The 111977-nt window shown below is 71.0% G+C and carries 109 protein-coding genes and 3 pseudogenes (1 of these 112 running past the window's edge); 59 read left to right on the top strand and 53 right to left on the bottom strand.

Features of this window, described 5'->3' with window-relative positions; genetic code table 11:
- From ACIBK6_RS22895 to ACIBK6_RS22855, 9 genes are all read right to left on the bottom strand, one after another.
- Window positions 1–82, bottom strand: partial view of an amino acid adenylation domain-containing protein gene (locus ACIBK6_RS22895; RefSeq protein WP_399053155.1) — the 5' portion only. The gene continues 1445 nt to the left of window position 1, outside the view; the window shows 82 of its 1527 coding nt (coding positions 1–82); the start codon lies at window positions 80–82; the stop codon falls past the left edge of the window.
- On the bottom strand, window positions 83–1915 hold the full coding sequence (locus ACIBK6_RS22890; RefSeq protein ID WP_399053154.1) for a hypothetical protein: 1833 nt from the start codon (window positions 1913–1915) through the stop codon (window positions 83–85).
- On the bottom strand, window positions 1912–2175 hold the full coding sequence (locus ACIBK6_RS22885; protein ID WP_399053153.1) for an acyl carrier protein: 264 nt from the start codon (window positions 2173–2175) through the stop codon (window positions 1912–1914). Before ACIBK6_RS22885 ends, ACIBK6_RS22890 begins: the two co-directional genes overlap by 4 nt.
- Window positions 2172–3041 (bottom strand): aspartyl/asparaginyl beta-hydroxylase domain-containing protein, encoded by an 870-nt coding sequence (locus tag ACIBK6_RS22880; protein ID WP_399053152.1) that lies wholly within the window; start codon window positions 3039–3041, stop codon window positions 2172–2174. Before ACIBK6_RS22880 ends, ACIBK6_RS22885 begins: the two co-directional genes overlap by 4 nt.
- Before the next feature lie 40 nt (window positions 3042–3081).
- The gene (locus tag ACIBK6_RS22875; protein ID WP_399053151.1) at window positions 3082–4083 is read right to left on the bottom strand and encodes a proline racemase family protein; all 1002 of its coding nucleotides are present in this window, start codon (window positions 4081–4083) and stop codon (window positions 3082–3084) included.
- Between the two features lies 1 nt (window position 4084).
- A complete protein-coding gene (locus tag ACIBK6_RS22870) occupies window positions 4085–4918 on the bottom strand; it encodes a PhzF family phenazine biosynthesis protein (RefSeq protein WP_399053287.1) in 834 nt (277 codons plus the stop codon).
- Window positions 4919–4920: 2 nt separating this feature from the next.
- A complete protein-coding gene (locus ACIBK6_RS22865; RefSeq protein WP_399053150.1) occupies window positions 4921–6021 on the bottom strand; it encodes a DUF6421 family protein in 1101 nt (366 codons plus the stop codon).
- A 23-nt stretch (window positions 6022–6044) separates the two neighbouring features.
- Entirely contained in the window at window positions 6045–6830 is a 786-nt protein-coding gene (locus ACIBK6_RS22860; protein ID WP_399053149.1) for a DUF6202 family protein, read from the bottom strand.
- A gap of 244 nt (window positions 6831–7074) precedes the next feature.
- The gene (locus ACIBK6_RS22855) at window positions 7075–7233 is read right to left on the bottom strand and encodes a hypothetical protein (RefSeq protein ID WP_399053148.1); all 159 of its coding nucleotides are present in this window, start codon (window positions 7231–7233) and stop codon (window positions 7075–7077) included.
- Window positions 7234–7765: 532 nt separating this feature from the next.
- On the opposite strand from ACIBK6_RS22855, the gene ACIBK6_RS22850 reads away from it, so the two are divergent.
- Window positions 7766–8026, top strand: a complete 261-nt coding sequence (locus ACIBK6_RS22850) for a hypothetical protein (protein ID WP_399053146.1) — start codon at window positions 7766–7768, stop codon at window positions 8024–8026.
- A gap of 21 nt (window positions 8027–8047) precedes the next feature.
- Here the strand turns inward: ACIBK6_RS22850 and ACIBK6_RS22845 are convergent, their stop codons facing one another.
- The gene (locus ACIBK6_RS22845) at window positions 8048–9199 is read right to left on the bottom strand and encodes a hypothetical protein (protein WP_399053145.1); all 1152 of its coding nucleotides are present in this window, start codon (window positions 9197–9199) and stop codon (window positions 8048–8050) included.
- A gap of 333 nt (window positions 9200–9532) precedes the next feature.
- Window positions 9533–10246 (bottom strand): ricin-type beta-trefoil lectin domain protein, encoded by a 714-nt coding sequence (locus ACIBK6_RS22840; protein WP_399053144.1) that lies wholly within the window; start codon window positions 10244–10246, stop codon window positions 9533–9535.
- Between the two features lie 191 nt (window positions 10247–10437).
- Between ACIBK6_RS22840 and ACIBK6_RS22835 the strand changes: the two genes are divergently transcribed.
- The 3 genes from ACIBK6_RS22835 to ACIBK6_RS22825 are packed head-to-tail and all read left to right on the top strand — an operon-like array spanning window position 10438 to window position 12420.
- On the top strand, window positions 10438–10863 hold the full coding sequence (locus tag ACIBK6_RS22835; protein WP_399053143.1) for an XRE family transcriptional regulator: 426 nt from the start codon (window positions 10438–10440) through the stop codon (window positions 10861–10863).
- Window positions 10863–11342 (top strand): ParH-like protein, encoded by a 480-nt coding sequence (locus ACIBK6_RS22830; RefSeq protein ID WP_399053142.1) that lies wholly within the window; start codon window positions 10863–10865, stop codon window positions 11340–11342. Before ACIBK6_RS22835 ends, ACIBK6_RS22830 begins: the two co-directional genes overlap by 1 nt.
- Window positions 11335–12420 carry an MAB_1171c family putative transporter gene (locus ACIBK6_RS22825; RefSeq protein ID WP_399053141.1) on the top strand — a complete coding sequence of 362 codons (1086 nt, stop codon included), beginning with the start codon at window positions 11335–11337 and terminating at the stop codon, window positions 12418–12420. Before ACIBK6_RS22830 ends, ACIBK6_RS22825 begins: the two co-directional genes overlap by 8 nt.
- 103 nt (window positions 12421–12523) lie before the next feature.
- Here ACIBK6_RS22825 and ACIBK6_RS22820 read toward each other — a convergent pair whose 3' ends face one another.
- A complete protein-coding gene (locus tag ACIBK6_RS22820; RefSeq protein ID WP_399053140.1) occupies window positions 12524–13453 on the bottom strand; it encodes a LysR substrate-binding domain-containing protein in 930 nt (309 codons plus the stop codon).
- A gap of 100 nt (window positions 13454–13553) precedes the next feature.
- On the opposite strand from ACIBK6_RS22820, the gene ACIBK6_RS22815 reads away from it, so the two are divergent.
- Together ACIBK6_RS22815 and ACIBK6_RS22810 are read left to right on the top strand one after the other, a co-directional pair.
- Window positions 13554–14177, top strand: a complete 624-nt coding sequence (locus ACIBK6_RS22815) for a LysE family translocator (protein WP_399053139.1) — start codon at window positions 13554–13556, stop codon at window positions 14175–14177.
- 118 nt (window positions 14178–14295) lie between these two features.
- On the top strand, window positions 14296–15015 hold the full coding sequence (locus ACIBK6_RS22810; RefSeq protein WP_399053138.1) for an MBL fold metallo-hydrolase: 720 nt from the start codon (window positions 14296–14298) through the stop codon (window positions 15013–15015).
- Between the two features lie 41 nt (window positions 15016–15056).
- Here the strand turns inward: ACIBK6_RS22810 and ACIBK6_RS22805 are convergent, their stop codons facing one another.
- Complete coding sequence (locus ACIBK6_RS22805; protein WP_399053137.1) at window positions 15057–16058, bottom strand: LuxR C-terminal-related transcriptional regulator; 1002 nt, start codon at window positions 16056–16058, stop codon at window positions 15057–15059.
- Between the two features lie 232 nt (window positions 16059–16290).
- Here ACIBK6_RS22805 and ACIBK6_RS22800 point away from each other — a divergent pair, with 232 nt between their 5' ends.
- Window positions 16291–17058 (top strand): G1 family glutamic endopeptidase, encoded by a 768-nt coding sequence (locus ACIBK6_RS22800; protein ID WP_399053136.1) that lies wholly within the window; start codon window positions 16291–16293, stop codon window positions 17056–17058.
- Between the two features lie 145 nt (window positions 17059–17203).
- On the opposite strand, the gene ACIBK6_RS22795 is transcribed toward ACIBK6_RS22800, so the two are convergent.
- From ACIBK6_RS22795 to ACIBK6_RS22780, 4 genes are all read right to left on the bottom strand, one after another.
- Window positions 17204–18127: a hypothetical protein gene (locus tag ACIBK6_RS22795; protein ID WP_399053135.1), complete on the bottom strand. Its 924-nt coding sequence runs from the start codon at window positions 18125–18127 to the stop codon at window positions 17204–17206.
- A 104-nt stretch (window positions 18128–18231) separates the two neighbouring features.
- Window positions 18232–18672: a hypothetical protein gene (locus ACIBK6_RS22790; protein WP_399053134.1), complete on the bottom strand. Its 441-nt coding sequence runs from the start codon at window positions 18670–18672 to the stop codon at window positions 18232–18234.
- A gap of 145 nt (window positions 18673–18817) precedes the next feature.
- Window positions 18818–19891, bottom strand: a complete 1074-nt coding sequence (locus ACIBK6_RS22785; RefSeq protein ID WP_399053133.1) for a HoxN/HupN/NixA family nickel/cobalt transporter — start codon at window positions 19889–19891, stop codon at window positions 18818–18820.
- A 241-nt stretch (window positions 19892–20132) separates the two neighbouring features.
- Window positions 20133–20780, bottom strand: coding sequence for a phosphatase PAP2 family protein (locus tag ACIBK6_RS22780; RefSeq protein ID WP_399053132.1), 648 nt, complete (start codon window positions 20778–20780; stop codon window positions 20133–20135).
- A 225-nt stretch (window positions 20781–21005) separates the two neighbouring features.
- On the opposite strand from ACIBK6_RS22780, the gene ACIBK6_RS22775 reads away from it, so the two are divergent.
- From ACIBK6_RS22775 to ACIBK6_RS22755, 5 genes are all read left to right on the top strand, one after another.
- Complete coding sequence (locus ACIBK6_RS22775; RefSeq protein WP_399053131.1) at window positions 21006–21392, top strand: BlaI/MecI/CopY family transcriptional regulator; 387 nt, start codon at window positions 21006–21008, stop codon at window positions 21390–21392.
- Window positions 21393–21406: 14 nt separating this feature from the next.
- Window positions 21407–22354, top strand: coding sequence for a M56 family metallopeptidase (locus tag ACIBK6_RS22770; RefSeq protein WP_399053130.1), 948 nt, complete (start codon window positions 21407–21409; stop codon window positions 22352–22354).
- A 272-nt stretch (window positions 22355–22626) separates the two neighbouring features.
- The gene (locus ACIBK6_RS22765) at window positions 22627–23241 is read left to right on the top strand and encodes a serine hydrolase domain-containing protein (protein ID WP_399053286.1); all 615 of its coding nucleotides are present in this window, start codon (window positions 22627–22629) and stop codon (window positions 23239–23241) included.
- 238 nt (window positions 23242–23479) lie between these two features.
- The gene (locus ACIBK6_RS22760; protein ID WP_399053129.1) at window positions 23480–24406 is read left to right on the top strand and encodes an adenosine kinase; all 927 of its coding nucleotides are present in this window, start codon (window positions 23480–23482) and stop codon (window positions 24404–24406) included.
- A gap of 147 nt (window positions 24407–24553) precedes the next feature.
- Entirely contained in the window at window positions 24554–25795 is a 1242-nt protein-coding gene (locus ACIBK6_RS22755) for an ROK family protein (RefSeq protein ID WP_399053128.1), read from the top strand.
- A 113-nt stretch (window positions 25796–25908) separates the two neighbouring features.
- Here the strand turns inward: ACIBK6_RS22755 and xylA are convergent, their stop codons facing one another.
- Complete coding sequence (gene xylA, locus ACIBK6_RS22750; RefSeq protein WP_399053285.1) at window positions 25909–27078, bottom strand: xylose isomerase; 1170 nt, start codon at window positions 27076–27078, stop codon at window positions 25909–25911.
- 168 nt (window positions 27079–27246) lie between these two features.
- Between xylA and xylB the strand changes: the two genes are divergently transcribed.
- From xylB to ACIBK6_RS22725, 5 genes and pseudogenes are all read left to right on the top strand, one after another.
- Window positions 27247–28728, top strand: a complete 1482-nt coding sequence (xylB, locus tag ACIBK6_RS22745) for a xylulokinase (protein ID WP_399053127.1) — start codon at window positions 27247–27249, stop codon at window positions 28726–28728.
- Window positions 28729–28998: 270 nt separating this feature from the next.
- Window positions 28999–29778 carry an SDR family NAD(P)-dependent oxidoreductase gene (locus tag ACIBK6_RS22740; protein ID WP_399053126.1) on the top strand — a complete coding sequence of 260 codons (780 nt, stop codon included), beginning with the start codon at window positions 28999–29001 and terminating at the stop codon, window positions 29776–29778.
- A gap of 16 nt (window positions 29779–29794) precedes the next feature.
- A pseudogene (locus tag ACIBK6_RS22735) lies at window positions 29795–30019 on the top strand (GntR family transcriptional regulator); the annotation flags it as partial.
- Window positions 30011–30085, top strand: a pseudogene (locus tag ACIBK6_RS22730) (dihydroxy-acid dehydratase); the annotation flags it as partial. The pseudogenes ACIBK6_RS22735 and ACIBK6_RS22730, both read left to right, overlap by 9 nt.
- A 238-nt stretch (window positions 30086–30323) precedes the next feature.
- Window positions 30324–31103 carry an ATP nucleotide 3'-pyrophosphokinase gene (locus ACIBK6_RS22725; RefSeq protein ID WP_399053125.1) on the top strand — a complete coding sequence of 260 codons (780 nt, stop codon included), beginning with the start codon at window positions 30324–30326 and terminating at the stop codon, window positions 31101–31103.
- Between the two features lie 80 nt (window positions 31104–31183).
- Here the strand turns inward: ACIBK6_RS22725 and ACIBK6_RS22720 are convergent, their stop codons facing one another.
- Window positions 31184–32056 carry a class II glutamine amidotransferase gene (locus tag ACIBK6_RS22720; RefSeq protein WP_399053124.1) on the bottom strand — a complete coding sequence of 291 codons (873 nt, stop codon included), beginning with the start codon at window positions 32054–32056 and terminating at the stop codon, window positions 31184–31186.
- 327 nt (window positions 32057–32383) lie between these two features.
- On the opposite strand from ACIBK6_RS22720, the gene ACIBK6_RS22715 reads away from it, so the two are divergent.
- From ACIBK6_RS22715 to ACIBK6_RS22705, 3 genes are all read left to right on the top strand, one after another.
- The gene (locus ACIBK6_RS22715) at window positions 32384–32926 is read left to right on the top strand and encodes an ATP-binding protein (RefSeq protein ID WP_399053123.1); all 543 of its coding nucleotides are present in this window, start codon (window positions 32384–32386) and stop codon (window positions 32924–32926) included.
- Window positions 32927–33018: 92 nt separating this feature from the next.
- A complete protein-coding gene (locus ACIBK6_RS22710) occupies window positions 33019–34113 on the top strand; it encodes a glutamate--cysteine ligase (protein ID WP_399053122.1) in 1095 nt (364 codons plus the stop codon).
- A gap of 187 nt (window positions 34114–34300) precedes the next feature.
- Window positions 34301–34456 (top strand): DUF6131 family protein, encoded by a 156-nt coding sequence (locus tag ACIBK6_RS22705; RefSeq protein WP_399053121.1) that lies wholly within the window; start codon window positions 34301–34303, stop codon window positions 34454–34456.
- Window positions 34457–34508: 52 nt separating this feature from the next.
- On the opposite strand, the gene ACIBK6_RS22700 is transcribed toward ACIBK6_RS22705, so the two are convergent.
- The 3 genes from ACIBK6_RS22700 to ACIBK6_RS22690 all read right to left on the bottom strand — a co-directional run bounded on the left by ACIBK6_RS22700 (window position 34509) and on the right by ACIBK6_RS22690 (window position 37864).
- Complete coding sequence (locus ACIBK6_RS22700; RefSeq protein WP_399053120.1) at window positions 34509–35051, bottom strand: FABP family protein; 543 nt, start codon at window positions 35049–35051, stop codon at window positions 34509–34511.
- Between the two features lie 169 nt (window positions 35052–35220).
- Entirely contained in the window at window positions 35221–36666 is a 1446-nt protein-coding gene (locus ACIBK6_RS22695) for a glyceraldehyde-3-phosphate dehydrogenase (protein WP_399053118.1), read from the bottom strand.
- Between the two features lie 85 nt (window positions 36667–36751).
- Window positions 36752–37864, bottom strand: a complete 1113-nt coding sequence (locus ACIBK6_RS22690; protein ID WP_399053117.1) for an AI-2E family transporter — start codon at window positions 37862–37864, stop codon at window positions 36752–36754.
- A 505-nt stretch (window positions 37865–38369) separates the two neighbouring features.
- Between ACIBK6_RS22690 and ACIBK6_RS22685 the strand changes: the two genes are divergently transcribed.
- From ACIBK6_RS22685 to ACIBK6_RS22675, 3 genes are all read left to right on the top strand, one after another.
- A complete protein-coding gene (locus ACIBK6_RS22685; protein ID WP_399053116.1) occupies window positions 38370–39326 on the top strand; it encodes a hypothetical protein in 957 nt (318 codons plus the stop codon).
- Window positions 39327–39495: 169 nt separating this feature from the next.
- Window positions 39496–40947: an amino acid permease gene (locus ACIBK6_RS22680; protein WP_399053115.1), complete on the top strand. Its 1452-nt coding sequence runs from the start codon at window positions 39496–39498 to the stop codon at window positions 40945–40947.
- 122 nt (window positions 40948–41069) lie between these two features.
- Window positions 41070–41462: a DUF779 domain-containing protein gene (locus ACIBK6_RS22675; RefSeq protein ID WP_399053114.1), complete on the top strand. Its 393-nt coding sequence runs from the start codon at window positions 41070–41072 to the stop codon at window positions 41460–41462.
- An 82-nt stretch (window positions 41463–41544) separates the two neighbouring features.
- Here the strand turns inward: ACIBK6_RS22675 and ACIBK6_RS22670 are convergent, their stop codons facing one another.
- The 7 genes from ACIBK6_RS22670 to ACIBK6_RS22640 all read right to left on the bottom strand — a co-directional run bounded on the left by ACIBK6_RS22670 (window position 41545) and on the right by ACIBK6_RS22640 (window position 48327).
- Complete coding sequence (locus ACIBK6_RS22670) at window positions 41545–42717, bottom strand: winged helix DNA-binding domain-containing protein (RefSeq protein ID WP_399053113.1); 1173 nt, start codon at window positions 42715–42717, stop codon at window positions 41545–41547.
- Window positions 42714–42908, bottom strand: a complete 195-nt coding sequence (locus tag ACIBK6_RS22665; RefSeq protein ID WP_399053112.1) for a hypothetical protein — start codon at window positions 42906–42908, stop codon at window positions 42714–42716. Before ACIBK6_RS22665 ends, ACIBK6_RS22670 begins: the two co-directional genes overlap by 4 nt.
- Before the next feature lie 313 nt (window positions 42909–43221).
- Complete coding sequence (locus ACIBK6_RS22660) at window positions 43222–43881, bottom strand: ABC transporter ATP-binding protein (protein ID WP_399053111.1); 660 nt, start codon at window positions 43879–43881, stop codon at window positions 43222–43224.
- Entirely contained in the window at window positions 43874–44782 is a 909-nt protein-coding gene (locus ACIBK6_RS22655) for an ABC transporter ATP-binding protein (RefSeq protein WP_399053284.1), read from the bottom strand. Before ACIBK6_RS22655 ends, ACIBK6_RS22660 begins: the two co-directional genes overlap by 8 nt.
- An 86-nt stretch (window positions 44783–44868) precedes the next feature.
- Window positions 44869–45735 carry an ABC transporter permease gene (locus tag ACIBK6_RS22650; protein ID WP_399053110.1) on the bottom strand — a complete coding sequence of 289 codons (867 nt, stop codon included), beginning with the start codon at window positions 45733–45735 and terminating at the stop codon, window positions 44869–44871.
- The gene (locus ACIBK6_RS22645; protein ID WP_399053109.1) at window positions 45728–46693 is read right to left on the bottom strand and encodes an ABC transporter permease; all 966 of its coding nucleotides are present in this window, start codon (window positions 46691–46693) and stop codon (window positions 45728–45730) included. Before ACIBK6_RS22645 ends, ACIBK6_RS22650 begins: the two co-directional genes overlap by 8 nt.
- A 32-nt stretch (window positions 46694–46725) precedes the next feature.
- Window positions 46726–48327, bottom strand: coding sequence for an ABC transporter substrate-binding protein (locus ACIBK6_RS22640; RefSeq protein WP_399053108.1), 1602 nt, complete (start codon window positions 48325–48327; stop codon window positions 46726–46728).
- A gap of 157 nt (window positions 48328–48484) precedes the next feature.
- Between ACIBK6_RS22640 and ACIBK6_RS22635 the strand changes: the two genes are divergently transcribed.
- Entirely contained in the window at window positions 48485–49339 is an 855-nt protein-coding gene (locus ACIBK6_RS22635) for a class I SAM-dependent methyltransferase (RefSeq protein ID WP_399053107.1), read from the top strand.
- Window positions 49340–49361: 22 nt separating this feature from the next.
- On the opposite strand, the gene ACIBK6_RS22630 is transcribed toward ACIBK6_RS22635, so the two are convergent.
- From ACIBK6_RS22630 to ACIBK6_RS22610, 5 genes are all read right to left on the bottom strand, one after another.
- Window positions 49362–49868, bottom strand: coding sequence for a DinB family protein (locus tag ACIBK6_RS22630; protein ID WP_399053106.1), 507 nt, complete (start codon window positions 49866–49868; stop codon window positions 49362–49364).
- Window positions 49869–49944: 76 nt separating this feature from the next.
- On the bottom strand, window positions 49945–51054 hold the full coding sequence (locus ACIBK6_RS22625) for an acyl-CoA dehydrogenase family protein (RefSeq protein ID WP_399053105.1): 1110 nt from the start codon (window positions 51052–51054) through the stop codon (window positions 49945–49947).
- Entirely contained in the window at window positions 51051–52232 is a 1182-nt protein-coding gene (locus ACIBK6_RS22620; protein ID WP_399053104.1) for an acyl-CoA dehydrogenase family protein, read from the bottom strand. Before ACIBK6_RS22620 ends, ACIBK6_RS22625 begins: the two co-directional genes overlap by 4 nt.
- Window positions 52229–53197 (bottom strand): NADPH:quinone oxidoreductase family protein, encoded by a 969-nt coding sequence (locus tag ACIBK6_RS22615; protein ID WP_399053103.1) that lies wholly within the window; start codon window positions 53195–53197, stop codon window positions 52229–52231. The genes ACIBK6_RS22620 and ACIBK6_RS22615 overlap by 4 nt, the downstream gene beginning before the upstream one ends.
- A 71-nt stretch (window positions 53198–53268) precedes the next feature.
- Window positions 53269–53439, bottom strand: coding sequence for a hypothetical protein (locus tag ACIBK6_RS22610; RefSeq protein WP_399053102.1), 171 nt, complete (start codon window positions 53437–53439; stop codon window positions 53269–53271).
- 250 nt (window positions 53440–53689) lie between these two features.
- Between ACIBK6_RS22610 and ACIBK6_RS22605 the strand changes: the two genes are divergently transcribed.
- Together ACIBK6_RS22605 and ACIBK6_RS22600 are read left to right on the top strand one after the other, a co-directional pair.
- A complete protein-coding gene (locus tag ACIBK6_RS22605; RefSeq protein WP_399053101.1) occupies window positions 53690–55117 on the top strand; it encodes an alkaline phosphatase family protein in 1428 nt (475 codons plus the stop codon).
- Between the two features lie 176 nt (window positions 55118–55293).
- Window positions 55294–56454, top strand: coding sequence for an ABC transporter ATP-binding protein (locus ACIBK6_RS22600; protein WP_399053100.1), 1161 nt, complete (start codon window positions 55294–55296; stop codon window positions 56452–56454).
- A gap of 75 nt (window positions 56455–56529) precedes the next feature.
- Here ACIBK6_RS22600 and ACIBK6_RS22595 read toward each other — a convergent pair whose 3' ends face one another.
- From ACIBK6_RS22595 to ACIBK6_RS22585, 3 genes are read right to left on the bottom strand one after another with little or no spacing between them, the layout of a single operon-like run.
- Window positions 56530–57468, bottom strand: coding sequence for an ABC transporter substrate-binding protein (locus ACIBK6_RS22595; protein ID WP_399053099.1), 939 nt, complete (start codon window positions 57466–57468; stop codon window positions 56530–56532).
- On the bottom strand, window positions 57465–58139 hold the full coding sequence (locus ACIBK6_RS22590) for an ABC transporter permease (protein WP_399053098.1): 675 nt from the start codon (window positions 58137–58139) through the stop codon (window positions 57465–57467). The genes ACIBK6_RS22595 and ACIBK6_RS22590 overlap by 4 nt, the downstream gene beginning before the upstream one ends.
- Entirely contained in the window at window positions 58136–58813 is a 678-nt protein-coding gene (locus tag ACIBK6_RS22585; protein ID WP_399053097.1) for an ABC transporter permease, read from the bottom strand. Before ACIBK6_RS22585 ends, ACIBK6_RS22590 begins: the two co-directional genes overlap by 4 nt.
- A gap of 180 nt (window positions 58814–58993) precedes the next feature.
- On the opposite strand from ACIBK6_RS22585, the gene ACIBK6_RS22580 reads away from it, so the two are divergent.
- On the top strand, window positions 58994–59284 hold the full coding sequence (locus tag ACIBK6_RS22580; RefSeq protein ID WP_399053096.1) for a hypothetical protein: 291 nt from the start codon (window positions 58994–58996) through the stop codon (window positions 59282–59284).
- Between the two features lie 68 nt (window positions 59285–59352).
- On the opposite strand, the gene ACIBK6_RS22575 is transcribed toward ACIBK6_RS22580, so the two are convergent.
- A complete protein-coding gene (locus ACIBK6_RS22575; RefSeq protein WP_399053095.1) occupies window positions 59353–62535 on the bottom strand; it encodes an amidohydrolase family protein in 3183 nt (1060 codons plus the stop codon).
- Window positions 62536–62645: 110 nt separating this feature from the next.
- Window positions 62646–65231, bottom strand: a complete 2586-nt coding sequence (locus tag ACIBK6_RS22570) for a LamG-like jellyroll fold domain-containing protein (protein WP_399053094.1) — start codon at window positions 65229–65231, stop codon at window positions 62646–62648.
- Window positions 65232–65464: 233 nt separating this feature from the next.
- On the opposite strand from ACIBK6_RS22570, the gene ACIBK6_RS22565 reads away from it, so the two are divergent.
- From ACIBK6_RS22565 to ACIBK6_RS22535, 7 genes are all read left to right on the top strand, one after another.
- A complete protein-coding gene (locus tag ACIBK6_RS22565; RefSeq protein ID WP_399053093.1) occupies window positions 65465–66625 on the top strand; it encodes a mandelate racemase/muconate lactonizing enzyme family protein in 1161 nt (386 codons plus the stop codon).
- Complete coding sequence (locus ACIBK6_RS22560; RefSeq protein ID WP_399053092.1) at window positions 66622–67635, top strand: zinc-binding dehydrogenase; 1014 nt, start codon at window positions 66622–66624, stop codon at window positions 67633–67635. Before ACIBK6_RS22565 ends, ACIBK6_RS22560 begins: the two co-directional genes overlap by 4 nt.
- Before the next feature lie 115 nt (window positions 67636–67750).
- On the top strand, window positions 67751–68734 hold the full coding sequence (locus ACIBK6_RS22555) for a hypothetical protein (RefSeq protein WP_399053091.1): 984 nt from the start codon (window positions 67751–67753) through the stop codon (window positions 68732–68734).
- Window positions 68734–69849 (top strand): multiple monosaccharide ABC transporter substrate-binding protein, encoded by a 1116-nt coding sequence (chvE, locus tag ACIBK6_RS22550; RefSeq protein ID WP_399053090.1) that lies wholly within the window; start codon window positions 68734–68736, stop codon window positions 69847–69849. Before ACIBK6_RS22555 ends, chvE begins: the two co-directional genes overlap by 1 nt.
- A gap of 32 nt (window positions 69850–69881) precedes the next feature.
- Window positions 69882–71402, top strand: a complete 1521-nt coding sequence (gene mmsA / locus ACIBK6_RS22545; protein WP_399053283.1) for a multiple monosaccharide ABC transporter ATP-binding protein — start codon at window positions 69882–69884, stop codon at window positions 71400–71402.
- Window positions 71403–71407: 5 nt separating this feature from the next.
- A complete protein-coding gene (mmsB, locus tag ACIBK6_RS22540; protein ID WP_399053089.1) occupies window positions 71408–72643 on the top strand; it encodes a multiple monosaccharide ABC transporter permease in 1236 nt (411 codons plus the stop codon).
- Between the two features lie 37 nt (window positions 72644–72680).
- Window positions 72681–73835, top strand: coding sequence for an aldose epimerase family protein (locus ACIBK6_RS22535; RefSeq protein ID WP_399053088.1), 1155 nt, complete (start codon window positions 72681–72683; stop codon window positions 73833–73835).
- A 55-nt stretch (window positions 73836–73890) separates the two neighbouring features.
- On the opposite strand, the gene ACIBK6_RS22530 is transcribed toward ACIBK6_RS22535, so the two are convergent.
- From ACIBK6_RS22530 to ACIBK6_RS22520, 3 genes are all read right to left on the bottom strand, one after another.
- Window positions 73891–74733, bottom strand: a complete 843-nt coding sequence (locus ACIBK6_RS22530; RefSeq protein ID WP_399053087.1) for an SMP-30/gluconolactonase/LRE family protein — start codon at window positions 74731–74733, stop codon at window positions 73891–73893.
- Complete coding sequence (locus ACIBK6_RS22525) at window positions 74730–75500, bottom strand: IclR family transcriptional regulator (protein WP_399053086.1); 771 nt, start codon at window positions 75498–75500, stop codon at window positions 74730–74732. The genes ACIBK6_RS22530 and ACIBK6_RS22525 overlap by 4 nt, the downstream gene beginning before the upstream one ends.
- Before the next feature lie 93 nt (window positions 75501–75593).
- A complete protein-coding gene (locus tag ACIBK6_RS22520) occupies window positions 75594–76808 on the bottom strand; it encodes a cytochrome P450 (protein ID WP_399053085.1) in 1215 nt (404 codons plus the stop codon).
- Between the two features lie 218 nt (window positions 76809–77026).
- On the opposite strand from ACIBK6_RS22520, the gene ACIBK6_RS22515 reads away from it, so the two are divergent.
- From ACIBK6_RS22515 to ACIBK6_RS22505, 3 genes are all read left to right on the top strand, one after another.
- Window positions 77027–77629 (top strand): hypothetical protein, encoded by a 603-nt coding sequence (locus ACIBK6_RS22515; RefSeq protein ID WP_399053084.1) that lies wholly within the window; start codon window positions 77027–77029, stop codon window positions 77627–77629.
- Window positions 77616–78404, top strand: coding sequence for a class F sortase (locus ACIBK6_RS22510; protein ID WP_399053083.1), 789 nt, complete (start codon window positions 77616–77618; stop codon window positions 78402–78404). Before ACIBK6_RS22515 ends, ACIBK6_RS22510 begins: the two co-directional genes overlap by 14 nt.
- Window positions 78405–78551: 147 nt before the next feature.
- On the top strand, window positions 78552–79454 hold the full coding sequence (locus ACIBK6_RS22505) for a carbohydrate-binding protein (RefSeq protein WP_399053082.1): 903 nt from the start codon (window positions 78552–78554) through the stop codon (window positions 79452–79454).
- Between the two features lie 28 nt (window positions 79455–79482).
- On the opposite strand, the gene ACIBK6_RS22500 is transcribed toward ACIBK6_RS22505, so the two are convergent.
- The gene (locus tag ACIBK6_RS22500) at window positions 79483–80517 is read right to left on the bottom strand and encodes a sphingomyelin phosphodiesterase (RefSeq protein ID WP_399053081.1); all 1035 of its coding nucleotides are present in this window, start codon (window positions 80515–80517) and stop codon (window positions 79483–79485) included.
- A gap of 191 nt (window positions 80518–80708) precedes the next feature.
- Here ACIBK6_RS22500 and ACIBK6_RS22495 point away from each other — a divergent pair, with 191 nt between their 5' ends.
- Window positions 80709–81791 carry a dihydrodipicolinate reductase gene (locus ACIBK6_RS22495; RefSeq protein ID WP_399053080.1) on the top strand — a complete coding sequence of 361 codons (1083 nt, stop codon included), beginning with the start codon at window positions 80709–80711 and terminating at the stop codon, window positions 81789–81791.
- Window positions 81788–82267, top strand: coding sequence for a carboxymuconolactone decarboxylase family protein (locus tag ACIBK6_RS22490; RefSeq protein ID WP_399053079.1), 480 nt, complete (start codon window positions 81788–81790; stop codon window positions 82265–82267). Before ACIBK6_RS22495 ends, ACIBK6_RS22490 begins: the two co-directional genes overlap by 4 nt.
- A 43-nt stretch (window positions 82268–82310) precedes the next feature.
- Here the strand turns inward: ACIBK6_RS22490 and ACIBK6_RS22485 are convergent, their stop codons facing one another.
- The 3 genes from ACIBK6_RS22485 to ACIBK6_RS22475 all read right to left on the bottom strand — a co-directional run bounded on the left by ACIBK6_RS22485 (window position 82311) and on the right by ACIBK6_RS22475 (window position 86300).
- Window positions 82311–83960: a GMC oxidoreductase gene (locus tag ACIBK6_RS22485; protein ID WP_399053078.1), complete on the bottom strand. Its 1650-nt coding sequence runs from the start codon at window positions 83958–83960 to the stop codon at window positions 82311–82313.
- A gap of 72 nt (window positions 83961–84032) precedes the next feature.
- Window positions 84033–85124 (bottom strand): hypothetical protein, encoded by a 1092-nt coding sequence (locus ACIBK6_RS22480; RefSeq protein ID WP_399053077.1) that lies wholly within the window; start codon window positions 85122–85124, stop codon window positions 84033–84035.
- 111 nt (window positions 85125–85235) lie between these two features.
- Window positions 85236–86300, bottom strand: coding sequence for an NAD(P)/FAD-dependent oxidoreductase (locus ACIBK6_RS22475; protein WP_399053076.1), 1065 nt, complete (start codon window positions 86298–86300; stop codon window positions 85236–85238).
- Between the two features lie 81 nt (window positions 86301–86381).
- Between ACIBK6_RS22475 and ACIBK6_RS22470 the strand changes: the two genes are divergently transcribed.
- Window positions 86382–86975, top strand: coding sequence for a helix-turn-helix domain-containing protein (locus tag ACIBK6_RS22470; RefSeq protein ID WP_399053075.1), 594 nt, complete (start codon window positions 86382–86384; stop codon window positions 86973–86975).
- 12 nt (window positions 86976–86987) lie between these two features.
- On the opposite strand, the gene ACIBK6_RS22465 is transcribed toward ACIBK6_RS22470, so the two are convergent.
- A complete protein-coding gene (locus tag ACIBK6_RS22465) occupies window positions 86988–87764 on the bottom strand; it encodes a LysR family substrate-binding domain-containing protein (protein ID WP_399053074.1) in 777 nt (258 codons plus the stop codon).
- Between the two features lie 58 nt (window positions 87765–87822).
- Here ACIBK6_RS22465 and ACIBK6_RS22460 point away from each other — a divergent pair, with 58 nt between their 5' ends.
- The gene (locus ACIBK6_RS22460) at window positions 87823–88239 is read left to right on the top strand and encodes a DUF5997 family protein (RefSeq protein WP_399053073.1); all 417 of its coding nucleotides are present in this window, start codon (window positions 87823–87825) and stop codon (window positions 88237–88239) included.
- Window positions 88240–88320: 81 nt separating this feature from the next.
- Here ACIBK6_RS22460 and ACIBK6_RS22455 read toward each other — a convergent pair whose 3' ends face one another.
- Window positions 88321–89268: a hypothetical protein gene (locus tag ACIBK6_RS22455; protein ID WP_399053072.1), complete on the bottom strand. Its 948-nt coding sequence runs from the start codon at window positions 89266–89268 to the stop codon at window positions 88321–88323.
- Window positions 89265–91442 (bottom strand): hypothetical protein, encoded by a 2178-nt coding sequence (locus tag ACIBK6_RS22450; RefSeq protein ID WP_399053071.1) that lies wholly within the window; start codon window positions 91440–91442, stop codon window positions 89265–89267. Before ACIBK6_RS22450 ends, ACIBK6_RS22455 begins: the two co-directional genes overlap by 4 nt.
- A 152-nt stretch (window positions 91443–91594) precedes the next feature.
- Here ACIBK6_RS22450 and ACIBK6_RS22445 point away from each other — a divergent pair, with 152 nt between their 5' ends.
- The 5 genes and pseudogenes from ACIBK6_RS22445 (at window position 91595) to ACIBK6_RS22425 (ending at window position 95232) form a co-directional block, all read left to right on the top strand.
- Window positions 91595–92107, top strand: coding sequence for a hypothetical protein (locus ACIBK6_RS22445; RefSeq protein ID WP_399053070.1), 513 nt, complete (start codon window positions 91595–91597; stop codon window positions 92105–92107).
- Between the two features lie 69 nt (window positions 92108–92176).
- Window positions 92177–92698, top strand: a complete 522-nt coding sequence (locus ACIBK6_RS22440) for a hypothetical protein (protein ID WP_399053069.1) — start codon at window positions 92177–92179, stop codon at window positions 92696–92698.
- An 18-nt stretch (window positions 92699–92716) separates the two neighbouring features.
- On the top strand, window positions 92717–93166 hold the full coding sequence (locus ACIBK6_RS22435) for a MarR family winged helix-turn-helix transcriptional regulator (RefSeq protein ID WP_399053068.1): 450 nt from the start codon (window positions 92717–92719) through the stop codon (window positions 93164–93166).
- Window positions 93070–94569, top strand: a pseudogene (locus ACIBK6_RS22430) (MFS transporter); the annotation flags it as partial. The gene ACIBK6_RS22435 and the pseudogene ACIBK6_RS22430, both read left to right, overlap by 97 nt.
- A gap of 75 nt (window positions 94570–94644) precedes the next feature.
- Window positions 94645–95232, top strand: coding sequence for a hydrolase (locus ACIBK6_RS22425; RefSeq protein ID WP_399053282.1), 588 nt, complete (start codon window positions 94645–94647; stop codon window positions 95230–95232).
- Between the two features lie 4 nt (window positions 95233–95236).
- Here the strand turns inward: ACIBK6_RS22425 and ACIBK6_RS22420 are convergent, their stop codons facing one another.
- Entirely contained in the window at window positions 95237–95737 is a 501-nt protein-coding gene (locus tag ACIBK6_RS22420; protein ID WP_399053281.1) for a flavin reductase family protein, read from the bottom strand.
- A 254-nt stretch (window positions 95738–95991) separates the two neighbouring features.
- Between ACIBK6_RS22420 and ACIBK6_RS22415 the strand changes: the two genes are divergently transcribed.
- The 3 genes from ACIBK6_RS22415 to ACIBK6_RS22405 all read left to right on the top strand — a co-directional run bounded on the left by ACIBK6_RS22415 (window position 95992) and on the right by ACIBK6_RS22405 (window position 98122).
- A complete protein-coding gene (locus ACIBK6_RS22415) occupies window positions 95992–96591 on the top strand; it encodes a dihydrofolate reductase family protein (RefSeq protein ID WP_399053067.1) in 600 nt (199 codons plus the stop codon).
- Between the two features lie 158 nt (window positions 96592–96749).
- Window positions 96750–97277, top strand: a complete 528-nt coding sequence (locus tag ACIBK6_RS22410; RefSeq protein ID WP_399053280.1) for an STAS domain-containing protein — start codon at window positions 96750–96752, stop codon at window positions 97275–97277.
- Between the two features lie 386 nt (window positions 97278–97663).
- Window positions 97664–98122: an STAS domain-containing protein gene (locus ACIBK6_RS22405; protein ID WP_399053066.1), complete on the top strand. Its 459-nt coding sequence runs from the start codon at window positions 97664–97666 to the stop codon at window positions 98120–98122.
- Between the two features lie 134 nt (window positions 98123–98256).
- On the opposite strand, the gene ACIBK6_RS22400 is transcribed toward ACIBK6_RS22405, so the two are convergent.
- Complete coding sequence (locus ACIBK6_RS22400) at window positions 98257–98664, bottom strand: hypothetical protein (protein WP_399053065.1); 408 nt, start codon at window positions 98662–98664, stop codon at window positions 98257–98259.
- Between the two features lie 311 nt (window positions 98665–98975).
- Between ACIBK6_RS22400 and ACIBK6_RS22395 the strand changes: the two genes are divergently transcribed.
- The 4 genes from ACIBK6_RS22395 (at window position 98976) to ACIBK6_RS22380 (ending at window position 102941) form a co-directional block, all read left to right on the top strand.
- Window positions 98976–99785 carry an SDR family NAD(P)-dependent oxidoreductase gene (locus ACIBK6_RS22395; protein WP_399053064.1) on the top strand — a complete coding sequence of 270 codons (810 nt, stop codon included), beginning with the start codon at window positions 98976–98978 and terminating at the stop codon, window positions 99783–99785.
- Between the two features lie 52 nt (window positions 99786–99837).
- A complete protein-coding gene (locus tag ACIBK6_RS22390) occupies window positions 99838–99912 on the top strand; it encodes a 50S ribosomal protein bL37 (protein ID WP_373300991.1) in 75 nt (24 codons plus the stop codon).
- 97 nt (window positions 99913–100009) lie between these two features.
- Window positions 100010–100801, top strand: a complete 792-nt coding sequence (locus tag ACIBK6_RS22385; RefSeq protein ID WP_399053063.1) for a GNAT family N-acetyltransferase — start codon at window positions 100010–100012, stop codon at window positions 100799–100801.
- A gap of 154 nt (window positions 100802–100955) precedes the next feature.
- The gene (locus ACIBK6_RS22380; protein ID WP_399053279.1) at window positions 100956–102941 is read left to right on the top strand and encodes an APC family permease; all 1986 of its coding nucleotides are present in this window, start codon (window positions 100956–100958) and stop codon (window positions 102939–102941) included.
- Window positions 102942–102968: 27 nt separating this feature from the next.
- Here the strand turns inward: ACIBK6_RS22380 and ACIBK6_RS22375 are convergent, their stop codons facing one another.
- Window positions 102969–104222 carry a serine hydrolase domain-containing protein gene (locus ACIBK6_RS22375; RefSeq protein WP_399053062.1) on the bottom strand — a complete coding sequence of 418 codons (1254 nt, stop codon included), beginning with the start codon at window positions 104220–104222 and terminating at the stop codon, window positions 102969–102971.
- Between the two features lie 455 nt (window positions 104223–104677).
- Between ACIBK6_RS22375 and ACIBK6_RS22370 the strand changes: the two genes are divergently transcribed.
- The 3 genes from ACIBK6_RS22370 to ACIBK6_RS22360 all read left to right on the top strand — a co-directional run bounded on the left by ACIBK6_RS22370 (window position 104678) and on the right by ACIBK6_RS22360 (window position 109873).
- Window positions 104678–105004: a CU044_2847 family protein gene (locus ACIBK6_RS22370; protein ID WP_399053061.1), complete on the top strand. Its 327-nt coding sequence runs from the start codon at window positions 104678–104680 to the stop codon at window positions 105002–105004.
- Window positions 104977–109284 (top strand): trypsin-like peptidase domain-containing protein, encoded by a 4308-nt coding sequence (locus ACIBK6_RS22365; RefSeq protein WP_399053060.1) that lies wholly within the window; start codon window positions 104977–104979, stop codon window positions 109282–109284. The genes ACIBK6_RS22370 and ACIBK6_RS22365 overlap by 28 nt, the downstream gene beginning before the upstream one ends.
- A 118-nt stretch (window positions 109285–109402) precedes the next feature.
- Window positions 109403–109873, top strand: a complete 471-nt coding sequence (locus tag ACIBK6_RS22360; RefSeq protein ID WP_399053059.1) for a hypothetical protein — start codon at window positions 109403–109405, stop codon at window positions 109871–109873.
- Between the two features lie 223 nt (window positions 109874–110096).
- Here ACIBK6_RS22360 and ACIBK6_RS22355 read toward each other — a convergent pair whose 3' ends face one another.
- The gene (locus ACIBK6_RS22355) at window positions 110097–110450 is read right to left on the bottom strand and encodes a zinc ribbon domain-containing protein YjdM (protein WP_399053058.1); all 354 of its coding nucleotides are present in this window, start codon (window positions 110448–110450) and stop codon (window positions 110097–110099) included.
- A gap of 173 nt (window positions 110451–110623) precedes the next feature.
- Between ACIBK6_RS22355 and ACIBK6_RS22350 the strand changes: the two genes are divergently transcribed.
- Genes ACIBK6_RS22350 through ACIBK6_RS22340 form a run of 3 tightly spaced genes read left to right on the top strand, consistent with a single transcriptional unit; the run spans window position 110624 to window position 111748 of the window.
- Window positions 110624–110875, top strand: coding sequence for a ribbon-helix-helix protein, CopG family (locus ACIBK6_RS22350; RefSeq protein WP_399053278.1), 252 nt, complete (start codon window positions 110624–110626; stop codon window positions 110873–110875).
- Window positions 110872–111249, top strand: a complete 378-nt coding sequence (locus ACIBK6_RS22345; protein WP_399053277.1) for a toxin Doc — start codon at window positions 110872–110874, stop codon at window positions 111247–111249. Before ACIBK6_RS22350 ends, ACIBK6_RS22345 begins: the two co-directional genes overlap by 4 nt.
- Before the next feature lie 34 nt (window positions 111250–111283).
- Window positions 111284–111748 (top strand): hypothetical protein, encoded by a 465-nt coding sequence (locus ACIBK6_RS22340; protein WP_399053057.1) that lies wholly within the window; start codon window positions 111284–111286, stop codon window positions 111746–111748.
- The last annotated feature ends 229 nt before the right edge of the window (window positions 111749–111977 follow it).

The following is a 111977-nucleotide window of genomic DNA, read 5'->3' as shown; positions in this document are numbered from 1 at the left end:
CGGCACCACGCTCGACCAACGCCGGATGATCCGGCCTTTCGCGTGCCTGGCGGGCCACCGCCGCATGGAGGGTGCTGTCCACCTATGCCTCCCCGGGTGGCAGGACAGCGAACGGACAACGCAGCAGGGAGATCGCGAGATCCTGGACTCCGAAGACGGTGAAGTGGTGTTCCTGGGGCGGAGCCGACGCGTCGAGACGCACCTCGAAGACGACGCTCCGGCCCTCCCCGCGGCCGAGCCGGACACTGTGCACCGGCGGAAGTACCGCGGCCCGAAGGCTCCAGGGGACGCTCACGCCCACCTGCACCGGACCCGGTCGCGGCGACTCGACCGCGGCCTCGATGCGTAGCGTCGCTCCGGCGGAGACCGTCGCGGCGGCCTTCGCGTCGAGCCGTGCCCCGCCCTCCATCGTGTATCCCACCGGACCGCAACTCAGGCAGACGTGCGCGGTGGTGAGGGGCACCCGGGCGGTGAACCCGCGGCGCGGATACTGCCAAGCGGTCCGCCCGCACAGGACGCACGGCGTGGTCGTCGCGTCCGGGATCGAGACCGTACTGCGGTCGCCGAAGAAGCGAGGAAACCCGGCGAGTCCGTCGTCGGGGCGTTCCGCGATCCGTACGGCGATCGCCTGGTCGAGCGACTGGGCGTCGCCTTCGAGCGAGTGCAGGAAGGCCGACCTTTCCGCGGCCAGGCCCATGACCGGCCGTGCGGCCATCGTCTCGGTCTTCTCCGCCAGCCGCTCGAACCGTTCCCGCAGGGGATGCGCGGCGGGCAGCATGCCGGTCATCAGGAAGCCGCGGGCCCGCGAGCTGAGGTCACGGACGAGCCCATACGGTTCTTCCCGGGGAGCCGGAGCGGCAGCCGGTGGCCCGGTATCACGATAGGCCGAACTCGGCAGCCCCACCTGGATGAACGTGGGATAGGGGTGCATGGTCCGCAGGCTCGCGTTCAGCAGCCGGGCGGTGCTCCCGCCCCTGTCGGCGGAGTCCAGCCAGACGAGGTTCTCCACCCGGGCGGACTGGTGCATGGACAGCGCGGCCACCACCGTCTGGGCGGGGCCGTCGACGGCGTTCAGGAGCAGTTGGTAGCGGGGGCTGTAGGAGGCGAGATCCGCCAGGGCGCCGCTGTCGCAGCCGCTGAGTACGAGCTCCGCGGCACGGACTCGATGTGCGGGGATCAGCTTGTCGTCGGGCTTGTGGCAGCCCCGGCCGTAGGCGCACGTGGGGCCGGGCCGCTCCGGGGCGGCGACCGGGCTGAGCCCGCACACCGTGTGCGCGCCGAGGTTGATGCTGTCCTCGGTGCCGTGACCGCTGACCAGCACGCGTTTCCAGACACGTTCCGCCGCGATGCGGGTGAGATCCGCGCCGCCCAGTGTCCGCGAGTCGTAGTAGGTCGCCGACGTGGACACCGGCTCCGTGTCGAGATCGGTGAACAGCCCGGTCCCACCCTCGGCGGCCACTTCGCCGTACTGCTTGGCGATCGTCCACGTGATCGAGTGGAGGTCACGGCCCGTCAGCAGGAAGACGTCCCGGCCACGGCGGTAGGCGTCCACCAGCGCCGGGCCGAGAACCTCCATCCGCAGGTCCGCATAGCGGCCGAGGACGATCAGCGAACCTCCGCCCTCGGGCGGCGCACCGTCCGTCCAATGCCGCGCCAGCGGACGGGCGAACGAGCGGATCGCCTGCGGCACGTCCCCCAGGACGACTCCCGCCGCGCACTCGGGCGGCTGCCTCAGGGAGCTGTAGAGTCCCGCCGCGAGATCGAGCGACGCCCTGAGGTCGGAGCGCGCGCCGATCCACACCGGAACGGAGGCTTCGCGGTGGCCCTCCGACCAGGCCGACTGGAACTCGGCGACGGAACGTTCGAAGTCCGTCGCGGTGACGACCGCACGGAACATGGTGCCCAGGCCCGTCATTCCGGCACCCCGGCATTCGTGATCGCGGCAGCGAGGGCGCTGATCGTGCGGTGCTCGAAGATCACCCGAAGGGACAGGTCGCAGCCGAGTTCGTCCCCGAGCCGGGCCGCGGCTCGCATCGCCCCCAGCGAATGGCCGCCGAGTTCGAAGAAGTCCTGGTCGGGCTCGATCCGATCAAGCGACAGGACGTCTGCCCAGACCTCGGTGATGTGCTCCAGCAGCTCGGGACGCGAGAACCGGTCCTTGTCGGCCGCGCTCATCCCGGCAGGAAGGTGAAGTCCTCGCCGACTTCACGGGAGAGGACGAAGAACTTCTTGGCACGTTCGGCGATGTCGATCAGTTCCGGATCGCCGGACTCCCGAGTGATGTCGATGAGCCAGTCCCAGGAGGCACCGATCGGCACCTCCTCGGTGAAGTGGATCCGGCCCAGCAGGAAGGCGATGTCCTTGATGTTGTGCCGGGAGACGACGGTGCTCAGGGCACGCAGCCGCTCCGGCAGCTCCGGCGAGGCCGGTTTGCGCTCCACCAGAGCCGGCCGCAGACCGGGGTCGTAGAACTCGGGCCGGGCGAAGATGTCGGCCGGACGGAAACCCGGACCGGCCACGAAGTCGAGGCAGAGCGACCAGCGGCTGCGTGAGGACATGTTCATGCCCGCGTGGACCTGGGCCGCGTCCAGGAACCACACCTCGCCCCTCCGCATGTGGAAGACCATGTCCTCGTCGGAGTTGACCGCGTGCTCGTTGTCCTCCAGGAAGAGGATCACCCGGAAGAACTCCGCCACATCGCCGGCCTCGATGAAGTCCCGGTGCGGGATGATGGAGAACTCGACGACGTTGCGCCCGCGCACCATCGTCATCCGATCCAGGTTGAACCGGGTGGTCAGCACTTCCCGGAGATAAGGGACCTCGTCGAGGAGCTCGGTGGGACGTCCCGGACGTTGCTCGTGGCCGTACCAGAAGCCGTCCGCGTGGTCGCCGGAGGCGTTCCACAGATTGAGGTTGAGCCAGGTGCCCGTGGTGAAGACCTGGTAGGGCTCCTGCGGGACCGGCAGGGTCGTGAGCCGGGCGATGTCCTTGGCGAGGCGTTCGCCGTCGAACGGTATGCGGCCGAGAATCACAGAGGCCATGGGGGGCGTGCCCTTCCTTACGAGGCCTTACGGAGGGAGATCAGAGCTCGAAACCTGCGGGGAAGGGATCGCCGGGAGACAGGAAGTACTGCGCGGTGCCCGTGATCCAGGCCCGTCCGGTGACGGTCGGCACGACGGCCTTGCGGCCGGCGACGGTCGTCTCCTCGACAAGGCGGCCGGTGAACTTCGAGCCGATGAAGGACTCGTTGACGAAATCGGCGCCGAGCTCCAGCTCGCCGCGGGCGTGCAGCTGCGCCATCCTCGCGCTGGTGCCGGTGCCGCACGGCGAACGGTCGAACCAGCCGGGGTAGATGGACATGGCGTGGCGGGAGTACGAGGCGTCGGACCCCGGCGCAGCGAAGTACACATGCCGGACGCCCCGGATCCGGGAGTCCTCGGGGTGTACCGGCTCAGCGGTGGCGTTGATCGCCTCCATGGTGGCCAGCCCCGCGGCCGTGATCTCGTTCTTGGCCTTCCTGTCGAAGGGCAGCCCGTAGTCGTCGAGCCGCACGATCGCGTAGAAGTTGCCGCCGTAGGCCAGGTCGTAGCGGACGGAGCCGAACCCCGGAACTTCGAGCTCGGCGTCCAGCCTCTCGCAGAACGCCGGAACGTTCCGCAAGGTGACATGGCGTGCGACCCCGTCCGAGACCGCCACATCGACGACGACCAGACCGGCCGGGGTCTCCAGGCGCACCGTCGTGACCGGCTCGGTCACGGTGACCATGCCCGTCTCCACCAGAACGGTCGCCACGCCGATCGTGCCGTGCCCGCACATCGGGAGATAGCCGGACACCTCGATGAACAGCACGCCCCAGTCCGCGTCGGGCCGGGTCGGCGGCTGGAGGATCGCCCCGCTCATCGACGCGTGCCCCCTGGGCTCGGTCACCAGCAGGGTCCTGATGTGGTCGAGGTTCTCCCGGAAGTGGATCCGGCGTTCCGCCATCGTCGCTCCGGGGATGACCCCGATCCCGCCGGTGATCACACGCGTGGGCATGCCCTCGGTGTGGGAGTCCACCGCATGGAAGATTCGCTGGGTGCGCACGTTATCCCTCTCGGTTCTGGTCGAGGTCGTCGTCGGACAGGCGGATCTTCCCGGCCATGTACGGTCTGGCCGCGCCGGACAAGGCGACCCGGTCCCCGTCGAGGCCGCAGTCGAGGCTGATCGTGAGCGTCCGGCCCAGCCGCGGCGAGAACTGGTGGGCGCGCATCCGGGACTTCCCCAGCCGCTGCGCCCAGTACGGGACGAGCGCGCAGTGCGCCGACCCGGTGATCGGATCTTCCGGGATGGACAGCTTCGGCCCGAAGAAGCGCGAGCAGAAGTCGGCCTCGGCACCCGGCCCGGTGATGACCACACCACGCAGGTCGAGCGCGGAGAGCGCGACGAGGTCCGGCACCACCGAGCGGACCTGCGCCTCGCTTTCGTAGACCGCGACATAGTCCATGGACCGGTAGACCGCCGACGGCGCCACCGGACCCAGACCGCGCAGCAGGTCCAACGGCGGCTCCACCGGGGAGAATTCGAGGGCGGGAAACGTCATGCCGAACAGGTCCCCGCGCCTGGCGACCACGAGAGGTCCGCTGGCCGAGTGGAACGTCACCTCGTCCCAGCCCGGCTCCAGATGCGTCAGTACGACGTAGGCCGCGCCCAGTGTGGCGTGTCCGCACAGGTCCACCTCGGTGGCCGGGGTGAACCAGCGCAGATCGTAGGCGTCCCCGTTCCGGACGATGAAGGCCGTCTCCGGGAGATTGTTCTCCAGGGCGATGGCCTGCATGACAGGCTCGGGAAGCCATTCCTCGAGCGGGCAGACGGCCGCCGGATTCCCCCACATGACCCGGTCGGTGAAGGCGTCGACCTGGAAGATCGGAATACTGATCATGTTCACACGCCCAGCTTCCGCTTGGCCTCGGCGAAGAAGGGGATGTGACGGTAGTCCTTCGCCTCCTCGTCGTAGTCGGTGTACCGGTTGGTGAATCGCAGCAGCCGGTCCCGGACCTGTTCGGCGGATTCGCTGTGGATGTGCCGTTCGATCGCCTGGATCTCGCCCAGGAACTCGGCCAGCACGGCCGGCAGACCCGGGCTCAGATGGATCAGACCGTCCTTCAGCCAGATGCCCTCCGCGGCGATCAGATAGTTGAAGAGCAACTGGGAGGCCACCGCGTCGTAGTTGGGCCTGGGTATCCCCTCGACCGCGTAGCGGAGCAGCCGTTCGGACAGGACGTACTCGTAGGTGAGCCTCGCACCACGCTCAGGCAGCGCGGAGTCATGGAGGCAGGCGAGCATCGCGGACACGTCGACCCGAAGTTCCTCCAGTCCGGCCAGCGGCTTCAGCTTCTTGACCGGGAGGAAGTCGGGAATCGGCATGTCGCCCTGCCGGTGGTGGTATTCATGCAGCCGCACCCACCAGGCCGACGCCTGCTCGACTTCTTCCGGCCCCGCGGCTTCGACCAACGGGAACGATCCCTGGGCCATGACGTTCTTCGCCAGCAGCCGGGTCAGGCGCAGATGCCGTTCCACGAACTTGTCGATGAAGTAGAAGACAAGGTCGCCGCGCTCCTGGCGGCCGTCAATGTGGTTCTCGGGGAAGAGCGCCACGACCGGTCGCGCCTCGAAGCCCTTCGACATGCGCTCGATCGTCACCGGCATGGTCGGGCTGGGGTACCTGGCGTCCAGGCGCTCGTCGGTGGGCGGTGTCCGGTAGGTCAGGAATTCCAGGGACAGCGTCGGGAAGTAGGACGCGTCGAACAGCGAGAAGATGTGGTTGTCCGCCCGGGTGTTGATGTGCGCCTTGGTCCGGAGCAGCCGGGGATCCCCGGCGAACGCCAGGGCGTCATCGGCGAACGCCTGGACGGCCGGCACCTTCCGGAGCACCGGCGACGTGATCAGCTCATGGGAGAGACGCTTGAGGAACACGTCGTCGCGCACTTCGTCGCGCCGTACCGAGCCGCGCAGTGCGTTGACCGCGTCGATGATGTCGTTCACTGGCTTTGTACGTCCTTCCCGGATCAGCCCGCGGAGATCTGATCGGCGAAGTCGTCGAGCGCGCCGGCCCAGTGGGCCGCGTAATCCGTGGCGAGCAGCACCAGCTCTTCGGCGTCCTGTTCGCTCTCGACCAGGGCGGTCATGCCGGTCTCAGCGTCGCTGACCGACTGGGCGTGACTCGTCTCGGCCTTGATGTGGGCGTCGATCCACACCAGCGCGTCGGACGCGGCGAACAGCTTCTGCCCGTCGACCAGCACCTTGCCGTAGACGCGGCGGAACGCGACGGCGATGTCCAACGCCGTGGCCTCCACGACCCGCAGCTGCACCGCCGGGCCCAACCGGTGAGTGGACAGCGACTCCATCGCCCCGAGCAGTTTGGCGACGCCCGCCGGCAGATCCCGTGCCGTCTCCTCGCCGGCCGCTTCCGCCAGCGGCGCCACAATCGAGTCCGCCCACCACAGGTAGTGGATCCCGGCCGCTCCACGAGGCGCCACCGTGCTGAAGTCGGCGGCCAGGTTGTCGAGATCGTCGCCGATCACCCGATAGGCCGTCTGGAAGGCCGCCAACGCCTCCCGCCCCGGAGCCTGCTGCGCCGCGAAGTGCCGCGCCGCCGCGCCGAGTCCCGAGATCGTCGTGAACATGAACGCCTTGGTCATCGCCTCCCACTGCCGCGCCACGGCCAGCGCGTCCGCAACCGCGACCACGTCAACAGCCCTCGCCGCCGCGAAGAACCGGTTCTGAGGCCTCACCAACCCCGCCGTTTTCACGACGGCGGCCACGCGCTCGTCAAGCCCTGTACCACTGGGCACGACACTCCCCCTTCGCGCAGTAACATTTCACATGTCACAAGTTATATAGCACTGAAAGAGGCTGTCAACAGCCGTCAGAAGACAGGGGGACGGTGCGTCAAGGTTGCGACCACGAGGACCGCTGCGACGGTGACGGCGGCCGGGGCAGGTGATGCTTTCGGCAGCGGCGGGCGGCTCCAGGCCTGCCCGCACCTCCAGGCCCCCATGGGCGGCCAGCTGGCGGGGAGCCAACCGGCCGCGGATGTCACTCGGTGTGAACAGTCAGCTGGTTGATCGGACGGGTCCGGTGCCAGTACGAGCGGGCCGCGATGGTCAGCGCGAAGCCGTAGCCGGCAAATGCGACCATGCCGACCCAGCCCATCAGCAGCGCGTCCCCTGGGGAGTCGGCGTCGCCTTGCCGCATTGGACCAGTCCCCACAGCAGGAAGACGCCGAGCAGGGCCAGCAGCACAGTGACGTCAAAATGTGCCGTAAACCGCCGCCCACAGCACCGCCACCCGGCTCACCCAGCGCGGCCATCCTCGCCACCACATACGCCACAGGGGCCTCAACGTCTGTCCATCAGCAGCCATACCCCGAACGTCGCATCGACCGCCGCTGTGTGGCATCGACCGCCCGGATGATCCACCTCCCCCTGCCAGGGGAGCGACCTCCAGAGGGGCCAAAAATGCCGATCGCGAACCGTAGTTCCTGAGATGGCCTCCCGCCGGATGGTGTGGCCCGTGAAGTTCCGTGCAGGGGGCTGGTGTTGGCGAGCACCGTTGGGCGCGGCATCACCGATCGACACCCCGATCGTGATGGCGTTGGCCCGGCGGCCTGCCGCAACTGCGTACCGATCGTCTCCTGCTCCGCCGGTGGCGGAAGTCCGCCGGAGGAGAGTGCAGCACGGGACGGGGAGACGGCCAGCAATTCGGCCCAGCGGCGAATGGTTGAACGGTGTTTCACATCAAGCGAGTTGGCGCCGAGCAGGCCGCCGCCCGCCGGGTCCCGGCGCCCCTCCTCAAGGACATCGTCTTCGTACTCACCGAAAGCCAGGGCCTGCGCTGCGTACGGCCGGCGTCTCCGGATCGGCCCCTGACGCGACAGCCGATCGGCGGACCGCGCTCGTTCGTGAGCGGGCGCGAACGGCGCCCCGGCGGCATCGCCGTGAAAGGCCGCTGCGCGGGGGGCGCTTGGGCGGTCGAGGCCGAGGACTGACGGCGACGCGTCCGACGCGCCCTACTTGTTCGGGTCCCGGAAGCGGCCGAATGCCTTCGTGAGGGCGCTCAGCGGCGAACCGTCCGCCTTGGCAGTCCTCGGCGCGGGCAGCCGGGGCACACCGTCGCCACCCGTCGCCTCGGCCAGCGCGGCATGCGCCGTCTCGGCGGCCTCCCGGTACAGGTCACGGGAGTTCGTCATGACGTCGAGCGCCTCGGCGTACTTGGTGACCATGCCCTGGGCGTGGACCAGTTCCTCGTCCGGGGTGAGCAGGTGCCAGCCCTGGCGCAGCCGCGTCAGGGCCCGCTCGGCGTCGGCCGGCAGCGGCCGCGGCAGCGCGGCGAACTCCTTGATCCTGTCGAGGAGTTCGGTCGGTTCCGAGCCGTCCAGAAAGACACTGCGCACCGTGAAACGCTCCGCGTCGTAACCCGGACCCTGCGGCGCCGTGGGCAGGACGACAGCGCCGCCGCGCGGCATCCGCACGCTCAGCTCCCGCTTCATCGCGAAGTCGGCGATCTGTGCCTGCTCCGGCGTGCCCCGGTGCTCGACCACCCGGTGCCGCAGGCTCGGCGGCAGGAACGCCGAGATCGGCTGCTGCCCCATCGCGTCGGGCGTCATCGCCTCGTGCACCACGACGTGGATGTACCAGCTGTGCCGGGTGCAGTCCCGCAGCCGGTGGCGCAGCTCGTCGTCGTCCTTCGGCAGGTGGTTCGTCGTCCGCAGGCGCACGCCCGGCACCGTGTCGTGGTCCCAGGCGATCCGGTCGCTGTCGGGCCAGAACATGGTGACGGGCGACGGCCAGTGCGCGTCCCACACCTGCTCCGCCTCTGCGGCGAGGACCCAGGTGACGCCCACTCCTTCCTTGCGGCGGGTCTCGGGTTCGTACGTGGTCAGCTGTGCGCGCACCGTGACGTCGTCGGCCACCCGCCAGCGGGCCTCGAAGAGGCGGCGGGCCGACGGGCCGGGGTCGGCGGACTCGTCCCGCGGGTGCAGCACGGTGGAGCGGGCCGCCTCGACGGGGTCGAGGTCCAGGAAGTCGTCGAGCACCCCGGCCGCCTTGAGGGCGATCAGGTTGCGCCGGACGTCCAGCTCGGGCTCGGGCCCGAGGTGGCGGCCGCGCCCCAGCCACGCGGTGACGGGGACGGTGGTCGAGGAGCTGCTGTTCTTGGCCATGGAGTCGTTCTGTGAGTGATCGGGGCTCGACCAGTATGCTCCGTGCACCTGTCAATGCAAGCGGCACCGCATCCACGGCCCCCGCCGCACCCTCCCCCGGCCGGTGGCCGTGCGTCACCGATTCGGGACGGTGTCGGCAGCGAGGGGGCGCGCCCCTCAGAGCGGCCTGTCGGGGCGCCGCCCCGCGACAAGCCCACGTGGCCAAGCCCCGTCGGCCTTCACGTGACGGGGCTTGGCCGTGCCGGGGCGTGGACTCGGCGGCGGGCCCGACCTGTGCGCCGATGCAGTCGGCCCGCACGGCATCGGCCACCCTGGCCCCCGCCCGCCAGCGGATCAGGCGGTCAGGGTCCACTTCTGGTTGGGCAGACCATTGCAGTCCCAAATGCCCAACTGGGTCCCGTTGTTGGTGTTGAAGCCGAGGTCGTCGAGGCACTTGCCGGTGAGGACGTTCTTCAGCGAGCCGTCCGCCTGCGGAAGCCACTGCTCGCCCTGGCTCCACGGCTGGCAGTCGTAGATCTCCACCTTGGTCCCGTTGTCGTGGCCGCCCCACACGACGTTCAGGCACATCCCGAGGGCGCGCACCGTGTGGTCCGTGCCGAGCGTCCACCACTGGGCGCCGGTGCCGTTGCAGTCGTAGATCTGCACGGGGGTGGCCACCGTGGTCTTTCCGCTGCGGATGTCGACGCACTTGCCGCCGTAGCCGACCAGCCGGCCCTGGCTGCCGGTCACACCCACCACCGTCGGGCGGATCGTCCTGGTCGCCCAGGACTGGCCGCGGTTGCAGAAGGCGATCGATGTGCCGTCGCCGGTGACGACGGGGCCGGCCACCCAGTAGTCGATCGGCTGGTTGCCGATGAGGTAGAAGCAGGCGGCCCGGGTCTGCCACATGGTGCCCGGGGAGACCCCGGTGCAACTGGCACTGGCGACCGGGCCCTCGTAGTGGGTGGTGCACGACCCCGGCGCATCGGCCTGGGCGGTGGCGGGCAGGGCCATGGCCCCGATGATCGCCAGCAGTGCCGTCAATAACGCGGCGGTGGTACGTCTCACGGTGATGTTCCCTTCGTTCACGAGCCGATGGCTCGCGCTCCCGATGCGCCTCGAAGCCTCGTGCAGCCCCGATCCCCGTGTCAACTGGTATGGATTCTTTGGCTGTTTCATTCATCTCAGCTGAGATCGTCATCGGGTGCCGCGGCCGGAACGGGGCGGGATATCATGCCGGTGCGAACGGAGGTGGGGCCGTGTCGGAGGCCGAGGTCCAGTCACTGGCGGAACGGATAGACGCACTCTTCCGAACGGTCCGCCGTCCTGACCACTCCCCGTACAGCAATGAGGAAGTGGCCCGCGCGTGCCGCGAGTCGAGCGGCGAGACGTTTTCGGCCACCTATCTGTGGCAGCTGCGCACCGGCCGCCGGGACAACCCCACCAAGCGCCACCTCGAGGCACTGGCCGCCTTCTTCCAGGTGCCGGTCGCCTACTTCTTCGACGACGCGGAGAGCGCCCGGATCGCCGAGGAGGTGGCGCTGCTCTCCGCGATGCGCGACGCCGGGGTGCGCGATGTGGCCCTGCGCGCGGTCAGCCTCTCCCCCGACGGGCTCGGCACCGTACGCGACCTCATCGACGCGATCGCCCGGCGCGAGGCCGACCGGCGCCGACCGGCCGGCTGATGACACAGCGCCGCCTGCTGCGACGCTGTCGTGCCCTCGCCGCATCCCTGGAACTCCCCGTTCCCTTCGACGCGTTCCGGCTCGCCGAGACCGTTGCCCGGCGCCGCGGCAGGCCGATCGATCTGATGCCGGCCACCTGGCAGCCCGGGGTGCCGTGCGGCCTGCTGGTGACCGCCGAGTCGGCCGACTACATCGTCTACGCGGCGGACACCTCACCGCTCCACCAGCAGCACATCCTGGTGCACGAGCTGTCCCACCTGCTGTGCGAACACGACGGCGCACTCTCCACCGGCCTTGTGCCGCACCTGTCACCGGAGCTGGTGGGCCGGGTCCTGGGCCGCACGGTCTACTCCCAACCACAGGAGCAGGAGGCGGAGTTACTCGCCTCCCTCATCCTCCAGCGGGCCGTCTGGTCCGCCCCGGACCGGCCGCCGGACCCGCTCTTCGGCCCCGCGCCCCGGCACGGCGGCCGTGGCTGACGCCCTCCCCTACCTCAGCGGATTCGCCCTGCTCGCGTTCGGCCTGTTCCGGTGGGCCGCGCTCCGCGGCAAACGGTGCGAGACCGCCCTGCGCCACGCGCACCGCTTCGCCTTCTGCCTGGGCACCGCCCTGCTGGTACTCGCCCCGGCCACGGCCCGGGCCCTCGAACGGGCCGTCGGCCTGCCGGGACTGCCCATGCTGCTCGGCGACGCACTGCGGACTCTGGCGGTGTCCTGCCTGGGACTGCTGACCTGCCGCCCGGTGCGGCGCCAGGCCGTCGCCGCCGGGCTGGCCCTCCTCACGCTGGTGACGCTGTTCGCCTCGGCCCGGCTGCAGCACTCGGCCGGTCAACTCTTCGTCGACGCCCGTCACCGTGCCGTGCTGGCCGCGTACGACATCACCCTCGTCCTCTACCCGGCCTGGCACCTGACGGGCCTGGGCCGCGCGCTGCTGCGCCGGTCCCGGCGGACCGGTCCGGGCGCCCCGCGCATCGGCATGCGCCTGCTCGTCGCCGGCGCCGCCGTCGGCGTGGCCTGGACCGCCTGGGGGCTCGACGACGTCCGGCTCGCCCTGCTCACCGGCCGCCAGTCCGACGGCGACGACCCGCTCTCCATCACCCTCGGTCTGCTCTGCGCGGCGTTGGTCATCAGCGGTGGCAGCGCGGCGGCCTGGCCCTGGCTGCGCCACCGGTGGTGGACGTACCGCACCTACCGGGCGCTGGCCCCGCTGTGGTCCGCCCTGCACGGCGCGTTCCCGGACATCGCACTGCCCCGTCCCCGCCCCCATCCCGGCATCCGGTTCGTCCTCTACCGCCGGGTCATCGAGATCCACGACGGCCTGCTCCTCCTGCGCCCCCGGCTGAACGCCCCGCCCCGCCCTGACCCGGACACGGCCGCCACCGCCGCGGCCCGCATCTCGGCGGCCCTGCGTTCCCCCGCCCCCACCACGGACTTCAGGCCCGGCCCGGTCCCCCTGCCGACCGCCTCCGGCACCGGCACGGACGCGGAGGCATCCCAACTGGCCGAGATTTCCCGCGCGTTCGCCCGGCTGGCCACCCCGCGCGCCGAGAGCCCCTGACGGCATCAGCGGACAACGGGGGGCTGCTCTTCTCCCCCTTCACCGCCTGCCCCGAGTACCTGGAGGACCACAGATGAAGGTCACCGTGGACGAGGGGCCCGGCTCACCGTCGCGCGGGCCATGTGGCGGTGATGTCCTCGGCCACGTCGCGCAGCAGGCTCAGGAAGATGTCCACGAGCGGCGTGAGGGAGGCGTCGGCCGCGGTCACCGCGTGGAGTTGGCGATGCGGTTGCGGGTGGGCGAGTTCGCGGTGGGTGGTGCCGGGCAGGTGGGTCAGGGCCAGCCGGGAGACGAGGCAGACCCCGATGCCGGTGCCGACCAGCGCCTGCGCGACGTCGTACGAGGCGGTCTGGAACCGGATCTTGGGGGTGAACCCGGCGTCGCCCGCCGCCCGGTCGAACTGCTCGCGGGCGGCATGACCGGCCAGGATGGTCACCCAGGACTCGTCGCGCAGTTCCGCGAGGCGCAGCGGGTCGGCGTCGGGCCGTCGCGCGAGCGGGTGGTCGTCGGGCAGCACCACCACCATCGGGTCCACCAGGAGCGGATGTACCGCGATGTGCGGGGGCGGGGCCGGGGGTGCTTCCCAGGAGGCGATGACCGCGAGGTCGAGCCTGCCCTCTGCCACGTACTCGATGCCCCATGCGGAGGCCAGGTCCTCGACCGACAGGTCCGCCTCGGGGTGGCGGTGGCGCAGCGCGGTCAGGGCGGGCGGAAGCAGATGGAGGGCGGCCGCCTGGAAGGCTCCGACCCGCAGTCGCAGCGACAGGTGTCCAAGGAGTGCCGCCAGCCTGGCCGATGCCTGGTCCGCCTGCTGGTCGATGACGTGTCCATGGGCGGCCAGGACAGCACCGGCCGGAGTCAGGCTCGCCCCGCGCGGCCCGCGAAGGACCAGCGGCACCTGCCAGTCCCGCTCCGCCCGCGCGACCTGCTGAGTCACCGCCGCCGGTGTGAGCCCGAGGGCGTGTGCGGCCGCGGTGAGGGAGCCGTGGCGCTCGATCAGCGCCAGGAGGCGGAGCTGTCCAGGATCGGCCATTCAATAATGTTAACGCTGCACCGCTCGGCTCTAACTTCTCCGAGGTGCTCCGGCGGGCCAGCCTGGGTGGGCAAGCCACCACCCACGGAAGGCCCTCGGCATGCCCACCCATCTGCCCGTTTTCCTGGTCACCACCTGGCTGCTCGCGATGCTCCCGGGAGCCGGCCAGGCGCTGATGATGCGGCAGACCCTGGCGCTCGGGCCCCGTCGCGCCCGGCCCACGATCGCGGGCAACGCCACCGGGCTGCTGATCTGGTCCAGCGCGGCGGCCGCGGGCCTGTCCGCCGTGCTGCTGGCCAATCCCCATGCCTATGCGGCGGTACGGATCGCGGGCGGCATCGTACTGGTCGTCCTCGGTATCAATACGCTCCGGGCGGCCCGCAGTACCCAAGACGCCCCGGCGGCCGACGCGAAGGAGCAGCGGCCGGGCTTCTGGGCGGCCTACCTCGCCGGGCTCGGCACGACACTGGGCAACCCGAAGGCGGGTGTGTTCGCGATCTCGGTGCTGCCCCAGTTCGTCACGGCCGACGGCCCCGTCCTGGTGTCCAGCGTCGCCCTCGGAGTGCTCTGGGCGCTGGTCAACGCGTGCTGGTACCTGCTGTTCACCTGGGCCGTGGGGCGGGGCCGCGCGCTGGTGTCCCGGCCCGCGGTCCGGCGAGGACTGAACATCACCACCGGCGCCGTACTCCTCGCGCTCGGCCTCGCCGTTGCGGGCGGCATCTAGAACCGTCGGTGGGAACCCGCACCGCCGCCTCCGCCAAGCGGCCGCAATCGGCGCGCCCTTCCTGGGGCCGGGAGCCATACTGGCCGTCGAAAGCGAGGGAAGAGAGGACCGTCCCGGCATGGAGACGACTGTCACGGAGATCGCGCCCGACATCTACCGGCTGTCCACGTACATCAGTGAGGCCGACTTCCTGTTCAACCAGTTCCTGATCAATGCCGAGGAACCTCTGCTGTTCCACTGCGGACTGCGGGCGCTGTTCCCTCTGGTGTCGGACGCCGTGGCCCGGGTGACCCCGGTGGAGGGGCTGCGCTGGATCACCTTCGGCCATGTCGAGGCCGACGAGTGCGGTTCCATGAACTCCTGGCTGGCCGCCGCCCCTCGGGCCGAGGTCGCGCACGGCGCGATGGGCTGTGTGGTGTCGGTCAACGACCTGGCCGACCGGCCGCCGCGCCCGCTCAGCGACGGAGAAGTGCTGGACCTGGGAGGAAAACGGGTACGGCGCCTTGAGACCCCGCATGTGCCCCACGGCTGGGACGCCGGGCTGATGTACGAGGAGACGACGGGGACCCTCCTGTGCGGCGACCTGTTCACCGCCATCGGCAACGCCCCGCCCCTGACGGAGAGCGAGATCGTCGGTCCGGCCCTCGCCGCCGAGGACGTGTTCGGCGCGTCCTGCCTCACCGCCGACACGGCACCGGCCATGCGCAGACTGGCCGGCCTCACCCCCACCACGCTGGGGCTGATGCACGGCCCGTCCTATGCGGGCGACTGCGGTGAGGCGCTGAACGACCTCGCAACGGCATACGAGGCGCGGTTCACCGACTCGCTACGGAAGTGACACTCCGCCTTGTGCGATACGCAGCCTGTTCGCGTTGGTGTTCACAGCAGACCGGCGCGTGCCGCCTGGATCCCGGCCTGGAAGCGGGTGCGGGCCCCGAGCATGTCCATCACCTCGTGCACCCAGCGTTGCACCGTCCGCGGCGAGACGCCGAGTTGGCGCGCGATGCTGTCGTCGGTGAGCCCCGCCGAGAGCAGGGTCAGCAGCTCCCGCTGCCGGTCCCCGGCCACGCGCCCCGGGTCGTCGGCGTCCGGGACGCGCAGCCCCCGGTGCCAGTACACCTCGAACATCGCCACCAGCGCGTCGAGCAGCGATGAGGGACGTACGAACAGTGCCCCGCGCAGCTCCGCGCCGTTCGACACCGGGAGCATTGCCCAGCGGTCGTCCACCACGGCCAGTTTGCACGGGAGTTCGGGCAGCATCCGGGCTTCTTCGCCGGCCCCGATGAACTCCCGGAGCTCGGCCAGCCGGCCGGGGGCGCGCACCGTACTCGCCTCGTAGACCACCCGCATCCGCACGCCCCGGGCCAGCAGCGGCAGTTCGGCGCCCGGGTCGGCCCGCATGATGTGCGGCGCCTTGTCGAAGAGCAGGACGCTGTGGCGGGCGCCCTCCTGCATGCTCCGCCAGCGCTCCGCGATGGCCGTGCGCCCGGTGACCATCTCCACGAGTCCCGCGGCGGACGGCTGCCGCGCCCGGTGGTAGGTCCGCATCAGTTCGCCGATCCGGCCCCGGGTCCGGCACAACTCCTCCTCGCGGCGCAGCAGAAGCGCCTCCACGGCCACGTCCGGTGCCGTCGCCGACCAGGCCGGCGGCACCCCCTGTCTGCGCACGAGCCCCCGCTCGGCGAGCAACTCCAGGGTGTGCGCCGCGAATTCGGCGCCCAGCGTCAGTTCGGCGGCGATCCGGTCCGTGGTGCGCCCGGGCCGGGCCAGTACGCGGAGGTAGACGCGCTCCTCGGGTTCCGGTACGCCGAGCGCCCCGAGCAGGCCGTCCGGGGCCGGGGGAGGTGAAGTCTCCGCCGCACAGGGCGAGTTCGGGAGCATCCTGACCGCCTAATCCTCAGTCGCGCCTGGGTACGTGAGGCGAGCACATACAGCCCGCAGGCCCGCTCTGTCCATCTCCGATGGGCCATCATGTCATGTTCCCGCCATGGCGGGTTCCAGTTCCCGCCTGTCCCTTGAGAGTTCGGGCCACCCGCCCCCACCATGAGCCCGGCCCGATCAGCCGGGCCCACCCGCAGCCTTCCCCCACCCCTCACCCAGAGGAGACCGGCACATGGGTACCCCCATACATACCGCGAGACGATTCCGCAGAGCGAACCGGACCGGATCCGCCGCCGCCGGCCTGCTGTTGGCCGCAGCCACCCTCGCCCCGCTCGGCGTCGGCACGTCCGCCGCTGCCGCCGGCGGCTTCGGCCCGCAGCGGCCGCAGATCAAGGACAGCGTCTGGGGCGGCTATGTCGCCCAGGGCTCGTTCACCCGCATCACCGGATCCTGGGTGGAGCCGCACGCCACCTGCAACTCCACCAACGACCTCTTCGCCCCCTGGGTCGGCATCGACGGCTACGGCTCGCAGACGGTGGAGCAGACCGGGGTGCAGACCGACTGCTCCAGCGGCACCCCGCAGCTCTCCGCCTGGTACGAGATGTACCCGGCCCAGCCCATCTACTGGAACGACCCCGTGTCGGAGGGCGACAGCATGACCGGCACCGTGGTCTCCGACGGCGGCGGCAACTACACCCTCACCCTCACGGACAACACCCAGGGCTGGACCGAGCACACCACCCAGAACCTCGGCGCCCAGAACGTCAGCGCCGAGGCGATCATCGAATCCCCGACGCAGAGCTATCCGTCCTTCAACCGGCTCGACTTCTCGGGCATCAGCGTCGACGGCCAGGTCTTCGACACCTACAGCCCGCAGGCCCTCACCAGCGGCGGGTACAGCCCCGGGCCGCTCCAGAACGGCGCCTTCTCCATGACCCCGGGCGGCGCTTCGCCGCACCGCGCGAACCCCGCGACCCACCCGAGCGCGATCCGCTACTGACCAGGAACACTCGAACCCGACGACACCTGGCCGCCCCGGACCGCCATTCAATTCGGCGGTCCGGGGCGGCTTCCGCGTCACGTCACCGCAGTGCGGCGGGTGATCGCCGACTGCCGTACGGGGTGTGGCACCCCCGCCCGGACGGTCAGCCGACGCGCAGGGTCAGCGCGGCGGTGTGCAGCTTCCCGGCCCTCTGGAACTGCAGGAACAGCCGCCAGTTGCCCGAGACGGGCAGTTCGGCGTGGAACGACAGCTCCGGCCCGCCGTGGTCGCCGTCAACCTTCGTGGCGGGGTGGAGATGGGCGAACGCCTCGTCGCCTTCGTGGAAGGCGGTCACGTGGGCGTAGGTGTCCAGGTAGGGCTGCAGATCGGTGACGGGCTTGCCGTCCTTGGTGACGGTCACGGTCAGCGGGTGCGCCATGCCGGCCATCGGCTCGCCCTGGACGGTGACGGTGTATCCGTCGACTTCGGCGGAGTTGGCGGCGGGCGGCAGCGGCGTCTTCGTCGCCGTACCCGGGACGCCGACGGTGCGGCTGAGGACGAAGTCCTTGCCCTTGCCGGGACCGGAGTCGGGCGTGAAGGAGGCGAACATCCGCCAGGTACCGGGGGCGAGGGAGGCGAGGTCGGCGCTCCAGGTCCCGTCGGCGGTCATCGTCGGGTGGATGTGCTGGAAGCCGGTCAGGTCCGAGCGGATGGCGTAGAAGTGCAGCCGCTTGGTCTGGTCGAGCGCGAAGCCGGTGACGGGCTTGCCATCCGGACCGGCGATCGCGAACCGGTAGGCGGCCTGCGTGCCTGCCGGGAGCGTGGCGCCCTGGCTGGTGAGACGGTAGCCGCCCATGCTGTCGGACAGCCCGTTGCCGGACGCCGTGTGGTCCATGCCCGGCATGTCACCCATGGACGGCGAGGCGCTCGCCGAGGAGGACACGGACGCCTTGGTTCCATGGTCCATGCCGGGCATCGAGGAGCCGCCCGAAGTGCCGCAGGCGGCCAGGGTCAGGGCGAGGGCCGCGGTCGTGGTGGCCGCGGCGAGTGCTCGGCGGCGCACGGTGAAGCGAGAGGAAGCGAACATCGGGTGAGGTCTTTCCGGGTGGCACGCCACGCCAGTGGCGCGCGAGGTGAGCAGGGCTCGTTCGCCGCTCCCGGCCTGTCGGCCGGGCTGCGGCATCGCTCCTGTCACGTCCGCGCGATGCACACCTGAAGCAGCAGACCCCTGCCACCCGTCGGTGGCCCGCGGCGTCCCGTACGGGCCGGGCTCGACGGGCGGGCCGCCCACACCAGCGCCGTCAGCGCTGCCGGCACCGCGAGGGCGGGCGCCGGCAGCGGGAGACGGTCGCGCGCGGGGGTCGAGACGCACAGCGTCCCGTCGTGCATCGCCGACCCGTCGACCGCGCGAGCCTGGACGCCGCCGCTGGGATGCGGGCTCGCGGCGCGGGCCATGGGCGTCATCGCGGTGCTCCCATGGACGTACGGCATCGAGGCGGTCGCGGAGCTCGCACCGTGGCAGCCGCCCGCGGCACTGGCCGGGGAGCCGTGCATGAGGAACAAGCCGAGCAGAACCGCACACAGCGTCAGCAGCCGGGCCAGAGCCCGCCGGTGCTGTCCGCTGTCCGCCACGACCAGTCCTCTCCGCCGCCCGCCCCACGAGCACGATGTCCAATACCCCCGCAGGGTACCGCGCGCCGCTTCTTCACACGGATGCGGGGTGCGCCGTCCATGACTCAAAGAGGCGGACGGCCGGCGCGTGCGGGGACGCGCCGGTTCAGTCCGCGCCCTGTTCGGCGGAGCGCAGGTGCGCGGTCCACTTCTCTTCGATGCGGCCGAGCTTCCAGATGGCCATCGCGATGACCCAGGTGGCGAAGAAGAGGCCGACGATCACGAAGCCGACGATGTTCAGGTCCAGGCCGCCGATCCAGTCCCAGAAGGCGCCGTGCAGGCCGAGCTTGTCGGCGAGCAGGCCGAGCAGCTCGATGGTGCCGATGATGAGGGCCACGGCGACGGACAGGCCGGTGATCGTGAGGTTGTAGTAGACCTTGCGGACCGGCTTGGAGAACGCCCAGCCGTACGCGAAGTTCATGAAGGAGCCGTCGATCGTGTCGAGGAGCGACATACCGGCGGCGAAGAGGACGGGCAGGCACAGGATCGCGTACCACGGCAGCCCGGAGGCCGCGCCGGAGCCGGCGAGGACCATCAGGGCGATCTCGGTGGCCGTGTCGAAGCCAAGGCCGAAGAGCAGTCCGAGGGGGTACATCTGCCACGGCTTGGTGATCGACTTCATCACCCGGCCGAGCAGCCGGTTCATGAATCCCCTGTTGTTGAGCTGCTCTTCCAGCGCGGCCTCGTCGAAGTCGCCGGTCCGCATGCGCCGGAAGACCTTCCAGATCCCGGCCAGGATGACGATGTTGATGGCCGCGATCACGTACAGGAAGACGCCGGAGACGGTGGTGCCCACCAGCCCGGTCACGGTGTGCAGCTGGGAGTTGTCGTCCTGGACCGGCCCCGCGAGCGCCTTGACGCCGAGCGAGAGGAGGAAGGCCAGGGCGAACACGATGCTGGAGTGGCCCAGCGAGAACCAGAAGCCGACGGACAGGGGACGCTGCCCCTCGTTCATCAGCTTGCGGGTGGTGTTGTCGATGGCGGCGATGTGGTCGGCGTCGAAGGCGTGCCGCATGCCCAGGGTGTAGGCGGTCACGCCCATGCCGATACCGAAGGCCTTGGTGCCCACGGTGTAGTGCTCCGGCGCGACGATCGCGACCAGAGTGAACCAGCCGATCAGGTGCAGGGCGAGAATGAACGCGGCCATACCCCCCATGCGCGACCATTCGCGGCGCGTCATGGACGTGGCTATCCGCTGCCATCGGGATCGGGTCGGCAGCTGCTCTGCCACGGGGGCGGTGACCATGGGCGTCCGTTCTTCGGCCGGGGAGACAACGGCACAACCTAGACGCACAGTCTTCCTAGCTGCAACCCAGTCGCAACAATGAGCCGCATCACTGGTGGGGCACGCCGGGGGAGGCACGCATGGTTCGGGCGTCCCTGATGGCTATCAGGGACGCCCGGTTGATGTCGGCTCGACGTCAGCGCGCGACGTGCGCGCCCGCCGGTTTGGCCGTCAGGACCGGCGCCAGAGCCCCGGCGCGAAGACGGGCGACCAGCGGTACGGCGAAGCGGCGCAGGACCAGGCTGGTCACGTAGGCGACCGGCAGGGCGAGGACGGCCGCGGCGAGGACGTCATGGGGGTAGTGGCCGCCGACGTACACCCGACTGAATCCTTCGATCAGGGCGAAGACCGCGGCGATCGCGCTGAGGCGGCGGTCGAGGAGGAACAGAGCGGCGACGGTCGCGACGGCGGTGGTGGTGTGGCCGCTGGGGAAGGCGTAGTCACTGGGTGTCGGGCAGGTCTCGACGATGTACGCGTGCGGCATCGACAGGCAGGGGCGGGCCTCCTGCACGAGCTTCTTGGCCACCTCGGCCACGGCGAAGGCCACGGCGACGCTGACCGGGACGGCCAGCGCGAGGGTCATCGTCGTGGTGTCGCGGCGGCGCGCCTGCCACCAGCCGACCACCATGAGGATCGCGAAGACGCCCAGACCCGCGTTGGTCCACCACTCCATCGGGGTGTTGAGCCACTTGGTGTCGCGGGCGAAGTCGGTGACGGTCGTGAACAGGGACCCGTCGATGTGCGAGCCGTCGAAGGCCAGCGGCACCGGGGAGACTGCGGTCATCAGGCGGTTCTTTCAGGCTCGGTCCGGGTCGCCGCCCCGCATCCGGGCGCGTCCAGGCATCCACACGGCGGGCAGCGACACCGAGCGGGCACGGCTTCCCCCGCCAGGTCCGCGCTCGGCGCGGGGGTCGCGGAAGGTCGTGGCACACTCAGGCACGGCCCGACCTTCTACGAGCATGTAGAAGGTCTACAGGACTGTAGACGATGTACGGAGGGGAACCAACTCGTGAACCACGAGGATGCCCCGGGTGAACGGCGGCCCAGCGGTGCGCTGGAGGCCGAAGTCCTCGGCCTGCTGCACGATGCCGGAGAACCGCTGATTCCGCGGCAGGTCCGTGATCGCCTGGGCGGTGATCTGGCGTACAGCACTGTGGTGACGGTGCTGTCGCGCATGTACGACAAGGGACTGCTGCGCCGTATCCAGCAGGGCCGGGCGTTCGCCTACGCACCGGACGCGGATGCGCCGGGGCTGGCCGCGCGCCGCATGCGGCAGGTGCTGGAGGACGGCGGTGACCGGGAGGCGGTCCTGACCCGCTTCGTCGACGACCTGTCGAGCGGCGACGAGGCACTGCTGCGCCGGCTGCTCGGTGGCGACCTGCACCCGGACCAGTAGGGCGAGGGTCAACGATGCATCTCGCCGTCTATCTGCCGCTGCTCCTCCCGCTGTTCGCCGTACCCGCCGCGCGTCCGCTCGCCGACCGCCTCGAACCGCGTCTGGCCACCTGGTTGCTGACGGTGGGCGCCGTCGTGCTGGCCGCGGGCAGCACCACGGTCCTGGGGCTGCTGGCCCTCGCCGGTCTGGTCCGTATCCCGTCGGTCGCCGAACTCGCCCACCTGTCACCGGCAGTGCTCCACCGCGACGATCCCGCGCAGACCTCGGTGGCCGTGGTGGCCGGACTGCTCCTGCTGGTCGTCGTCACGGTCGGCTCCCGCTTCCTGTACCGGCGGGTGCGGGCCGTGTGCGCGGCGGTCCTGGAGGCCGCCTGCTTCCCGGGCCAGGACCCCCTCGTGGTGATGGACGAGGTGACCGCCGACGCCTTCGCGATGCCGGGGCTGCCCGGCCGCATCGTGGTGTCCACCGGCATGCTCGCCACGCTCGACGCCACCGAGCGCGAGATCCTGCTCACCCACGAGCGCGCCCATCTGCGCGGCCACCACTACCTGTTCGCCGCCGCCGCTCAACTGGCCGCCGTTGCCAACCCGTTGCTACGCCCCTTGGCGGCTCAGGTCGCGTACACGGTGGAGCGGTGGGCGGACGAGGCGGCGGCGAGCGCGACCGGTGACCGGCGCCGGGTCGCCGTCACCGTCGGCAAGGCGGCGCTGGCGTCGAAGCACTCGGGCGGCCGTCGGCGGCTCCCGGCGACGGCCCTCGGCCTGCTCGGCCGGGCTCGCCACAATCGCCTGGACACCGCCGGACCGGTGCCACGGCGGGTGGCCGCCCTCCTCTCCTCCCGGCCTGCGGGCGGGAGTTGGCGGGCGGGTGCCGTGACCGCGTATCTCGCATTCGCCGCCCTGTGCACCGTCGAGGCCACCCACGACCTGCACGAACTGCTCAAGCGGGCCAAAGGAGGCTGACCCGACGGGTCAGCCGTCGGCGGCGGGCACCCGGCCCGGCTCCTGCTGCTCCGGCACCGGAAAACGCCGTCCGCTCGGCACGTGCTGCCTACCGCTGGGCGGCCGCGGCCGTCTCGCGCGCCTGCCTGGCGCCGCCCCACGCGTCGCGTCGCCCGCGGTGGATCCGGAACCGGTCGAAGAGGACCGGTGCCGGGTCCGGTACGGCGCCGTCGCGGTCGGCGTGTGGTAATAGCTGACGGTGGGCCTCATAGCCGAGAAGGCCACGGGGCCGGCTGGGCGACCTGATCCGCGACCGAATCGCCCGGCCGCTGCACCTGAAGAGCACCTACCTGGTCACCGGCCCGCCCCGGTCGAAGGACCCCCGTGTCGCGCACGGTTACGAGCCCGACGCCGCCCACATCGGCCCCCTGCTTCCGCCCGGCACGCCCGCCGGGACCTTGTTCGCCGGGCCCGCCCGGCCCGCCGGCCATGTCGACACCACCTGGATCAACCTCAGCACAGAGGGGGCTGCCGGAGGCATGGTCTCCACGGCTCAGGAGTGGGCCCGCTTCCAGACCGCGCTGATGTCCGGCAAGCTCTTGCCGCCCGCCCAGATGCGACAGATGCGTACCACCGTCGGCGAGGAGCCCGGCAATCCGAACCGGTACGGGCTCGGTCTGGAGCAGGTCGTCACGCCGTGCGGCACCATGTGGGGCCACGTCGGCCAGGCTCCCGGATTCTCCAGCGAGGACTACACCGACAGCACCGGCCGCCGTACCGTCTCCGTCTTCGCGACGACCATCTTCGGCCTGGCCGAGCCGAGGGCCGGCGCCGCCCATCAGTTCCTGGTGGACGCCGCGGTCTGCGCCATGCTCGACAAGCCCGCCCCGTCGGCCCCGGCCGACTGACCCTCGTCCGCCAAGAAGCGAGGCTGGACCGGCTGGACCAAGCTCAAGCGCATGGCCCCACCCCCCACCTGGCACTCACCCACCCGCAACTTGCTGAATCTTTCCGTAAGTTCTTGCTCAGAGGCCGAAGCTCCTGCTTGACTCGCCTGTCGGCAGGTGCAGTTGCCGGTCGACACGGGGTCGTCGGTCGACAAGTCGCCCTGCCCGGAAGGCGCGTTCAGCAGCGGGGAGGGATTTCATGACGGACGACACCGATGTCCTTGTGCTGGGCGGCGCCGGCGTCGACACCATCGTGCAAGTGCCCGCGCTACCGCTTCCGTTCGCCGACAGCTACATGATCCGGCCCGGCATCGAGACACGCGCGGGGCAGACCGGCGACTTCGTCGCGTTGGGGCTGAGCGCGCTCGGTCTGCGCACGCATCACATCGACATGATCGGCGACGATCACGAAGGTGACCTGGTCCGCGCACTGCACCGGGACCGGGGTATCGCGCTCACCGAGGTGCCGCTGCCCGGCGGCACCAAGCGTGCGGTCAATCTCGTCGGGCCGGACGGACGGCGGCTGTCGCTGTACGACGACAGCCGCTCCCGGGAGGCGGACCGGCTGCCCGAGGACACGGTCCGGGCCCTGGCCGCGAGGAGCCGTCACGCCCACGTCTCCATCACCTACCCGTGCGCGTTCACGCTGCCCGCATTGCGCGAGGCCGCGGTGACGATCTCGACGGACCTGCACAACTGGGACGGCGACAACCCGTACCACGAGCCGTTCGCCCACGCGGCGGACGTCGTCTTCGTCTCCGCCACGGCCCTCGCCGACCCGGAGCGGACCATGCGCCGCATCGTCGAGCGGGGCCGGGCCCAGGTGGTCGTGGCGACGGCGGGTGCCGAGGGCGCGTATCTGCTGGCCGGCAACGAGCTGACACACATTCCGGCCGTGTCGCCGCCCGCCGCGGTGGTGGACTCCAACGGTGCGGGGGACGCCTTCGCGTCCGGCTTCCTCTTCGGCCGGCTGGCCGGGGAGCCCCCGCTGCGGTGCGCGCTCTACGGCGCGGTGGCCGGTGCGCATGCCTGCACCGTGCCGTCGACGCGGGCCGACGCCATCGGCCGCGCCGCGCTCCTCGCGCGGGTGGCGGAACTGGAATCCGGGGCGCCGGTACACCGCTGAGCGAGCCCGGCTCGCCGTGCGTCGGTGCACCCCTGAGCGAGCCCGGCCCACCGTGCGCCGTCTCCCACCCCCGGCGCTGCCAACTGTTCGCAGGTGCCGGAGACCTCCCCTCCCGTACCGCAGGAGATCGCATAGGCTCGCCCCGACATGAAGAGCAACCTCACCCCGCACGAGACCAAGGCCGGCAAGGACTCCGTGCGGCGGCACAACCTGAGTCTGGTGCTGCGTGCCGTCCACGACGACGGTGAGGCCACGCGGGCCGGGGTGGCGGCTCGGGTGGGGCTGACGCGGCCCGCCGTGTCCTCCCTGGTGGAGCAGTTGCTCGAAAGCGGGTTCCTCACCGAGTCGGGCAAGACGTTCAGCGGTCAGGCGGGACGGCCCGGCACGGTCCTCAAACCCGCCCGCACGGGCGCCGCCGGTCTCGGCGTCGAGGTCAACATCGACTATGTGGCCGTCTGCGTGGTGGACCTGGCCGGGACGGACCGGGTGCGGCTGACCGAGTACGTCGACAACCGGGGTGCGCCGCCCGCCGATGTACTGGCGCGAGCGGCGGGGATCGCCTCCCGCGCACTGGGCTCCGCCCACGAGCAGGGACTGCGGCCGGTGGGCGGGACACTCGCCCTCCCGGGCCTGGTCAGTGACGGCAGGGTCCGCCAGGCGCCCAACCTGGGCTGGAACCTGGTGCCGGCGCAGGACCTGTTCGCCGAGGCGCTGGCCGCGCTGCGTCCCGCCGACCCCGCGCTGCCCGTCCGCTCGGAGAACGAAGCCAATCTCGCGGCGCTGGCGGAGCTGTGGTTCGGCGGCCTGGGCAGTGCCCGCAGCTTTCTCTACCTCTCCGGTGAGATCGGGGTCGGTGGCGCGCTGGTGATCGGCGGCGAACTGCTGCGCGGGGCGCACGGGTTCGCCGGAGAGATCGGCCACACGGTGATCGATCCGCAAGGCCCTGCGTGCCGGTGCGGTTCGCGCGGCTGCCTGGAGCAGTACGCGGGCCAGCGCGCACTGCTGCGGGCCGCCGAAATCGACGAGAGCACCGGCGCCCACGGCGTCGCGCACCTCGTACGGCGGGCGGAGAACGCCGACGCTCAGGCGGTGGCAGCCATCGAGCAGGCCGGTCTGATGCTGGGGCGGGTACTGTCGGGGGCGGTCAATCTTCTGGACCCGGACGCGGTCGTACTCGGCGGGATCTACCGGGACTTGATGCCGTGGCTGGCGCCGTCGGCCGAGCGGGTGCTGTCGGGACGGGTGGTATCGGGACTGTGGTCGCAGGACAGCGGCCGGCTGCGCGCCTCCTCCCTGTCGGGGGACGCGGCGCGGGGTGCGGCCGCTCTGGTCGTACGGGACGTCCTCGCCGATCCGGCAGCGTGGACGGAGTCCGGGGCGGGCCACTGACAGACGGAGTCAGGGGCGGGCCACCGACAGCGGCCCGCTCCACGCTGCCGCACGGCCCCGCACCGGCAGGCCGTACGGAAGACAGTCCCAACTCGCCGCACCCGCCGGGCAGTTCAGCGGGCTCCGAGCAGATGGTCCAGGGCCAGCTGGTCGAGGTGTTCGAAGGCCATGCCCCGCTCCCCCGCCGCCTCGACGTCGAAGTCCTCGAAAGCGGTGCGGTCGGCGAGCAGTCCGGCGAGGCCGTCCTCGGCGGTGGGGCGGGCCAGGTCGGCCACGCGTGCGGCGCGCAGCGCCTCGCGCACCTCGGGGTCGGCCCGGAAGGCGGCCGAACGCGCCTTCAGGATCAGGTAGTTGCGCATATTTCCGGCCGCAGAGGCCCACACGCCGTCGATGTCCTCGGTGCGCGGCGGCTTGAAGTCGAAGTGCCTCGGGCCCGTGTAGTCGGCGGATTCGAGCAGGTCCACGAGCCAGAACGCATCGCGCAGGTTGCCGGAGCCGAAGCGCAGGTCCTGGTCGTACTTGATGCCGGACTGACCGTTGAGGTCGATGTGGAAGAGCTTGCCCGCCCACAGGGCCTGGGCGATGCCGTGGGTGAAGTTGAGCCCGGCCATCTGCTCGTGCCCGGTCTCGGGGTTGACGCCGACCAGCTCGGGCCGTTCAAGGCGTTCGATGAAGGCGAGGGCGTGGCCGATGGTGGGCAGCAGGATGTCGCCGCGCGGCTCGTTGGGCTTGGGTTCGACGGCGAAGCGCAGGTCGTAGCCCTGCTCGGTCACGTACTCGCCCAGCAGGTCGAAGGCCTCCTTCATACGGTCCAGGGCGTCGCGCACATCCTTGGCGGCGCCGGATTCGGCGCCCTCCCGGCCGCCCCAGGCGACGTAGGTGTGCGCGCCCAGTTCCACCGCGAGGTCGATGTTGCGGAGGGTCTTGCGCAGGGCGTAGCGGCGGATGTCGCGGTCGTTGGCGGTGAACGCGCCGTCCTTGAAGACCGGGTGGGTGAAGAGATTGGTGGTGGCCATCGGCACGACCATCCCGGTGGTGTCGAGCACCTGCCGGAAGCGCTTGACGCGGGTTTCCCGCTCGGTGTCCGATGCGCCGAAGGGAATCAGGTCGTCGTCGTGGAAGGTGACGCCGTACGCGCCCAGTTCGGCCAGGCGCCGGACCGACTCGACCGGGTCGAGGGCGGGGCGGGTCGCGTCGCCGAACGGGTCCCGTCCCTGCCAGCCCACGGTCCACAGCCCGAAGGAGAACTTGTCCTCGGGGGTCGGGGTGAAGCCTTCCGTCATCTTCTGCGCCACCTTGCTGCGGCCGGTCCGGCGGTCGCCGGAGCTGGTATTTGTTTTCTTGCTTACCGAATACTGCATGATCTCCACAGCTTCCGTAACCCTGATGGTTCGCTTAATTTGTTGCCCTGCCATTCAAATCCCCTCCCGCCCCGCAGAAGAGGTCTCCGGATGACCCACAGCCCGGTCGTCATCGGCGTGGACAGCTCCACCCAGTCCACCAAGGCCCTGTTCGCCGACGCCGCCACCGGAAAGCCGCTCGCCGTCGGCCGCGCCCCGCACCGCGTCGACGGCTCCGCGGGCGCCCGGGAGACCGATCCGGAGGACTGGTGGCAGGCGCTGCGCGAGGCCATCGCCGGCGGGCTCAAGGAATCCGGAGCGCCCGCGTCCGCCATCACCGGCATCGCGGTCTCCGGGCAGCAGCACGGACTGGTCGTCCTGGGCCGGGACGGCCGGCCGCTGCGCCCGGCCCTGCTGTGGAACGACACCCGCTCCGCCCCGCAGGCCGCCGCCCTCACCGCTGAACTCGGCGGCCCGCGCGCCTGGACCGCCCGTACCGGATCCGTACCGGTCGCCGCGGTGACCGCCGCCAAGTGGTGGTGGCTGCGCGAGCACGAACCCTCAACAGCCGCTGCCTGTACGGCCGTTCGCCTGCCGCACGACTTCCTCACCGAACGGCTCGCGGGCGTCGCCGCCACCGACCCCGGCGACGCCTCGGGCACCGGCTGGTACTCCACCGCCACCGGAGCGTACGACCCGGAGATCCTCGAACTCCTCGGCCTGGGCAGTGAGTTGCTCCCCACCGTGGCCGCCACCGGAGGCACCCGCGTCGGCACGCTCACCGCTCACGCCGCCGATTTCCTCGGGCTGCCGTCCGGCATCGCGGTGGCCGCCGGGACCGGCGACAACATGAGTGCGGCCGTGGGCCTCGGGCTCGGCGGCGCCGGGCTCCTCGACCATCCCGTGCTCAGCCTCGGCACCTCCGGCACGGTCTTCGCGGCGACCCGCACCCGGCCCGCCAACCCCGCGCTCAGCGGGTTCGCCGCTGCCGACGGCGGCTACCTCCCGCTCGCCTGCACCCTGAACTGCACCCTCGCCGTCGACCGGATCGCCGCCCTGCTCGGCCTCGACCGCGATGACGCGGCACCCGGCGGCGAGGCCGTCCTCCTCCCCTACCTCGACGGCGAGCGCACCCCCGACCTCCCCGCCGCCTCCGGGCTGCTCACCGGCCTGCGCCATGCCACCACACCGCGGCAACTCCTCGGCGCCGCCTACGAAGGCGCCGCCGTCACCGTCCTGCGCGCACTGGACGAGGTGCTGCGCGCCTGCGGCCTCGACCCCGACTCGCCCGACGTCGCGGCGAGGCCGCTGCGCCTCATCGGGGGCGGGGCCCAAGGACGTATCTGGGTCGAGACGGTACGACGACTGTCCGGACGCCCCCTCGTCGTCCCGGCCGGTACGGAGCTGGTGGCCGTCGGCGCGGCCGCGCTCGCCGCGTCGGCCGCGTCCGGCGCCGATCCGGTCGCCATCGCCCACGACTGGGGAACCGGGCGGGGCACTGAACTGCCCCCGGTGGAGCGCGACTTGGAGACCTGGGAGCGAGTCGGCTCCGTACTCGAACACGCCGCCCCCAGCCTGCTCGGCCGCCCCTGAACGCGCGTGCCGGGAGTCGACGCGGAGTCACTCGCCAGTCGACATGGTCCTGCCCCACTTCGCCGACGGTCCCGGCCCCATCTAACGAGCAGTGGAGATAGGGCAGTTCATCGGGCAGCTGCTGCCTGCGGTCGCTGCGGTCACCGGTCGTGACGGACGATGCGTCCAGTCATCCGATCCGGCCCCCACCCCCAACGTGGCTCTGGCGACCGCTGGTTAGGCTGAATCGTTCCCGGATTCGACCGGGGCATCCCGAGGGAAGAGGCGATCATGGGCGAACTGGACGGCAGGACCGCACTGGTGACGGGCGGCTCGCGTGGGATCGGGCGTGCGGTCGCCCTGCGGCTCGCCGCCGACGGGGCGTTGGTCGCGGTCCACTACGGCAGTGATGACGCGGCCGCCGCGGAGACCGTGGCCCGGATCGCCAAGACCGGCGGCCGGGCGTTCGCGGTGCAGGCCCGGTTCGGCGAGAGCGGTGCGGTGGACCGGCTGTTCGAGGGGCTCACCGCAGGGCTGGCGGAACACGGCGCGGACGGCCTGGACATCCTGGTCAACAACGCGGGCATCCACTCGGTCAGTTCGATCGGGCAGCTCACGGAGGAGGAGTTCGAGCGACTGCTCGCGGTCAACGTGAGTACGCCCCTCTTCGTGGTCCAGCGGGCGCTGCCGCTGCTGCGGGACGGCGGACGGATCGTCAACATGGGCTCGGCGGCCACCCGGATCGCGAACTCCATACAGATCGGCTACACCGTCACCAAGGCAGCGCTGGCGGCCCTCGGCCCGTCGCTCGCCAACGAGTTGGGCCGACGGGGGATCACCGTGAACACGGTCGAACCCGGGGTGATACTGACCGACTTGATCGCCCCCTACGCCGCGGCTCCCGAGGCGGTCGCGGGACTTGAGTCGATCACCGCGCTCGGACGGATCGGCGAGCCGGAGGACGTCGCAGACGTGGTGGGCTTCCTGGCGAGCCCGCAGGGGCGCTGGGTGACCGGTCAGAGCATCGACGTCTCCGGCGGTACCTACCTCGGGCCCATCGCGGCCGGGTGATCCGCCCCGGGGCGCGATGCCCTCCCGCACCCAGTTCGTCCTCGATGCGATCAGGCACGCCGTTCTCACCGGCGCGCTGAGCCCCGGCCAAGCCCTGGTCGACGCGGACATGGCGCGCGAGGTGTACGACGCAGGACTGCCGCTCGAACCGGAGGCGGTGCGCCGCACGGTCGCCCGCCGGGTCCCGCTCGCGGCGGCCGAGGAGGCCCTGGACCGCGCCGACCGCGCCGAGGACGGGGCCGTACTGCTCGGCGGCTGCGACAAGTCCACCCCGGCCCTGCTCATGGGGGCGGCCTCGGTCGAGCTGGGCGAGCTGCCGGACCCGTACGCCGGCTGACCCACGGACGGCCCGACGTGGAGCCGTCCAGGGTGGGGATCTCGTCGGAGTGCGGTGCGATCAAGCCAGATTGCGCCTGGTCGAGAGCGGCGCGATCACCTGGAGGGGGTGGTTCCTGTTGGGTCTCTCGCCAGAGGCCGTCCGCTGCCCCGCGCACTCGCCCGGGGGACCGGACGGCTGTCGCCGAGAGAGGAAGGGACCACCGCCGATGAACCTCAGCCGTACCGTCTCACGGGCCGCGACCGCCGCCGCCCTCGCCACCGCCCTCAGTGCGGCCGCCGCCCACGGAGCCGCCGCAGGGCCCCTGACCGACAAGCCGAGCAAGGCCCACGGCATCAACCGGCCTGCGGATGACGGGAGTTGGAGCGGTGAAGGGCTGTCTCTGAACGCCTCCGACAACGCCGCGGTCGATCACTTCTACGACCGGGCGAAGGAGGCCGAGCGGACCATCAGCCCCCAGGTGTGGGCTGCCGCCCGGATCAGCGGCGCCGAAGTCATCGGCTTCGACCACCGCCTCAAGTCGCCCGACTCGCTGAAGCGCAAGGTCGCCACCTCCCTGAAGGAACACCCCGGCCAGCCGGTGAACGAGGCGCTGGCCGAGATCAAGGACTCGGTGCGCTACACCCTCCAGTGGCCGGACGGCCGCTACGCCGAGGGCGTCACCATCGCCTCCAAGGTGCTGTCCGCCTGGGGCAACGACAGCATCAAGTGGTCCAACACCTGGGCTCGCGCCAAGGGCTACAAAGCCATCAACTCCGCGTGGCGGGAGCCGAGTTCGCACCATGCCTTCGAGGTCCAGTTCCACACGCCCGCCGGCAAGTACGCGCAGGAGGCCACCCACAAGCTCTACGAGGAGCAGCGCCTGCCCACCACGACCCCCGAACGCGCCCGTGAACTCCAGGCACAGCAGGACGCGATCTTCGCCGCTGTCCCCGTTCCCCCGGGCGCCGACCGCCTGACCGCACCGGCACCCGTACCTGTCGGCTGACGAGGACTCGTTCGCGAACGCAGGGCGTCCCCGGCCATGACCCACCGGACACCCCCTGGCCGCCGACCGGCCGGGTCGGCTCACCCGCTCGGCCTCTGCGACTCGGCGGCCCGGGCGGACATGTCGCTGAGGCGGAGCAGGCGGGCCGGCGGGTCGGGGAGGACGAGGCGCCGGTCCGCGCGGCCGTCGGGCGTGACGTGGAGCAGTTCGCCGGGCTCCATGAGGCGCCAGTCCGGATGGTCATCCATCTGCTCGCTGGCGACGACGACGGACGGAGCGTCGGCGAGGTCGCCGGAGTGGACCCGCAATCTGCCTGCCGTGCCGCTGTGGTCCAGGTGCCGCCCTCCGTGCTGACCGCCCGCGGCGCGTTCGAGTACGTGGAGTTCGTGGGTACCCGGGTAGCGCAGTGCCCACAGTTCATCCGGGGTGGTGAGGATGAAGTTGAGGGAGTAGACGGGCAGTTGGGCGGCGATCCAGCGGGCGGCTCGCTCGATACCGCCGCCGATGTCGCCGTGCTGTCCGCGGATTTCACGGGTGATCAGGGCGAAGAACCGTTCGGAATCCGTGTCACCGCCCACCAGGGACAGGTCCGGTCCCAGCTGGGCATCCAGGGCGTCCAGGCCTTCGACCACCCCGTTGTGGGCGAACAGCCGCCCGTCCTGCTGGAACGGATGGGTGTTGCGGGCTGCCAGGCTGCCGGTCGACGCGAGCCGGATGTGGGCGAGGAAGGTGACCGAGCAGACCTGTCGGGCCTCGCTCGCGAAGGCGCGGTCCTGGTACGCGGCGTCGGGGGCCTTGCGGACTTGAGGTGTGCCGTCGGGGTCGAAGTACCCCAGGCCCGTCCCGTCCGGGTCCCGGTGGCTCTGCGCCATGAGGCTGTCCGGGGCGTCTAGCAGCCAGAACGTCGCGTGGCTGCGGCGCGGAGCGCTGCTCAGTCCGAACAGACGACACATGGACGCCACCTCCACCGACCGACACCGACTCCGATCCCCGGGCCCGCCCGGGCATCGTGCACCGGCCAACGAATGAACGCAACGTATGCCGATGGACGCAACGTATGCCGGGACTCGGGACGATCGCGCGTGCGGCCACCCCGCCCGGCCGGTTCTCCGGCTGCCGCACACCCGCGCCCCCGTCGCACCGCTCCTGTTGCGCTTGCCGCCGTACGAGGCATTCTGGAGTAATCCGCGCTGTGCTCATTCGGCTACTTCTGGTAGCCCTTCCGTGGTGGCGGACGCGGGAGCGGCCGACGAGCCACTCCCACCGACAAGGGAGCCGCAGTGATCACGATCGAACATTCCCGCCAGTACACCCTGAACCTGCGCGCGACGCCGGACCGCATACCCCAGGTACGCCGGATCGTCGCCGCACACCTGCGGCACTGGCGCCTTGAAACGATCATCCAGCCCGTCAGCCTCGGCGTGTGCGAACTGCTCATCAACGTCCACCAGCACACCGCCGGCGACCACGACTGCGTCCTCCAACTGCGCTGGGCCCGCGGACAGCTCACCGCGTCCGTCACCGACAACGACCCGCGACTGCCCCGCCTCCACGGCCCCCGGCCCTTCGCCGAACGCGGCCGCGGACTGGCCCTCCTCGCCCACCTCAGCGACAGCTGGGGCACCCACCCCACCATCCACGGCAAAGCCGTCTGGTTCACGCTCACCGCACAACCCCAGGCCATGCAGCCCCTCACACCCCTGCCCCCCAAACCCACCCTCGCCGCCACCGCCACCCCCTCCGTCCCCGCGATTCCCCGTTTCAGCGTCCGGCTCCGGGCCGGTGCGCAGCGACCCGGTGCGCCGTGCGTCAGCAGCGCCTGAGGCTCCGGGCCGGCGCCGGCGGTGCGATCCGGCCGGGGCGGCGGGCGCCGGGAAGCCGGTACGGACGGCCGGAAGCGGGGTACTCACATGTCGTGATCACCATGGGCGTCGAAGAAGAGTATTTGCTGGTGGACCCGGTTTCCGGGCTGCCCGCGCCCCTCTCCGACGAGGTACGTGCGGCCGCCGGCCTGGGGCCGATGGTGCAGGGGCGCGAGGTGCAGCCGGAGCTGCTCCAGGCGCAGGTGGAGGTCGCGACGCCCATCTGCGAGACCCTGGACGAAGTGGGCGGTCATCTGCTGCGCTTGCGCCACGCGGTCGGCATTGCCGCGGAGCAGCTCGGCTGCCGGCTCGCGGCGAGCGCGGCGGCTCCGCTGGCGGCGGAAGCCCCCGCCGCCGTCACCTGCCAGCCCCGGTATCAGGCTCTCCACGCGCGGGCCCCGCAGATCGTGAATGAGCTGCTGATCAACGGGATGCACGTACACGTGGCCATGCCGGACCGCGAGGTCGGGGTCGCCGTGCTGAACCGGATCCGGGTCTGGCTTCCGACGCTGCTGGCCATGTCGGCGAACTCCCCGCTCTGGCGGGGCCGGGACACCGGTTTCGCGAGCTGGCGCACCCCCGTCTTCAGCCGCTGGCCGGTCTACGGCCCCCCGCCCGTCTTCGCCGACCTCAAGGACTACGAGCGGCGTACCGGCGCACTGCTCGCGTCCGGAGTCATCGCCGACACCGGGCAGTTGTACTGGCAGGCGCGCCTGTCGGAGCGCTATCCCACGCTCGAAGTGCGCTGCCTGGACGTGCAGTTGAGGGCGGACGACGCGGTGATGTTCGCGGGTATCGTACGCGCCCTGGCGGCCACCGCCCTTCGCGAATACAAGGACGGTGAGCCGGAACCCGAGTGCGCGCCGGAACTGTTGCAGGCGGCAATGTGGCATGCCGCCCGGCACGGGCTGAGCGGCACGCTGATCGATCCGACTGGCCTCCCCCGCAGCGCGGGCGACACACTGTGCCTGCTCACCGGGCACATCGCGGCGGCGCTGGAAGCATCCGGAGACAGCCGCGAGGTCGGCGCCCTCGTCCACCGGCTGCGGCGCCAGGGCAACGGCGCCGACCGCCAGCGCCAGGCCCTCGCACAAGCGGGCATGCCGGCCCTGCTCGACCTCATCACCACCGAAGCGATCGCTCCGTAACCACCGCTGTCCGCCCCCGTCCCCCCGGAAGGGAGCCCGGGCCCGGAAACGAATACCTCGACTCGGGCGGCGACGACGTCGACGCCGGCATGCCGCACATCGCCGGGTCCGCCGCTCGCCAGGGCCCAAGCGGCGGAACTACCCTGGGGAGCAAGGCTGGAACTCTTCCGCGAGATCGGAGGACATCATGGTCGTCCTCGGAGTCATCCTGCTGATCATCGGCTACGCGGCCGGCATCTCCATCCTGTGGACCATCGGCATCCTCCTCGTCGTCCTCGGCGGCATCCTGTGGCTGCTGGGATCCCTCGGACACGCGATCGGCGGACGGCGGCACTACTGGTAGGCGGCTCAGTCCTTCACCCGCCGCCGCTCGGCACACCGCGCGGCGGCGCGGTCTATGCCCTGCGGTGCAGGCGCGCCGAGAGGTGGTGCTGCAGCGGCTGGCCGACCGCCGCGAGGTCGTGGACGAACGTGAGCGTGTCGTCGTCGGTCACGGCGTACCGGCGACGGGTGCCGTTGACTTCCTTGGCGGTGGGGGTGCGGGCCACCTCGTGGGTGGCGAGGTCGACCGTGTTGCCGGTCGCCCGGCCGACGGCGATCTCCGCGATGCCGGTGGGCTGGGTGATCAGCGCCTCCACCCGGCCGTCCGGCTGGAGCCGCCACCAGCCGCTCTCCCGGGCCGACGGACGCAGCGGTGCGCCGTCCGCGTCGAGCAGCCAGGCCCGGGCCTCGTAGCGGAGGAAGGGACGGCCGTCGTGGCTGAAGGTGACCTCCTGCGCGTACACGAAGTCCTCCGCCAGGGTCGGGTACCCGCCCTGGCCGCGGCCGTGCCAGCTGCCCAACAGGCCGATCACGGGCGCGAGCAGCGCGTGCGGGGCGGGCGCCTCGTCCGGTCGGTGGCTGTCGGGGTACGGGTGCTCCGCTGCGGGGTCGAACACGGTGTGCGCTCCTGAGGTCGGGGCCGGCTGCCGCCTGGCAGCCTAGGGCGTGTCCGGCGGACGGGTGGTCCCGGACCGCTCAGGTGTCGGCCGCGGATGGCGGTGGGAGGGTGACCGCAAACCGGTCACCCTCCCACTGCCGCCCCGTCGGCCGGACGGGTCGCCGGGATCAGACCACCGGAACCGGGTAGGTCGGGTACTCCACTCCGGACACGTGCTGGACGACGCGGATGACCTGGCAGGAGTAGCCGAACTCGTTGTCGTACCAGAGGTAGAGGATCGCGTTGTCCCCGTCGACCTTGGTGGCGCCGGCGTCCACGATCGAGGCGTGGCGCGAGCCGATGAAGTCGCTCGACACCGCGTCCGGGGCGGTGGTGAAGTCGATCTGGCGCTTGAGCGGCGAGGTCAGCGACACGTTGCGCAGGTAGTCGAGGACCTCCTCGCGGGTGGTCTCGCGACCGAGGCGCAGGCTGAGGATCGCGATCGAGACGTCCGGCACCGGGACGCGGATCGAGCTGCCGCTGATCGGCGCCTTGAGGTCGGGCAGCGCCTTCGCGACGGCCGACGCGGCTCCGGTCTCGGTCATGACCATGTTGAGCGGCGCGGAGCGGCCGCGGCGGTCGGCACTGTGGTAATTGTCCAGCAGGTTCTGGTCGTTGGTGAACGAGTGGACGGTCTCCACGTGGCCGCGCAGCACGCCGTACTCGTCCGCCATGGCCTTCAGCGGCGGCACGATCGCGTTGGTGGTGCAGGAGGCGCAGGACAGGATCTGCTCGTCCGGCTTGATCGTGTCGTGGTTGACGCCGTGCACGATGTTGGGCACGTCGCCCTTGCCGGGCGCGGTCAGGACGACCTTGTCGATCCCGGGACGCAGGTGCTTCGACAGGCCTTCGCGGTCGCGCCACTTGCCGGTGTTGTCGATGAGGATGGCGTCCTTGATGCCGTACGCCGTGTAGTCGACCTCGGAGGGGTCGTTGGCGTAGATCACCTTGATCGCGTTGCCGTTGGCGACGATCGTGCTGGTCGCCTCGTCGACGGTGATCGTGCCCTGGAACTGGCCGTGGATGGAGTCGCGGCGCAGCAGCGAGGCGCGCTTCACGATGTCCTGGTCGCCGCCCTGGCGGACGACGATGGCACGCAGCCGCAGTCCGTTGCCGGAGCCGGCCTTCTCGATGAGCAGGCGGGCGACGAGCCGGCCGATGCGTCCGAAACCGTAGAGGACGACGTCGCGTCCCTCGCGGCACTCCGCCTTGTTGGCACCGACGGCTCCGGCGACGGCCTCGGCGGTGAACTCCTCCACCGAGAGACCGCGGTCGTCGCTCCGGTACGTCGCGGCGAGCATGCCGATGTCGATCTGGGAGGGGCCGAGGTCGAGCGCGGTGAGGGCGTGCAGGAACGGCAGCGTCTCGGTGACCGAGAGCTCCTCACCGGCGATCTGCCGGGCGAATCGGTGGGTCTTGAGGATGCTGACCACCGACTTGTTCACCAGGGAGCGGCTGTGCAGCAGGATAGTGACGTCCCGCTCCCGGTGCAGCTTCCCGATGATCGGGATCATCGACTCCGCGATCTCCTCGCGGTTCTTCCAGTTGGTGAACGAGTCGTCATTGACAGTCACAGGTTTATCTTTCGAGCTAGGCGGCGCTCATATGCTAACCCCCCGCCCTTTTGATCTTGCAAAGGGTGGGGGTTGAGCGCACACCTCAGGACGTGTCCGTCCGGGAGAAGACGTGCTCCTCCAGGATCAGGTCGATGGCGACAGCGGCCGGGATGGCGACCAGGGCCCCGACGACGCCGAGGAGGGCGCCGCCGATCAGGACGCCCACGACGGTGACGAGGGGGTGGACGTCGACGGCGAACTTCATCACCCGGGGCACAATCAGATAGTCCTCGGCGACCCGGAATCCGATGTAGAAGCCGGCGGTCGCCAGGGCGACGGGCAGCGACACCGACAGGGCCACCAGACTGACGACGAGGCCGCCGATGGTGGTTCCGACGATCGGGATGAGGTCCATCAGCGCGATGAACACCCCGAGAGCAGCGGGGTAGGGAACATCGGTGGCCACGCACCACACGAAGGTCGCCACCCCGGCGATCACGGAGGTGACCACGTTGCCGAGCATGTAGCGCCCCACCCGGTTCAGGATCTCCTCGGTCACATCCCGGGCGTGCGGGCGTCGGCCGGCCGCGACGAAGCGCAGGCCGAACCGCTTCAGGCCGGGCAGGAACGCCATCACGTACACCATGACGACGAGCACGATCACGGCCGAGGTCACGACCCCCAACACGACTTTTCCGGCGCCGAGCAGACCGCCGGCGAGACCGGCCGCGCCTCCCGAGGAGATCTGCTGCTGGGCCTTGGCCAGCAGGTGGTAGCGGTCCTCGAACCTGCCGAGCGCGGAGTCGTGGTCCTGCAATTGCCGCAGCCAGCCGGGGACCGCTTTGACCAGCGCGTTGACCTCGTCGGCGACCGGGGGCACGACCAGGGCCAGGAACCCCGCGAAGAGCGCGAGCAGGACGACCAGGACGACCGCCACGGCCCACCTGCGGCGCAGCCGGCGACGGGTGAGCCAGGCGACGACGGGCTCCAGAGCGATCGCGATGAAAGCGGCGAGGACCAGCAGCGTGAGGAGACTGCCGACCTCCAGTACGGTCTGCACGGTCAGCCACGCGAGCGTCGCTCCGAGGCCAAGCCCGAAGCCGACGGCGATCCAGGACCGGCCGCCCGGCGCCCCTCGCCGGCCCCGCGCACGCCCGTCCCCGGACCCCCGCACCGGGTCGCGGTCGCCCCCGCTCTCGGGCTCGGCGGACGTCATCGCCGTCCGCCCGACGCGGGTGAGGCGCAGGCAAGCGATGACTGCATCCGCCAGTACCTCTCTTCGAGGCCGGGAGGGGTCTTCGTGCTCATGCCGCCCGGACCGGGCGCGGTGAACGATCGGAGCCGGCCGCTTCCTGTTCCGACCCTAGCCAGGTATCCCGTCGGTGGCCCTGTGTCCCGGTCCCGCCGCCCGCCATCCGGCTGAGCGCGACGGGCCGACCCATGCCACAGACGTCAGGGCACACGGACCGGCCGAACCCGGCCCCGAATATGCCAATTAAATACCCTGCGACCCAGGGCACGGTAATGCGGCCCCCAACACCTCGGAATCCGTAAGGGGGTGGAAGCAGATGTTCCGGGCAATGAGTTTCGATACGACTTAAGGATGAGTAAGGTGTGGCTCGCTGTCGGTGAACCTGCGCAAGGACTCGGGCTCCGGCTCAATTCCGCATGGCCGGAATTCATACGGCGCAGGGTGTCGTCTGCGGGACGGGGAGAGGATCGTGGCTGCCGGCTCGTTCGAAGGGCACTACGTGTGGCATCCGGCGGCCGACGATCGCGAGCTGGCACGGGCGTGCACCGACGTCAGGGCCGGGCGGTACCTGGGCGCCCACAACGTCCTCAAGGAGGCGCGCGGAGACTTCGAGCTGCGGGCCCACCGTTCGCTGGTACTGGCCTCGGAGGCGGCCGACTCGGACCTGGCGGAACGCTGGCTGGCCGAGGAACCGGGCCCGGAGGCAGCCCTGTTGGGGGCGCGGGTGGCGATGCTGCGCGCGTTGCGCATGGCGGACGCGCGAGACGCGCGGGCGGGCGCGCTGCTGCGCATAGCGCAGGCGGCCTGCGTGCGGGCGGCGCGGCTGCTGCCCGCGGATCCCACTCCGTGGGTGGCTCAGCTGGCGCTCGCCCGCATCGACGGCCCCCGCGATCCAGCCCCCAGAGGGCTGCTGACCGCGCCGCCGGGCCCTTGGCAGCTCTTCGCCCACGTGCTGCGCCTCGACCCCTGGCACCGCGAGGCGCACCACCGCTTTCTGGCCTGCTTCTTCACCCGGCACGGCGGCTCGGCGAGCGCGCGCTGGGACGTCGCCTCGTTCCTCAGCCACCGGGCGCCGGCCACGTCGGCGCTGCGGCTGCTTCCGCTGGTCGCGCTGGTCGAGGACTACGACCCGAGTGCGCTCCTGGCCGACCAGACCTGGCAACAGCCCCAGTGGACCACGACGACCCTCGGCATTTACCACAACTGGTTTCCGCAGACGGCCAGTTACCGGTTCACCCCGGTTCTCGACCTGGCGTATCTGGCGCACGCCCTGTTCATGGCGAACCGTGAATTCGAAGCGCGCGAAGTCCTCACGGCCATGGGCCCGTTCGCCTCCCGCATGCCCTGGAGCGCCTTCGGCGACCCCGGGGAGCAGCTGACCAGGACCAGGCGATCCTGCGGACTTCCGATCCCCGCACCGGCCTGACCGCGCCGGAGCGTTCACCGCCGCTCTCCCCAGGAGGCGGCACGACCCACGCGCCCTCCACCCCGACGGAAAGGTTGCCACTGTGTCCGAGCGCACGTCTCGCACCCGCTCGAAATCCCGTCCGCGGGAAACATCCGCCGCACTGGACGACGATGCCACGCTGCACGCCATGGGATATCCGCGGAAATTGACCCGCCGATTCCATGCCTTCGACAATTTCGCCATATCCTTCACGATCATCAACATCATATCCGGGATCTTTTCCGCATTCGGATTCGGAATGGGTGCCGGAGGTCCGCGCATTCTCGTCTTCGGCTGGATCGGCGTCTCGGTCATGGTGCTGTTCGTGGGCGCCGCGATGGGCGAAATCGCGTCGGCCTATCCGACCAGCGGCGCCCTGTACTTCTCGGCCGGCAAGCTCGCCAAGCGGCATCACGGCGCCTGGTCCTGGTACACCGGCTGGCTGAACTTCGTCGGCCAGGTCGGCGGCACGGCCGCCACCAACTATGCCGCCGCGACGTTCATCCAGGCGTTCATCGCGATGCGGTGGCCCTCGTACGAGGGCACCCCGCAGCAGACCGTCGGCATCGCGGCGGCCATCCTGCTGGTGCAGGCCCTCGCCAACACCTACACCGTGCAGCTCGTCGCCGTGGTGAACCGGATCTCCGTCTGGTGGCTGCTGGTGGGCATGGTGGTGATCGTCGTCGCCCTGACCGTGAAGCCCGCCGCCCACCAGCCGGTCTCGTTCGCGACGCACTTCGTCAACAGCACCGGGTTCAGCAACGGGCTGTACGCCGCGATGCTGGGCCTGCTCGTCACGAGCTGGACGTTCACCGGCTTCGACGGCAGCTTCCACATGTCCGAGGAGACGGTGCGGGCCACCGTCAACACCCCCAAGGGCATCATGCGCGCCATCATCTACTCGGCCCTCGCGGGTCTGGTCCTCATGCTCGCCCTGGTGTACTCGATCCGCGACTACGCCGCCGAGATCGGCGCGGCGGCGCCACCGGTGCAGATCCTCGTCGACGCGCTCGGCACGGGCACCGCAGAGCTCCTGCTGCTGATCGTCATCGGCGCCATGCTGTTCTGCGGTCTGGCCAACATGACCAGCAACACCCGCCAGATCTTCGCGTTCTCCCGCGACGGCGCGATGCCGGGCTCGCGGTGGTGGCATTCGGTGTCGCTGCGCACCCGCACCCCGGTCAAGGCGGTGTGGCTGGCCGCGGCCTGCGCGCTGGTGCTGATCATTCCCGGCTGGTGGTCGCAGACCGCGTTCACCGCCATCGTCAGCGTCAACGTGGTCGGCCTGTACCTGGCGTACGGCGTGCCCATCTTCCTGCGGCTGCGGCTTGCCGACTTCGAGCCCGGCCCCTGGAACCTGGGCCGGTACGGCAGGCCGGTGGCGGCGGTCGCCGTGGCCTGGATCGCGCTCAGCAGTGTGCTGTTCATGCTGCCGCAGGTCTCGCCGATCACCGCCGACTCGTTCAACTACGCGCCGATCGCGCTGGGCGCGGTGCTGCTGATCGCCACTATCTGGTGGTTCGCCACCGCCCGTCGGCGCTTCCAGGGGCCGGTCAGCTACGGCAGCCCCGACGAGGTGGCGGCGATGGACCTCATCTGATCCGGACCGGTTGCAACCGGGTTGCAACGGGCGGCGTGGTGAAGTGGCTGCCGTGTCTGCCCGGATCCGCACGGCACGGCCCGCAGGGGGCCGGTGCCGTGCGGCCGGAGGAGCGAGGAGAGATGAAGCCCGCCGAGCACCCGCGACCCGACGAGCAGCCGACCGCCGATACGGAACCGCCGGTCCAACTCACCCAGGCAGCAGCCGAGTTGATCCGGAAGCTGCGGGCGGTCCACGGCCCGCTGATGTTCCATCAGTCGGGCGGCTGCTGCGACGGCAGCGCCCCCATGTGCTACCCGGCGGGCGAGTTCCGGACCGGCGGCTCGGACGTGCTGCTCGCCTCCCTCGCCGTGGAGGGCGTCGGCGAGCGCGTACCGTTCTGGATCTCGGCGAGCCAGCACGAACTGTGGCGGCACACCCGGCTGATCGTGGACGTGGTGGAAGGGCGCGGCAGCGGGTTCTCGCTGGAAGCGCCGGAAGGGGTGCGGTTCCTCATCCGCTCGCGCCTGATCTGAGAGCCCACCGCCAGGGCCGGGGGCCTTGGGATTTGCGTGCTGGGCGGGCAACACAAGCCCTGGGTAAGACAGTTGGTGGACTTTACGAACAGAGCCGTCGTTCCAGCGGGGTGCGGAAGCTCGGCTTGATGCGTACGTCGCCGAAGAAGGCGGCCAGCCGCTCGGCCTCGGCGGCGATCGCCGTGCGGGCCTCGCGCCCGAGGCCGGTCGTGAGCGGTTCCGTGACGATCTCGCCGTCCGGACGCTGGGCCCAGCCGCCGACGATGCGGCCGTTCCACCACACGCTGGGGCCGATGTTGCCGTTGGTGTCGAAGAGTTCCGAGGTGTGGCCGGGGTCGAAGTACCAGTCCCGGTGGCGCCAGCCCATCGGGGTGGGGTCGAGGCCGGGCAGCAGCGCCGCCCAGGGTTCGGGCTCGGCCGGGGCTTCCAGGTGGGCGGGCAGCACATGGCCCGGCCCCTCGTCCAGGTCGGCCTCGACCGCCTCGGTACGGGCCAGCGCCTTGCGCGTGTCGGTGAGCGTCCAGCCCGTCCACCACTTGACGTCCTCGGTGGTGGCGGGCCCGAACGCGGCCAGGTACCGGGCGGCGAGCTGTGCCTTCGCCTCGTCGGCGGGCAGTTCGGGGTGCGGTTCGGCGGGGATCCAGCGGTACTGGCTGGAGGCCCAGGTGCCGAGGGGCCGGCCACGCCGGATGCGGCCCTCGGCGGCCATCACCCCGAGGAAGCGGCTGGTGATGCGCGGCCGGGCCTCGTAGGGCTTCCCCGCCGCCTGGACGATCTGCGACGTCAAGTCCGGTACGTCGTCGGCGAGTTGGGCGGCGGTGGCTTCGCCACGCCGCTGGAGGGCGGTGAGGACCGCGTCCTCGGTGGCGGCGAACCAGCGGCCGTCGAAGCCGAGCTGCTCCTGGACGACCTTGGCCAGGTGCTTGCGTTCACGGGCCGCCACGGCGCGGGCGGTCGACGCGTCGACCACGGGGGCGAGCTCGCGCGGCACCACGAACATGGTGCGCCGCATGCAGAGCATCCGCACCAGCGTCCGGTCCTCGTACAGAGCACGCTCAACCTCCGGCACGGACGGGTCCCTCAGCCGGGCCGCGACGGCGAGGTACACCGTCGCGGGGTCGGTGGCGTGCAGACCGAGCAGCGCCTCGGCGACCGCCTCCGGAGTGTTCGCGCGGGCGGCGGGGGCGAGCAGATGGCGGGCGCCGAGGCGGGCGCGCCGTTCCTCGGCGGTGATCTTCCGGCGGGCCTTGGTCATGGTTTGAGGCTACCGACCACTCCCGCCGTCGCGTTGAGGCCGTCCTGGATGGTCGGCGCCATGCTCGTACCGGCGAGGAAGAAGCCGAGCAGGGCGCAGACGATCGCATGCGAGAGCTTGAGCCCTCCAGTGCGCAGAAAGATCACCGCGAGGACCAGCAGCAACAGCACCACCGAGACCGAAACAGCCATGACGAGCCTCCTCCACCGCGCCGGAATTGCGGCATTCGGGCGCCAGTGTGGCGGAGGAGGCGCGCTGGTTCGGCTCAAGACGTGTCCGCCGTACGGGTGTTGACTGCGTGTGACCCCGTTACCGAGCCAGCTGCCGCTGATGGTCGAGTGCGAGGTAAGTGGCCGGGCCCTCGGTCTTGATGTCGATGAGCAGCTGGAGCGGGTGGTGGTAACCCCGGTACACCGAGGTGTCCGGCTGTCGTCCGCCGTGGCGGCCACATGGCCCGTCGTTCGGCCTCCGCCCAGCCCTCGCCCGCCGTTGCGGCCCCCCGGGTCAGGCCTCCGGCGGGTCAGTCCAGCTCACCGTCCGGTCGCACCAGCGCTCCAGGAGTATCCGGTCGTGGCCGACGGCCAGCAGGGACGCCGCCGTTTCGCGGCGGTAGCGTTCGACCGTCGCGACCAGCGCGGCCGTGGTCGAGGCGTCCAGCATCGCGGTCATCTCGTCGCAGATCAGCAGGCGCGGACGGAGCACCAATGCCCGTGCCAGGCAGGCGCGTTGGAGCTGGCCGTCGCTCACCTCGTGGGCGTGCCGGGTCAGGAGGTCGCCGCCGAGGCCGACCGCCTGGGCCAGTTCGTCCACCCGTTCGCGGATCTCGATCCGCCGGCCGGTCGCCTTCAGCGGCTCGGCGATCAGGTCGCGCAGCCGCAGCCGGGGATCGGCGGACAGCCGCGGCGACTGGAAGACGACGCCCACGGTGGTGCGCAGGGCGCGCGGCGCGCGGTGGCGGTGGCCGACGACCGTGGTGCCGTCGAGCACGACCGTCCCCGCGTCGGGGCGGTGCAGCAGGGCCGCGACCCTGGCAAGGGTGGACTTGCCGCAGCCGCTGGGACCGAGCAGGCCGACCGCCTCGCCGCGACCCACCGCGAGGCTCATGTCCCGCACGACGGGCTTGCCCCGCTCGTAGCCGGCGGTGATGTTGCTGAGCTCAAGCACGGCTGGGGTCCTTCGCGTGGGCGTGATGGCAGGCGGCCCGGCCGTCGAACCGCGGCTGGGTGCCGCAGAGCACGTCGGGCCGGTCGCAGCGGGCTGCGAACGCGCACCCCGCCGGAAGGTCTCCCAGCTCCGGCGGCATGCCGGGGATGGGCCTGAAGGATCGTTCCGGCAGAGCATTGAGCAGACCACGAGCGTACGGGTGACGGGGACCCGGCTCGCCGAAGAACCTGGTGGCGTCGGCGATTTCGACGATGCGGCCCGCGTACATCACGGCCACCCGGTCGGCGATCCGGGCGGCCGCCGCGAGGTCGTGCGTGATCATCAGCAGGGCGCGTCCTTCGTCCACGGTACGGCGCAGTTCGTCGGCCGTGCGGTCGACCAGCGCGCGGTCGAGTCCGGTGGTGGGTTCGTCGGCCAGCAGCAGGGGTGCGTCGCCGATCAGGGCGAGTGCGGTGGCGGCGCGCTGGGCGAGCCCGCCGGACAGTTCGTGCGGGTAGCGGTCGAGGCGGTCCGCCGGGAAGGCCGCCCGCCCGGCCGCGGCCTCCGCGCCGGCCCGCAGCCGCTTGCGCGGGGTAGGCGTCAACTCCCGTACTGCTTCCTCCAGTTGGCTGCGCACCGTGCGTACGGGAGTGAGGTGGGCGGCCGGGCTCTGCGGTACGAGTCCGACGCGCCGGCCCCGCACCGTGCGCGCGAGGAGCCGCTCGTCGGCGGCCAGCAGGTCCGTTCCGTCGGCGAGCAGAGCGGCGCCCGCGGATTCGGCGTTGGCGGGCAGCAGGCCGAGCAGGGCGGAGGCGAGGACCGACTTTCCGCAGCCGCTCTCGCCGACGAGCGCGAGGCACTCCCCGGCCGCCAGGTCGAAGGAGGCGTCGGTGACGGCGGCGATGCGGCGGCCGCCCCGCATCGCGAAGCGCACGGAGAGCCCCCGCACGGACAGCACGTTCGCGTTCGCGTTCAGGTTCGCGTGCACGTTCAGGTTCGCGTGCACGGTCACAACATCAGCTCCGAGCGTCGGCGCGGGTTGAGCCGTTCGCGCCAGGCGCCGGCCAGGCCCGCGATGGCGAGGGTCGGGACGATCAAGAGGAGGCCGGGGAACAGCGTCGGCCACCAGTCGCCCGCGAGCAGCGAGCCGCGCGCGCTCTGGACGAGGTTGCCGAGGCTCGCCTGGTGGGTGGGCAGGCCGAGCCCGAGGAAGGACAGGGCGGATTCGTGCCACATGGCGTGCGGCACCATGAGGACCGCCGCGAGACCGGCCTGCGGCAACACCCCGGGCAGCAGATGGCGCACCGTCACCCGCCATCGGGAGGCGCCGCCCGAGATCGCCGCGTCGATGTAGGGCCGGGAGCGCAGCGACAGGATTTCGGAGCGGACGATGCGGGCCGTCGACAGCCAGTGCGTGAGGGCGACCGACACCACGACCGGCCACACCCCGGGGCGGAACATCGCCACGACGAAGATGCCGAGCAGCAGATGCGGTACGGAGGAGAACGTGTCGACCAGCCGCATGACGAGCCGGTCGGTCCACCCGCCGAAGGCTCCGGCGACCGCGCCGACCGCCGTGCCGATGAGCGTGGCGGCCAGCGCGGCGACGACCCCGACCAGGAGCGAGATCCGCAGCCCGTACACGCAGCGGAGCAACAGGTCGCGGCCCACGTCGTCGGTGCCGAACAGGTGGGCCCAGGACGGCGGTTGGAGTTTCTGGGCGAGATCAACGGCCTGCTGGTCGAGCTGGACCAGGGGTGGCACGAGGAGCACCGCGAGCACCAGGAGGGCGATGATCGCGGCCGAGGTCCGCACCCGCACGGTGCGGGTGGAGCGGCGCAGGCGCCCCTGCGGACGCCAGAGCACGTCAGCCATCGAATCCCACCCTGGGGTCGGCGAGTCCGTACAGGAGGTCGGAGAGCAGGTTACCGAGGAGTACGGCGACGGTCGCGAGCACGGTGAGGGCGGCGAGCAGCGGGAAGTCGACGGAGGTCGCGGCCTGCACGGTGGCGGCGGCGATCCCCGGCCAGCTGAACACCGTCTCCACCAGGAGCGCACCGGTGATCAGCTCGGGGACGCGGGAGCCGATCAGGGTCAGCATGGGGAGCATGCCGGAGCGCAGGGCGTGCCCGGTGAGCACGGTCCGCTCGGCGAGGCCGCGCGCCCGGGCCCCGCGCACCGGGTCCTCGGCCAGCGCGTCGCCGACTCCTTGGCGTACGTACAGGAAGAACCAGGGCAGTTGGGACAGGCCGAGTACGCCCGCCGGGAGCACCAGGTGGCTGGCGGTCTGTCCGAGGGTGACCGTGTCGCTGGCGGTGTCGGTGAGGCCGCCGGCCGGCAGCACGCCGAGCTTCAGGGCGAAGAACCAGATGGCGAGCAGTCCGAGCCAGAAGGCGGGGGCGGCTTCGAGGGTGTACGCGGCGGAGCTGACGCAGCGGTCGAGCCAGCCGCCGCCGCGCCGCGCGGCGAGCACGCCGAGGGCCGTGCCGAGCAGGATCGCGAGGGCGAAGGCGGCGGTGGCGAGCAGCGCGGACCAGCCGATGCGCTCGGCGATGACGTCGGCGACGGGCTGACGCAGCACGCTGGAGTCGCCGAGGTCGCCGGTGAGGGCCGAGGTCAGCCAGCTCCACCAGCGTTCGACGAGCGGCTGGTCCACGCCGAGGTTGGCGCGCAGTTGGTCGAGGTTCTGCTGCGAGGCGGTGAGTCCCGCGGTGCCCGCATAGGCCTGCACGGGGTCGAAGGGGGATGCGGCGGCCACCGCGAAGACGCCGAAGGTGACGGCGAGCAGGACGGGCACGGCGGACCCGAGCCGACGTCCCGTCAGACGCGCCATCGGCCCCCAAGGGAGCCTGCGCACCGGGGAGTTCACTTCTTCGGCGCCCACTTCTCGACGTTCCACCACGGGCCGGAGGCGAGGCCGTGGTCGTGCGGTTCGACCTGCGTGGTCAGCCCGTCCCAGCGGTCGTTGACGACGTACAGGTGGTCGATGTGGGTGAGGAAGGTGTAGCCCGGGTTCTTCACCAGTTCGCGCTGGATGGTGTCGTACGCGGCCTTGCGGACCGTGTGGTCACCGCTCTTGCGGGCGTCGTCCAGGGCCTGGTCGACGGTCGCGTTGCCGTAGGAGGCCATGTTGTTGAAGCCGTCGCCCGCGAGCGAGGACTTCAGGAGGTTGTACTGGTCGAAGTCGGGGTCGCCCGGCGAGCCGCCGCCCGCGAGGACCGCGTCCTGCTTCATGCGGGGTTCGATGACCTCCCAGGTGCCGGCCTGGGTGGTGATGTCGAGGCCGGCCTTCTTGGCGTCGGAGGCGTAGGCGAGGGCGTGGTCCTGGCGGAGCTTGTCGCCGGAGAGGTACCAGAGCGGGAAGGCGGCCCGTACGCCGTCCTTCTCGCGGATGCCGTCGCCGCCCGGCTTCCAGCCCGCGGCGTCGAGGATCTTCTTCGCCCTGCCGAGGTCGTGACCGCGCTCGGTACCGGCGGCGAACCATTCGCTGCCGGTCGGCACCGGGCCGTAGGCGGGCTTGCCCGCGCCGTCCAGGATCCGGTCGACCATGGCCTGCCGGTCGACGGCGAGGTCGAGCGCCTGGCGCACCGCGGTGTCGCCGGCGACCTTGTTGCCGGTGGGCAGGGTGACATCGCGGTAGTCGTACGTCTTCGCGGCGTACGTCTTGCGCCCCTTGTCGCGCTTGAACGTCCTGGCGAGGTTGGGCGGCAGGATCGCGCCGTCAAGATCCCCGGCGCGCAGCCGGGTCGCCCGCACGTCGTCGTCCTTGATGATCGCCATGGTGAACTTCTTCACCGCGGGCGCGCCGCCCCAGTAGAAGGGGTTCGCGGCGAAGGCGATCTTCTCGCCCTTCGACCACTTGGTGAGGGTGTACGGGCCGGTGCCCACGGGCGCGCTGGAGAAGGCGCCCGAGTTGACGTCCTGCGGGCTCGCGACGTGTTCGGGAACGACGGGCAGCACGGTCCGCTCGGCGAACGGGGCGTACGGGTACTTGAGGGTGAAGACCACCGTGTCGTCGCCCTGGGCCTCGACGGACTTCACCGCGTCGAGCTCGCCCTTGGACGGGTTGTTGGTCTTCGGGTCGAGGATCTTCATGTAGGTGAAGACGACGTCCTTGGCCGAGAACGGCCGGCCGTCGCTGAACTTCACGCCCTGACGGAGCTTGTACGTGTACGTCAGCCGGTCCGCGCTCACCTCGGGCAGCGCGGTGGCGAGTGCGGGCCGCAGCACCATGTCGCCGTCGAAGGCGAGGAGCCCGTCGAAGAGCTTGGAGTTGCCGTCCTTGCCGTAGCCGAGGAGCGGGCTGAGCGTCTCGGGCTCGTACGCGATGCCGACGACCGCCGAATCCTTGGTGCCCTTCTTGCCCGCGCCGCCCGTGCCGCCCGGGGTCGAGCAGGCGGCCGTACCGATGGCGAGCACCCCGGCCAGGACGGCGGCGGCCGTGGCACGTATGGAACGGGCGGTCATGCGGCCCACACCCCTTGCTGAAGATCAACCACTATTGCGAACAAGTCGCAATTAAACCGCACGTAAAGGGGTGGTCAAAAACGAACTGCCGGGCCGGGCCCCCGTGCCATAGCCTCTGCCTGCACCACCCTCCCCACCCGGCACGACGAAGGATTGTGTGAACGACATCGATCTCATCGCGCAGGCACCGTCGATCGCCGCTCTGATGGCCGCCGCGCAGGTCAGCCCGGCCGCCCAGCGCACCCAGACCGCCTACCGCACGGCCCTGGTCGCCGCCATGACCGTGCCCGCCGGAGCCTCGGTGCTCGAACTCGGCTGCGGGCAGGGCGACTTGACGGCGGTCCTCGCCGAGGCGGTGGGGCCGGGCGGGCGGGTCGTCGCCGTCGACATCGCGGACCCGTCGTACGGCGCTCCGGTCACCCTCGGCCGGTCGGCCGAACACCTCAAGGCGAGCCGGCTGGGCGCCCGCATCGACTTCCGGTTCGGCGTGGATGTGCTCGACGGCTCGGTGGACTTCCCCGGCGAAGCCTTCGACCACGTCGTACTGGCGCACTGCTCCTGGTACTTCGCCTCGCTCGGCCAGGTAGGCGAGGTGCTGGCCCGGGTCCGGCCGTGGGCGCGGCGGCTGTCCTTCACGGAGTGGGACCTGGCACCGCGCTCCACGGATCAGCTGCCCCATCTCCTCGCCGTGCTCATCCAGGGCCAGATCGAGGCGAGCGGCTCACGCGGCGAAGGCAACGTCCGGACGCCGTTCTCCCGCGAGAGCCTGCTGCGGCTCCTGCCGTCGGCGGGCTGGGAGGCGGTGGCCGAACACTCCGTGGACACGGCCCAACTCCAGGACGCGGACTGGGAGATCGACGCCTGCACCCTGCTCCTTGCCGCCGAGGAGCGGTTGGCCGCCCTGCCCGTTCCGGTACGGGATCTGGTACTCAGCCAGGCCGATGTGCTCCGCGCCGTGGCGAGGAAGCGGGGGAACACACCGCTGCCGTCGTACTCGGTCACCGCCTGCTGACCCCGGGCGGAGCGGGCGCTCCCTATTCGCCGACCTCTCCGTCGATGGCCTCGCGGAGCAGGTCGGCGTGGCCGTTGTGGCGGGCGTACTCCTCGATCATGTGGGTCAGGATGTAGCGCAGCGACATGGGTTCGCCGCGGAACTCCACTGTGTCGTCGAGGGAGTTGACGTCCGCGGCCGCGGCTCGGGAGTCCTCGCACGATGCCCGCCAGGCGGCGAACGCCTCGTCCACATCGGCGTCGGCCACGTGGAACTCGCCGAATTCGCCGTCGGGGGTGCGGGGCCAGAACGACGTGATCCGTTCGCCGTTCAGCACGAGGCGGAACCAGCTCCGCTCGACCTCGACTGCGTGCCGGACCAGGCCGAGCAGGGTCAGTCCCGAGGTCGGCACGGCCTTCCGCTTCAGCTGCTCGCCGCTCAGACCCTCGCACTTCATGGCGAGGGTCGCCCGCTGGTGGTCGAGGAACGCGGTCAGCGACGCACGGTCATCGGCGGTCTTGGACGGTTCACTGCGCTGGTGATCACTCATCGGCCGATCATGCCAACGGGTGAGGGAGCCGGGCCTTTCCGGTCCGGGAAGTGGACAAGAAAGGCCCGGCTCGCTGTCAGGGGGCCTGGAGGTCGGCCAGGTCGGCGATGGCCGCCCGGTGTTCTCCGGCCGAGCCGAGCGCGATCTGGGCCGACTTGGCGCGCTTGAGGTACAGGTGCGCCGGGTGTTCCCAGGTCATGCCGATCCCTCCGTGCAGTTGCACGCACTCCTCGGCGGCGTGGACCGCGACCCGCGAGCAGTACGCCTGGGCGACCGCCACCGCGAGCTGCACCTCGGGGCTGCCGGTCGCCAGCGCGTCGGCGGCGTTGCGGGCGGCGGCGCGTGCGGAGACGACCTCCAGCCAGAGCTGCGCCATACGGTGCTTGAGCGCCTGGAAGGAGCCGACCGGACGGTTGAACTGCTTGCGCTCGCGGGTGTACGCCACCGTCTCAGTCAGGCACCACTCGGCGACCCCGAGCTGCTCGGAGGCGAGCAGCCCGGCCCCGGCGAGCAGGCCCCGGCGCACGGCGGCGGTCGTCGCGTCCACGTCGGCGAGCAGCGTGCCGCGCGCGCCGTCGAGGGCGACGGCGGCGAGCGGGCGGGTCAGGTCGAGCGGGGTGAGCGGGGTGACCGCCGCTCCGGCCGCGTCGACGGCGTACAGGCCCTGCCCGGTGGGCACGAGCAGCACGTCCGCGGTGGCGGCGTCGGCGACCGCGGTGACGGTCCCGGCGAGCGTGTCCGGCAGCCGCACCGCGTACGGGCCCGTCGAGAAGGGCAGGACGAGGGCAGCGGTCCGCCCACCGGTCGCCAACTCCCTTACCAGAGAGGTGACTTCACCGTCCGTAGCACCAAGCGCCAGCAGCGTCTCGGTGGCGATGACGGAACTGGTCAGGTACGGGACGGGGGCGACCGCGCGGCCGATCTCCTCCAGGGCCACCGCGGCTTCGCGGTGCGAGGCGCCCTGTCCGCCCAGCTTCTCCGGGACCAGAAGCCCGGCCAGGCCCATCCCGGCGCCGAGCTCGTGCCACAGCTCCTTGTCGTACGGGGTGGCGGACTCCGCCCGGGCGAGCGTGGACGGGATGTCCGTACGGTCGGCGAGCAAGGAGCGCACGGCGGCCCTGAGGTCTTCCTCGGCCTCCGAGTAGAGCAGGTCGGGGGTGGCTTCCGCGGCGGTCTGCGCAGTCATCGGGCCAGGTCCTTCCATGCGACGTCCTTGTCGTTGCGCGGCTCGGCGGGCAGGCCGAGGACGCGTTCGGCGACGATGTTCAGGAGCACTTCACTCGTGCCGCCCTCGATGGAATTGCCCTTGGAGCGGAGGTAGCGGTATCCCGCGTCGCGGCCGGTGAAGTCGACGAGCTCGGGGCGGCGCATGGTCCAGTCCGAATACAACAGGCCGTCCGGGCCCAGGAGTTCGACCTCCAGGCCGCTGATCTCCTGGTTGAGCCGGGCGAACGCGAGCTTCATGCCGGAGCCCTCGGGGCCCGGCTGGCCCGCGACGAGCTGCTGACGCAGCCGCTCGCCGGTGAGCCGGGCCACCTCGGCCTCGACCCACAGGGTGAGCAGCCGCTGGTGCAGGTCGTGGGTGCGCAGCTCGGGGCGTTCGCGCCAGGTCCGGGCGACCGGGCCGATCATGCCGCCCTCGCGCGGGATGCGCATGCCGCCGATGGAGACCCGCTCGTTCATGAGGGTGGTCTGGGCGACCTTCCAGCCCGCACCGACCTCGCCGAGCCGGTGCGCGTCGGGGATGCGCACCCCGGTGAGGAAGACCTCGTTGAACTCGGCCTCGCCGGTGATCTGCCGCAGCGGCCGCACCTCGACACCGGGGTCGGTCATGTCGCAGATGAAGTAGCTGATGCCCTGGTGCTTGGGCAGGCCGGGGTCGGTGCGGGCGATGAGGATGGCCCAGCGGGCGAGGTGGGCGCTGGACGTCCACACCTTCTGCCCGTCGACCACCCAGGTGTCGCCGTCGCGTACGGCACGGGTGCCGAGGGCCGCGAGGTCGGAGCCCGCGCCCGGCTCGCTGAACAGCTGGCACCAGACCTCCTCGCCCACCCACAGCGGCCGCAGGAAGCGCCGCTTCTGCTCCTCGGTGCCGTACTTGAGGACGGTCGGGGCGGCCATGCCGAGGCCGATGCCGATCCGCCGGGGGTCGTTGTCGGGCGCCCCGGCCGCCGCGAGTTCGGCGTCGACCACGGGTTGCAGCGAGCGCGGCGCGGCCAGGCCGCCGAGGCCCACCGGGTAGTGCACCCAGGCGAGCCCGGCGTCGAAGCGGGCCTTGAGGAAATCGATGGGCTCGGTGGTGGCGGGCGGGTGTGCGGCGAGCAACTCCCGCGTACGGGTGCGGAGTTCGGCGGCGTCGGTCATCGGGCTACTCCGTCCGGGAGGACGACCACGCGACCGGTGGTCGTGCCGTCGGCGACGCGCTGCACGGCGGCCGCGGCGTCCTTCAGCGGGACCCGCTCGCTGACCAGGGGCTTGACCGCGCCCTCGGCGGCGAGCTCGGTGAGCTGCTCGTGGCAGCGCAGGACCGCCGCCGGGTCCTTCTGGTTGTACAGACCCCAGTGCAGACCGACGATCGAGTAGTTCTTGACGAGGGCGTGGTTGAGCGCGGGAGCGGGGATGCTTCCGCTCGCGAAGCCGACGATCACGATCCGGCCCTCGAAGGCGACGCACTTCGCGGACTTGGCGTACGCGTCACCGCCCACCGGGTCGAAGACGACATCCGCGCCGCGCCCGCCGGTGGATTCCTTGACGGCGGCGACGATGTCGTCGGTACGCCGGTCGATGACGACATCGCAGCCCACCTCCCGTGCCACGGCCGCCTTTTCGGGGCCGCCGACGACGCCGATCACCCGCGCCCCGGCGGCCTTGCCGAGCTGCACGGCCGCGCTGCCCACTCCCCCGGCGGCGGCGTGCACGAGCAGCGTCTCGCCCTCTTGGAGGTCCGCCCGGCGGTGCAGTGCGAACATTGCGGTCTGGTAGCCGATGTGCAGCGCGGCGGCCTCGGCGTCGTCCAGTGCGCCGGGCGCGGGCAGCAGGGCCGCCTCGTCGGCGACGACGTACTCGGCGAGGCCGCCGTACGGCAGCGCGGGCGTCGCGATCACGCGCCGGCCGTCGGCCGTCTCGCCGCAGATCTCCACGCCGGGCGTGAACGGCAGCGGCGGGCGGATCTGGTACTGCCCGCGGCAGAGCAGCGCGTCGGGAAAGTTGATGTTCGCGGCACGCACCCTGAGCAGGACCTGGCCCGCGCCCGGCGCCGGCCGGTCGACCTCTTCGAGCCGCATCACCTCGCCCGGTTCGCCGTTCTCGTGCACTCGCCATGCCTGCATTCCGGGCCTCCACACACTGGGCGCGATACGGCTGCGTACCGCTGAGTACGTTCCACTGCTCCAGGGGCATACTAAGCGGTCGCTTGCCCGTGGGGAAAGAGCTCGCCGACTCCGGGCGCCCAGGCGCGCCCGTTGAGCTTCGCCGGCCAGCACAGCGTGAGGACTCCGGTGCCCTCGGCGGTGACGTCGAGCCGGATCCGCTCCTCGCCCTCGCCGACCCGCCGGTCCAGGCTGTCGATCACCGGTCCGCCCCTTCCCTATGCTGACTGCTCGTCAGGTTCGTCGAGACCAAGGGACTTCCGGGCAGGGCGCACCTCCGTCGGAGGGGGCATGGTCCGAGCCGGTGAGGCTCCGGCCAGCGCTTGGCCAAGCCCTTGCTTTTCGTTGGGCGCGAGTTCACCGGTTGCCTCCGCCACCCCACACCGAACGGCGGGAGACTGACTGGCAGGTCCACGTCACTGGTCTCAACCGACAGCTCTGAAAGGGGCGTTCATGGCCGAGTTGACACGACGCAGACTCCTCGGATCGGCCGCCGGGGCGGTCGGCGGAGCGGCGGCGCTCGCCCTGCTGCCACCCAGCGTGCAGAAGGCCGTCGCCGCCGGGGCGCCGCGCCGCGGCTCGCTGCGGGACATCGAGCACGTCGTCATGCTGATGCAGGAGAACCGGTCGTTCGACCACTACTTCGGCACCCTCTCCGGCGTACGCGGGTTCAGCGACCCGCATGCCCTCAAGCTGCCCAACGGGCGTTCGGTGTTCTACCAGCCGGACGCGGTGAACCCCCGTGGCTACCTGCTGCCGTTCCACCTGGACACGCGCAGCACGAGCGCGCAGGCCATCCCGTCCACCAGCCATGCCTGGTCCGTACAGCACCAGGCGTGGAACGGCGGGAAGATGGACCGGTGGCTGCCCGCGCACCGGAAGGCTGATGGCGTCAACGGGCCCTATGTGATGGGCTATTACACGCGTGACGACATCCCGTTCCAGTTCGCGCTCGCGGAGACCTTCACCATCTGCGACAACTACTATTCCTCCGTCTTCGGCCCGACCTGGCCGAACCGCCTGTACTGGATGACCGGCACGATCGACCCGGGCGGCACCAAGGGCGGTCCGGTCCTGAACAACACCGCGCCCAAGCCGTACCGGTGGACGACGTACGCCGAGCGGCTCCAGGCCGCCGGGGTCAGCTGGAGGGTCTACCAGCAGGACGACAATTACGGCTGCAACATGCTGGAGCAGTTCCGGGCCTTCCGCGACGCCAAGCCCGGTTCCCCGCTGTACGAGCGCGGGGTGCGCAAGCAGCCCGAGGGCACGTTCGAGGACGACGCCCGGGGCGACCGGCTGCCGGCGGTCTCCTGGATCATGCCGACGAGCTTCCAGTCCGAGCACCCGGACTATCTGCCGGCCGCCGGCGCCGACTTCGTGGCGCAGAAGATCGAGGCCATCGCGTCCAACCCGAAGGTGTGGGCGAAGACCGCGTTCATCCTCAACTACGACGAGAACGACGGCCTGTTCGACCATGTGGCCCCGCCGACACCGAGGGCCGGCACGGCGGACGAGTTCGTGGGCGGGCTGCCCATCGGCGGCGGCTTCCGGGTTCCGGCCATCATCATCTCGCCCTGGACCGTGGGCGGCTGGGTGGCGAGCGAGGCCTTCGACCACACCTCAGCGCTGCGGTTCCTGGAGAAGTTCACGGGCGTCAAGGAGCCCAACATCAGCGAATGGCGCCGCCGCAGCTTCGGCGACCTGACCACAGCGTTCCGGTTCAGCAGCGCCCCGCCCCGGCCGCCGCACCTGCCGGACGACACGGCGGATCAGCTGGCGGAGGCCAAGCGCGAGGTGGCCACCTTGCCGAAACCCACCCTGCCCGGCGCCGACCAGTCCTTCCCCCAGCAGGAGCGGGGGCAGCGGCCGCACGTGTAGACCCGGCCGACGCGTGACGCCTCCTGCGCCCGGTTGCTCCCAGCCGGGCGCAGGAGGTGCGTCCGGCTCAGGCCGTCACGCTCGCGGAGGGCGTCGGCGCCGCCTGACGCCCGGTGCCCGTACTCCACCGGGCCCGCCCGAATGCGGGCCCGGGCCGTGCCTTCTAGCGTGGATCCATGATCCGGTTCGAGCGTGTCAGCAAGGTCTACCCGGACGGCACCAACGCCGTCGACGACCTGTCCTTCGAGGTCGCGGAGGGCGAACTGGTCACCCTCGTCGGCCCGTCCGGCTGCGGCAAGACCACCACGATGATGATGGTGAACCGGCTCATCGAGCCGACCTCCGGCCGGATCCTGGTCGAGGGCGAGGACATCGCCACGCTCGACCCGGTGAAGCTGCGCCGCCGGATCGGTTACGTCATCCAGCAGGTCGGGCTCTTCCCGCACCGCACGGTCCTCGACAACACGGCGACCGTCCCGGCGCTGGTCGGCTGGAAACGGGCGAAGGCCCGGGCGCGGGCGGCCGAGCTGCTCGACCTCGTGGGACTCGACCCGGCGACGTACGGGCCGCGCTACCCCGCGCAGCTCTCCGGCGGCCAGCGTCAGCGCGTGGGGGTCGCGCGGGCGCTGGCCGCGGACCCGCCGGTCCTCTTGATGGACGAGCCGTTCGGCGCGGTCGACCCCGTCGTACGCGAACGGCTGCAGAACGAGTTCCTCGGCCTGCAGGCGACCGTGCGCAAGACGGTCCTCCTGGTCACCCACGACATCGAGGAGGCGGTACGGATGGGCGACCGCATGGCGGTGTACGGGGCGGGGCGCATCGAGCAGTTCGACACCCCGGCCGCGGTGCTCGGGGCGCCGTCCACTCCGTACGTGGCCCAATTCGTGGGCGCGGACCGGGGGTTGAAGCGGCTGTCCGTGACGACGGTGGAGCCGGACGATCTGGAGCAGCCGCCGGTCGTCCGGCTCGGCGAGCCCGCGGGGGCCGCCGCGGCCCGGCTGCGCGAGGAGGGTGCGCGCTGGGCCGTGGTGCTCAACGAGTCGGGCGAACTCCACGGCTGGGTCGGGGTGGACGAGCTCTCGTCGGCAGGTCCGGGCCCGGTCGCCGAGCCGGCGCGGCGCATGGAGGCGTGGGTGCCGGTGGGTTCCCCGCTCAAGCAGGCGTTCAGCGAGATGCTCCAGTACGACGCGGGCTGGGTGGCCGTCCTGGACGGCGCCCACTTCCTCGGCGTCCTCACCCCGGCGAAGCTGCACGAGGCGCTGCGGCGATCGGTCGACGCGGATGCGCTGGGGGTGGCGCGGGGGGAGGTCGACTTCGACTCGGTCGCCGACGCGTGAGGCGTGGGGGATCCTCCCCGAACCCCGCTCCTCAAATTCCTTATGCAGTGGGCCAGTTGGGCAACTCCAACCCGCTCAGATCAGCCCCTTGGACTTCAGATACGTCCTGGCCACGTCCTCGGGCAGCCGGCGCCAGCTGTCCACCTGCTCGTTCAGGGCGGCCAGATCAGCGGTGGTCAGCACGCTATTGAGGCCGCCGAGGGCGCGCGTCACACCCGTACTGCCCGCCCGTGAGCGGTTCACCACCGGCACGATGTAGTCCGCGTTCTGGAGGTGCTTGTCGTCCGCGAGCAGCACCAGGCCGAAGCCGCCGAGCGTGGCGTCCGTCGTGGTGGTCAGCACCATCTGGTCCTGGCCACTCTGGACGGCCTGCTTGGCCTGGGTGGTGCCGACGCCCTTGGGGTCGACGGCGGTGATGTCGATGCCGTATGTCCTCTTCAACCCTGGTTCACAGTACGGGCGTTGGACGCATTCGTCGCCCGCGGCCAGTCGTACGGGGAGCTTCGCGGCGCCGAGGTCGCTGAGCGTCTTGAGGCGGTGCTGCCGCGCGTAGCCGGCCGCGACGGCGAACGCGTTCTGGTCGACCGCTCGTCCAGGGTCGAGGACCGTGAGACCGCGCGGGGTGGCCAGGGCACGCAGGGCCGTCATCGTGCGGCCGAGGTCCGGTGAGCCGACGGGCTTGGCGTTCGGGCCGTGGGCCTTGGCGTTCAGCCAGTCCGCGAAGGTCGCCGCGTACTCGGCCACGACGTCGATCTGGCCGCTCTCCAGGGCGGGTTCGTAGATCTCCCGGTTGGTGACCGAGAGGATTTTGGTGCCGTAGCCCGCCTTGCCGAGGAGCAGCGCGTACATCTGGGCGAGCAGATCGCTCTCGGTGAATCCGGCCGAGCCGATCGTCAGGTGCTTGCTGTCGCCGGGCGGCGCGGTGACGGCGCCCTGCTTCTCCAGGCTCGGCCCGGTGGTGCAGGCGGCGGCCGCCGTCAGGGCGAGCGCGGTCGGCAGCAGACGCGTCCTCACTCGGACCCGCCCCTCGCCCAGTGCGGCGCGAACCGCTGGACCGCCTCGAAGACCGCCTCCACGATGAGCGCGAAGACCGCCACGAGCACGGCGCCCGCGACGACTTGGGGGGTCGAGGCGAGGTTGAAGCCCGCCGTGATGATCCGGCCGAGCCCGCCGCCGCCCGCGAGGGCCGCGAGGGTGGCGGTCGCGACGAGCTGCACGGCGGCGATCCGCACCCCGGTGAGGATCAGCGGCAGGGCGAGGGGGAGCTCGACGCGGAGCAGGAGTTGGCGTCCGGTCATGCCCATGCCCCGGGCGGCGCGCACCACGTCGCGGTCAACCTCGCGCATGCCGACGTAGGCGTTGGTCAGCAGGGGCGGTACGGCGAAGAGGATCAGCGCGACGATGGTCGGCCACTCGCCGTACTTGCCGAGCGGGGTCAGCAGGAGCAGTACGAGGACGGCGAAGGTGGGCACGGCCCGGCCGATGTTCGAGAGGTTGACGGCGAGCACCCCGCCCTTGCCGAGGTGGCCGAGGACGAGCGCCACGGGCAGCGCGATCAGACAGCTCAGGACGAGGCACACAGCGGTGAGCCAGAGGTGTTCGCCGAGCCGGTGCCAGATGCCGTTCTCGCCCGACCAGTGGGCGGCCGAGGTGAGCCACGACCAGGCGTCGGAGAGGGTGGTCACGCCGGTGCCGCCCTGGTCCACGGGGTCAGCAGCCGCTGGATGCCGAGCAGCACCAGGTCGGCGGCGACGGCGATCACCACGCACAGCACGGAGGCGGTGAGCACCTGTGCCTTGAAGTAGGTGTTCATCCCGGCGTAGATCAGATTGCCCAGGCCCCCGTAGCCGACGATGGCGCCGACCGTCACCAGGGACACGGCGGAGACGGTGGCGATGCGCAGTCCGGCCATGGCGGCGGGCAGCGCGAGCGGGAGTTCCACGGCCAGGAGCAGCCTGACCGGTCCGTAGCCCATGCCGAGCGCCGCCTGCCGGGTGTCCTCGGGGACGGCCCGCAGCCCGGCCAGGATGTTGCGTACGAGCAGGGTCAGCGAGTACAGCACGAGACCCGCGATGACGATGGACGCGGAGAGCCCGTACAGCGGGAGCAGCAGCGAGAACATGGCCAGGGACGGGATGGTGTAGAGGACCGTCGTCACACCGAGTACCGGCCCCGCCGCCCAGCGCCAGCGGCGGGCCGCGACCGCCAGCGGCACGGCGATGACCAGGCCGAGCAGGACGGAGAGTGCCGTGAGGTGGAGGTGCTGGAGGACGGCGTCCCGGAGGATCTGGCTACGGGTCGAGAGGTAGGCGCCGCAGATCCAGTCGTTGTGCGCGAGGCAGTCGTCGGGCGCGGTCACCCGTTCATTGGAGCCCGGCACGGCAGGCGGCCGCGCGTGGTGGTGGGCTGTTCGGGCGTAGCGGGCGGGCCGGCCGCTCGTGTTGTGGTCCGGTGGCGAAAGCGGGACCCTTGGGGTATGCGCGGCCGGGAGTCACCGGTGCGTCGAAAGCACCCGCCCGGTCGGGAAGGGGTGAGTTTCGTGCGCGTACTGTTGCGGGCCGAGCTGGACACCGAGAAGTCGAACGAGGCCATCCGGAATGGGACCTTGCAGAAGTCGATGCAGTCCGCTCTGGAGGCCCTTCGTCCCGAGGCCGCCTACTTCACCGCCCAGAACGGGTGTCGTACGGCGTTCATCATCTTCGACCTGGCGAAGACGTCCGACATACCGAAGGTCGCCGAGCCGTTCTTCCTGGACTTCGGCGCCAAGGTCTACTTCTCGCCGGTCATGAACGGTGAGGACCTGGAGATGGGGCTGGGCGCCCTTGGCTGACCCGTCCGCCCGGCGTCCCACGGCGGCCGGGCCGGGCCACCTGAGTGACCCGGACCCGGAGGTGTGTGTCAGACGCCGGGGTCGCAGCATCCGTCGCGGCGCATCAGGCGCCCCACTTCGAGCCAGTGGGCCGCAGCCGCCGCATGGCGCTCGTGCGGCTGGAACGCGCCCACCAGATCGGCGGTCGTGTACGGCACGCCTCCCCTGAGCACCGCCGTGGTGCGCACCAGCGTGTCGAAGTCCGTGAACGGGTCGCCGTCGACCACCGTGAGGTCGGCGAGCTTGCCGCGCTCGACCGTGCCGAGGTCCCCGTCGGCCCCGAAGAGCCGGGCCGGCAGGACGGTCGCGGTGCGCAGGGCCGCCGCTGGGGACAGGCCGCCCCGGTGCAGGGCGCGCAGGCCCAGGTGCAGGGAGAGGCCGACCGGGACGAGCGGCGAGTCCGTGCCCAGGGCGACGAGCCCGCCCCCTTCGAGGACCCGGCGGTAGACGTCGGTCTCCCTGCGCAGGGTGGCCAGTTGGGCCGGGGTCGGCGGCACGCCCGCCGACTGCCGTACGGCCGCCGAGTCCCACGGCGGCATCACGGAGGTGACCCGCGGATCGTCGGCGAGCGCGGGGTCGGCGCCGAGCAGCGGCGCCGAGGTGAACGGGGTCACGATGAGTGCGAAGTTGATTCCGTGTGCCGTGTAGATCTCCAGGGTGTCCTCGTAGGCGCGCCCCGTCGCGCTGGTCGCGTGCCCGAACTCCGCGCGCTGCGTGGCCAGCAGATGGGTCGTCAGATCCTGGCCGACCTGGACGCCCGGGGAAAGGAGATGGCTTCCGGACCGCACACCGAGCCGCTCATGGGCGAAGCGTGCGGCCTGCTCCATGACCCAACTTGGCGCCCGTACATAGGTTTTGACGAAGTCCCAGTCGAGGGCGGCGCCGCGTTCCAGGGAGCGCCGCAGGCCGTCCTCGGTGCGGTGGGCGCGGCCCATGCTGTAGGCGACCCGGGATCCGTCGAGCAGCTCCCCGGTGGTGAAGAGCCTGGGTCCGGCGAGCTGGCCGGTCGCCACCGCCTCCCGGATCCGGGCCTGTTCGTAGGCGAACCCGCCGAGCGACACGGCGGTGGTGATGCCGTAGGTGAGCTGGCCGACGGTCTGGCGGCCGCCGTAGGTGCTCTGCCACGGGTGGGTGTGGGTGTCCCAGAGCCCGGGGACGACGGTGCGGTCCGAGGCGTCGACGTACCGCGTCGACCCGCGCTTGCGGTGCGGTTCGACGGAGGTGATCCGTCCCGCGCGGACGATGATGTCGACGTCGTCCCGGACCGATTCGCCGGTGCCGTCCCAGAGCCGTCCGGCATGCACCACGGTGTCGGCGGGTGCGGGCCTGCGCTGGTCGAGGGGGACCCGGACGGTGCGCGCGGCGCCGCCGTCGACGCCGATCAGCCGCAGCCGGGCGCCCGACAGATAGAGCAGCGTCCTGGAGTCGCCGGACCAGGAGGGGTGGTCGGCGGGTTCGGTGGTGAGGGTGCGCGGCGGGCCCTCGGGGGTGCCGTCGGGCGCGACGGGCAGCAGGCACAGCGCGGATTCCACGATGACCGCCATCCAGCGGCCGTCGGGCGACCAGACGGGCCCGGAGTCGTAGCGGTCGGCGATGGAGACGTGCGGGGCCACGGCGTGCAGCCGGTCGGTGCCGGTGGTGGTGTCCACGACCCGGATGACGTTGTAGCCCTCGCGGAAGCGCAGGTTGAGGCGGTTGCGGTCGCAGAGCGCGAGGTAGCGGCCGTCGGGCGACCAGCTGGGCCGGCCGGGCAGCCCGCCGCCGCCGAGCGGGGTCACCAGGACGCGTTCCGTGCCGCTCGCGAGGTCGCGGACGATGAGTCGGCCGGTCATGTCGATGGCGGCGAGCCGCTTTCCGTCCGGTGAGAGCGCCGGGTGCACCCGTCCGCCCGTCGCGAGCGCCCTCTCGTCGCCGGTGGCGAGGTCGCGCCGGTAGACGCCGAGCAGCCCGTCGCGGTCGTCGGCGTACAGGAGCGAGTGGCCGTCGCGCGCCCAGACCGGTCCGAGCAGATAGCGCGTGGCGTCCGCCTGGCGCAGCCGCTGGGGCGGGTGGGCACCCGAAGTGTCGGCGATCCAGAGCGAGTTGAGGGCGGCGAAGGCGATGCGTGTGCCGTCGGGCGAGAGCGCGGGCAGGTGGATGCCGCGCACCGGGCGCACCCGCTCCTCGCCGAGGTCGTACGACTTGACCTGGTAGCGCGGGCGGTCGACGGGCAGCACGCCGTCGAAGCGGACGGTCTCGGCGTCCGAGGGATTGTCGGGGCGTACGAAAGTGAAGTGGCCGTCCACGGTGAGGAGGAGTTCGCCGTCGGCGGTCCAGCGCGGGGGCACGGGGGCGAGGTCCCCGGCGACCGGGACGGGCTTGCCGTCGACGACGAGCGTGCAGGACGCGTTCGGTGCCGCGGTGGTGCGCAGATAGGCCAGACGGCGACCGGCGCGGTCCAGCGCCGGGGTCATGACCTGGGCGTTCTCGGTCTCGGTGTGCTCGACGGTGACCGCGCCCGCTCCGTCGGCGGCAACGAAGGCGACGGTTTTGGCGTCCACGCCGAGTCCGAACTGCGCGCTGACGGCCGTGCCCCGCACGAACAGGATGCGCCGGCCGTCGGGCGACCAGCTGGGGTCGAAGTCCTCCCACGGGCCGTCCTGCGAGGGGCCGTGCTGTCCGGGAAGGCCGGTGACGCGGGTCAACTGGCCGGTGCGCAGGTCGAGTACGTGGATGCGGTACGGGCTGCCGGAGACCGGGTCGCCGCCCCGCTCGGAGGCGAAGGCGATGCGCGTGCCGTCGGGCGACCAGGCGGGGCCCCGGTCGTCCCAGGGGCCGTCGGTGCGCCGGCGCACGTCCGATCCGTCGGGCCGCATGGTCCAGATGTGGTAGCCGCCGCCCTGGTACGCGCAGAACGCGATGAGCTCGCCGTCCGGGGCGTGCACGGGCCTGGTGGGCTCAAGTCCTGCCGGAGTGAGGGGTTCGGCCGTGCCGCCGCCGCGCGGCAGCGACCACAGGATGTCCTGGACTTCGGCGATCAGCCGGTCCCCCGCGGGCGCCAGGCTCGCCGAACCGTTGGTGGCTGCCGTGAAGGACAGCGAGAGACCGGTGCGCGATCCGGCCAGCGCGGGCACGGGGCCGACGGCGGTGACGGCCCCGGCCGCGCCCGCGGCGGCGAGCAGTTGGCGGCGGGAGAGGGAGAAGGCGGTGGCGATGGTGTGGTCACGGTCCATGACACAGCACGCTCGCGCACCATGCGGCGCAGGGGCAACACCGCCATTCACGCCAAATGGGTACGGCCTCCCGTCAAACCCCGTACAGATCAAGGCCCTTGGGCGAGGTCTCAGTCGGCCCGCACTTCCAGGACCGTGACCGAGTACGGGGCGAAGGTCGCCGTGAAGGAGGGTGCGACGCCGTTGACCGTACGGCTGCGCGGGATCACCGCGAGGGGATCGGTGATCGTGTTGGTGGCCTCTTTGTCCGCCGCCGCCAGGACGGTGACGGCGGCGGACGGATCGGTACGGGCGACGCCTTCCAGGGTGACGGCCGTCCGGCGGGCCGTGCCGCCCGTGTTGATCACTGCGAGGTAGCTCCGGCGGGTGCGCGGATCGTGGGTGGTGACGGCGTTGATTCCGGGCAGGGCGCGCACCGCGGTGGGCAGCACGACCGTGCCGCGGCGGGTGAGCAGCAGCTGCTGCGCGTAGTAGCTCGGTGAGTTGTAGCTGGTCAGCGCGTCGTAGGCGATGAGGTTGGTGGCCCAGGTGTTGTCCCGTACGTGGCTGAACAGCGGGGCGTACGACTCCATCAGGACCTGGTCGGAGTTGCGGATGAGCCCGGCGAGCCAGGAGGCGTCGCCCAGCGCGGCGTTGAGGTCGGGCGTGGGCCGGCCCTCCTGCGCCGCCCATTCCCCGACGAAGACCTTGGGGCCGGTGCGGTCGCGGTGGTCATACTTGTGGGAGCCGGCCTGGAAGGCGGCGGGCGACTGGTAGTAGTGCTCGTCGATCAGGTCGTGCGGGCGCGAGGACACCGGGGTGGTGGCGATCAGCTTCAGCGCGGGGAAGCGGGCCTTGATGGCGTCGTGGAACGCGGCGTAACGCTCCTCGTAGGAACCGGACTTGTCGAACGAGTCCTCGTTGCCGATCTCGACGTACTTCAGCGGGAACGGCCTGGAGTGTCCGTCGGCGGCCCGCCGGGCGCCCCAGGTGGAGGTGGTGGGTCCGGTGATGTACTCGATCTGGTCGACGGCGTCCTGCACGAAGGGTTTCAGGGCGTCTCCGGTGACGTGCGCGCCTTGCAGGGAGTATCCGGCGTACACGCACAGCAGCGGGATACAGCCCAGATCTTCGGTGAGTTGGAGGTATTCGGGCAGCCCGAGGCCGTCGGTGGACCAGTAGCCCCAGGCCGAGTTGCGGTGTCCGGGGCGCTGCTCGACGGGGCCGATGGTCTTCTTCCAGTCGAAGCGGTCGGCGATGACATTGCCTTCGAGGTAGTTGCCGCCGGGGAAGCGCAGGAACTTCGGTTCCAGGGCGGCGAGTTTCTCCATGAGGTCGATGCGCAGTCCGTTCTCGCGGCCCTTGTAGGTGGGCGGGAAGAGGGAGACCTGGCTGAGCCAGAGCGTACCGGGCGCCGAGGCGGTGACGGTGAGATGGGCGTCGGCGGTGGTGGGGGCGCCGGGGCCGGTGCGCAGGGTGAGTTCGTACCTGCGCCAGGATCCGGTGAGCGGCACGGTGGTGCCGGTGGCGTGGACCGTGCCGTCGGTCCCGGTGAGCGCGATGGTCAACGTGCCTTGTGTATCAGCCGACTTGGCGTAGAGCGACGCACGGTAAGTGATGGACGGTCTGACCGGGAAGCCCCAGAAGCCCTCGTTGGCGACGCCGTCGCCCGCCGCCTTGGCTGTGACGCGCAGCGACTGGGTGAGGGCGGAGTTGAGCGGCTGGGCGGTGTCGATGGCCAGGGTCGCGGTGCCGGTGGCGCTCCAGTGGAGCGGGGTGGCGGCGGCCATGAAGCTGCGGTTGTTGACGAGTTCGGCATACAGGCCGCCCTCACCGCTGTGGTTGATGTCCTCGAAGAAGATTCCGCCGAGTTCGGGGCTGACCTGGGGGCCTGGGTGGGTGGTGTCGATGGTGAGCAGCGGCTGGGTGGAGTCGACGGGTACGCCCGCGAGTGCGGCGGCGTCCGCTGCGGTGAGCGCGGTGTCGAAGACCTGGACGTCGTCGATGAGGCCGTGTGCCTGGTCGACCTGGGCGCCGCCGAAGAGTCCCCGGCCGACGGCGGTCGCGCCGGTCGCCCGCCAGCCCCCGGTGTAGGGCGTCTCGCCTTCCAGTACGCCGTTGACGTAGAGGCGTACGAGGCCGGCCGCCGTGTCGTGCACGCCGAGCAGGTGGTACCAGGCATCGGTCACCGGCGCCGAGGCGGCTCCGGCGACCGCCGCCCCGCCGTTCGCGGAGATCGCGTCGGACGGCAGCCGGGTGAACGCGAACGCCCCGGTGTCGTCGCGGAGTTGGAGATAGAAGCCGCTCACCGCGAGCCCGTCGACGGAGACGAAGGTCTGGTATCCAGCGGCGGAGGTGAGCCGGACCCAGGCGGCGGCGCTGAAGCTCTTCGCGGTGTCCACGACGGGACCGGACGCCGCCGCGCTGCCGCCCGCCGAGACGTCGAGGCTGGCGGTGCCGGACTTCGCGGCCCCCCACTTCGCGGCCCCGGCGAGCGTAAGCGTGCGGCCATGGCCGGAGCTGTCGGCGGCGGTCGGGCCGGTGCCTTCGTCGAAGGACCAGTGGGCGACGGGCGCGGGGAGCGCCGACTCAGCGGCCCGTGCGGGGGAAGCCGCGAAGGCGGGGCCGATCGCACCGGCCAGGGGCAGTGCGCCGAGCGCGGTGACGACCGCTCTGCGGCTCGGTCCGGGGACGGCGGCGGGGGTGGGCTGTGTCATGCGGGGGCTCCTCAACTCTCGCTGCGGGTTCGAGATTTCGGACGACGTTCTGCATTTCGACGCCGGGAGCATTCCGCCTCCCCGTCCCCGCGTCAACACCCCCGGACGGGCCGGGAACGGTTCCTGCGCGACCCATTGACACCCCCGGCCGCACATCATTACCGTCACGCCAGCATTTCGAACGCATGACGAAATATCGAACGTCACGGACCGCAGCCCCAGGAGCAACTGCCTTGCGAATCACGGGAATCAGCGCCCATGTAGTCGGAACCCCCTGGCGCAACCTGACCTATGTGCGGGTCCACACCGACGAGGGCCTCACCGGCGTCGGCGAGACCCGGATGCTCGGCCGCACCGACGCGCTGATCGGCTATCTCCGCGAGGCTGAGGCCAACCACATCGCGGGCTCGGACCCGTTCGCGATCGAGGACCTCGTGCGGCGGATGAAGTACGGCGACTACGGGCGGGCCGGCGAGATCGTGATGTCGGGCATCGCCGTGGTGGAGATGGCCTGCTGGGACATCAAGGGCAAGGCGCTCGGCGTCCCGGTGTGGGAGTTGCTCGGCGGCAAGGTGACCGACCGGGTCAAGGCGTACGCGAACGGCTGGTACACCACCGAGCGCACCCCACAGGCGTATCACAAGGCGGCGCGGGCGGTGATCGAGCGGGGCTACCGGGCGCTGAAGATCGACCCCTTCGGCACCGGCCACTTCGAGCTGGACCGCCAACAGAGCCTGTACGCCGTCTCGTTGATCGAGGCGGTCCGGGACGCGATCGGCCCGGACACCGAGCTGATGCTGGAGATGCACGGCCGGTTCTCGCCCGCCACCGCCGTCCGGCTGGCCCGCGAACTCGCGCCGTTCGAGCCCGCATGGCTGGAGGAGCCGGTCCCGCCGGAGAACCTCAAGGCGCTGGCGAAGGTGGCCGCGAAGACCGACATCCCGCTGGCGACCGGCGAGCGCATCCACGACCGGATCGAGTTCCGCGAGCTGTTCGAGTCGCAGGCCGCCGACATCATCCAGCCGGACGTCGGCCACCTCGGCGGCATCCTGGAGACCAGGAAGCTCGCCGCGACCGCCGAATCGCACTACCTGCTCGTCGCGCCGCACAACGTGGGCGGTCCGGTGCTGACCGCCGCCTCGCTCCAAGTCGCGGGCTGCACACCGAACTTCAAGATTCTGGAGCACTTCAACGACTTCGCGGACGCCGACATCAAGAAGGTCGTCAAGGGCGCCCCGCAGGTGGTCGACGGCTACTTCGAGCTGCCCGACGCGCCGGGTCTCGGCGTCGAGCTCGATGTGGACGCGGCGGCCGAATTCCCGCAGCAGCAGGCCCGGTTCGACCTGTGGGCCGAAGGCTGGGAGAAGCGCGACCCGTCCGGGGCGCGGGGATGATCAGCCGCGCGATCGTCGTCGACGCGCCGGGCCGCCACCGCCTGGTCACCGCCCCGTGTCCTGAACCCGGCCCCGGCGAGGTCCTCGTGCGGGTCGCCGCCGCCGGGATCTGCCTGAGCGACCGCGAGGTGTACGACGGCCACCGCGACCCCGGCTACGTCCGCTATCCGCTCACCCCCGGCCACGAGTGGTCCGGGACCGTGGCGGCGGCCGGGCCGGGCGTCGACCCCGGGCTGATCGGACGCAAGACGGTCGCCGAGGGCTTCCGCAGCTGCGGCATCTGCGAGCGGTGCCGCCGCGGCGAGACGTCGCTGTGCACCGCCGCGTACGCCGAGACCGGGTTCACGCACCCCGGCGGGTTCGCCGACCATGTGGTGGTCCCGGCCCGGCTGCTGCATCCGCTGCCCGACGACGCGGACCTGCGCGCCGCGGCCCTCCTCGAACCGGCCGCCGTGGCCGCCGCCGCCGTGCGAGCCGCCGCGCCCGAGGCGGGCGAGCGGATCGCGGTGGTCGGCGCGGGCACCCTCGGCCTGCTCGCGGTCCAGCTCGCGTCCAGCTACTCCCCGGGGGAGCTGGCGGCGATCGACCCCCGGCTCGAACGGGCCGAGCTGGCCCGCCACATGGGGGCGACAGAAGCCCGCACGCCCGACCTCGCCCCCGAGGTGCACGGCCGCTACGACCTGGTCATCGAGACCGCGGGCGCGCCGTCCACGGCGGCCGACTCCTGTCTGCTCGCCCGGCGCGGCGGCCGGGTGATCCTCACCGGCATGTTCGCCCCGGGCGCGAAGGGCATCGACCCGGTGCACCTCTCGCTCAGCCAGCTCACCGTACGCAGCGTGTTCGGGGCCTCCTCCGCCGCCTGGTCCTTCGCCGTCCGGGCGTACACCACCGGGCAGATCGACCCGGCCGCGCTGATCACCCACGAGTTCCCGCTGGACCGGTACGCCGACGCCCTCGCGCTGATCGGCGGCGGCCACTCCACGACCGGAAAGGTCCTGCTGCGCCCTTAGGGGGTGCCCGGTGGATCACGCCGGACACCCCTTAGGCGCGGCTTCATGCCCTATGACCCGAACTATGTTCGAAATTTCGAACGCCCGACCCACGCTCACGCAAGGAACCCCGCCTGTGACCGACACATCAGCCCCCTTCCCCGAACCCGAGCGGCCCCGCCGCCCCGGCGAGCGGGCCCTGACGGCGCTCGGCCTCGCCGCGCCCGCCGACAACCCCGCCGACTCCTCCCCGCACTTCTTCCCGGACGGCGGCACCTGGCGCACCGAGATCCCCTCGGTCGAGGGCCCCGAGGCGCTCTCCGTCGTCCTCAAGGAGTCCGCACGGCTCGGCGTGCCGGTGCACCGGGTAAGCCAGGGCAGCGGCGTGTGGATGCTGTCCGATGCCGAGATCATCGAGATGGCCGGGGCCTGCGCGGACCGCGGCATCGAGCTCTGCCTCTTCACCGGGCCGCGCGGCACCTGGGACATCGGCGGCTCCACGCGGACCGGCTCGGGCGGCGCGGGACTGCGCGCCCGGGGCCACGACGCGCTCGCCGGATGCGTCGAAGACGCCCTGCGGGCAACGGAGTTGGGGGTGCGGTGCCTGCTCGTGGCGGACGAGGGCGTGCTGTGGACGCTGCACCGGCTGCGCGAGCGGGGCCTGCTGCCCACGGACACCACCTTGAAGGTCTCGGCGCTGATCGGCCCGGTCAACCCGGCCTCGGTCGCGGTCTACGAGCGGCTCGGCGCGGACTCGGTGAACGTGCCCTCCGATCTGACGCCCGCTCACTTCACCGAGATCCGGCGGGTGTCCGGCGCCCCGCTCGACCTGTACATCGAGGCGCCGGACGACCTCGGCGGCTATGTGCGCATGTACGAGGCGGCCGAGCTGATCCGCCGTGCCGCCCCGCTGTACCTCAAGTTCGGCCTCTCCAAAGCGCCCGGCATCTATCCGTACGGCGCGCACCTGCGGGACACCGCCCTCGACACGGCGCGCGAGCGGGTGCGCCGCGGCCGGCTCGCGCTCGACCTGCTCGCCCGGCACGGCGCCGACGGCGGCATGTCCCCGCTCGGCTCCCGCCTCCCCGGCCCCCTCAACCGCTTCGTCCCGAAGGACTGATGACCATGCGCCGCACCCGCCAAGCCGCTCTCGCCCTCCTCGCCGGATCCCTCGCACTCGCGCTCACCGCCTGCGGGCAGAGCAGCACGGGCGGCGGCAAGGACGCCACCAAGGGCGGCAAGGGCTCCACCATCGGCATCGCCATGCCGACCAAGTCGTCCGAGCGGTGGATCAACGACGGCAACAACATGGTCAAGCAGTTCCAGGCTCTCGGCTACAAGACCGAGCTCCAGTACGGCGAGGACAACGTCGACCAGCAGGTCGCCCAGATCGAGAACATGATCACCAAGGGGGTGGACGTCCTGGTGATCGCCGCCATCGACGGCCGGGCCCTCAGCGACGTCCTGAAGCAGGCCGCCGACCAGCACATCAAGGTGATCTCTTACGACCGGCTCATCCTCGGCACACCGAACGTCGACTACTACGCCTCCTTCGACAACGAGAAGGTCGGCGTGCTCCAAGCGACGTACATCATCGACAAGTTGGGCCTCAAGGACGGCAGCAAGAAGGGGCCGTTCAACATCGAGCTGTTCGCCGGCTCACCGGACGACAACAACACGCGCTACTTCTTCCAGGGCGCCCTCAAGACGCTCCAGCCCTACCTCGACAAGAAGCAGCTCGTGGTGCAGAGCGGGCAGACCCGGCTCAACCAGGTGACCACGCTGCGCTGGGACGGCGCGACCGCGCAGAAGCGCATGGACGACCTGCTGACCAAGGCGTACTCCTCGGCGCGCGTGGACGCCGTCCTTTCGCCGTACGACGGGATCTCCATCGGCATCCTGTCCTCGCTCCGCTCCGTCGGCTACGGCACCGCCACCAAGCCCTACCCGGTCGTCACCGGGCAGGACGCTGAGGTGGCATCGGTGAAGTCGATCATCGCAGGGGATCAGACGCAGACCGTCTACAAGGACACCCGCGCGCTCGCCAAGCAGGCCGTGCAGATGGCCGACGCCGTACTGAACAACAAGACGCCCGAGGTCAACGACACCAAGACGTACGACAACGAGAAGAAGGTCGTGCCGTCCTTCCTGCTGAACCCGGTCAGCGTCGACAAGTCCAACTACCGCTCGGAGCTGGTGGATTCGGGCTACATCAAGGCGAGTGACCTGAAGTGAGCGCGCCCGCCCCCGACGCGCCGGTCCTCGACATGCGCTCGATCGTGAAGACGTTCCCCGGTGTGCGCGCCCTGTCGGACGTGTCCCTCACCGTGGCGCGGGGCGAAGTGCACGCCATCTGCGGGGAGAACGGCGCGGGCAAGTCGACCCTGATGAAGGTCCTCAGCGGCGTCCATCCGCACGGGAGTTACGAGGGCGACATCCTCTTCCAGGGCGAGCCCTGCGCCTTCAAGGACATCCGGGCGAGCGAAGCGCGCGGCATCGTCATCATCCATCAGGAACTCGCGCTCGTCCCCTATCTGTCCATCGCCGAGAACATCTTCCTCGGCAACGAGCACGCCACCCGGGGAGTGATCAGCTGGCACGAGACGCTGAAGCAGGCGGCCCGGCTCCTGAAGCGGGTGGGGCTGAGCGAGCATCCGCAGACCCGGGTCGCGGACATCGGGGTCGGCAAGCAGCAGCTGGTGGAGATCGCGAAGGCGCTCTCCAAAGAGGTCAAGCTGCTCATCCTGGACGAGCCGACAGCCGCGCTGAACGACGACGACAGCGCACATCTCCTGGATCTGATACTGGAGTTGAAGGACCAGGGCATCACGTCGATCGTCATCTCGCACAAGCTCAACGAGATCGCCGCGGTCGCCGACTCGGTCACCGTCATCCGGGACGGCCGCACCATCGAGACCCTGGACGTGAAGGATCCCGCGACGACCGAGGACCGGATCATCCGGGCCATGGTCGGCCGCGACCTCGACCACCGCTTCCCCGCCCGGACTCCCTACGCGGGCGACCCGGGCGCCGAGCCGGCCCTTGAGGTACGCCACTGGACCGTGCACCACCCCATCGACCAGCAGCGCAAGGTCGTGGACGACGTCTCGGTGCGGGTCCGGCGGGGCGAGATCCTCGGCATCGCGGGCCTGATGGGCGCCGGCCGCACCGAACTCGCGATGAGCCTGTTCGGCCGCTCCTACGGGCGGGGCATCAGCGGCACGGTGTGGAAGGACGGCCGCGAGATCCGCACCAGGACCGTCCCCGAGGCGGTCGGCCACGGCATCGCCTACGTCACTGAGGACCGCAAGCAGTACGGCCTCAACCTCATCGACACCATCGCCCGCAACATCACCACGGCCGCGCTCGGCCGGGTGTCCCGGCGCGGGGTGGTGGACGAGCACGAGGAGCGGCGGGTCGCCGAGTCGTACCGCAGGTCCATGAACATCAAGGCGCCCACCGTCTTCGAACAGGTCGGGCGACTGTCCGGCGGCAACCAGCAGAAGGTCGTGCTCAGCAAGTGGATCTTCGCGGGTCCCGATGTGCTGATCCTGGACGAGCCGACCCGCGGCATCGACGTGGGTGCCAAGTACGAGATCTACACCGTCATCGACCAGCTCGCGGCTCAAGGCAAGGCCGTCGTCTTCATCTCCTCCGAACTCCCCGAACTGCTCGGCATGTGCGACCGCATCTACACGATGGCGGCCGGCCGGCTCACCGGTGAGATCCCGCGGGCGGAGGCGACGCAGGAAGTGCTGATGCGCCACATGACCACGAACAAGAGGTAGTAGCCATGGGTCCGGTCACCACCGACACCCCCAGGAGCGCCCCGTCGGCGCCCGGTTCCCCGCGCCCGGCGCCCGGTGCGCTGCTGCTCGATGCGGCGCGCCGCAACATGCGCCAGTACGGAATGCTGGTCGCGCTCGGCCTGATCGTCGTGCTGTTCCAGATCTGGACCGGCGGGGTGCTGCTCAAGCCCAACAACGTCACCAACCTGGTGCTCCAGAACAGCTACATCCTGGTCCTCGCCATCGGCATGATGATCGTCATCATCGCGGGCCACATCGACCTGTCCGTCGGCTCGCTGGCGGCCTTCGTCTCGGCGGCGTGTGCCGTCATGATGGTCGAGCATCATGTGCCCTGGGTGCTCGCGCTGGTCGTCGCGCTGGTCATCGGGGCGGTCGCGGGCGCCTGGCAGGGCTTCTGGATCGCCTACGTCGGGATTCCGTCGTTCATCGTCACACTGGCCGGGATGCTGCTCTTCCGCGGCGGCACCCAGATCCTGCTCGGCTCGCGCTCGCTCGGCCCGTTCCCCGACGGCTTCCAGAAGATCTCCACCGGTTACCTTCCGGCGGTCGGCCCGAACACCAACTACCACAATCTGACACTGCTGTTGGGCCTGGTCCTGATCGCCGCCGTCCTGGTCCAGGAGGTGCGGTCGCGGCGGCGGCAGCGGGAGTACGAACTCGATGTGCTCCCCCGGGGCCTGTTCGTCACCAAGCTGGTGGCGATGGTGGCCGCCGTCCTCGCGTTCACCATGACCCTGGCCAGCTACCGGGGTGTCCCGGTGGTGCTGCTCCTGCTCGCGGCGCTGCTCATCGGCCTCGGCTTCGTGATGCGCAACGCGGTCGTGGGCCGGCATGTGTACGCGCTCGGCGGCAACCAGGCGGCCGCGAAGCTGTCCGGCGTCAAGGACAAGCGGATCACGTTCCTGGTCTTCGTCAACATGGGCGTGCTCGCCGCGCTGGCCGGCGTCGTCTTCGCGGCCCGTCTGAACGCGGGCACCCCCAACGCCGGTGTCAACTTCGAACTGGAGGCGATCGCCGCCTCGTTCATCGGCGGTGCCTCGATGAGCGGCGGCGTGGGCACGGTGTTCGGCGCCATCATCGGCGGCCTGGTCCTCGGCGTGCTCAACAACGGCATGTCCCTGGTGGGCGTCGGCACGGACTACCAGCAGGTCATCAAGGGGCTCGTGCTCCTGGCCGCGGTCGGCTTCGACGTCTACAACAAGCGCAAGGTCGGTTCGTGAATCCCTCCGATTCGCCACTCCCCGAAGGAGCCGCACCATGAACACCAGCAGACGCACTGTACTGGCGGCCGGCGCGGCCGCCGGACTGGCCGCGACAGCCCTCGGTACGGGCACCGCCCAGGCAGCACCACGCCACTCCCCCTCGAAGAAGCGCTTCGGCACCCTGGCCGACGGCACCCCGGTGGACCTCTGGACCGTCGGCAACGGCGGCACCCGGCTCCAGGTACTCTCCTACGGCGGCATCATCCACTCCCTCGAAGTGCCCGACGGCGAGGGCCACTTGGCGAACATAGCGCTCGGTTTCGACAACCTCGCCGACTACGTGGCCAAGAGCCCGTTCTTCGGCGGCCTCATCGGCAGGTACGGCAACCGCATCGCGGCGGGCAGGTTCACGCTCGACGGGCGGACCTACCAACTGCCGCTCAACGACGGGGCCAACAGTCTGCACGGCGGCACCAAGGGCTTCGACAAGCAGATGTGGCACGTGGCACCGTTCACCCGCGCCTCGGACACCGGGCTCGTCCTGAGCCGGATCTCACCGGACGGCGAGATGGGCTACCCCGGCACCTTGAAGGTCCAGGTCACGTACACCCTCACCGCACGCGGCGGCTGGCGGATCGACTATGAGGCGACCACCGACCGGCCGACCGTCGTCAACCTCACCAGCCACACCTATTTCAACTTGGCCGGCGAGGGCAGCGGATCCGTCTACGACCACACCCTGGAACTGGCCGCCGACCGCTACACCCCCGTCGACGCCGGTCTGATCCCGACCGGTGAACTGGCGCGGGTGGCGGGCACGCCCTTCGACTTCCGGCGCCCGAAGCCGGTCGGCCGCGACATCCGCGCGGGCGACCAGCAACTGGTCCGCGCCAAGGGCTTCGACCACAACTGGGTGCTGGACAAGGGGATTTCGACCTCGCCCCAGTACGCCCTCACCCTCACCGACCCGTCGTCGGGGCGGGTGATGAGGATGTACACAACCGAGCCCGGCCTACAGTTCTACAGCGGCAACTTCCTCGACGGCACCCTGGTGGGCACCTCGGGCCACACCTACCGCCAGGGCGACGCCCTCTGCCTGGAGGCTCAGCACTTCCCGGACTCCCCGAACCACTCATCGTTCCCCTCGACGGTGCTGCGCCCCGGCACCACCTACCGGACATCGACGGTGCACTCCTTCTCCACCTGCTGAAGAAACGCCTGCGCCCCTCGGAACCTCCGTGGGGCGCAAGGGATTTGACGAGCTGTCAGCCAGCGAAGGAATAACCGGGCAGCCCGCGCCCCGCCCCCGGGAGCACGAGCACGGAACCGGCGAGCGGGTGCGGGGCGGCCTGGCCCGCGCGGGCGGTGGTGATGTACAGGTCGGTGAGGTCCGGGCCGCCGAAGGCGCAGGCGGTGGGGCGGCGCACGGGGAGCTCGACGGTCAGGTCGAGGCTGCCGTCCGCCGCGTACCGCCGGACCGCGCTCCCGTCCCACAGCGCCACCCAGACGCCGCCCTCCACATCCACGGCGAGCCCGTCGGGATACCCGCCGCTCGCCTCGATGGACACGAACGGCCTTCGGTCGTGGGCCAGTTGGCCGTCGAAGTCGAAGACGTCGATGCGCCGGGTCGGGGTGTCGATGTAGTACATGAGCCGCCCGTCCGGGCTCCAGCCGATGCCGTTGCTGACGGTCGCGTCGCCGAGCACCTCGGTCGCCGTGCCGTCCGGCGCGATCCGGGCAAGGGAGCCGCCGCCCGGCGCCTCGTCGTACCGCATGGTCCCGGCCCACAGCGCCCCGTCGGGGGCGACGGCCGCGTCATTGGCGCGCCGTCCGGCCACGGGGGCGCGCACCAGCCAGCGGAATCCGTCGCCGGGGCCGTACAGTCCGATGCCGTCCCGGAGGCTGACGACCAGGCCTCCGCCGGCCCGCGGCTTCGCCGCGCCGACGTGCTGCTCGGTGGCCATGACGCTACGGCGGCCACTGCCCGGCGCATAGGTGTGGATCCGGGAGGAGAGGATGTCGACCCAGATCAGCCGCCCGGTCGCGGGGTCCCAGGTGGGCCCTTCGCCGAGCTCGGCCCACTCCCGTACGGCGAGCTCGTACCTCATCGCGCTCCCCGGTGGCCGAGCCGGACCGAGAGATCGCCCGCGCCTTTCTCGGCGAGTCCGGCCAGTTCCGCCTCGCGCTCCTCGCTCCACCTGATCATCGGTACGGAGACGGAGAGCGCGGCTACGACCCGGCCCGCGCCGTCCCTGACCGGCGCGGCCACGCAGCTCACGTCCGGGTTGGACTCCTGGTGCTCGACGGCGACACCGCGGGCGCGGATCTCCACGAGGGCGGCGCGCAGGGCGTCGGGGTCGGTGATGCTGGCGGGGGTCATGGCGATGAGTTCGCGCCCGGCGAGACGGGCGTCGAGCTCGGCCTCGGGCAGCGCGGCGAGCAGCATCTTGCCGACGGAGGTGCAGTGCGCGGGCAGCCGACGGCCCGCGGCGGAGACCATGCGGACGGCATGGGTGGAGTCGACCTTCGCGATGTAGATGACGTCGGCGTCCTCCAGGATCGCGACGTGGACGGTCTCGTCGCAGGTCTCGGCGACCTCGCGGGCCACCTGTTGCCCCTCGGCCGCGAGATCGAGCTGCTCGGCGTACCGGCTGCCGAGCTGGTAGGTCCGTACGCCGAGCCGGTAGCGGCCGGGCTGCTCGGGCACCGGCGCCAGATACGAGCGGGCGGCCAGGGTGGTGAGTAGTTCGTGGACGGTGGTGCGGGGAAGCTGGAGGCGGCGCGTGACATCGGGCGCGGAGAGGCTGCCCTCGCTCTCCAGGAAGAGTTCGAGGACGTCCATCGCCCTGGCCACCGCGGGAACCAGTCGGCCCATGCTCGGCCACCCACCCTCTTTGTTCGAAACTCCGGTCATCGACCGGGATGACGAACACAGGCTAACCACAGGGGTGTTCACCGGGCAATGGCCCTACGAGACCAACCGGACGGGCAGCCGCTTGAGGGCGTGCGAGCGGAACGAGGTACGCCATGCGAGCTGATCGGCGGGGCAGTCGAGGCTCAGGCCGGGGAAGCGGTGCACCAGCGTGCCGAGCGCGGTCTGGAGCTGCATGCGGGCGAGTGCGGCGCCGAGGCAGTAGTGCATGCCCTGTCCGAGTGCGAGGTGTGCGGTGTCCGCGCGGTGGATGTCGAACCGGTCGGGGTCTTCGTAGCGTGCCGGATCGCGGTGGGCGGCGGCGAGGCACAGCAGGACGGTGTCGCCGACCGGGATGGTGACGCCGCCGATGTCGACCGGCTCGGTGGGGAAGCGGCGGATCGCCGTCTGGTTGGGGTTGATGTACCGCAGGAGCTCCTCGACGGCCTGCGGCAGCAGGTCCGGGTCGGCGCGCAGCGCGGCGAGTTGCCCGGGGTGGTTCAGCAGGACGAGCAGCCCGGCGCTGATGACGTGCTGGGTGTTCTCGCTGCCCGCCATGAGGGTGAGGAAGGCGAGGGAGACGAGTTCGTCCTCGCTGAGCCGGTCGCCCTCGTCGCGCGCGGCGATCAGTTCGGAGAGCAGGTCGTCGCCGGGCAGGGCCCTGCGGGCGGCCACGAGGTCGAGCAGAAAGCGGTGGATGTACTGGATCGCCTCGACCAGCTCCCCCGAACTCCCGGGATCCAGCATGGTGTTGACCCGGTCCGAAAAGGCCTGTCGGTCCGGTTCGGGCACGGCGAGGAGATCGCCGATGAGCGTAAGCGGCAGCGGGTTGGCGAACGCCGCGACCACATCGGCCGAGCCGTCCGCCGCGAGCCGCTCGGCGAACCGGTCCGCGAGCCGCCCGGCGGCGCTCTCGATCCGCTGCCGCATTCCGTCCACGTAGCGGGGTGTGAAGGCCTTGGAGACGAGCCGACGCAGCCGCAGATGGTCGTCGGGGTCGATGTTCAGGAGGTTGGCGTCCAGCGCGGGCGGCAGCGAGAACCCCTTGTAGCCGTTGCCCGCGTACGCCTTGTTGACCGAGAGCCGGGGGTCGGTGAGCCCCGCGCGGACGTACGCCTCACCCAGGACCAGCCACACCGGCGACCCGTCGGGCAGCCGTATGTGATGGACGGACCCTTCCTTGCGCAGCCGCTCGTACGTCGCGTACGGATCGGCGAAGTGGTCGCGGTCGAACGGCTGCGGGAGGCTCTGGTCCGAGGAGGGCTGGTTCACACGGGTCCTTGGGCTGGTTCGAGCGGGCGGGTCGAACGCCCACGATACGTTCAGCCGCCGAATCGCCCGAGCCCTCCGCACCCGGCCGCGCGTTGGGTCGGACGGGTGACATTCGGCGGGTGTCGCGGCGGGGCGCCGTCGCGGCGCGGCGCGGGTGTGAAAAGAGAGTCAGGCAACGACCGATTTGTATGACCATCATTCGAATCAGAGGAATGCGTATGCCTGCCTCAGCACGTCCCACCCGCGCACGTACGCGTGCCACCGCCGTAGCGACGCTCACCGTCGCGGCAACCGCCCTCACCGGCGCCCCGGCCGCCTTCGCCGTCCCCGGCGACAACGGCGACATCAAGATTCACGCGGCGGGGACACCGTTCACCGACCTGCGCGACGATGGGAGGGTCTGCAGCTTCTACCTCGACGCCTTCAACTTCGACGTCGCCCAGGGCATCACCTGGACGATCAACACCCAGCCCGCCAGAGCGGGCGGCGCCACCCTGGCCGGCGCCATCACGCTCACGACCGGCATCGGGCACACCCTGCCGCTGACGCTGCCCAACGGGCAGTACAGGCTCGCTTGGGACATCACCGGCACCAACGGTGCGGGCAAGGAGAAGGTCTTCCAGGTCGACTGCCCGGTGACCCCCGGCAGCGGCGGCGAGCCGCACCGCCACCCGCACGGCGGGGTGCCGGCGGGCGGCGGCGGTCTCGCCGAGACACCGGGCATCCCGCAGGCCGGCGCCGTGGCGGGCGTCGGACTGGTCTCGGTCGCCGGGGTGATGTACATCCGCCGACTCCGCCGCCGCCCCGATGGCGCAGCGTAGACGCGCCCCCATCGCCAGGCACCGGACGCGCGCCTACCGCCTGACAAGGACGGCGGCGCTGTCCCTGTCCCTGGTGGTGGGCGGCGTCTGGTGGGCCCAGGACGACGAGCCCGCCCCAGCGGCCGCCGTCGGCGCCGAGCCCCGCTTCGCCGAGGCGGCTTCCGCGCCGTTCGGCGACAGCCGGGGCCCGGCGTCCCCACGCCCGGCGTCCCCACGGCCGGCGGCCCCGCACCCGGCGGCCTCGCGCACCCCGGCGCCCCATCCGCTGCCGCCGTCCCCCGCGGTCTCGCTCGCGGTGCCGCACCTCGGCATCGCGGCGCCGGTCCTCGCCCTCAGGCTCGACGCCCAGCAGCACCTGACCACCCCGCCCGTGGACAATCCCAAGGTGGTGGGCTGGTACCAAGGCGGGACCTCCCCCGGCGAGTTGGGCACAGCCGTCGCCGTCGGACACCGCGACACCCGCACCGGGCCCGCCGTCTTCGCCGGTCTCGCACAACTGCGCCCCGGCCGGCTGGTCGAGGCGCGCCGCGCCGACGGCCAGGTCGCGGTGTACACCGTGGACATCGTCAGGACGTACGCGAAGGCCCGCTTCCCCGACCAGGAGGTGTACGGTCCCACCGGCCGCCCGGAGCTCCGGCTGATCACCTGCGGCGGCAAGTTCAGCCCGAAGACCGGCTACGAGAGCAACGTCGTCGTCTTCGCCCACCTCAGCCAGGTCCGCCCCGCACCGCACCAGCAACTCGCGGCCGGAAAGCGCCCCTTGGGGAAGCAGTGACACCGCGCGGTTGTTGACACACCCGTCAATGACATGGACATTACTAGTCGCTCATCCGGTTCCCCAGCGCCCCACCCACGCACGGGGAGCCGTGCTCCACCCCCCCACCCTCGTCACATCCATGACGCACGGTCCTGGAGGAGCCAGATGAAGAGACGCAGAACCGCCCTGGCCGCAGCCCTGTTCACCGCCGCCGCGGTGCTCGGCGCGATGCAGAGCGCCGAGCCCGCCGCCGCCCGCCCCACCGTGACACCCTCCCCCGACGCTCCGCATCGCGGCACGGTCGCCGCGGCGCGCACCCCGGACCGGAACCCGGCAAGGGAGCGCGCCGTACGGGCCCTGAAGGAGGGCCGTGCCACCAAATTCCGTACGGCCGCCGCCGATCCCACGCACAACTGGTGGGGAGTCTTCCCCCAGCCGGGCACCCACGACGGCATCACGGCCACCCACACCGTGGACCCCGGCTACCGGGTGAGCCAGGCCGACAACTTCACCTACGCGCCCACCACCAAGGCGCAGAACTCCTGCATGGAGGTGGTCACCGCCTACTGGAACAGCGGCAACGAGCTATGGGCCTGGGACTGGTGCGGGGCCGGCGGACCGGCCAAGACAGTCCCCATCGACGCGGACTTCAAGGCGAAGTACACCCAGCCCTCGGGCTCGGGCCTCGCCTACAGCGTCCAGTTGGTCCGCGACGCCGCGTCCGGCAACCAGTGGTCGTCCTATCTCTACAACTACCGTTCCGCGCAATGGGAGTTACTCTACCGCCAGTCCGGGCAGGACCAGAGCGGGCTCGACCACGGCTGGGACATGTTCGAGATCTACGCCAGTGTCAACCCCTCCACCGGGGTGGGCTACTACTGCACCGACGCCCGGAACACCGTCTTCGACAGCAGCGCCATAAAGCTGCGCAGCCAGGGCGCCTGGAAGCCCGCGAGCCCGGCCGACTCACCGTGGACCGAGCAGAATCCCTCGGGCCAGGACTTCCTGTGTCCGCAGCTGCGCTTCATCCAGGCGGGCGCCGACGACCACTGGACGGTACGCCAGTAGTCGCCGACCCTCCCCTACGCGCCCGGGGTCAGCCGAGCTGGAAGGTCGCCTCGACCGGGTAGTGGTCGCTGGGCGAGCGGGTGTCGAGCTGCCCCGGCGCCCAGCCGGCCTGCGGGTCGAAGTCGGCCGTGACGTCCGGCAGGGCCGACGGGACGGGCCGCCCGGGGGCGTTGAGGTAGCCGAGGTAGTCCAGGTTGTCGCGGTAGTCCTTGGGGAAGGTCTCGACGTCGGCCATGTACTGGCACCAGGCCGACACCGAGCAGTCCATGGTGGTCGGCGCGGACCCGGCCGCCGGGGTGCCGAGTGAACCGCCCACGGCCGACTGGGAGTTGACGAAGTCGCCGCGCGACTGGCCGTGCGTGTACTCGACGTTGAGGTCACCCCCGATCAGCACCGGTGCCGAGGCACCCACGACGCCGTTCACCCAGTCGCGTATCTCACCGAGCTGACCCAAGCGTGTCTTCTGGGTGGTGTCGGTGGAGGTGTTGGACTGGTCGGCCTGGAGATGGGTGCCGACCACCCACGTCTTGGTGCCGTTCTTGTCGATCTGGGCGAGCGCCGCGCCCTTGTTGGCGTTGTAGTCCCAGGTGCCGGAGGTGGAGTTGCTGTAGACGTGGGCGTACTGGGCGGTGATCGGGTACTTGGACAGGATCATCGTCCCGCCGTTGATCACGAACCACGAGCTGGAGCAGTTGCCGCTCACGCCGTTCCAGCCGCCGCCCGAACACGTCTGGCCCACCACCGGGGTGCGGTACGGGTAGAGGTCGGCCAGCTTGGCCGAGATGTCGTCGGTGGACGTGTGGTTGAACAGCTCGTCCAGGATCACGACGTCCGCGCTGTGCTGCCGGATGATCGACTCGATGACCGGGGTGCGCTGGGCCGCCTTCTCCTTCTGCGTCGAGTCGACGATCGCCGTGCCCAGGTCGACGTTCCATGCGAAGACCGAGAGCGTGGGGGCGCCGGCCGCCGCGTCGGCGGCCGGCGCGAACAGGACAGCACTCCCGGCCAGGGTGGCCGCTGCGGTGAGGGCGGTGAAGGCGGAAGCGGTTTTGGGCGCGCGCATGGGAGGACTCCTGATGGTCGCTCAGCGGTGGGGGAACGGCGGAACTGTAGCTACTGGCGAGTACATCCGGAAGAACTGCGGCTGATCTGTCCATGGCGTCCAGATGTCCCGGCGATCATCGAGGCATCCCGCCGCACATTTTTCCGGGCACGGCTCTAGGAACCTCTGGGCCCGCTCGCTACCCTCCGCGCATGATTTCCACGGTTGTCTGGGGTACCGGCAATGTCGGCCGTGCGGCGATACGCGCCGTCGAGGCCCATCCGGCGCTGGAACTCGCGGCCGTGCTCGTCCGCAATCCGGCGAAGGTCGGCCGCGACGCCGGTGAACTCGCCGGTCTGGAGCATGAGTTGGGGATCGTCGCGACCGACGACGCCACGTCCGTGCTGGCCGCCGGACCCCGGGCCGTGGTGTACGCGGCGTCCGGTGACATCCGGCCCGACGAGGCGCTCGCCGATGTCACCCGGGCGGTCCGGACCGGCGCCGTGGTCGTCACCCCGGCGCTGTATCCGCTGTACGACCGGCTCGGCGCCCCGCCGGAATTCCGGGATCCGGTCCTCGCCGCGGTCGCCGGGGGCGGCGGGTCCCTGTTCGTCTCCGGCGTCGACCCGGGCTGGGGCAACGACGTACTGCCGCTGCTGATCAGCGGGCTCGGCACGACGGTGGACGCGATCCGCTGCCAGGAGATCTTCGACTACTCCACGTACGAACAGGAGGAGTCCGTCCGGTACCTGGTCGGCATGGGTCAGCCGATGGAGTACGCGCCCTTGATGCTCGCACCGTCCGTGCCGACCATGGTGTGGGGCGGGCAGCTCCGGCTGATGGCGCGGGCGCTGGGCGTCGAGCTCGACGACATCCGCGAAACCATGGACCGGCGCGCACTCGACACCACGGTGAGCACCCGGACGATGGGCACCTTCGACGCCGGCACGCAGGGCGCGGTGCGGTTCGAGGTCCAGGGCATCGTGGCGGGCGAACCGCGCCTCGTCATCGAGCACGTCACCCGCATCCACCCGTCCTGCGCCCCCGACTGGCCGGTGCCGCCCGACGGCGGTGCCGGGGCCCACCGGGTGGTCATCGAGGGCCGCCCGCGCATCGAGGTCACGGTCGAGGCGACCGACGAGGGCGAGAACCGGTCGGCGGGCGGCAACGCCACCGCCGTCGGCCGCCTGGTGAACGCGATCGACTGGCTGGCGGCCGCGGATCCCGGACTCTACGACGCGCTCGACGTCCCGCTGCGCCCGGCAGTCGGCAGACTCGGAAGGAAGCAGTCATGAGGATCGACATCCCCGAGGGCCAGGAGCCGATCGGGTACGTGTGGGGCGACATGGTTCCCGGCATCGGCATGGCCGCCGCGAACTTCTCCCTGTCGGTGTACGCCCATACCACCCTGGGGCTGCGGGAGTTCGAGGCGGCGCGGCTGCGGATCGCGCAGATCAACGGGTGCCTGTTCTGCCTGGACTGGCGGACCGACCGGGACGGCGAGAAGGTCGAGGAGTCCTTCGCCGACGCGGTCAGCGAGTGGCGCACCACCGATGCCTTCGACGACCGGACCCGGCTGGCCGCCGAGTACGCCGAGCGGTACGCGCTCGACCACCACGGCCTGGACGAGGAGTTCTGGGCCCGGATGACCGCGCACTACAGCCAGGTGGAGATCGTGGAGCTGAGCATGAGCATCGGCTCCTGGCTGGCGTTCGGCCGGCTCAACCACGTGCTCGGCCTCGACGCCGTGTGCGTGCTGCCCACGCAGTGAGCAGGGCCGCCCGGCGATTCGGGCGGCCCCTTGTGCTGTGCCGTCACCGGAGATCGGTGGCGACGATCTTCTCGATGTTCCGTTCGGCGAGCGCCGTGATGGTGACGAACGGATTGACGCTGGTGTTGCCGGGGATGAGCGAGCCGTCGATGACGTACAGGCCCGGATAGCCGTACAGCCGCCCGTAGTTGTCGGTTGCCCTGTTCAGGACCGCGCCGCCCAGCGGGTGGTAGGTGAGCGTGTCGTTCCAGATCTTGTAGACGCCGAAGAGATCGGTTCGGTAGATCGTCCCCTCGGTCGCGTTGATCTTGTCGAAGATCGTCTTGGCCATGCCGATGGACGCCTGCTTCCAGGCGGTCTGCCAGTCCAGGTCGACCTGCCCGGTCGCGGGGTTCCAGGAGAACGTGCCGCGGTTGGGGTTCTTGGTGATCGAGAGGTAGAACGAGGCGTACGTCTCGATGCCGGTGGGGAGCGGTGCGACTTCGGCGAACGCGCCGCCGGTCGTCCAGTTGTCGATGCCGCCGCAGGGGATGGCCGCCTGGACCGCGCCGGTCGGGTCCCACAGGTAGTTGGCGCGGCCGCACATGACGTTGCCGTTGTCGCCCCAGGTCCGGCCGACCTCGCCGTTGAGGTCGGGCAGTGCGCCGGTGGCCCTCAGCTTGACGAGGAGCTTGCTGGTGCCGACGCTGCCGGCCGCGAAGAACACCTTGTCCGAGGTGACGGTCTTGGTGGCGGTGACATCGCCGTTGGTGTTGAGCTGCTCGATCACGACGGTGTAGCCGCCGCTCGACGCCGGGGCGACCGAAGTGACCCTGTGCAGCGGGGAGATGGTGACCTTTCCGGTCGCCCTCGCCTGGGCGAGGTAGGTCTTCTGCAGCGACTTCTTGCCGTAGTTGTTGCCGTACAGGATCTCGCCCGCGACGGCCGACTTGGGGACGGTGCCGGCCGCCTCCTGCTTCATGTAGTCCCAGTCGTACACGTCGGGCACGAAGACGAACGGGAAGCCCGAGCGCTGGGCCTGCTTGCGGCCGACACGGGCGAACTGGTAGCAGTCGACCGTGTCGAACCACGCCGGGTCGATGAGTCCGGACCCGAGCCCGGCGTTGGCGCGCGGGTAGTAGGTGTTGTACATCTCGTCGGGGTCGACCGACGGGAGGATGGCACCGAAGTTCTCGCGCCTGGGCGTGACCGCCATCCCGCCGTTGACCAGTGAACCGCCGCCGACGCCGCGGCCCTGGTAGACGGTGATGCCGCTGAAGTCCTCGGCGTCCAGGATCCCGGTGTAGCGGGGGATGTCCTTGTCGATCGGGATGCCGAAGAAGTTGCTCAGCGGCTGCTTGGTCTTGGTACGGAGCCAGTAGGAGCGGTAGTCCGGGGCGGTCGTGTTGCAGAAGATCTTGCCGTCGGAGCCGGGGGTGTCCCAGGCCATGCCCATCTCGACCATCTGCACGTCGACGCCCGCCTGCGCCAGCCGCAGCGCGGCGACGGAGCCGCCGTATCCGGTGCCGATCACCAGGGCCGGGACATGGGCCCCGTCGCCGATCGGAACGGCGGCGCGGGCGACGGTCCGCGCATGGGCCGCGGTGGCCTGGCCGGCGACAGCCGCAAGCCCCAAAATAGAACCAGTTCCAGCAATGAATCTTCGGCGTGAAAATCCCTGCGCATTGGAGTCATGCATGGTAGCACCACTCATGTGACATTCCTCACTCTCGATGGAGTGAGAACAGGTTCTACGGGTGTCGGCCTGATAAGTCACTAGAAACCTCTAGGTAACTTGCGGCGGCCTGCGGTCGATCGGAGTCACCGGCGTGCGGATGGCGACCGGCGTGCGCCGCGCCCCCGACCACGGAGCCGGCACGGCGTCGATGTCCCGCGCCAGACGCTGGGCGAGCGCCTCGTAGTTGACCCGCCAGCCGCGGAAGTGCGGCCACGCCTCCTCGGGACTGCGCTCCGTGGGATAGCCCTGTTCCCGCATGCGCGCCACCCCCGCCAGGAAGTCCGGGTAGCCGAGCTCCAGCGGGCCCTCCGGGTGCGGGTCGGGGTCGTAGGCAATGCCCAGCGAGTCGGCGATGTCCCGCAGGCATACGAAGCCCGCGCGCAGCGCCATCCGCACCTCGGCCTGCGGCTGCGAGGGGTTGAAGGCGAGCCGCAGCGCCGCCGCGTCCATCACCGCGAGGAGCGCGATCAGCCAATTGCGGGTCGCCTTCGGGGAGCGGAAGTGGATGAGGACGGGGTAGGTGGTGTGGCTCTCGCCCACCTCGGCGCTCCACCGCTCCCAGTTGCGGAACAGCTCGCCGACGCTGCTCACCAGCTCGACCTGCGCGTACCGGGCGAGGATCTCCGGACCCCAGGGCGGGCTGCCCGCACGGGCCTGGAGCAGGGTCACTTCCGTCTCGCGGCGCTGATAGGCGGCGTACAGGGTCGGCAGATAGCCGACCTGGAGGCCGATGACGATCGGCCCGGTGGCCGCCGCGCAGAAGTCGATCGCGTTCAGCGTCGCCCGATTGCTGGTGGCGAAGCCGAGGGTGAAGAGCGAGGAGCCGGACTCGGTCAGCGCGTCCCGCAGGCCCAGTCCGCTCACCGCCGCCTCAAGCAGCCCGTAGCCGACCATGAAGCACAGCAGCCAGCCCATCAGGGTGACCACGATGGACAGCGGCGCCACCGGAGCGAGCACCCGGTCCTTGGCCTCGGCCCCGTGCAACAGGTCGGCCACCCGCTGGAACGGCCAGCGCACCGAGCGCTGGACGACCCGGGTGAAGCTGGACCGGGTCGGCCGGGGAATCACCAGGGTGCGCAGCACCGAAGAGAAGATCCCGAGCACGAGGACGGCGCCGACGACGCCGAACACTGCTCTCACCGCGACTGTGTTCCTTTCCGGTACGACTCCGGGCCCTGCCCTCGCCCGGCCACGTGAAGGTTACGTGCCGTCAGCACCGGGCGGGACGCACCCCGCGGGCCGGGCCGCAGGTCACAGGCCGTGGCGGCGGTCGCCGAGGACCACCTCGCAGACCTCGCTCTCCAGTTGTGCGGAGAACGGCGCCCGGCGGGCGGCGACGGCCCGGCGGGTCTCCTCGGCGATGAGGTCGGCGTTGATGGCCGCCCCGGCCCGCACCCCGGCCGCGGCGGCCGCGATGACCTGATCGGTCGGGTTGGCCACGTTGCCGGCCACCCACACTCCGGGCACGGCGGTCGCGCCGCTCGCGTCGGCGGCGATGCGGCTGCCGATCACCTGCCCGGCCATCTCCAGATCGGTGGACTCCAGCCCCAACGAGGCGATCAGACCCGCTCGTACGGTCAACTGCGGCGTCACCACCAGCACTTGACAGGGAATCAGCTTCCCACTACCGAGGCGTACTCCGTGCAGGCGGCCGTCGCGCACCTCCAGCGCGGTCACTTCGCCGGCCACCACGCCGACACCCCGGGCGGCGAGCTCCTCGTACTGCTGCTCGTCGGGTTCGCCCATGGTGTGCGGGAAGAGCGTGACGTCCGTGCTCCACTGCCGCCACAGCAGGGCCTGGTGCACGGCGAGCGGTCCGGTGGCGAGGATCCCGATCGCCCGGTCGCGCACCTCCCAGCCGTGGCAGTACGGACAGTGCAGTACGTCCGTCCCCCACAGCTCCGCGAGTCCCGGGACGTCGGGGAGTTCGTCGACGATGCCCGTGGTCACCAGGAGCCGGCGCGCGCGGAGTTCGCCGCCGCCGGCCAGGGTGACGCGGAAGCCGTCGTCTTCGTGCCGCTCCGCCGCGATCGCGCTGCCGCTGATGAACTCCCCTCCGTAGCCGCGCACTTCGGCGCGGCCGTCGGCAAGGAGCTCGGCGGGCGGGGTGCCCTCGCGTCCCGGGTAGGCGTGGACGCCGTCGGCCGGGGCGTTGCGGGGCTGCCCCGCGTCGACCACCAGGACCGAGCGGCGTGCCCGCGCGAGGGTCAGTGCCCCGCCCAGTCCGGCGGCGCCACCCCCGATCACCACCGCGTCGTAGTACTGACCGCCGCCTTCGGGAGTGCTGTTCATCGAGTGTTCCGTTCGCTCGTTCATGTGCGACACCTCCAATGCCGCGATGCTGCTCCCGGCCCGCACCGTTTGACAAAGCGGCTTGCCGTTGTGGCAAATGGAGGGATGGCCCAAGACGACCTCACCGACGTACTGACCGGCGTGGGACCGCGGCTGCGGTCGCTGCGGCGAGCGCGCGGCGCCACCCTGGCCCAGGTCAGCGAGGCGACGGGGATCTCGCTGAGCACCCTGTCCCGCCTGGAGTCCGGGCAGCGCAAACCGACCCTGGAACTGCTGCTTCCGCTGGCCAGGGAGTACCGGGTGCAGCTGGACGAGCTGGTCGGGGCCCCGGCGACCGGCGACCCCCGCATCCACCCGCGGCCCTTCACCCGGCACGGCCAGACCTTCGTACCGCTGACCCGGTTCCTCGGCGGGCTGCACGCCTACAAGCAGATCGTGCCGCCCCGGGAGGCCCTCGAGGGCGTGCGGCCCGAGCTGAAGGTGCACGAGGGCTACGAGTGGCTGTACGTCCTGTCGGGGCGGCTGTGGCTGGCGCTCGGCGAGCACGACCTGATCCTCACCGCGGGCGAGGCCGCCGAGTTCGACACCCGCACCCCGCACGGCTTCGCCAACGCGGGCGACCGGCCCGCCGAGTTTCTCTCCCTGTACGGGGCACAGGGCGAGCGCATGCACGTACGGGCCCAGCCCAGCGGCGACTGACGGGCCGGCTCGCTACGGGCGGCGGCGGGGCTTGCCGTGTTTGGCGGTCTTCGGGGTGCCGGAACCGCCGCGCGGGTTCTTGCCGGTGGACTTGCCGCCGGTCGACTTGCCGGCCGCGGGCTTGCGCTGCGCGCCGCGCTTGTCGGGGCGCTTCTGCTTCGGCTGCTCCGGAGTCCGGGTACGGCCCCGGGAGCTGTTGACGGTCCGGCCGCGGACGATCCCGATGAACTCCTCCACCAGGTCGGTGGTCTCCTCCTCCGGCCACGACAGCGCGACCCGCGACTCGGGCGTGCCCGTGACGGGCCGGTAGGTGAGGTCCTTGCGGTGGTGCAGGCGGGCCAGCGACTGCGGGACGATCAGGAGTCCCACTCCCGCCGCCACCAGCTCGATGGCGTCCTCCGTCGTGGCGGGTCGCTCGATCGCGGGGAGGCCCGGCGGACGCTCCCAGTCCAGGGTGTCGTCGAGGGGATGCAGCAGGATCTCGTCGGCCAGGTCCTCGGCGGCGACCTCCTCGACCGCCGTCACGGGGTGGTCCTTCGGGACCACGACGACCGTCGTCTCGGTGTAGAGCGGGATCGCGCTGAGATCCGTACGGTCGATCGGCAGCCGCACGAACCCCGCGTCGGCGCCGCGGCTCCGCAGTACGTCGGGGGCTTCGGCGGCGGACACCGTGGTGAGGGTCAGGGGGACGTCGGGCAGCCGCTCGTTCCAGATCCGCACCCACTTGCTCGGCGTCACACCCGGAACGTAGGCGAGCCGGAACGATGGGGGTTCTTGCGAGCCTGTCACTCCGCCAGGTTACCGGTCGTGGTCGGAGGCATCGCACACGCTCGCTACTCTTGACACCATGACGTCGCACCAGACCACCCAGACGATGAAGCCCGCGACCGCGGCGAAGAAGCTGGGTGTGTACCTCGAGGCCACCCCCGCCGAGTTCCAGGAGGGTGTCGTCTCGCGCACCGAGCTGAACGCCCTGCAGGCCGACCCGCCGCAGTGGCTCCAGGAGCTGCGGCGCACCGGCCCGCACCCCCGGCCGGTGGTCGCGGCGAAGCTGGGCATCTCCATCGCCGGGCTCGCCCGCGGCGGGGTCGCCGAGGCCCTCACCACCGAGCAGATCGACGCGCTGAAGCAGGACAACCCCGAGTGGCTGCAGAAGGAGCGCGCCACCCAGGCCGAGGTCCGCAAGGAAGCGGTGCGCATCAAGGAGAAGAACAAGGAGAAGAGCGCGCAGCAGGCCGACCAGCCCCGCGCTCCCCGCTCCTGACCCCCACTAGCACTTGCAGGGGGCGTACGACACCCGTAGGGGGCGTACGAAAGGGCAGCTGACCAGCGATCGTGTCGCTGGTCAGCCACGCCGGGCGGCGGGCGCGGGACCGGTGCGGCCGATCTCCTCCAGGTTGGCGCGGTAGACCTCGGCGCCCACGCTGTCCCCGCACCGACGGCACTCGTGCAGCGCCTTCTCCGTCCATGCCCGCGCTTCGTCGCGGTCGCCCGCGTAGAAGTGGTTGAGCCCCATCAGTCCGTAGATCTTGCCGATGTGGCGTTGTGCCGCCGCGTCGCTCGGCCAGGTCGACGCCTGGGTGAGGAGTTCGCGCAGGAGGCGGTTGCTCTCCGCGAACCGTGCCCGGTCGCTGAGCTTCTGCGCGCGGGTCACGGTCTCCCGGCAGGCGCCCAGCCGTTTTCCGTCGGGTGTGCCGAGCCGCAGTTCGCGTGCCGCGAGCAGGACCTCCAGACTCACGGTCGTGTCCGCGACGCGTCGTCCTCCCGCGTGCTGTGCGAAGGCGTGCGCCTGGCGCGCGTGCGCGATGGCCGTGTCGAGGTCGTTGCGCCGGGCCGCGCAGTCGGAGAGCCTGACGTGGATGTCCGACGTCCAGCCGCTGTCCCCGGTGAACTCGTCGAGCACGTCGCGCAGCAGGGCCTCGCAGGCCTCGTGCTCCCCGTCCTCTTCCAGCAGCTGCGCCTCGTGCACCTTCTCCTGGGGGCTTCCCGGACGTTCGGCGCCCGCGAGCCGGCGCAGCGACTCGGGATGGCCGAGGGCGTCCAGTTCCTGCGCCACCCGAAGGATCATCTGCAGGTAAGGCCGCACCTGTTCCGGGCTCTGCCGGAAGGCGTCCGCCACGTTCTGCGGAGCGCGCAGCCACTCTTCCCGGCGTGCGTCAAGAACGACGGCGTACCGCTCGCACAGCGTCCGGAACCTCGTGTCGTCACCCGCCTGATGGGCGGCCTCCAGGGCGGTCAGCACCCGGGTCACATCGCCGTCCGCCGACCGCCTCCCCCAGCGCGCGGCGCTCACTCGACCGGTGCTTCCGGTTGCAGGAGGTGGCGGTAGAGGTGCATGTACAGCAGTCCGGCCGGGTGGCCGGGCACCTTCTCCCACCCCGTGAGGACGGGACAGGGCGGTTCACCGGGTGCCACGTCGCCGACGATCTGCGACACGTTCTCCGCGTAGCGGTCCAGGGACACGGTGACCGCCGGGACACGTGCCTCGCCCAGCAGTTTGCACAGCGCCTGACCCACTTCGTTCGCCACCGGACCGGACTTCCCCACGAGCACCCACACATCGGCGTCGACGCAGCGCACGCCCAGTCGGCCGTCCACACGGTGGCCCACTGGAACCGGGTCCACCGAGGTCCAGCTTCCCGAACCGACCCGCACGCGCAGAAGGTTCTCCAGTTCCTCGCACCGCCGCCGTACCCAGGAGGAGATCAGCACGGCCTCCCCCTCGCATTCCGCGACGACCGCGACATGGCAGACCGGCCGTCGGTCCGGCCGGGCCGGGAGGTGCCAGTACGACGGCGTGTCGGGTGCCCGGCCGTCGCCGTGCCCCTCCGGTGCGAAGCTCCGGAGGTCGAGGGCGCCCCACCAGTCGAGCGAGCCGATCGTCCGCGTCCGCGGTTCGCTGTCGACGGGCAGGTTCCCGGCGTAGTCCGGCGACGGTATGAGGATGTCTCCCCCGCCCATCGCGGGCAGCGGAAACACCCCGGTGACCAGGGAATGGCGGCTCCGACGGCCTGGCGGCACCGCCACGGAGAGCATGCTGTCGTAGATGTGGGGAAGGTCGGCCGGGTCGGCCATGGACAGGCCGAGCCGCCGCAGGCACGCATCGCGCGACTGGAGGCGGAACACCTCGGTGTCCAACAGCCCGCGCCAGATGACGAGTTGACGGTCGAGGACCAGGCGCTCCAGTACGTCGGCGTCGGCGACCGGGTTGCGCCGCCGCGCCGACTCGGTGGCGGGCAGCACGTCGGGGCGCCCGCTGACCGTGTTCACCAGCGCCGTGGCGGCCTCCAGGCTGCACCAGGCCCGGCCCAGATAGTCCGCCACGTCGTCCAGCACCACCAGGGTGCGCCCCGCGCACTGCAACAGGGGCAGCGTGCGCAGGGTCCGCCGGAAGCGGAGGTCCTCCTCGGGGGTGCGGGGAGCCTGCGGGACGCAGCTGTAGTCGTACCAGAGCCGGATCCTGGCCAGCAGGGGCCGTAGCCCGGGCAGTTGACCGAGCAGACCGTGCAGCCGACTCAGCCCGGCGTCGTCGCGGGCGTGCGCGGCGCCCTGGTCGATGGCGTCCGCTTCGACGCGGTCCACTTCCTGGGCCAGGGCGTCAAGTGCCGCCTGATCCAGGGCAGTTCGGAGCACCCCCACCAAGAGGGACTCCACAAGGGCCGAACCGGCCGCCCCCACCGGTGCGTTCAGGACGCGTGCCACCCTGCGGGGCGTGTGCAGTCCGCGCCGGCGGGCGACCCGTACCGCTTCGCACAGCGCGGCGAACAGATGCCAGGCGACGATGCGCGCCTGGACTCCTTCGGGATCGGGATGTGCGGTGCTCAGCCAGCGGTGCGAGACGAACACGTGGTGGTGGCCGCTGGGCACGCCAACGGCCAGCCGGGATGCCACTTCCCGCATTTCCGGGAACCGGCCGCCCTGGATGAGCTCGTCCAGGGGCAGCCAGAGCGAGTCGGCGACGTGCGGCCGGACCGAGTCGGCGGGCTGCGGGCGCAGGTCGGCCGGTTCGGCGAGCGCGTCCAGCGTCCGGCTCGGCAGCCCCAGCGGGAACCTGCCGAGGACCTCGCCGTCGTGTTCCGCCATGACGTAGAGCAGGCCCCGTTCGATGCCGTACCGGGAGCGGCCGTCGGGCGGCACGAGCCGGCGGTGCGTCAAGTAATCGTGCTGCGCTGCGAGTTCGGCCAGATCGTCCGGCGGCCGCAGCCGCTCCCGGCGCCTTTCCTGCTCGGCCAGGCCCGCGAGGGTCTCGACGGTCACGTAAGGCTGCTCTGGGCACGCGCTCTCGTACCGGAAGGCGAGGTCGTCGTAATTCTGCGAGCCGCCGCCGTGGGCGTAGCCCAGCGCCCTCGCCGGCGCCTCGCCCGCTCGCCGGACGTACAGCATCCGAGGGTGCCGCCGCAGCTTCTCCGGCGGGAGGGAAAGCAGGGCCGCGAAGTCGCCGCCGGGCGCGGCGCGTTCACCTCTCACGACGAGAGGACTTCTCATGTCGATGCAATCAACTCACCTGTTCAACAACGCTAGTTGGCGTCTGACTCAGCGTCAACAGAGCCATCGGGAGTCCGAGTTCGCAGTTGTGGAAGGCGGTGGTGGGGAGGTGGCGATTGGGGAATGATGCCGCCATGGCTGAGATCAGCGAGGTGCTCTGGAACAAGCAGGTGACCGCGTCCGACTACACCGACGCGAAGGCGACCTACCACGCGGCGGTATTCGAGCAGTACAAGCTGTGCGTGGAGATGGCCGACCGGGTCAGCGCCCGCCGCAACTTGGCCAACACCTTCTTCCTGACGCTCCACAGCGGCCTGGTCGCCTTCCTCGGCGCATGGCTGTCCCAGGAGCACCGCGGCAGGCTCTCCGTCCTGCTGCTCCTCGCGGGACTTCTGGTGTTGCTGGCGATGTGTACGGCGTGGTGGTTCACGCTGCGCTCCTACCGGCAGCTGAACGAGGGCAAGTTCAGGGTGATCGGCGCCCTGGAGGAACAGCTTCCGGCCCGCGCCTTCCGGGCCGGAGAATGGGAAGCGCTCCACCGGGGTGAGGACTGGCGCGTCTATCTGCCCCTGACCCGGGTCGAGCGGTGGGTCCCGGTGATTTTCGGCGCCACCTACGTCCTGGGATTCATCGGGCTTGCGCTGTGACGCGTTCGCCGCGGTTCCGACGCGGGTAGCGTGACGGCTGAAAACCCCGTCCGAAAAGGGAGTTGCCGCGTGCCCACGATCGCTGTCACCGGCCATATGGACCTGGCGCCGGAGGCCGCCGGGCCCGTGCGCGCCGCCCTGCATGAGCTGCTCACGGAGTTGCGCGGCGACGGACTCACGGGGCGCTCGTGCCTCGCCCGCGGCGCCGACACCTACTTCGCCCAGGAAGTCCTCGCCCTGGGCGGCCGGCTGTCCGCGATCATCCCGTCCCGCGACTACCGGGAGGCCGTGGTGCCCCCGGCGGACCTCGCACGGTTCGACGCGCTCTGCGCCGCCGCCGACGACATGGTGGTCATGCCGTTCGAGCACGCGGGGCAGCGCGCCTACGAGGCCGCCAACCACCGGCTGCTCCAGGGGGCGGACCGGCTGGTGGCCGTATGGGACGGCGGTGCGCCATCGGGGCGCGGCGGCACCGCGGACACGGTGGCCGCGGCGCGAGCGGCCGGAGTGCGGGTCGATGTGGTGTGGCCGCCCGGGGCACTCAGGGTCGGCGACCAGAATCGACAGCCTGAACTGGACAGTCTGGACTGAAGAACTTACCGTGGGGGCATGAAGGACATACCCGAAGGCATCTCCGCGTCCGCCCTGCGCGCAGCGCGGGACGTGCGCGTGGTGTTCAACCGTCTGCGCCGCCGGCTCCGGGAGGTCGCCGACACCCAGGACCTCACCCCTTCCCAGGTGTCCGCACTGACCCTGGTCGACAAGGCCGGTGCCGCGTCGGCCAGCGCCCTCGCGGCCGCGGAGGGCGTACGCCCGCAGTCGATGGCCGCCACACTCGCGGCGCTCGACCAGCAGGGACTCATCCAGCGCCGGCCCGATCCGCAGGACGGCCGCCGCCAGTTGGTCACCCTCACCGAGTCGGGCCGCGAGCGTGCCGCGGGCAACCGGCAGGCCCGGGTGGAATGGCTGACCCGGGCCCTGGAGGACCGCTGCACGGAGGAGGAGCGCGGCACCATCATCGAGGCGATGACCCTGCTGGAACGGCTCGCTCAGCCGTGACCGGGACAGCGCGCCTGTTCTCCCGGCGGGCGGGGCGGCCGCCGGACGACCGGAGCGGCTTCAACCGCCGGCTGATCACCCCGATGATCCTGGGGTCGGTCCTCAACCCGGTCAACTCCTCGATGATCGCAGTGGCGTTGGTGCCGATCGGGCAGGCCTTCGGGGCGTCCGCGGGGCAGACGGCGTGGCTGGTGTCCGCCCTGTATCTGGCCACCGCGATCGGCCAGCCGGTGATCGGGAGGCTGGTCGACAGCTACGGCCCGCGCCGCCTGTATCTGATCGGTACGGCACTGGTCGGCATCGCTGGGCTGCTCGGCAGCTTCGCGCCCACCCTGGGCGTACTGATCGCGACCCGGGTGCTCCTCGGCTTCGGGACCTCGGCCGCCTACCCGGCGTCCATGTCGCTGACCCGCGGCGAGGCCGAGCGCACCGGCGAGGCCGGCCCGGCCGGCGTCCTGACCGCGCTCGCGGTGTCCAACCAGGTCGTCGCCGTCATCGGCCCCACCCTGGGCGGTCTCCTCATCGGTCTGGGCGGCTGGCACTGGATCTTCGCCGTGAACGTCCCGCTCTCGGCCGCCTGCCTGGTCCTCGGCGCGCGCCGCCTGCCCAAGGCACCCCCCGGAAAATCGGAGCTCGGCACCCGGCCCCCCGTACGCATCGACCTGGCCGGCATGGGTCTGTTCGCGGTGACGCTCATCGCCCTGATGGTGTTCCTGATGGACCCTCAACTCAGCTCCTGGTACCTGCTGTTGCTCGCACTCGCCGCTGCGGGAGGCTTTGCCGTACGGGAGTTGCGCGCGCCGGAGCCGTTCATCGACCTGCGGGTGTTCGGCGGCAACACACCGCTGATGGCCACCTACCTGCGCCAGATGCTGAGTTATGTCACCGCGTACGCCTTCCTCTACGGCTTCACCCAATGGCTCGAACAGGGCCGCGGGCTGTCCGCGTCGGCGGCCGGTCTTGTCCAGTTACCGCTGTCGCTGAGCGCGGTCCTGATCTCCGCCGGCACCGGACGCCGCCCGCAGATCCGGGGCAAACTCCTCGTCGGCGGTATCTGCCAGTTCGCCGCCTGCGCACTCATGCTGCTGCTGGATTCCGGCAGCGCGATCTGGCTGCTCCTCGCGGTCGGCGTGGTCATGGGCGTCCCGCAGGGTCTCAACGGGCTGGCCAATCAGAGCGCGCTGTACGAGCAGGCCGATCCGGAGCGCATGGGCTCGGCCGCCGGGCTGCTGCGCACCTGCACCTACCTCGGCGCGATGATCGCCTCCTCGGCCGACGCCGCCTTCTTCACCCACGGCGCCGACACGGCGGGCCTGCACGGCCTGGCCCTGTTCATGGCGGCCGGCGCCGTCCTGCTCATCGCGGCCACCCTCCTCGACCGCTCCCTGCGCCGCACCGGCCCGCCGCCCGGCGGAACACCCGGTACGGCACACCCCCGAACCCCCCGTATCCCGCACGCACGAAAGGGCACCACCACCATGGCTCTCACCACCCTCGACCCGCACACCGCGCTCGTCGTGATCGACCTGCAGAAGGGCATCGTCGCCGCACCCACCCAGCCCCACACCGCCGCCGACGTGGTGGCCCGCACGGCCGAACTCGCCGACGCCTTCCGCTCGCACGGGCTCCCCGTCGTCCTGGTACGCGTCTCCGCCGCCCCCGACGGATCGGACGCCACCCCCGGCCGCACCGAGGCCGGCCACGGGCGCGGCGGGCAGCGGCCCGAAGGCTGGGACACCGTCGTCGACGAGCTGACCGGCCACCCCGAGGACATCACCGTCACCAAGCGCAACTGGGGCGCCTTCTACGGCACCGACCTCGACCTTCAGCTGCGACGGCGCGGCGTCAGCCAGATCGTGCTGACCGGCGTGGCCACCAGCATCGGCGTGGAATCCACCGCCCGTGCCGCGCACGAGCACGGCTACCACGTGACCCTGGCCACCGACGCCATGACCGATGTGGACCCGGAGGCCCACCGCAACAGCATCGACCGGATCTTTCCGCGCCTCGGCGAGACCGGCACCACGGCGGAGATCGGCGAACTGCTGGCGAAGACCCGCCCCTGACGCGTCAGGCGCCCGGCACGGGATGGCCGGCCTCGATGCTCCGGCCGTCGCTCAGCCGGAACGGCTCCCAGCCCGGCGACGGCGGCCGGGGATCGGCGGCTTCCAGCGGGCTGAGCAGGAACCCGACGTGGTCACCGCCCTCCGCGAGCCGTTCGACACGGCCGACGAACCAGGCCGCGGCGTCGTCCAGCACGACCGCGCCCGCCGGACCCTCGTGCCAGGCGACGCCGGCGAACTTGTCGACCTCGTCCCCCGTCCGCCCCCCGAAGTGCTCGGCCAGCGCGTACTGTTCGCGGCCCAGCAGGTGCACCGCCAAGACGTCGGCCGCACGGGCCACGCGGTACGTCCTGTTGGCCGTGGACAGCCACATCATGAACCGCACCGGCACGATCGAGCACTGCGAAGCGAAACCGACGAGACATCCGCCCCGTTCTCCGTCGGCCGTCGCCGTCACGATGTACATCGGGTAGTCGAGCCGGTCGATGAAAGATTCCATGGCGGTCACGGTGCTCACCCTTTCCCTTCATGGACCCGGCCATGCCGACGAGGGCGGCGGAGGCCGGGCCTCGCGCACGAAGGCCGTCCGGCTCAGGCCGGGCTGCGCGCCAAGTCTGATCGCGAAGTCCGGTGGACGCGATTATTTTTGGCCAGGGCGACAGTCTCCCCTGCCGTAGACCCGAAGCAGTGCCTACATCCGAAGCAGCGCCGTACATCGAGGTACGTGCCGTACACCCGAAGCGAGAAAGAGGAGCGAGACCCATGCGCATCGTGGTCAGTGAGTTCATCAGCCTGGACGGCGTAGTGCAGGCACCGGGCGGTGCCGACGAGGACACCGACGGCGGTTTCGCCCACGGCGGCTGGTCGCACCAGTTCTTCGACCCGGAGGTCGTGGGCGGCGCGTTCGCCGAGGCGACGGCCAAGGCCGAGGCGCTGCTGTTCGGCCGCCGTACGTGGCAGACGATGGCCGCGGCGTGGCCAGGCCGGGCCGGGGATCCCTTCGCCGACCAGATGAACGCGATCCCGAAGTACGTCGTGACGCAGACGCTGGGCGACGACGAGCTGACGTGGCAGAACACCACCCGCATCCCCGGCGACGACGCCGTGGCCCGCATCAGCGACCTGCGTGCGATGGAGGGCGGCAGCCTGCTGGTCATGGGCAGCCCCACGCTCGTACGCACCCTCCTGAGCGAGGGCCTGGTCGACGAGCTCCTGCTCATTCACATGCCGGTCCTCCTCGGCGGCGGCAAGTCGATCTTCCCGGCGGACGGCGGGCTGCGCACCCTCGAACTGGTCTCCACCGTCACCAGCAAGAAGACGGGCGCGCAGGTGTGCACGTACCGGCCGGCCGCGAAGGGGTAGGCCGCCGCGGGACCTGCCGCCCGTCCGCCACTCCGCGAAGCTGATCCCCGATACCCCTCACGTCACACCGGGTAGCCGACAGGCCCGAGCCAAACCGGCGCGCAAAACTGGCGAAATTACGGAGTGTCACGCACGTGAGTTTCGCTGATCGTCGGGGCATGACGACTAGCAGGGGCTTTGTGTATCGGCTTCTCTTCGCGATCCCCTTGAAGTTACGGAGAGTGAGATATCGCGTGCGGGGCGCGATATCCGGGCACCTGGCGCACAGGGAGACGGGCAGGCGCGACGTGGGCGCAGACGAACTGGCCTTCTGGCTACGGACTCGCTCCGTGGACGGCACCATCATCATCGAACTGCACGGCGAGCTGGACATGTTGGCCCATCAGGATCTCGGCCCGCGCGTCCACGCACTGACCCGGCTGGCCACCCGGGACGTCGTCGTGGATCTGCGGGCGGTGACCTTCTTGGACGCCGGCGGCATCCGGCTGCTTTTGACGGTACGTCAGGAAATGGTGCGCCGGGGAGGTGAACTGCGCCTGATACGTGGCGTTCCCCAGGTCTCGAAGGTTCTGCGGATCGTCGGCCTGGACGCAGCGTTCACCATACTCGACGACCTCCCTCCCACCCTGGCGGACGGCACAGCCGCCCAGGAGCCGCCACCCGGCACCCCGGTTCCGCTGCACTGAGGGGCGCCGGATCCGGGCATGAGACAGGCAAGCGGCGGTCCACTTCGAACCGGACGGCGAGCAAGGACCTGAGGTCTCAATTCACGTACGGCGGCAAGGAGTTGAGCATGTCCGGGCGCTCCGGCGTCCGACAACTGGCGCACCGTGCTCAACTACGGTCTGCCCGCTGCCGTGCACCTGCCGATAGCCCACGCGGTGGCCGGCCGGGCCAACCGCCTCCGAGGCGGGTTCGCCGACACGTCCGATCGCATACAGGACTGCTACCGTCGCGGCGCGGGCAGGGGCGGGACTAGGCTTGTACCTGCACAGTCACAGCCCCGGCGGCGCGAGGGATCGCTCCCAGGAGGCGCACGGTGTCCAGAGATCCCGGAACTCCACTCGACCCCATGGCCGAGTCCCGCCCGCATGTCTCGGCGCCGGGCACCCCCGTGACCGAACGAGGCTGCCACTCCCCTACCCCGCTGTCCGCCGCCGAGCGTGCCGCACTCACCGCCCCGGGCGAAGTCCGCGCGGTCGTCGTCACCGGAAGCCTGGGCCTCACCACCGTTCCCGACGTGCGCAAGCGCCTGCTGCGCGCATGCGACGGGCCCGGAATCCGCCTGCTGCTCGATCTGTCCGGCGTCACGTCCTGCGACACCCTGGGCCTCGGGCTGCTCATCGCCGCCGCACGCCGAGCCCGCTCCTTGGGCAGCGGCCTGCGCCTCGTGGCGCCGAGCCCCGCCGTGGTCGACGCCCTGGGCACCAGCGGCCTCATCCGGTTCTTCCGCATCCTGCCCGACATCGAGGCGGCGACAAGAACCCCGGCCGCCGGCACACCCGAGCCGCACTTCCCGGAAGCCGCCTAGAGCCTGTCCGGCGGATCCGGTCGCCCGCGAGACGCCTCGGCCTTTCGGCGCTGGTGAGCGGGGGCCTGGGTGCGTCCAGCCGCAAGGCGGAGGAGGCGCCGACCGCCCGAAGTAACTCGCCCCGGCCGACCGGCTCATGACCCACCGGACACCCCCTGGCGCCGATCGGTGGAGTGCTCCTTCAGGAAGGCGCCCGCGTGGGCGGCGGCCTCTTCCTTCGTGGCGTGGTGAGAGGCGTCATCGGCTTCGCCGCGTGTTCCGTCGGCGCCCTGCCCGGCCCAGCGCCAGCCGCACGACGACGGGTCCCGGGACAACTCGGCGCTACCGCCGCAGAGCTCGATGACGCCCCCCTCCCCTTGTGCGAGCGCCGTCCTGTCAAGGGCATCGGGCCACTTCTTGCGGGCGCCCTGCCGGGTGATCCCCCAAGCGCCACCCAACTGCCCGTAGCTCGCACCGTAGGAGCCGGCGGTCCTCGCCGCGATCGCCGTCAACTGCTTGACCTCCGTGTCCACCACCTTCCAGGCGGTGAGGATCGATGCCACCCGGCACGCGTCGGTCAAAGCCTCGACCGAGCGGTATCAGAGCCTCGTCAAGGACTGCGCGGTTCTCTTGAGCCGCCCCCCGCAAGGCAGTTGCATAGGACGCGTGAACAGCAGTCTGCGCCATGACGACCGGCCGCCGAATACGGCGCCCCCGGTAGTGCGCGCTGTTCTCGTGCCGGCTCTCTGAGCCGCGCCCCCTGCGCCGTACGCCGCCGTCGCGCCCACGCCCGGCGGCGTACGCGCGTCTCCTTCCCGCACGCCCCCGCCACGAATCCGGGCGGTTTCGGCGTACCCACACCCAGGAACTCCTCATGACTTCTGCACCCCTGACCGGCCGTACCGTCCTCATCACCGGAGCCACCTCCGGCATCGGATACGAGACGGCACGCCTGCTCGGCGAGCGCGGCGCCACCGTGCTCGTGCACGGCCGCACCACCGATGAGGCCCAGGCCGCCACCGACCGCCTCATCGCCACGGCGGGTGTCGAGGCCGGTCAACTCTGCGCGTACGCCGCCGACTTCAGCCGACTCGAAGAGGTCGAGGAGCTCGCCCACCGGGTCGTGACGAACCACCCGCACCTGGACGTCCTCGTCAACAACGCGGGCATGGCCGCCCCCGAGCGGCACACCATCACCGCCGACGGCAACGAGATCGCCTTCCAGGTCAACTTCCTCGCCCACTACCTCCTCACCTGCCTCCTGGAGCCGGCGCTCACCAGCAACCCCGGCGGCCGCGTCGTCAACGTGTCGTCCTCACTGCACCGCACCGGCAACATCCAGTGGAGCGACCCCAACCGCTCCCGGCGCTACTCCCGCCTCGCCGCCTACGCCCAGTCCCAGCTGGCGCTGACCGTCTTCGCCGCCGACCCGCGCGTGACCGCCGTCTCCGTCCACCCCGGCATCTGCGACACCGCCCTTCTGCCGCTGTACGCACACGAGGGCGCCAGCGCCGCCGAAGGCGCCACCCACGTCGCACGCCTCTGCGACCCGGCCACCGAGATCGTCAACGGTGCCTACTACGACCGCGACCAGCACGTCGACCCGGCACCCGCCGCGACCGAGAACCGCTCCGTGCAGCGCCTCAACAAGCTCGCGTCCCTGCTCGTCGGCCACACCGCCTGAAGAACCCCCTCTCAAGCACCCCGCCAATCACCCCCTGAAGGAGCCACCACCCATGTCCAAGCGCGCCCGCAAGAAGAGGGACCGCCGCAAGAAGAAGGCGAACCACGGCAGCAAGGCCAGTTGCTGAGCGGACTTGCCGAAGTCCGGCGGACTGAACCCGAGCGACCTGAACGCCGGGTTCAGTCCCCCACTCCGTACCCCACGACCGAATCAGGTGACCCGACGTGCTCATCGATCTCCCCTCGCACCAACTCCCGGCCCACCTGCGCTGGTTCCCCGCCGGGACCGCCGGGCCGACCGCGCTGGCGGAGCACGTCCTCGCCACCCGGGTCGGCCGTCTCTGGGCGGACCACCCCGACCACCCGCGTGCGATCGCCGCCGCCTGCGCCGGCCATGTGCTGCTGTGCGGCGACCCGGGCGCCCTCGACCCGGCCTCGCTGGCCCCGCTCGCCGACCGCTACGTGCTGGCCCCGGACCGCTTCCTGCCGGCGCTCGGCTCGGCCTTCGACCGGGTCGTGCCATGGGAGCGGATGGTGTACGTACGCCGTGAAAAGCCGACCTCCCGGCCGCAGCCGCCGCGCGGCGTGACCGTGCGCCGCCTCGTCGCCACCGACGCCCTCGCGCTCGCATCACTGGACGTCAACTCCGCGTGGATCCACGACAGTTGGGGCGGTGCCGCCGGGCTCGCCGGGTCCGGGCACGCCTGGGGCGCCTTCCACAAGGACCACCTGCTCGCCGTCGCCTGCACCTACTTCCTCGGCAGCCGCTACGAGGACATCGCCGTCGTCACCCTCCCGGAACACCGCCGCGAGCAACTCGCCCTCAGCTGCGTCCTCGCGCTCTGCGCGGATGTCGAGGCCCGCGGCCGCACCGCCAGTTGGACCTGTTCCCGCCACCACCGCGCCAGCCGCCTCCTCGCCTGGAACGCCGGCTTCCGCCTGGAACGGGAGTACGTCCACTACGCGACCGGCGGCGTGGCCGCGAAATGGCTCACGGGCACCCGCGTCGCGGCCTGAGCGCGGTCTCGAATAGGGTACTTCGTCCTGAATTTGCCCCAAGACGCCGGGAACCTTGACGGCTTCTTAACGGCCACTCCCCGTCAGCTGTTCATACGCTCGCGCCGTGTTCAACGTGACTGGCGTCATCAAGCGCCTGGTGATCGGCCGCGCCATGCGCAGCGAGGAGCTGGGCGAGACCCTGCTGCCCAAGCGGCTGGCCCTGCCGATCTTCGCCTCCGACCCGCTGTCCTCCGTGGCGTACGCGACGCAGGAGATCCTGCTCGTACTGACCCTGGGCGGTCTGGCCTACCTCCACTTCGCGCCATGGATCGCGGCCGGGGTCGTCGCGCTGATGGCGGTGGTGGTGCTCTCCTACCGCCAGGTCGTCCACGCCTACCCGAGCGGCGGCGGGTCGTACGAAGTGGTGTCCACCAACCTGGGCCCGTCGGCCGGTCTGGTGGTGGCCGCGTCCCTGCTCGTCGACTACGTGATGACGGTGGCGGTGTCGGTCGCCTCCGGCGTCGACAACATCATCTCTGCGATACCCGCCCTGGCCGGGCACAGGGTGCTGCTCGCCCTCGGCTTCGTGGCGATCCTGACCGCGATGAACCTGCGCGGCGTGCGCGAGTCCGGCCGCGCCTTCGCCGCCCCCACCTACCTCTTCATCGGCGGCGTGATCATCATGGTCGCCACGGGCCTCATCCGGTACGTCCTCGGGGACGCGCCGGTCGCCGAGTCGGCGGCGTACGGGATCACCCCCGACAAGTCCGCCTCGCATCTCACCGGTCTCGCCCTGCTGATGCTGGTGCTGCGCGCCTTCTCCAGCGGCTGTACGGCGCTGACCGGTGTGGAGGCGATCTCCAACGGCGTGCCCGCCTTCCGCAAACCGAAGTCGAAGAACGCGGCGGGCACCATGGCGGCGATGGGGATCATCGCGGTCGTCATGTTCGTCGGCGTCACGGCGCTCGCACTGATCGCGAAGGTCCATATCACCGAGAACTCCTGCCAGTTGACGGGCATCGGCGGCGGCTGCGACAGCTTCACGCAGAAGACCGTCATCGCCCAGCTGGCCTCGGCGGTGTTCGGCGGCGACCACAGCATCGGCTTCTTCGTCATCCAGGCCGCCACCGCGCTGGTCCTGATCCTGGCCGCGAACACCGCCTTCAACGGCTTCCCGCTGCTCTCCTCGATCCTGGCCCAGCACCGCTACCTGCCGCGCCAGCTGCACAACCGGGGCGACCGGCTCGCCTTCTCCAACGGCATCCTGGCCCTCGCGGTCGTCGCGGGCGTGCTGCTGTGGACGTACAAGGCGGATGTCACAAGCCTCATCCACCTCTACATCCTCGGTGTGTTCACCTCCTTCACGCTCTCCCAGCTCGGCATGGTCCGGCACTGGAACCGCGCCCTGCGCACCGAATCCGATCCGGCCACCCGCCGTCGCCACCAGTCGGCCCGGATCATCAACGCCCTCGGCGCGTGCGTCACCGCGCTGGTGCTGGTCATCGTGCTGATCACCAAGTTCACCCAGGGCGCCTGGCTGGCGGTGCTCGCCGCGATCGTGCTGTGGCTGATGATGCGCGGTATCCGCCGCCACTACGACCGCACGGCCACGGAGCTGGCCGTCGAGGACCCGCGCGCGGAACTCGTACCGCCGTCAAGGGTGTTGGGGGTGGTCCTGGTCTCCACCATCCACAAGCCGACCCTGCGGGCCCTGGCCTACGCCCGCGCGTTCAAGCCGCACCGCCTGGAGGCGCTGACCGTCGCCGTCGACAAGGACGAGACGGCGGACCTGCAACAGCGCTGGCAGGACCTCGACGTGGACGTACCGCTGAAGGTGCTGGCCTCGCCCTACCGCGAGATCACCAGGCCGGTCGTCGAATACGTCCGCACCATGCGCCGCGAGAGTCCCCGGGACGTGGTCGCCGTCTTCATCCCCGAGTACGTCGTGGGCCACTGGTGGGAGAACCTGCTGCACAACCAGTCCGCCCTGTGGCTCAAGAGCCGGCTGCTCTTCACCTCCGGTGTCATGGTCACCAGCGTCCCCTGGCAGCTCACCTCCGCCGCCCGCGCCGACCACCCGGCCGCCCGTGCCCCCGGCTCGGTGCGTCGCGGCGAACCGACCGCGCCGCGACGGGAGGACACCGCACCCCGACCGTGATGAGCCCGCCCACCCGGCGGGCCGCCGTCACCGGGTGGGCGACGGGGAGACCGGCGAGGGGGTCGGCCGGGGCTCCACGGCCGGCAGGTTGAACACGTGCCCGGGGGTCACGATGCGGGTGACCGCCTGACCGAAGAGGGTGCTGGGCTCCGTGGTGTTGTGCAGCATGTCCGTGTTGAGGACCACGGTCACCGTCGCCTTCGCTTCGGGAAGGTAGATGGTGAGGCACTCGTACCCGGGTAGTGAGCCGTTGTGGCCGATCCAGCCCTGGATGTTGAAGATGCCCAGACCGTAGCCCGCGCCCGGAATGCCCGTCGGGAGGGTCTTGAGCCGCTCGGCCTGCGTCTTGGGGGACAGCAGTGTGCCGGTGGCGAGAGTGCTGGCCCAACTGCGCAGGTCCGACAGGTCGGAGATCATCGCTCCGGCCGCCCAGCCCCAGGAGGGGTTCCAGTCCGTGGCGTCCTCGACCTTTCCGGAGAGGGTCTGGTTGGTATAGCCGTGGGCGTGCGGGCTGGGGAATTCGTTCCCGGTCGGGAAGAGGGTGTGGGGCAGCCCGGCCGGCTTCACGACCTTCTGCGTGATGAAGTCGTTCAGCGGCATGCCACCCGCCTTCTCCACGACCAGGCCGAGCAGGATCAGATTGGTGTTGCAGTAGTCGAACTTCTGGCCGGGCTGGAACTGCACCGGGTGCTTGAAGGCGAAGGCCAGCAACTGCTGCGGCGTGAAGGGTTTTTTCGGGTCCGTCATCAATGCCTTGTCGAAGCCCGGGTCCGCGGAGTAGTTGAACAGCCCGCTGCGCATCTCCGCCAGGTCGCGCAGGGTGATCTTGTCTCCGTTGGGAACTCCCGTGACGTACTTCGAGATCGGATCGTCCAGACCCACCTTGCCCTGGTCGACCAGTTCGAGCAGGGCGGTCACGGTGAAGGTCTTGGTCACGCTGCCGATCCGCATGTTCAGATCCGGCGCCATGGGGGCGCCGGTGGCCTTGTCGGCGACGCCGAAGGACCGGAGGTAGTTCCCCTTGCCGGGCGCCGACACACTGACCGTCACACCGGGCACATTCGCTTCCTTCATGACCTGCCGGATGGCGGTGTCCAGGCGCGCGGCGACCGCCGGGCTGAGCTCGGCGAAACCGGTGCCGCTGGAGCTCGACGCGGAAGGGGACGGCCCCGGGGGCGGTGTGACACCGTACGCGCTTCCCACGGACGCCGGTACGGCCAGCAGCGCGGCCGCAGTCAGTCCCACGCACGCCCTGCGCCAATGGACCTGTGAGTACCTCATGGGCAGGCCTCCTGCCGGACGAGGAACCCGGACGACGACGCCCGGGTGAGGACATCAATCCTGTTCCACGCTAGGCCCGCCGGGCCGCACCCGCATGGCGGCGCCCGGGTTGCGGATCCCGCGAGAGCGTGCAGCGGTCAGTCGCCCCCGGTCACGGCTTTGAGCTCGTGGAGAGCCTCTCGGACGCGTTGCCCGACGTCCTGCTCGTTGGATACCTCGATCCAGCGCGCTGCCCCGCGAGCTCATGGGGTGGCAGCCGACACGTCCGGGACTCATCGGCGATCTCGACCAGGGCCGCTGCTTCCGCGATCCGTCCGCCTGATCCACCGCGAACGAAGTTCACCGATTGCTCAGCCGCCTCAGCAAGCTCCCCCTACCATGACCGTACAGCGACAACTAAGGTCAACTCGACGTTCATCAAGGCAACTTGACGGAGAGTCAGGGAGGTCGGCCGCGTGTATCTGAATGTGCCCTTCGAGAATGGTGGGACGGTCCTTGTCGAGCTGTCCGAAGCGGAGGGCTCCGGGGTCGTCCGGGCGAGCCGTGGTGAGGGGCTGATCCAGGCATCGGCCGACACCTTCGAGGCGGGCCTCGCTCAAGTCCGGCACGTCGCCGGGGCATTGCTGGAGCGGCTGACCGATCTGCCCCGGAGCCCCGACCGCATCCGGGCCGAGTTCGGGATCAGCCTCACGGCCGAGGTGGGGCTGGTCGTGGCCAAGGGCTCCGGCGACGCACACATCGTGCTGGAACTGGAGTGGAGCCGCGACAAGAGCGACGAGTGAGCCGGCCGGCCGGGTCGAGCCCGCCGCGCTGGGAACGCGGTACGGCACGGGTCCTCCACCAGGGGCGGCCCGTAGGCGTCGCGTTCTTGATCCCCGGAAACCTGCTGATCACCTGTGCTCACGTCGTCTCAGCCATCGCAGGCACCCCGGACGACCAGCCCCTGCCCGCGGATTTTCCCGTGACCATCGACTTCCCGCTCGCCCTCGGTCGTCCTGAGGCCGAGGCCAGAGTGCACTTCAGCACACCGGTGGCCGCCGACAACAGCGGGGACGTGGCCGTACTGCGACTCGTCGGCCAACCGCCGGGTGACACCGTGCCGATGCGGGTTCTGGAAGCCGAGGACCTGGCCGGGCACCGCTGGCGCGCCTTCGGCTTCCCGACGTACCAGGGGCCGCAGGGCAGCAAGGACGCCGGGATCTGGACGCACGGCACCATCGAAGGCCGTGAGGGAACCGGCTGGTGGCAGCTTACGTGCGACGAGCAGGCGGGATTTCCACTGGCCGGAGGCTTCAGCGGGGCACCCGTGTGGGACGAGGAGCACCGTGGCGTGATCGGCGTCGTCGTCGCCGTCGAGCGGGACGCGCGGCGTCGTACCGGCTACGCGCTGACCGTGGAATCACTCGCGCGCGAGTGGCCGCAGCTGCGCTCACGGCTACTCGCCGGGAGCCCCTTTCGCGAGCTGTGGCCGTTCACCGAGCGCGACAGCGACGTGTTCTACGGGCGTGCCAACGAGACGCGCCGGCTGGTGGAGCTCCTCGAAGAGCAGCAGGTGCCGGTGCTGCCGGTGTTCGGCGCATCCGGCGTCGGCAAGTCCTCGTTGATCGGCGCAGGTCTACTGGCCGGAACCGGTGACAGCACCTTTCTGACCGCGCGAGTGCCGCACGGGCTGAGGCTGACCGCCGAGGAGTTGCTGGCCTGGGCGCTGGCCTCCGCGGGTGACGCGGACACACGGGCGGCCGATTGGCATGCCCGCTGGTCGGCCCTCGCCCGCCAGTTGGCCGACGAGCGCGGGTTGCGCGCCGCGGTGGAGCGAACGCTGGCCCGCCACCGGGGCCGCTCAAGGCTGCTGTTGGTGGTGGACCAGTTCGAGACACTGCTCGCGGATGCCCCGGAGACCGCACGCCGGCTCGACACCATGCTGGGGGTGCTGTCCGCGCGCCGCGCCGACGGAAGCCGGCCGGCTCAGGCAGTGGTTGTCGCACGGATCGACTTCCTGCCGCAGATTGAGCGGTTCCCCGTCCTGTCCGGTGCTTGGGAGGCGACCCACGTCGTCGTGCCTCCGATGACGCGCGAGCAGTTGCGCGAGGCCATCACTCGGCCACTGGAGCGGTACGGGGGCATCCGGTACGCGGACGGGCTCGTCGAGCAGTTGGTGCGCGACAGCCCGCCCGGCGCGGCCGCGCTGCCCATGCTGGAGTACACCCTGAGCCAGCTGTGGGCGCGGCAGGAGCGCGGCTTCCTCACCGCCACCGCCTACCAGGAGCTCGGCGGCGTCGAGGGAGCACTGGTCGGAAACGCGGAGCGCACCCTGTGGGGGCGGGCGGACAGCTCCGAACACCAGGCGCTGGAAAGGATCTTCATCCAGCTGGTCCGTCCCGGTGAGCGGCTGGACGCCGGGGAGCGCGGCCCCGACACCCGCCGGGTGGCCGACCGTGCCCAGTTCTCCGAGCACGAGTGGTCGCTGGTCCACCGGCTGGCCAGCACCCGGCTGGTCGTCGTGACGCGCCGCCCGACCGGTCTGGATACCGTGGAACTCGCCCATCAGGCGCTGGTGGAGAGCTGGCCGCGGCTGCAGACCTGGGTGGAGCGCAACCGCGAGTTCCGCACCTGGCAGGAGGAGCTGCGGCGCGCGGTACGCACCTGGCAGGAGCAGGGCCGGCCGCCCGCGCTCGCCCTGGACCGGCACCGGATCGCCGAGGCACGGCGGTGGCTCGGCATCCGAGCCGCCGAAATCCCCTCTGCGGAGCGGGAGTTCATCGAGTACGGGCAGCGCGTACGGGCCCGTCATCGGCGGCGGCGCGGCTTCCGCTACCTGGCGCTCTGCCTGGCACTGACGGCAGCCTCGCTGGCAGGCGTCGTCGCGGTCCAGCAGCATCGCAACAGCACGGTCCAGCAGCGCACCAACCTTTCGCACCGGCTCGTCGCCGAGGCCACCGCACTTGCCTCCTCCCAGCCCAATCTCGCCAAGCAACTCAGCATCGCCGCCTACCGCCTGGCCTCGACCAGGGAGACCTTCGACGCTCTGTCGGCCGGTGTGCCGCTGCCCGGGACCATCACCGCGCCCGGCGCCGGCGCCGTGAGCGCCGGAGGCGGTCTGCTCGGCATCGCCGCAGGAGAGACGGTGCGTCTGTGGGGTCTCGACGATCACGCCGACCGCGCCCGGCTGAGCGTCGACGGCGGATGCACGAGCGTCGCGCTCACTGCGGATGGGCACTTGCTGGCAACCGGGTCCGGCCACGGCAGGGTTGAGCTGTGGGACATCGGGCACCCCGCTCAACCCCGGCGGGTAGCCGATCTGGCCGGTGGGCCAGGTCCCGTCCACAGCCTGGCCTTCGCCGCAAGCGGTCGGGTGCTGGCCGGTGCGGGCTGGGACGGGAGCATCCGGGTCTGGCAGCTGACCGACCCGGCGCATCCGCGGCCCGCCCCGGTCCTCGACGGCAACACCGCGCACGCCACGGGCGTGGCTGTCAGTCCGGACGGGCTCCGGGTGGCCGGGGCGGGGTCGGACCAGAGCGTGCGCCTGTGGGACCTGTCCGATGTCGGCCACCCGACGGTCCTGGCGCGGCTGACGCTCCCCCGGCAGGCGCGGGCAGTCGCGTTCGACTCGACGGGTCACACCCTCGCGGCGGCCGTCGACGACGGCTCCGTACACCTGTGGGACGTCACCGACCCGCGCGCCCCGCACTCGCTGCCCGGGCTCTCCGCGCGTGGTGCGCCGCTGGCCGCGCTGGCGTTCAGCCCCAGGGGAAGGACACTCGCGGCTACCGAGGTGGCGGCCTCCCCCGGGAGCACCTTCCTGTGGGACGTCTCCGCATCCGCACAACCGGTGCCCCTGCCCTCGCTGGACGGCGGCAACACCGCACTGGCCTTCACGCCCGACGGCCGGACTCTGGTCACGCTCAACCAGTCGGTCGGCGCCATTCGGGCCGCCAACGACGAGGTCCGCCTTTCGGACATCGGCGGTGGCCCGGTGCGGTCGGCCACGGCCACCATCACCTCACCCAGCAACTCCAAGCTCGGCGAAGTTCCGAGCGCGGCCATCACCCCCGACGGCCGCCTCCTGGCGACAGGCATGGTGGACCAAGTCGATCTGTGGGACCTCGGCACGCCCGAGGAGCCACGCCTGATGGCCAGTCTGCCGGGCAGCGGAGCCGCAGTGGCGCTGTGGGGACATGTGCTCGCGGTCGGCGCGAACGGCAGCGTGACGCTCTGGGATCTCACCGACCCCCGCCACCCTTCCAGACTCAGCTCGGTCCACCCCTGGAGCAGCGCGTCGTCCCGCGCGTACACCATGGCCTTCAGCCCCGACGGGCGGCTGCTCACCGTGGCCTTCTATCCCGACGACCGGCCGCGTGTCCTTTCTGTCGCGGATCCGGCTCACCCCTCCGTGCTGACCGCGCTGGCCGTATACGGGGGCGGGATTCCGGACGCGAGCTTCGGGCCCCAGGGCACCGTGCTCTCGCTGAGCGAAGGAGCCATGTCGGACAACAGCGCCTTGCGCAGTGGGCTCTGGGACGTGAGCGACCCGTCCCACCCTGCCCCGGCGACGACACTGATGGCCCGGCTCGGCCCGGTCACCGCGACTGCGCTGTCACCCCGCACACCGCTCCTCGCCGCTGCGAGCCCGGACGGCGCGGTCAGCCTGTGGGATATCGGCCGACTCCGTACTCCCCAGCGGCTGGGCACCGTCCCCGGTGCCACGACCAGGCTCCCGTACCTGCGATTCAGCCCCGACGGCTCAGCCCTGGCCGGAATCGATGACCGCGGCGGAATCCATCTCTGGGACGTCTCCACCCCCAACCGGATCACTCTGGCCGGGGACTTCCCCGCGCAGACGGACAAATGGGAGAACACCGTTCAGCTCACCACCGCGCTCGCGGGGAGAGGCCGGCTCGTCGTCAGCAGCGGCACGGCGGGAACCACCGCGATCAGCGACACCAGCCCCGAATTGCTCACCAAACGCCTTTGCTCAGCTGTCGGCGACCCGCTCAGCACCTCCCAATGGCACCGGTACGTACCCGAGGCCGGCTTTTCCGCCCCCTGTGATCCCCACAGATAGCGCCTTCGCGCATACCCGAATCCGTAAAGGAGTCACCGTGGTTCTGCTCCCGCTCCCACGTCGTAGCGCACCCAGGCAGCTCCGGCTTCGCCGACCGGCCGCGATCGTTTCGGCGGCAGTGACAGCCGCCGTCCTGACAGCCGGCTGCTCCCACGACAGCCCCACGTCGACGCCAACTCCCCCCGCCACACGCCCTGTTCCGGTCGGCACACCCAGCGGCACACCGTCCCGCGCGGGACTGGCCGACATCTCCCTCTTCGCCGGACACTGGATAGGCCACGGAAACTGGCTCACGATCAACCGGGACGGCTCGTTCGAGGTCGGCGCCCGCGTCTACAAGGACTGCGCTCAGGTTCCACAACCATGCGACACGATGTCGGGCGGCATGATCACCGACGGCTACCACGCCTCGGGCACGCTCACCGGCGTGAACGGCACCACTGCCACCAGCCAGGTGGCTGACACCAATGATCCGAACTGGCTTCCCACGGGCGCGCTCACCATGACGCTCGACGTCGCAACGGACAGCATCTCCACCGGACGCATCAACTACTGCGGCCCGAAGGCCCCCAGTCACGTCTGCTATTGACGTCCCCGTGCCCGAGCGGCCCCCCGTCACATGACGAGCACGGTGCCACGTGCCACCCGGGCATCGATCGGTCGATCAGACGCCGATACCGCCGGTGTTGTGCTCGGCCGCGTCGCCCTCGGCCGCCGCAGACCGGTCAGCGGAGGGCGCCTCTGTCGCAATTTTCGGCCCGAGCCGCTGACCGGGATCCGGCTCATCGCCGAGCCGTGAGCACGCGGGGAGGTCAGGCCTTCTTGACCACGCTGGACTTGAGCTGCATGGAGCCGAACCCGTCGATCTTGCAGTCGATGTCGTGGCCGTCGACGCCGTCCACGAGACGGATGTTGCGCACCTTGGTACCGGCCTTGATGCCGGTCGGGCTGCCCTTGACCTTCAGGGTCTTGACCACCGTGACCGTGTCGCCGTCGGCGAGTACGTTGCCGACCGAGTCCCTGATCACCCCGGCTTCGGCACCGTCCGCGGCCTCGGCAGCCGCAGGGGTCCACTCGTGGCCGCACTCGGGACAGATCAGGAGCGCGCCCATCTCGTAGGTGTACGCGCTGGAGCATTCGGGGCAGGAGGGCAGGTTTTCGGCCATCCGGCGACCCTCTCACGCCGACTGCCGGAATCGCAAAATTCTGCAATTCACCACATGTCGTGCCGCGTTGCGCCCCTGGGCAGCCGGGGGCGCAGCACTGCCCATCGTGGCCACGTTCCAGCCATCGCGTCCGGCGCGCCTCCGTGCTGTACAGCCTGCTGTACGGTCGGAACATGGCGTCGAAACCTGTGACGATCCGGGTCCCCGAGGAACTCCACGCGCGGCTTCAGGAGCGTGCCGAGGCCGAGGGCACCACGGTGACCGCGCTCATCACCGAGGCGGCGACCAACGCGGTGCGCGATCCCCGCCTCGAAAGCGCGGCCGAGGTGTTCCGCGCGTTCGTCGCGGACAACGCCGACGCGTTCGACGCGGCCTTCCCCGACGACGCCCCCGACCGGCTGGACGCTCCGGGACGGGCCGCCTGACCGTGGAGCTCCACATCGACATCCGGTGGCTTCTGGAGCGCCAGGCGGAGGTCCTGCCCAAGGCACCCGTCGTCCACGACTTCAGCTGTCTGGTGGCAGCGGTCGGACGCCATCGCGTCAATACTCCGAAGGTCGGTGCGGTCGTCGACAACGCGTGGCGCGCGGCCGCGCTCATGCACGCCATCATCCGGCTGCGCCCGCTCCCGGGCCGCAACGCCTTGTTCGGCGCCGGCCTCGTCGCGGCGTACCTGAACGCCGCCGACGAAGACATCGACCCGCCGTACCGCGCGCTGATCGACCTGGCCCGTGACATCGACGCCGGGCGGGCCGACGCGTACGACGCGGCCGACCGCATCCGCTCCTGGCGGATCTGACGACCTGGACCGAACTGCTGGAGGGGATTCCGCCGTGGCCGACGCAGAGGTGCCGAAGGATCCGGCCGAGATCGTCCGGGCGCGGTACGCGCTCTACGTGGAGACGCTCCGGGCCCGGATGCCCCAGGAGCAGTTCGACCTCCTGATGGAGGTCATCCGTGAGTACGTGAAGGCCGGCGGCGGGCGGTTCCGCCTCGACCTGGAACCGCGGGAGAGGGCGCTGTTCACCGAGGAAGTGCAGCAGGAACTGCTCAACCTCCTCGGCCTGATCGGCGCGATGCAGCCCGGCCACGAGGACCGGGCCGACCACGTCGTCGCCCGCCTCGGTGACGGCGAGCACGCCAAGGGCGCGATGTCGCTGGTCCCCCCGGACGTCGCCGACGACCCGGACAAGCTGCGCGCGATGCGGGACAGGCTCGATGCCCAGCAGCATCAGCGGCAGCAGGACGAGCAGGCAGTGGAGGGCATCGCCCGCGCGAGCGGCATGACCGACGACTGACCGGGTGCCGGTCTACCCGGTCAGAGCCGTCGTCATCCGCTACGACGAGCGCGGATACGTCTTCCTCAGCACCGTCACCCCTGCCGCACTCTTCATCCGGTTCCGCTCGTGATCGAGGAGACAGGGAGACAAGGCCCTAGTAGGACTCCGTTAGGTCTGTCTCGATCTTGGGGTCCTGCTGGGCAGGGGTTGTTGGCAGGTGGTGCAGATGCCGGTCCAGCACCTCAGG

It is taken from the genome of Streptomyces sp. NPDC050485, assembly GCF_044458185.1.
In the GTDB taxonomy this organism is placed as follows: Bacteria; Actinomycetota; Actinomycetes; order Streptomycetales; family Streptomycetaceae; genus Streptomyces.
The sequence above is the reverse complement of the archived record's forward strand: the minus strand, read 5'-3'. Positions and strand labels throughout refer to the sequence as shown.

Excerpts from the sequence above, each read along its gene's own strand:
- ACIBK6_RS22575 (WP_399053095.1), bottom strand. The coding sequence starts at position 62,535 with ATGGACCGTGACCACACCATCGCCACCGCCTTCTCCCTCTCCCGCCGC.
- ACIBK6_RS22445 (WP_399053070.1), top strand. The coding sequence starts at position 91,595 with ATGGCTGAGATCAGCGAGGTGCTCTGGAACAAGCAGGTGACCGCGTCC.
- ACIBK6_RS22625 (WP_399053105.1), bottom strand. The coding sequence starts at position 51,054 with ATGACTGCGCAGACCGCCGCGGAAGCCACCCCCGACCTGCTCTACTCG.
- ACIBK6_RS22470 (WP_399053075.1), top strand. The coding sequence starts at position 86,382 with ATGGCCCAAGACGACCTCACCGACGTACTGACCGGCGTGGGACCGCGG.
- ACIBK6_RS22505 (WP_399053082.1), top strand. The coding sequence starts at position 78,552 with ATGAAGAGACGCAGAACCGCCCTGGCCGCAGCCCTGTTCACCGCCGCC.
- ACIBK6_RS22890 (WP_399053154.1), bottom strand. The coding sequence starts at position 1,915 with ATGACGGGCCTGGGCACCATGTTCCGTGCGGTCGTCACCGCGACGGAC.
- ACIBK6_RS22570 (WP_399053094.1), bottom strand. The coding sequence starts at position 65,231 with ATGACACAGCCCACCCCCGCCGCCGTCCCCGGACCGAGCCGCAGAGCG.
- mmsB (WP_399053089.1), top strand. The coding sequence starts at position 71,408 with ATGGGTCCGGTCACCACCGACACCCCCAGGAGCGCCCCGTCGGCGCCC.
- ACIBK6_RS22675 (WP_399053114.1), top strand. The coding sequence starts at position 41,070 with ATGAAGCCCGCCGAGCACCCGCGACCCGACGAGCAGCCGACCGCCGAT.
- ACIBK6_RS22395 (WP_399053064.1), top strand. The coding sequence starts at position 98,976 with ATGACTTCTGCACCCCTGACCGGCCGTACCGTCCTCATCACCGGAGCC.
- ACIBK6_RS22425 (WP_399053282.1), top strand. The coding sequence starts at position 94,645 with ATGGCTCTCACCACCCTCGACCCGCACACCGCGCTCGTCGTGATCGAC.
- ACIBK6_RS22755 (WP_399053128.1), top strand. The coding sequence starts at position 24,554 with ATGAAGAGCAACCTCACCCCGCACGAGACCAAGGCCGGCAAGGACTCC.
- ACIBK6_RS22780 (WP_399053132.1), bottom strand. The coding sequence starts at position 20,780 with ATGACCGCAGTCTCCCCGGTGCCGCTGGCCTTCGACGGCTCGCACATC.
- ACIBK6_RS22640 (WP_399053108.1), bottom strand. The coding sequence starts at position 48,327 with ATGACCGCCCGTTCCATACGTGCCACGGCCGCCGCCGTCCTGGCCGGG.
- ACIBK6_RS22435 (WP_399053068.1), top strand. The coding sequence starts at position 92,717 with ATGAAGGACATACCCGAAGGCATCTCCGCGTCCGCCCTGCGCGCAGCG.
- ACIBK6_RS22795 (WP_399053135.1), bottom strand. The coding sequence starts at position 18,127 with ATGTTCGCTTCCTCTCGCTTCACCGTGCGCCGCCGAGCACTCGCCGCG.
- ACIBK6_RS22620 (WP_399053104.1), bottom strand. The coding sequence starts at position 52,232 with ATGACCGACGCCGCCGAACTCCGCACCCGTACGCGGGAGTTGCTCGCC.
- ACIBK6_RS22740 (WP_399053126.1), top strand. The coding sequence starts at position 28,999 with ATGGGCGAACTGGACGGCAGGACCGCACTGGTGACGGGCGGCTCGCGT.
- ACIBK6_RS22490 (WP_399053079.1), top strand. The coding sequence starts at position 81,788 with ATGAGGATCGACATCCCCGAGGGCCAGGAGCCGATCGGGTACGTGTGG.
- ACIBK6_RS22530 (WP_399053087.1), bottom strand. The coding sequence starts at position 74,733 with ATGAGGTACGAGCTCGCCGTACGGGAGTGGGCCGAGCTCGGCGAAGGG.
- ACIBK6_RS22350 (WP_399053278.1), top strand. The coding sequence starts at position 110,624 with ATGGCGTCGAAACCTGTGACGATCCGGGTCCCCGAGGAACTCCACGCG.
- ACIBK6_RS22855 (WP_399053148.1), bottom strand. The coding sequence starts at position 7,233 with ATGCGGCAAGGCGACGCCGACTCCCCAGGGGACGCGCTGCTGATGGGC.
- ACIBK6_RS22805 (WP_399053137.1), bottom strand. The coding sequence starts at position 16,058 with ATGCTCCCGAACTCGCCCTGTGCGGCGGAGACTTCACCTCCCCCGGCC.
- ACIBK6_RS22650 (WP_399053110.1), bottom strand. The coding sequence starts at position 45,735 with ATGGCTGACGTGCTCTGGCGTCCGCAGGGGCGCCTGCGCCGCTCCACC.
- ACIBK6_RS22560 (WP_399053092.1), top strand. The coding sequence starts at position 66,622 with ATGATCAGCCGCGCGATCGTCGTCGACGCGCCGGGCCGCCACCGCCTG.
- ACIBK6_RS22500 (WP_399053081.1), bottom strand. The coding sequence starts at position 80,517 with ATGCGCGCGCCCAAAACCGCTTCCGCCTTCACCGCCCTCACCGCAGCG.
- ACIBK6_RS22705 (WP_399053121.1), top strand. The coding sequence starts at position 34,301 with ATGGTCGTCCTCGGAGTCATCCTGCTGATCATCGGCTACGCGGCCGGC.
- ACIBK6_RS22645 (WP_399053109.1), bottom strand. The coding sequence starts at position 46,693 with ATGGCGCGTCTGACGGGACGTCGGCTCGGGTCCGCCGTGCCCGTCCTG.
- ACIBK6_RS22885 (WP_399053153.1), bottom strand. The coding sequence starts at position 2,175 with ATGAGCGCGGCCGACAAGGACCGGTTCTCGCGTCCCGAGCTGCTGGAG.
- ACIBK6_RS22870 (WP_399053287.1), bottom strand. The coding sequence starts at position 4,918 with ATGATCAGTATTCCGATCTTCCAGGTCGACGCCTTCACCGACCGGGTC.
- ACIBK6_RS22810 (WP_399053138.1), top strand. The coding sequence starts at position 14,296 with ATGGAGACGACTGTCACGGAGATCGCGCCCGACATCTACCGGCTGTCC.
- ACIBK6_RS22880 (WP_399053152.1), bottom strand. The coding sequence starts at position 3,041 with ATGGCCTCTGTGATTCTCGGCCGCATACCGTTCGACGGCGAACGCCTC.
- ACIBK6_RS22405 (WP_399053066.1), top strand. The coding sequence starts at position 97,664 with ATGGCCGAGTCCCGCCCGCATGTCTCGGCGCCGGGCACCCCCGTGACC.
- ACIBK6_RS22690 (WP_399053117.1), bottom strand. The coding sequence starts at position 37,864 with ATGACGTCCGCCGAGCCCGAGAGCGGGGGCGACCGCGACCCGGTGCGG.
- ACIBK6_RS22460 (WP_399053073.1), top strand. The coding sequence starts at position 87,823 with ATGACGTCGCACCAGACCACCCAGACGATGAAGCCCGCGACCGCGGCG.
- ACIBK6_RS22830 (WP_399053142.1), top strand. The coding sequence starts at position 10,863 with ATGACACAGCGCCGCCTGCTGCGACGCTGTCGTGCCCTCGCCGCATCC.
- ACIBK6_RS22720 (WP_399053124.1), bottom strand. The coding sequence starts at position 32,056 with ATGTGTCGTCTGTTCGGACTGAGCAGCGCTCCGCGCCGCAGCCACGCG.
- ACIBK6_RS22665 (WP_399053112.1), bottom strand. The coding sequence starts at position 42,908 with ATGGCTGTTTCGGTCTCGGTGGTGCTGTTGCTGCTGGTCCTCGCGGTG.
- mmsA (WP_399053283.1), top strand. The coding sequence starts at position 69,882 with ATGCGCTCGATCGTGAAGACGTTCCCCGGTGTGCGCGCCCTGTCGGAC.
- ACIBK6_RS22785 (WP_399053133.1), bottom strand. The coding sequence starts at position 19,891 with ATGACGCGCCGCGAATGGTCGCGCATGGGGGGTATGGCCGCGTTCATT.
- xylB (WP_399053127.1), top strand. The coding sequence starts at position 27,247 with ATGACCCACAGCCCGGTCGTCATCGGCGTGGACAGCTCCACCCAGTCC.
- ACIBK6_RS22380 (WP_399053279.1), top strand. The coding sequence starts at position 100,956 with ATGCGCAGCGAGGAGCTGGGCGAGACCCTGCTGCCCAAGCGGCTGGCC.
- ACIBK6_RS22630 (WP_399053106.1), bottom strand. The coding sequence starts at position 49,868 with ATGAGTGATCACCAGCGCAGTGAACCGTCCAAGACCGCCGATGACCGT.
- ACIBK6_RS22415 (WP_399053067.1), top strand. The coding sequence starts at position 95,992 with ATGCGCATCGTGGTCAGTGAGTTCATCAGCCTGGACGGCGTAGTGCAG.
- ACIBK6_RS22815 (WP_399053139.1), top strand. The coding sequence starts at position 13,554 with ATGCCCACCCATCTGCCCGTTTTCCTGGTCACCACCTGGCTGCTCGCG.
- ACIBK6_RS22820 (WP_399053140.1), bottom strand. The coding sequence starts at position 13,453 with ATGGCCGATCCTGGACAGCTCCGCCTCCTGGCGCTGATCGAGCGCCAC.
- ACIBK6_RS22510 (WP_399053083.1), top strand. The coding sequence starts at position 77,616 with ATGGCGCAGCGTAGACGCGCCCCCATCGCCAGGCACCGGACGCGCGCC.
- ACIBK6_RS22615 (WP_399053103.1), bottom strand. The coding sequence starts at position 53,197 with ATGCAGGCATGGCGAGTGCACGAGAACGGCGAACCGGGCGAGGTGATG.
- chvE (WP_399053090.1), top strand. The coding sequence starts at position 68,734 with ATGACCATGCGCCGCACCCGCCAAGCCGCTCTCGCCCTCCTCGCCGGA.
- xylA (WP_399053285.1), bottom strand. The coding sequence starts at position 27,078 with ATGACGGAAGGCTTCACCCCGACCCCCGAGGACAAGTTCTCCTTCGGG.
- ACIBK6_RS22725 (WP_399053125.1), top strand. The coding sequence starts at position 30,324 with ATGAACCTCAGCCGTACCGTCTCACGGGCCGCGACCGCCGCCGCCCTC.
- ACIBK6_RS22800 (WP_399053136.1), top strand. The coding sequence starts at position 16,291 with ATGGGTACCCCCATACATACCGCGAGACGATTCCGCAGAGCGAACCGG.
- ACIBK6_RS22485 (WP_399053078.1), bottom strand. The coding sequence starts at position 83,960 with ATGAGTGGTGCTACCATGCATGACTCCAATGCGCAGGGATTTTCACGC.
- ACIBK6_RS22525 (WP_399053086.1), bottom strand. The coding sequence starts at position 75,500 with ATGGGCCGACTGGTTCCCGCGGTGGCCAGGGCGATGGACGTCCTCGAA.
- ACIBK6_RS22760 (WP_399053129.1), top strand. The coding sequence starts at position 23,480 with ATGACGGACGACACCGATGTCCTTGTGCTGGGCGGCGCCGGCGTCGAC.
- ACIBK6_RS22375 (WP_399053062.1), bottom strand. The coding sequence starts at position 104,222 with ATGAGGTACTCACAGGTCCATTGGCGCAGGGCGTGCGTGGGACTGACT.
- ACIBK6_RS22515 (WP_399053084.1), top strand. The coding sequence starts at position 77,027 with ATGCCTGCCTCAGCACGTCCCACCCGCGCACGTACGCGTGCCACCGCC.
- ACIBK6_RS22600 (WP_399053100.1), top strand. The coding sequence starts at position 55,294 with ATGATCCGGTTCGAGCGTGTCAGCAAGGTCTACCCGGACGGCACCAAC.
- ACIBK6_RS22770 (WP_399053130.1), top strand. The coding sequence starts at position 21,407 with ATGCATCTCGCCGTCTATCTGCCGCTGCTCCTCCCGCTGTTCGCCGTA.
- ACIBK6_RS22410 (WP_399053280.1), top strand. The coding sequence starts at position 96,750 with ATGACGACTAGCAGGGGCTTTGTGTATCGGCTTCTCTTCGCGATCCCC.
- ACIBK6_RS22475 (WP_399053076.1), bottom strand. The coding sequence starts at position 86,300 with ATGAACGAGCGAACGGAACACTCGATGAACAGCACTCCCGAAGGCGGC.
- ACIBK6_RS22605 (WP_399053101.1), top strand. The coding sequence starts at position 53,690 with ATGGCCGAGTTGACACGACGCAGACTCCTCGGATCGGCCGCCGGGGCG.
- ACIBK6_RS22495 (WP_399053080.1), top strand. The coding sequence starts at position 80,709 with ATGATTTCCACGGTTGTCTGGGGTACCGGCAATGTCGGCCGTGCGGCG.
- ACIBK6_RS22355 (WP_399053058.1), bottom strand. The coding sequence starts at position 110,450 with ATGGCCGAAAACCTGCCCTCCTGCCCCGAATGCTCCAGCGCGTACACC.
- ACIBK6_RS22535 (WP_399053088.1), top strand. The coding sequence starts at position 72,681 with ATGAACACCAGCAGACGCACTGTACTGGCGGCCGGCGCGGCCGCCGGA.
- ACIBK6_RS22845 (WP_399053145.1), bottom strand. The coding sequence starts at position 9,199 with ATGGCCAAGAACAGCAGCTCCTCGACCACCGTCCCCGTCACCGCGTGG.
- ACIBK6_RS22680 (WP_399053115.1), top strand. The coding sequence starts at position 39,496 with ATGGGATATCCGCGGAAATTGACCCGCCGATTCCATGCCTTCGACAAT.
- ACIBK6_RS22655 (WP_399053284.1), bottom strand. The coding sequence starts at position 44,782 with ATGCGGGGCGGCCGCCGCATCGCCGCCGTCACCGACGCCTCCTTCGAC.
- ACIBK6_RS22670 (WP_399053113.1), bottom strand. The coding sequence starts at position 42,717 with ATGACCAAGGCCCGCCGGAAGATCACCGCCGAGGAACGGCGCGCCCGC.